General features: G+C 65.3%; 111 protein-coding genes and 5 pseudogenes (2 of these 116 only partly in view). 46 read left to right on the forward strand and 70 right to left on the reverse strand.

Annotation, left to right across the window (positions count from 1 at the left end; all coding sequences use genetic code 11):
- The 9 genes from mobF to EV650_RS15015 form a co-directional block, all read left to right on the forward strand.
- Positions 1-1245: the final stretch of a MobF family relaxase gene (gene mobF, locus EV650_RS14975; protein WP_166678122.1), read on the forward strand. The gene continues 2370 nt to the left of window position 1, outside the view; the window shows 1245 of its 3615 coding nt (coding positions 2371-3615); the start codon falls outside the window, past its left edge; its stop codon occupies positions 1243-1245.
- Between the two features lie 256 nt (positions 1246-1501).
- On the forward strand, positions 1502-1951 hold the full coding sequence (locus EV650_RS14980; RefSeq protein WP_134119352.1) for a hypothetical protein: 450 nt from the start codon (positions 1502-1504) through the stop codon (positions 1949-1951).
- Positions 1952-2007: 56 nt separating this feature from the next.
- Complete coding sequence (locus tag EV650_RS14985) at positions 2008-2826, forward strand: hypothetical protein (RefSeq protein ID WP_134119353.1); 819 nt, start codon at positions 2008-2010, stop codon at positions 2824-2826.
- The gene (locus EV650_RS14990; protein ID WP_134119354.1) at positions 2823-3278 is read left to right on the forward strand and encodes a holo-ACP synthase; all 456 of its coding nucleotides are present in this window, start codon (positions 2823-2825) and stop codon (positions 3276-3278) included. Before EV650_RS14985 ends, EV650_RS14990 begins: the two co-directional genes overlap by 4 nt.
- A 45-nt stretch (positions 3279-3323) precedes the next feature.
- Positions 3324-3803, forward strand: coding sequence for a helix-turn-helix transcriptional regulator (locus tag EV650_RS41475; RefSeq protein ID WP_134119355.1), 480 nt, complete (start codon positions 3324-3326; stop codon positions 3801-3803).
- 2 nt (positions 3804-3805) lie between these two features.
- Entirely contained in the window at positions 3806-5200 is a 1395-nt protein-coding gene (locus EV650_RS15000) for an ImmA/IrrE family metallo-endopeptidase (protein WP_134119356.1), read from the forward strand.
- A 38-nt stretch (positions 5201-5238) separates the two neighbouring features.
- Complete coding sequence (locus EV650_RS15005) at positions 5239-5886, forward strand: C1 family peptidase (protein WP_166678123.1); 648 nt, start codon at positions 5239-5241, stop codon at positions 5884-5886.
- Positions 5887-5913: 27 nt separating this feature from the next.
- On the forward strand, positions 5914-6822 hold the full coding sequence (locus EV650_RS15010) for a nucleoside triphosphate pyrophosphohydrolase family protein (protein WP_134119358.1): 909 nt from the start codon (positions 5914-5916) through the stop codon (positions 6820-6822).
- Positions 6819-7433 carry a dTMP kinase gene (locus tag EV650_RS15015; RefSeq protein WP_134119359.1) on the forward strand — a complete coding sequence of 205 codons (615 nt, stop codon included), beginning with the start codon at positions 6819-6821 and terminating at the stop codon, positions 7431-7433. The genes EV650_RS15010 and EV650_RS15015 overlap by 4 nt, the downstream gene beginning before the upstream one ends.
- 14 nt (positions 7434-7447) lie before the next feature.
- Here EV650_RS15015 and EV650_RS15020 read toward each other — a convergent pair whose 3' ends face one another.
- From EV650_RS15020 to EV650_RS15105, 19 genes and pseudogenes are all read right to left on the reverse strand, one after another.
- Positions 7448-8464 (reverse strand): nucleotide kinase domain-containing protein, encoded by a 1017-nt coding sequence (locus tag EV650_RS15020; RefSeq protein ID WP_134119360.1) that lies wholly within the window; start codon positions 8462-8464, stop codon positions 7448-7450.
- Between the two features lie 494 nt (positions 8465-8958).
- Positions 8959-9354, reverse strand: coding sequence for a hypothetical protein (locus EV650_RS15025; protein WP_134119361.1), 396 nt, complete (start codon positions 9352-9354; stop codon positions 8959-8961).
- Positions 9351-11123 carry a type IV secretory system conjugative DNA transfer family protein gene (locus EV650_RS15030; RefSeq protein WP_134119362.1) on the reverse strand — a complete coding sequence of 591 codons (1773 nt, stop codon included), beginning with the start codon at positions 11121-11123 and terminating at the stop codon, positions 9351-9353. The genes EV650_RS15025 and EV650_RS15030 overlap by 4 nt, the downstream gene beginning before the upstream one ends.
- A 1-nt stretch (position 11124) precedes the next feature.
- Positions 11125-12396 carry a putative type IV secretion/conjugal transfer ATPase gene (locus tag EV650_RS15035; protein ID WP_238174215.1) on the reverse strand — a complete coding sequence of 424 codons (1272 nt, stop codon included), beginning with the start codon at positions 12394-12396 and terminating at the stop codon, positions 11125-11127.
- Positions 12397-12521: 125 nt separating this feature from the next.
- On the reverse strand, positions 12522-13949 hold the full coding sequence (locus EV650_RS15040) for an SCO6880 family protein (protein WP_134119363.1): 1428 nt from the start codon (positions 13947-13949) through the stop codon (positions 12522-12524).
- Positions 13950-13951: 2 nt separating this feature from the next.
- A complete protein-coding gene (locus tag EV650_RS15045; protein ID WP_500778890.1) occupies positions 13952-15175 on the reverse strand; it encodes a TrbL/VirB6 family protein in 1224 nt (407 codons plus the stop codon).
- 12 nt (positions 15176-15187) lie between these two features.
- Positions 15188-15478, reverse strand: a complete 291-nt coding sequence (locus tag EV650_RS15050; RefSeq protein ID WP_134119365.1) for a DUF6112 family protein — start codon at positions 15476-15478, stop codon at positions 15188-15190.
- Between the two features lie 39 nt (positions 15479-15517).
- Positions 15518-16438, reverse strand: coding sequence for a CHAP domain-containing protein (locus tag EV650_RS15055; RefSeq protein ID WP_134119366.1), 921 nt, complete (start codon positions 16436-16438; stop codon positions 15518-15520).
- A gap of 93 nt (positions 16439-16531) precedes the next feature.
- Positions 16532-17077, reverse strand: coding sequence for a hypothetical protein (locus EV650_RS15060; RefSeq protein WP_134119367.1), 546 nt, complete (start codon positions 17075-17077; stop codon positions 16532-16534).
- 1 nt (position 17078) lies between these two features.
- The gene (locus tag EV650_RS40360; RefSeq protein WP_166678124.1) at positions 17079-17249 is read right to left on the reverse strand and encodes a hypothetical protein; all 171 of its coding nucleotides are present in this window, start codon (positions 17247-17249) and stop codon (positions 17079-17081) included.
- Between the two features lie 57 nt (positions 17250-17306).
- On the reverse strand, positions 17307-18053 hold the full coding sequence (locus EV650_RS15065; RefSeq protein ID WP_134119368.1) for a hypothetical protein: 747 nt from the start codon (positions 18051-18053) through the stop codon (positions 17307-17309).
- 124 nt (positions 18054-18177) lie between these two features.
- Positions 18178-19089, reverse strand: coding sequence for a hypothetical protein (locus tag EV650_RS15070; protein WP_166678125.1), 912 nt, complete (start codon positions 19087-19089; stop codon positions 18178-18180).
- Positions 19090-19182: 93 nt separating this feature from the next.
- On the reverse strand, positions 19183-20244 hold the full coding sequence (locus EV650_RS15075) for a toprim domain-containing protein (RefSeq protein ID WP_166678126.1): 1062 nt from the start codon (positions 20242-20244) through the stop codon (positions 19183-19185).
- 289 nt (positions 20245-20533) lie between these two features.
- Complete coding sequence (locus EV650_RS15080) at positions 20534-21133, reverse strand: ImmA/IrrE family metallo-endopeptidase (RefSeq protein WP_134119371.1); 600 nt, start codon at positions 21131-21133, stop codon at positions 20534-20536.
- Positions 21134-22026: 893 nt separating this feature from the next.
- Positions 22027-22467 (reverse strand): annotated as a pseudogene (locus tag EV650_RS15085) (ATP-binding protein); the annotation flags it as partial.
- A gap of 4 nt (positions 22468-22471) precedes the next feature.
- Positions 22472-22834 carry a YybH family protein gene (locus tag EV650_RS15090; RefSeq protein WP_134119372.1) on the reverse strand — a complete coding sequence of 121 codons (363 nt, stop codon included), beginning with the start codon at positions 22832-22834 and terminating at the stop codon, positions 22472-22474.
- 823 nt (positions 22835-23657) lie between these two features.
- The gene (locus EV650_RS15095; RefSeq protein WP_134119373.1) at positions 23658-24530 is read right to left on the reverse strand and encodes a DUF4097 family beta strand repeat-containing protein; all 873 of its coding nucleotides are present in this window, start codon (positions 24528-24530) and stop codon (positions 23658-23660) included.
- A gap of 675 nt (positions 24531-25205) precedes the next feature.
- On the reverse strand, positions 25206-26216 hold the full coding sequence (locus EV650_RS15100) for an IS481 family transposase (protein ID WP_134119374.1): 1011 nt from the start codon (positions 26214-26216) through the stop codon (positions 25206-25208).
- Between the two features lie 58 nt (positions 26217-26274).
- Positions 26275-27015, reverse strand: a complete 741-nt coding sequence (locus EV650_RS15105) for an SDR family NAD(P)-dependent oxidoreductase (protein ID WP_134119375.1) — start codon at positions 27013-27015, stop codon at positions 26275-26277.
- A gap of 101 nt (positions 27016-27116) precedes the next feature.
- Between EV650_RS15105 and EV650_RS15110 the strand changes: the two genes are divergently transcribed.
- Positions 27117-27992, forward strand: coding sequence for a helix-turn-helix transcriptional regulator (locus EV650_RS15110; protein ID WP_134119376.1), 876 nt, complete (start codon positions 27117-27119; stop codon positions 27990-27992).
- A 333-nt stretch (positions 27993-28325) separates the two neighbouring features.
- On the opposite strand, the gene EV650_RS15115 is transcribed toward EV650_RS15110, so the two are convergent.
- Together EV650_RS15115 and EV650_RS15120 are read right to left on the reverse strand one after the other, a co-directional pair.
- Positions 28326-29495, reverse strand: a complete 1170-nt coding sequence (locus tag EV650_RS15115; protein WP_134119377.1) for a hypothetical protein — start codon at positions 29493-29495, stop codon at positions 28326-28328.
- Between the two features lie 2 nt (positions 29496-29497).
- On the reverse strand, positions 29498-29686 hold the full coding sequence (locus EV650_RS15120; RefSeq protein WP_134119378.1) for a hypothetical protein: 189 nt from the start codon (positions 29684-29686) through the stop codon (positions 29498-29500).
- 1291 nt (positions 29687-30977) lie between these two features.
- On the opposite strand from EV650_RS15120, the gene EV650_RS41325 reads away from it, so the two are divergent.
- From EV650_RS41325 to EV650_RS41015, 4 genes and pseudogenes are all read left to right on the forward strand, one after another.
- The gene (locus EV650_RS41325; RefSeq protein ID WP_255512080.1) at positions 30978-31511 is read left to right on the forward strand and encodes a S8 family serine peptidase; all 534 of its coding nucleotides are present in this window, start codon (positions 30978-30980) and stop codon (positions 31509-31511) included.
- A pseudogene (locus EV650_RS41330) lies at positions 31489-32310 on the forward strand (S8 family serine peptidase); the annotation flags it as partial. The gene EV650_RS41325 and the pseudogene EV650_RS41330, both read left to right, overlap by 23 nt.
- A gap of 288 nt (positions 32311-32598) precedes the next feature.
- A pseudogene (locus EV650_RS41010) lies at positions 32599-32847 on the forward strand (protease-associated domain-containing protein); the annotation flags it as partial.
- Positions 32848-32938: 91 nt separating this feature from the next.
- The gene (locus tag EV650_RS41015; RefSeq protein ID WP_238174216.1) at positions 32939-34027 is read left to right on the forward strand and encodes a hypothetical protein; all 1089 of its coding nucleotides are present in this window, start codon (positions 32939-32941) and stop codon (positions 34025-34027) included.
- A 276-nt stretch (positions 34028-34303) separates the two neighbouring features.
- Here the strand turns inward: EV650_RS41015 and EV650_RS15140 are convergent, their stop codons facing one another.
- The 7 genes from EV650_RS15140 to EV650_RS15170 all read right to left on the reverse strand — a co-directional run bounded on the left by EV650_RS15140 (position 34304) and on the right by EV650_RS15170 (position 41666).
- The gene (locus EV650_RS15140) at positions 34304-35914 is read right to left on the reverse strand and encodes a dipeptide ABC transporter ATP-binding protein (RefSeq protein WP_134119382.1); all 1611 of its coding nucleotides are present in this window, start codon (positions 35912-35914) and stop codon (positions 34304-34306) included.
- Complete coding sequence (locus EV650_RS15145) at positions 35911-36789, reverse strand: ABC transporter permease (protein ID WP_134119383.1); 879 nt, start codon at positions 36787-36789, stop codon at positions 35911-35913. Before EV650_RS15145 ends, EV650_RS15140 begins: the two co-directional genes overlap by 4 nt.
- Positions 36786-37742: an ABC transporter permease gene (locus EV650_RS15150; RefSeq protein WP_134119384.1), complete on the reverse strand. Its 957-nt coding sequence runs from the start codon at positions 37740-37742 to the stop codon at positions 36786-36788. The genes EV650_RS15145 and EV650_RS15150 overlap by 4 nt, the downstream gene beginning before the upstream one ends.
- On the reverse strand, positions 37730-39307 hold the full coding sequence (locus EV650_RS15155; protein WP_202874511.1) for an ABC transporter substrate-binding protein: 1578 nt from the start codon (positions 39305-39307) through the stop codon (positions 37730-37732). Before EV650_RS15155 ends, EV650_RS15150 begins: the two co-directional genes overlap by 13 nt.
- 57 nt (positions 39308-39364) lie before the next feature.
- Complete coding sequence (locus EV650_RS15160; protein ID WP_134119385.1) at positions 39365-40219, reverse strand: DUF1684 domain-containing protein; 855 nt, start codon at positions 40217-40219, stop codon at positions 39365-39367.
- 89 nt (positions 40220-40308) lie between these two features.
- Entirely contained in the window at positions 40309-40743 is a 435-nt protein-coding gene (locus EV650_RS15165) for a winged helix-turn-helix transcriptional regulator (RefSeq protein ID WP_134119386.1), read from the reverse strand.
- Entirely contained in the window at positions 40740-41666 is a 927-nt protein-coding gene (locus EV650_RS15170; RefSeq protein WP_166678128.1) for a fumarylacetoacetate hydrolase family protein, read from the reverse strand. The genes EV650_RS15165 and EV650_RS15170 overlap by 4 nt, the downstream gene beginning before the upstream one ends.
- Positions 41667-41781: 115 nt before the next feature.
- Here EV650_RS15170 and EV650_RS15175 point away from each other — a divergent pair, with 115 nt between their 5' ends.
- Positions 41782-45174, forward strand: a complete 3393-nt coding sequence (locus EV650_RS15175; protein WP_134119388.1) for an indolepyruvate ferredoxin oxidoreductase family protein — start codon at positions 41782-41784, stop codon at positions 45172-45174.
- A 26-nt stretch (positions 45175-45200) separates the two neighbouring features.
- Here the strand turns inward: EV650_RS15175 and EV650_RS15180 are convergent, their stop codons facing one another.
- Entirely contained in the window at positions 45201-45833 is a 633-nt protein-coding gene (locus EV650_RS15180; protein WP_202874513.1) for a PadR family transcriptional regulator, read from the reverse strand.
- A 178-nt stretch (positions 45834-46011) separates the two neighbouring features.
- On the opposite strand from EV650_RS15180, the gene EV650_RS15185 reads away from it, so the two are divergent.
- Entirely contained in the window at positions 46012-46425 is a 414-nt protein-coding gene (locus EV650_RS15185) for a nuclear transport factor 2 family protein (RefSeq protein WP_134119390.1), read from the forward strand.
- 7 nt (positions 46426-46432) lie between these two features.
- Here EV650_RS15185 and EV650_RS15190 read toward each other — a convergent pair whose 3' ends face one another.
- Genes EV650_RS15190 through EV650_RS15225 form a run of 8 tightly spaced genes read right to left on the reverse strand, consistent with a single transcriptional unit; the run spans position 46433 to position 52166 of the window.
- A complete protein-coding gene (locus EV650_RS15190; RefSeq protein ID WP_134119391.1) occupies positions 46433-47092 on the reverse strand; it encodes a class II aldolase/adducin family protein in 660 nt (219 codons plus the stop codon).
- The gene (locus tag EV650_RS15195; protein WP_134119392.1) at positions 47089-48309 is read right to left on the reverse strand and encodes an NAD(P)/FAD-dependent oxidoreductase; all 1221 of its coding nucleotides are present in this window, start codon (positions 48307-48309) and stop codon (positions 47089-47091) included. Before EV650_RS15195 ends, EV650_RS15190 begins: the two co-directional genes overlap by 4 nt.
- A 3-nt stretch (positions 48310-48312) precedes the next feature.
- A complete protein-coding gene (locus tag EV650_RS15200) occupies positions 48313-48507 on the reverse strand; it encodes a ferredoxin (protein ID WP_134119393.1) in 195 nt (64 codons plus the stop codon).
- 9 nt (positions 48508-48516) lie between these two features.
- Positions 48517-49293, reverse strand: coding sequence for an SDR family NAD(P)-dependent oxidoreductase (locus tag EV650_RS15205; RefSeq protein WP_134119394.1), 777 nt, complete (start codon positions 49291-49293; stop codon positions 48517-48519).
- 1 nt (position 49294) lies between these two features.
- Entirely contained in the window at positions 49295-49747 is a 453-nt protein-coding gene (locus EV650_RS15210; protein WP_134119395.1) for a nuclear transport factor 2 family protein, read from the reverse strand.
- 52 nt (positions 49748-49799) lie between these two features.
- Positions 49800-51233, reverse strand: a complete 1434-nt coding sequence (locus tag EV650_RS15215; protein ID WP_134119396.1) for a 3-hydroxyacyl-CoA dehydrogenase NAD-binding domain-containing protein — start codon at positions 51231-51233, stop codon at positions 49800-49802.
- On the reverse strand, positions 51214-51648 hold the full coding sequence (locus EV650_RS15220) for a VOC family protein (protein WP_134119397.1): 435 nt from the start codon (positions 51646-51648) through the stop codon (positions 51214-51216). The genes EV650_RS15215 and EV650_RS15220 overlap by 20 nt, the downstream gene beginning before the upstream one ends.
- A complete protein-coding gene (locus EV650_RS15225) occupies positions 51645-52166 on the reverse strand; it encodes a VOC family protein (protein ID WP_134119398.1) in 522 nt (173 codons plus the stop codon). Before EV650_RS15225 ends, EV650_RS15220 begins: the two co-directional genes overlap by 4 nt.
- Before the next feature lie 135 nt (positions 52167-52301).
- Between EV650_RS15225 and EV650_RS15230 the strand changes: the two genes are divergently transcribed.
- Complete coding sequence (locus tag EV650_RS15230; protein ID WP_134119399.1) at positions 52302-52901, forward strand: PadR family transcriptional regulator; 600 nt, start codon at positions 52302-52304, stop codon at positions 52899-52901.
- Between the two features lie 5 nt (positions 52902-52906).
- Here the strand turns inward: EV650_RS15230 and EV650_RS15235 are convergent, their stop codons facing one another.
- From EV650_RS15235 to EV650_RS15245, 3 genes are read right to left on the reverse strand one after another with little or no spacing between them, the layout of a single operon-like run.
- The gene (locus EV650_RS15235) at positions 52907-54094 is read right to left on the reverse strand and encodes a CaiB/BaiF CoA transferase family protein (protein ID WP_134119400.1); all 1188 of its coding nucleotides are present in this window, start codon (positions 54092-54094) and stop codon (positions 52907-52909) included.
- Positions 54091-54465, reverse strand: coding sequence for an antibiotic biosynthesis monooxygenase family protein (locus tag EV650_RS15240; RefSeq protein WP_166678129.1), 375 nt, complete (start codon positions 54463-54465; stop codon positions 54091-54093). Before EV650_RS15240 ends, EV650_RS15235 begins: the two co-directional genes overlap by 4 nt.
- A gap of 17 nt (positions 54466-54482) precedes the next feature.
- Entirely contained in the window at positions 54483-55463 is a 981-nt protein-coding gene (locus EV650_RS15245; RefSeq protein WP_238174217.1) for a cyclase family protein, read from the reverse strand.
- Positions 55464-55607: 144 nt separating this feature from the next.
- Here EV650_RS15245 and EV650_RS15250 point away from each other — a divergent pair, with 144 nt between their 5' ends.
- From EV650_RS15250 to EV650_RS15280, 7 genes are read left to right on the forward strand one after another with little or no spacing between them, the layout of a single operon-like run.
- Positions 55608-56501: a VOC family protein gene (locus tag EV650_RS15250; protein WP_134119403.1), complete on the forward strand. Its 894-nt coding sequence runs from the start codon at positions 55608-55610 to the stop codon at positions 56499-56501.
- Complete coding sequence (locus EV650_RS15255) at positions 56498-57280, forward strand: 2-keto-4-pentenoate hydratase (protein WP_134119404.1); 783 nt, start codon at positions 56498-56500, stop codon at positions 57278-57280. Before EV650_RS15250 ends, EV650_RS15255 begins: the two co-directional genes overlap by 4 nt.
- Positions 57277-58194, forward strand: a complete 918-nt coding sequence (locus EV650_RS15260) for an acetaldehyde dehydrogenase (acetylating) (protein ID WP_134119405.1) — start codon at positions 57277-57279, stop codon at positions 58192-58194. The genes EV650_RS15255 and EV650_RS15260 overlap by 4 nt, the downstream gene beginning before the upstream one ends.
- Positions 58191-59207, forward strand: a complete 1017-nt coding sequence (gene dmpG / locus EV650_RS15265; protein ID WP_134119406.1) for a 4-hydroxy-2-oxovalerate aldolase — start codon at positions 58191-58193, stop codon at positions 59205-59207. Before EV650_RS15260 ends, dmpG begins: the two co-directional genes overlap by 4 nt.
- Positions 59204-60013 carry a 2-keto-4-pentenoate hydratase gene (locus EV650_RS15270; protein ID WP_134119407.1) on the forward strand — a complete coding sequence of 270 codons (810 nt, stop codon included), beginning with the start codon at positions 59204-59206 and terminating at the stop codon, positions 60011-60013. The genes dmpG and EV650_RS15270 overlap by 4 nt, the downstream gene beginning before the upstream one ends.
- Positions 59985-60182, forward strand: coding sequence for a tautomerase family protein (locus EV650_RS15275; protein ID WP_134119408.1), 198 nt, complete (start codon positions 59985-59987; stop codon positions 60180-60182). The genes EV650_RS15270 and EV650_RS15275 overlap by 29 nt, the downstream gene beginning before the upstream one ends.
- Positions 60175-61608, forward strand: coding sequence for an aldehyde dehydrogenase (locus EV650_RS15280; RefSeq protein ID WP_134119409.1), 1434 nt, complete (start codon positions 60175-60177; stop codon positions 61606-61608). The genes EV650_RS15275 and EV650_RS15280 overlap by 8 nt, the downstream gene beginning before the upstream one ends.
- 69 nt (positions 61609-61677) lie before the next feature.
- Here EV650_RS15280 and EV650_RS15285 read toward each other — a convergent pair whose 3' ends face one another.
- Positions 61678-62364 (reverse strand): putative quinol monooxygenase, encoded by a 687-nt coding sequence (locus tag EV650_RS15285; RefSeq protein ID WP_134119410.1) that lies wholly within the window; start codon positions 62362-62364, stop codon positions 61678-61680.
- Complete coding sequence (locus EV650_RS15290; protein ID WP_166678130.1) at positions 62361-63389, reverse strand: sugar ABC transporter substrate-binding protein; 1029 nt, start codon at positions 63387-63389, stop codon at positions 62361-62363. The genes EV650_RS15285 and EV650_RS15290 overlap by 4 nt, the downstream gene beginning before the upstream one ends.
- A 299-nt stretch (positions 63390-63688) precedes the next feature.
- On the opposite strand from EV650_RS15290, the gene EV650_RS15295 reads away from it, so the two are divergent.
- Both EV650_RS15295 and kce read left to right on the forward strand, forming a co-directional pair.
- Positions 63689-64144, forward strand: coding sequence for a nuclear transport factor 2 family protein (locus EV650_RS15295; RefSeq protein WP_134119412.1), 456 nt, complete (start codon positions 63689-63691; stop codon positions 64142-64144).
- A gap of 27 nt (positions 64145-64171) precedes the next feature.
- On the forward strand, positions 64172-65107 hold the full coding sequence (gene kce, locus EV650_RS15300; RefSeq protein ID WP_134119413.1) for a 3,5-dioxohexanoate:acetyl-CoA acetone transferase: 936 nt from the start codon (positions 64172-64174) through the stop codon (positions 65105-65107).
- 5 nt (positions 65108-65112) lie between these two features.
- Here the strand turns inward: kce and EV650_RS15305 are convergent, their stop codons facing one another.
- Entirely contained in the window at positions 65113-66048 is a 936-nt protein-coding gene (locus EV650_RS15305; protein ID WP_166678131.1) for an alpha/beta hydrolase, read from the reverse strand.
- 168 nt (positions 66049-66216) lie between these two features.
- Between EV650_RS15305 and EV650_RS15310 the strand changes: the two genes are divergently transcribed.
- The 6 genes and pseudogenes from EV650_RS15310 (at position 66217) to EV650_RS41020 (ending at position 70655) form a co-directional block, all read left to right on the forward strand.
- A complete protein-coding gene (locus tag EV650_RS15310; protein ID WP_134119415.1) occupies positions 66217-67788 on the forward strand; it encodes a sugar ABC transporter ATP-binding protein in 1572 nt (523 codons plus the stop codon).
- A 42-nt stretch (positions 67789-67830) separates the two neighbouring features.
- Positions 67831-68799 carry an ABC transporter permease gene (locus tag EV650_RS15315; protein ID WP_166678132.1) on the forward strand — a complete coding sequence of 323 codons (969 nt, stop codon included), beginning with the start codon at positions 67831-67833 and terminating at the stop codon, positions 68797-68799.
- Between the two features lie 41 nt (positions 68800-68840).
- On the forward strand, positions 68841-69233 hold the full coding sequence (locus EV650_RS15320) for a nuclear transport factor 2 family protein (protein ID WP_166678133.1): 393 nt from the start codon (positions 68841-68843) through the stop codon (positions 69231-69233).
- A 46-nt stretch (positions 69234-69279) separates the two neighbouring features.
- Positions 69280-69491, forward strand: a pseudogene (locus EV650_RS15325) (DUF3039 domain-containing protein); the annotation flags it as partial.
- A gap of 153 nt (positions 69492-69644) precedes the next feature.
- Positions 69645-70322: a LacI family DNA-binding transcriptional regulator gene (locus EV650_RS15330; RefSeq protein WP_238174219.1), complete on the forward strand. Its 678-nt coding sequence runs from the start codon at positions 69645-69647 to the stop codon at positions 70320-70322.
- Positions 70323-70361: 39 nt separating this feature from the next.
- Positions 70362-70655 carry a substrate-binding domain-containing protein gene (locus tag EV650_RS41020; protein ID WP_238174220.1) on the forward strand — a complete coding sequence of 98 codons (294 nt, stop codon included), beginning with the start codon at positions 70362-70364 and terminating at the stop codon, positions 70653-70655.
- Between the two features lie 15 nt (positions 70656-70670).
- On the opposite strand, the gene EV650_RS15335 is transcribed toward EV650_RS41020, so the two are convergent.
- The 7 genes from EV650_RS15335 to EV650_RS15365 form a co-directional block, all read right to left on the reverse strand.
- Positions 70671-70898, reverse strand: coding sequence for a hypothetical protein (locus EV650_RS15335; RefSeq protein WP_134119418.1), 228 nt, complete (start codon positions 70896-70898; stop codon positions 70671-70673).
- 130 nt (positions 70899-71028) lie between these two features.
- Positions 71029-72198: a nucleoside hydrolase gene (locus EV650_RS15340; protein ID WP_166678134.1), complete on the reverse strand. Its 1170-nt coding sequence runs from the start codon at positions 72196-72198 to the stop codon at positions 71029-71031.
- A 201-nt stretch (positions 72199-72399) separates the two neighbouring features.
- Entirely contained in the window at positions 72400-72690 is a 291-nt protein-coding gene (locus EV650_RS15345) for a hypothetical protein (RefSeq protein ID WP_439648780.1), read from the reverse strand.
- Positions 72691-73352: 662 nt separating this feature from the next.
- Positions 73353-73490 (reverse strand): nitroreductase/quinone reductase family protein, encoded by a 138-nt coding sequence (locus EV650_RS41480; protein WP_134119420.1) that lies wholly within the window; start codon positions 73488-73490, stop codon positions 73353-73355.
- Positions 73491-73710: 220 nt separating this feature from the next.
- Positions 73711-74553 carry a carbohydrate ABC transporter permease gene (locus tag EV650_RS15355; protein WP_166678135.1) on the reverse strand — a complete coding sequence of 281 codons (843 nt, stop codon included), beginning with the start codon at positions 74551-74553 and terminating at the stop codon, positions 73711-73713.
- A 53-nt stretch (positions 74554-74606) separates the two neighbouring features.
- A complete protein-coding gene (locus EV650_RS15360) occupies positions 74607-75479 on the reverse strand; it encodes a carbohydrate ABC transporter permease (RefSeq protein WP_134119422.1) in 873 nt (290 codons plus the stop codon).
- A gap of 71 nt (positions 75480-75550) precedes the next feature.
- Entirely contained in the window at positions 75551-76804 is a 1254-nt protein-coding gene (locus tag EV650_RS15365; protein ID WP_134119423.1) for an ABC transporter substrate-binding protein, read from the reverse strand.
- A 486-nt stretch (positions 76805-77290) separates the two neighbouring features.
- Between EV650_RS15365 and EV650_RS15370 the strand changes: the two genes are divergently transcribed.
- From EV650_RS15370 to EV650_RS41025, 4 genes and pseudogenes are all read left to right on the forward strand, one after another.
- Positions 77291-78316 (forward strand): LacI family DNA-binding transcriptional regulator, encoded by a 1026-nt coding sequence (locus tag EV650_RS15370; RefSeq protein WP_134119424.1) that lies wholly within the window; start codon positions 77291-77293, stop codon positions 78314-78316.
- Positions 78317-79536: 1220 nt separating this feature from the next.
- On the forward strand, positions 79537-83166 hold the full coding sequence (locus tag EV650_RS15375; protein ID WP_134119425.1) for a GDSL-type esterase/lipase family protein: 3630 nt from the start codon (positions 79537-79539) through the stop codon (positions 83164-83166).
- Positions 83167-83347: 181 nt separating this feature from the next.
- On the forward strand, positions 83348-83500 hold the full coding sequence (locus EV650_RS40680; RefSeq protein WP_202874514.1) for a hypothetical protein: 153 nt from the start codon (positions 83348-83350) through the stop codon (positions 83498-83500).
- Positions 83501-83517: 17 nt separating this feature from the next.
- Positions 83518-83781, forward strand: a pseudogene (locus EV650_RS41025) (MFS transporter); the annotation flags it as partial.
- 60 nt (positions 83782-83841) lie between these two features.
- Here EV650_RS41025 and EV650_RS15385 read toward each other — a convergent pair.
- The 4 genes from EV650_RS15385 to EV650_RS15400 are packed head-to-tail and all read right to left on the reverse strand — an operon-like array spanning position 83842 to position 87615.
- Positions 83842-85113, reverse strand: a complete 1272-nt coding sequence (locus EV650_RS15385) for an ABC transporter permease (protein ID WP_134119426.1) — start codon at positions 85111-85113, stop codon at positions 83842-83844.
- The gene (locus EV650_RS41030; RefSeq protein ID WP_238174221.1) at positions 85107-85259 is read right to left on the reverse strand and encodes a hypothetical protein; all 153 of its coding nucleotides are present in this window, start codon (positions 85257-85259) and stop codon (positions 85107-85109) included. Before EV650_RS41030 ends, EV650_RS15385 begins: the two co-directional genes overlap by 7 nt.
- Positions 85256-86551 (reverse strand): peptidoglycan-binding protein, encoded by a 1296-nt coding sequence (locus EV650_RS15395; protein ID WP_134119427.1) that lies wholly within the window; start codon positions 86549-86551, stop codon positions 85256-85258. The genes EV650_RS41030 and EV650_RS15395 overlap by 4 nt, the downstream gene beginning before the upstream one ends.
- Entirely contained in the window at positions 86548-87615 is a 1068-nt protein-coding gene (locus EV650_RS15400; protein ID WP_134119428.1) for a hypothetical protein, read from the reverse strand. The genes EV650_RS15395 and EV650_RS15400 overlap by 4 nt, the downstream gene beginning before the upstream one ends.
- Positions 87616-87726: 111 nt before the next feature.
- On the opposite strand from EV650_RS15400, the gene EV650_RS15405 reads away from it, so the two are divergent.
- Positions 87727-88197: a winged helix-turn-helix domain-containing protein gene (locus EV650_RS15405; RefSeq protein ID WP_238174222.1), complete on the forward strand. Its 471-nt coding sequence runs from the start codon at positions 87727-87729 to the stop codon at positions 88195-88197.
- On the forward strand, positions 88187-90088 hold the full coding sequence (locus tag EV650_RS15410) for a sensor histidine kinase (RefSeq protein ID WP_134119429.1): 1902 nt from the start codon (positions 88187-88189) through the stop codon (positions 90086-90088). Before EV650_RS15405 ends, EV650_RS15410 begins: the two co-directional genes overlap by 11 nt.
- Positions 90089-90103: 15 nt before the next feature.
- Here EV650_RS15410 and EV650_RS15415 read toward each other — a convergent pair whose 3' ends face one another.
- Complete coding sequence (locus EV650_RS15415; protein ID WP_134119430.1) at positions 90104-91594, reverse strand: MFS transporter; 1491 nt, start codon at positions 91592-91594, stop codon at positions 90104-90106.
- Positions 91591-92205 (reverse strand): NADPH-dependent FMN reductase, encoded by a 615-nt coding sequence (locus tag EV650_RS15420; RefSeq protein WP_134119431.1) that lies wholly within the window; start codon positions 92203-92205, stop codon positions 91591-91593. Before EV650_RS15420 ends, EV650_RS15415 begins: the two co-directional genes overlap by 4 nt.
- A 143-nt stretch (positions 92206-92348) precedes the next feature.
- On the opposite strand from EV650_RS15420, the gene EV650_RS15425 reads away from it, so the two are divergent.
- Positions 92349-92900 (forward strand): nuclear transport factor 2 family protein, encoded by a 552-nt coding sequence (locus EV650_RS15425; RefSeq protein ID WP_134119432.1) that lies wholly within the window; start codon positions 92349-92351, stop codon positions 92898-92900.
- An 861-nt stretch (positions 92901-93761) separates the two neighbouring features.
- On the opposite strand, the gene EV650_RS15430 is transcribed toward EV650_RS15425, so the two are convergent.
- Complete coding sequence (locus EV650_RS15430) at positions 93762-94073, reverse strand: hypothetical protein (RefSeq protein WP_134119433.1); 312 nt, start codon at positions 94071-94073, stop codon at positions 93762-93764.
- Positions 94074-94248: 175 nt separating this feature from the next.
- Here EV650_RS15430 and EV650_RS15435 point away from each other — a divergent pair, with 175 nt between their 5' ends.
- The 4 genes from EV650_RS15435 (at position 94249) to EV650_RS15450 (ending at position 98690) form a co-directional block, all read left to right on the forward strand.
- Complete coding sequence (locus EV650_RS15435) at positions 94249-95748, forward strand: FAD-dependent monooxygenase (RefSeq protein ID WP_202874516.1); 1500 nt, start codon at positions 94249-94251, stop codon at positions 95746-95748.
- Complete coding sequence (locus EV650_RS15440) at positions 95748-96887, forward strand: MFS transporter (RefSeq protein ID WP_134119435.1); 1140 nt, start codon at positions 95748-95750, stop codon at positions 96885-96887. Before EV650_RS15435 ends, EV650_RS15440 begins: the two co-directional genes overlap by 1 nt.
- Before the next feature lie 72 nt (positions 96888-96959).
- Positions 96960-97631 carry a TetR/AcrR family transcriptional regulator gene (locus EV650_RS15445; RefSeq protein ID WP_134119436.1) on the forward strand — a complete coding sequence of 224 codons (672 nt, stop codon included), beginning with the start codon at positions 96960-96962 and terminating at the stop codon, positions 97629-97631.
- A gap of 252 nt (positions 97632-97883) precedes the next feature.
- Positions 97884-98690 carry a hypothetical protein gene (locus tag EV650_RS15450; RefSeq protein ID WP_134119437.1) on the forward strand — a complete coding sequence of 269 codons (807 nt, stop codon included), beginning with the start codon at positions 97884-97886 and terminating at the stop codon, positions 98688-98690.
- Positions 98691-98983: 293 nt separating this feature from the next.
- Here EV650_RS15450 and EV650_RS15455 read toward each other — a convergent pair whose 3' ends face one another.
- From EV650_RS15455 to EV650_RS15470, 4 genes are all read right to left on the reverse strand, one after another.
- Positions 98984-99199 carry a hypothetical protein gene (locus EV650_RS15455; protein WP_134119438.1) on the reverse strand — a complete coding sequence of 72 codons (216 nt, stop codon included), beginning with the start codon at positions 99197-99199 and terminating at the stop codon, positions 98984-98986.
- A gap of 338 nt (positions 99200-99537) precedes the next feature.
- Complete coding sequence (locus tag EV650_RS15460) at positions 99538-100647, reverse strand: hypothetical protein (RefSeq protein ID WP_134119439.1); 1110 nt, start codon at positions 100645-100647, stop codon at positions 99538-99540.
- 65 nt (positions 100648-100712) lie between these two features.
- The gene (locus tag EV650_RS15465; RefSeq protein WP_134119440.1) at positions 100713-100958 is read right to left on the reverse strand and encodes a hypothetical protein; all 246 of its coding nucleotides are present in this window, start codon (positions 100956-100958) and stop codon (positions 100713-100715) included.
- Between the two features lie 320 nt (positions 100959-101278).
- A complete protein-coding gene (locus tag EV650_RS15470; RefSeq protein ID WP_134119441.1) occupies positions 101279-102151 on the reverse strand; it encodes a PhzF family phenazine biosynthesis protein in 873 nt (290 codons plus the stop codon).
- 85 nt (positions 102152-102236) lie between these two features.
- Between EV650_RS15470 and EV650_RS15475 the strand changes: the two genes are divergently transcribed.
- On the forward strand, positions 102237-102560 hold the full coding sequence (locus EV650_RS15475) for an ArsR/SmtB family transcription factor (RefSeq protein ID WP_134119442.1): 324 nt from the start codon (positions 102237-102239) through the stop codon (positions 102558-102560).
- A gap of 132 nt (positions 102561-102692) precedes the next feature.
- Complete coding sequence (locus EV650_RS15480) at positions 102693-103823, forward strand: hypothetical protein (protein ID WP_134119443.1); 1131 nt, start codon at positions 102693-102695, stop codon at positions 103821-103823.
- Positions 103824-104436: 613 nt separating this feature from the next.
- On the opposite strand, the gene EV650_RS15485 is transcribed toward EV650_RS15480, so the two are convergent.
- From EV650_RS15485 to EV650_RS15520, 8 genes are all read right to left on the reverse strand, one after another.
- On the reverse strand, positions 104437-104706 hold the full coding sequence (locus tag EV650_RS15485; RefSeq protein WP_134119444.1) for a hypothetical protein: 270 nt from the start codon (positions 104704-104706) through the stop codon (positions 104437-104439).
- Positions 104707-104722: 16 nt separating this feature from the next.
- On the reverse strand, positions 104723-105496 hold the full coding sequence (locus EV650_RS15490; protein ID WP_166678136.1) for a sugar isomerase domain-containing protein: 774 nt from the start codon (positions 105494-105496) through the stop codon (positions 104723-104725).
- Between the two features lie 4 nt (positions 105497-105500).
- The gene (locus tag EV650_RS15495; protein WP_134119446.1) at positions 105501-106937 is read right to left on the reverse strand and encodes a putative N-acetylmannosamine-6-phosphate 2-epimerase; all 1437 of its coding nucleotides are present in this window, start codon (positions 106935-106937) and stop codon (positions 105501-105503) included.
- Positions 106938-106950: 13 nt separating this feature from the next.
- The gene (locus EV650_RS15500; RefSeq protein WP_166678137.1) at positions 106951-108030 is read right to left on the reverse strand and encodes an N-acetylglucosamine kinase; all 1080 of its coding nucleotides are present in this window, start codon (positions 108028-108030) and stop codon (positions 106951-106953) included.
- A complete protein-coding gene (locus EV650_RS15505) occupies positions 108023-108880 on the reverse strand; it encodes a carbohydrate ABC transporter permease (protein WP_134119448.1) in 858 nt (285 codons plus the stop codon). Before EV650_RS15505 ends, EV650_RS15500 begins: the two co-directional genes overlap by 8 nt.
- Positions 108877-109809, reverse strand: coding sequence for a carbohydrate ABC transporter permease (locus tag EV650_RS15510; protein WP_202874518.1), 933 nt, complete (start codon positions 109807-109809; stop codon positions 108877-108879). The genes EV650_RS15505 and EV650_RS15510 overlap by 4 nt, the downstream gene beginning before the upstream one ends.
- A 175-nt stretch (positions 109810-109984) precedes the next feature.
- Positions 109985-111352, reverse strand: coding sequence for an ABC transporter substrate-binding protein (locus EV650_RS15515; protein WP_166678138.1), 1368 nt, complete (start codon positions 111350-111352; stop codon positions 109985-109987).
- 28 nt (positions 111353-111380) lie between these two features.
- Positions 111381-113897 carry an Ig-like domain-containing domain gene (locus EV650_RS15520; RefSeq protein WP_134119451.1) on the reverse strand — a complete coding sequence of 839 codons (2517 nt, stop codon included), beginning with the start codon at positions 113895-113897 and terminating at the stop codon, positions 111381-111383.
- Between the two features lie 114 nt (positions 113898-114011).
- Between EV650_RS15520 and EV650_RS15525 the strand changes: the two genes are divergently transcribed.
- Positions 114012-114758, forward strand: coding sequence for a GntR family transcriptional regulator (locus EV650_RS15525; protein ID WP_134119452.1), 747 nt, complete (start codon positions 114012-114014; stop codon positions 114756-114758).
- Here EV650_RS15525 and EV650_RS15530 read toward each other — a convergent pair.
- Positions 114755-115343: the 3' portion of a sensor histidine kinase gene (locus EV650_RS15530; RefSeq protein ID WP_134119453.1), read on the reverse strand. It continues 560 nt past the right edge of the window; 589 of the gene's 1149 nt are visible here — the last part of the coding sequence; its start codon lies off the right edge, out of view; the stop codon is at positions 114755-114757. The genes EV650_RS15525 and EV650_RS15530 overlap by 4 nt on opposite strands.

The raw sequence follows: 115343 nt of genomic DNA on the forward strand, positions 1-115343 counted from the left end.
GCCACCGGCGAAGTCGAACCAGACGGAATCCCCCTCCATGACGGCACCCACGTCGGCCTCGGCGACCACATCGTCACCCGCCTCAACAACCGCCGCCTCCGCATCGGCCGGCGCGGCTTCGTCCAGAACGGCAACCGCTGGACCGTGATCCACCGCTGGGACGACGGCTCCCTCACCGTCCAGAACGACGACCTCCAGACCGTGACTCTGCCGAGAGCGTACGTACGCGAATCCGTCGAACTCGCCTACGCCACCACCGCCCACCGCGCCCAGGGCGCCACCGTCGACAGCGCCCACCTCCTGGTCACGGACAAGCTCACCCGCGCCCTCATGTACGTCGGCATGACCCGTGGCCGCCACAGCAACCACGCCTACGTCGCCACCCACACGGCGACCGCCGAGATGCACGAACCCCAGTTCCCGCAAACCATGCAAGACGTCCTCGAAGACGTCCTCGAACAAGACGGAATCGAGCGCTCAGCCCACGAGACCATGCGCACTCAACTCGACAACGCCACCCGCCTCGACCGCCTGATCCCCATCCACGAACACCTCTGCCAGCTTGACGCTCGCGAACGCTATCGCCCCGCCATCACCAACAGCGGCCTCGACCCCATCGACCAAGCTGCCCTCCAGTCCTCCCCCGCCTTCGGCCCCCTCATCACCGCCCTACGCCAAGCCGAACACCTCGGCCTCGACGTCCCCACCACCCTCCACCAGATCGTCAACCAGTCATCCCTGACCAACGCCAACGACCTAGCCGCCGTCCTGCACGCCCGCGTCGAACGACTCATCACACGAGCCGAACGACGTACCCGCTGGGCCTCGCCCGCACTCATCGCCGGCCTGGTTACACCATCGGTCCACGTCTCCAACCCCACCTACAAGGCAGCCCTCCAGGAGATCGAGTCACAGATCACCCAGCGCGCAGAATGGCTCGTTCATCAAGCCGTCTCAACCAACGAGCCGTGGTACCAGCTGCTCACCGAATCCGCGCCCGAGGCAACCGAGCTGCGCCATCAACTCATCCGCGACATCGCCGCATACCGCGAGCTCTACCGGATCAGCGGGACCGATCCCCTCGGCCCAGCGCCAGTGACCAGCCATAACCAGCAACGCCAACGCAGCCGCCTCAAGGGCTTGATGCAGCAGGTTCTTAACGATGGCCTCTCGGAGGATCCAACAGCTCAGGCCAACCCGAGAACCAGCCCAAGGTTCACAACCCAGCCCGGGATCGCGGGCTAACGCGCTCGGACAAGTGCGTTCGCCCAGGCAGAGGGACGAACCCTGCATCTGCCGCCTACGGATTGCCACGGCCTCGCAAGCAAGAAGTTTGACGGTGGTGCTGCCGTCATTTCGGCGGGGCGAGGTGGTGGTTATGGCCGCCGCAGGTACGGCGCGTGATGTGTGACGAGTTCGTGCAGCAGGTCGACCTCCTCGGCGTGGAAATCTTCGACGTCAGACCAGGTGCGGCGTATTTCAGGTTTGACCCTTGACGTAGATGTCAGATTATGTGACATTTGGTGTCATGAGTTCAGACGTCGGCGGGGTCGGTGGATCACCGTTTTTCCCTGCTCCGACGCCGACGCCCGCGGCGCAACCAGCGATGTCAGGGAAGCTGGCGGATCGTGTTGCTGCGGTGGCGGGCTTGGATCGACCGAGCATCGTCGCCGCGTCGCCGGACGTGCTGGAGCGGACTCTGGAGAGTCTCCTCGGCGCCTTGAAGCGCCTATCTGATTCGGAGCTGCAGCAGCGCGAACGGCATCAGGACGGCAGTTTGCGGATCACGAGTCACCTGGCCGTGTGGCTGATCTCGCGTGTGGCCGAGGCCTACGGGAACAAGCTGGTCGATCTCGCGAAGGTACCGGACAAGCAGAGCCTGCGCAGCCTGGCTGGTCTCGCTCACCTGCTGCACTCCGCGATTGACGAAAAGGAAGGACGGCAGCCGTGAGCGGATATGTCGAGCCCGCGGGGAATCTCAGCGAGGCCTGGCTGCGCACTCTCGAAGTGGTCCACGCGGCCGACGGCTACGCCATCAATTTGATGACGACGGTATCCGCGCCGCTGGCGGCGGAAGACGTCGGTATCCGTGAGGAGATCGATCGGATCCTCGTTGACGGTCATCGTTCCGGCACCCGCGTTCAGTCGGTCGACACGGTTGCCGGCACGATTTTCCCGGTCGATCTCTACGTGGCGCCTGGTTTTGCGTTCCAGCCGGGTCTCGACAGCAGCAAGACGGCGGAGCTCGACCTGGCGGCCGCTGACATGTACGAGGCCTACCTCGACATCCTACCGATCCTGAGGACCGAGTCCGCGAATCAGAGAGGCACGTACTTCGGCAGGATGATCAGCTGGCCCGGGAAGACCGGCGGCGGCTTCAACCAGTTGGCTGAACGGGTACGAGTTCTGCGGCATGAGCGCACGCTCAAGAGGAGCAAGCACAATCTTGACGACATCGCAGTCGGTGGAGAGGCTGAGGGCCTCTGGGGGCACGACGTACGAGATGGTGTCCCGGCCGGCCTGCAGGTTTATGCGGCCAACGACCGGCGACCACGCGGGTTCCCGTGCCTGGTGCACATCGACCTCACTGTATTTCAAGGGCGTCTGAGTCTGGCGGCGGTCTACCGCCACCAGTACCTGGTCACCAAGGCTTACGGCAACCTGCTGGGGCTGAGCCGTCTGCAGGGCTTTCTGGCTCAGCAGACTGGCTACGAAGTCGGCGAGCTGGTCGTCAACGCGACCATGGCCGATCTCGAGGAGGGCACGTACACCAAGTCAGGGGTGTCCGACCTGATTGAGGCGGCACGGGCGAAGGCCAACTCGTGAACGACCTCGGAATTCGCCCGGGCGTCGACCTGGTGAGCGTTTCTGATCTGGCCGAGATGATCGCCACCTCAGGTCCGGTGTTCATGGACATGTGCTGGACGCAGCACGAGCAGACCTTCTGCTGCGGCAGCGTCGAGCGACTGGCGTCACGATGGGCGGCGAAGGAGGCCACAATGAAGGCGATCGGTCGTGGCATCGGCGACATCGATCCGCTCCATATCGAGGTTCTGTCTCGAGACGGATACGCGCCGGACCTCCGACTGACCGGCTCGGCGCACGCCTGCGCCGAGGCCGCTGGCCTGGATACCTTCGTTGTGTCTCTGAGCCACGAAGTGGACCTTGCCATTGCCTACGTGATCGGATACGCCGCCGCGGTCGTCTCGCCGCGGCCGCGCGCTCGATCCGGTGGCTGCGGATGGACCCCGCGACGCCGTCCGCAAGCTCGCATGTAGTACACACCACCTGTGACCAGCAAACGATTGGATGGAGGTGCGGAGATGGCCAGCGACCAGGCAGGCCGCGGACGGCCGGACAGCAAGTCCGAGCAAACCGCGGTCGGGCACCGCCTACGCTCCGCGCGGGAGACACTCGGCCTGACCCAGGAGGATGTCGCGTCGGCGCTCGGGCTTCAGCGCACGAGTGTCATCGCCATGGAGGCAGGCCGGCGCAACGTAACTGCCCTCGAGCTTCGTCGATTGGCCCGTCTGTATCGACGTGACGTCGGCTGGATCCTCGGGGAGGGTCCGGAGAGTCTTGAGGAGACGAAAGCCGAGAATCAGGCACTGTTCCGAGCAACCTCGCGGTTGTCGGACGAGGACAGAGAACAGGTACTGCGCTTCGCTCAGTTCCTTGCTTCTTCGCAGCCCGCGAAGTCTGCTCGGGCTTCTCGTGGCCAAGGACCAATCCAACGCGAAGCTTCGAGGCGTAGTCAGACGGATGATCCGGGCCGTCCGGCAGGACCGGAAGACGAGGGCTGACGATGGCAACGACGGCGCAACGTCGACATGCCTTGCAGGCGGCCGGTGGGCTGCTGGACGAGCTGGGGATCAACCAGGAGGATCCCGTCGACGTCTTCGACATCATCGACCAGCTCGGGCTCTGGCTGGTGTTCAACCCGTTGAACAGCCTATTGGGCGCAGTGGTTCCCAAAGGCAACGGCGGGATCATGCTCACGACACAGCGCGGGCCATCGATCCAGCGGTACACGGCCGCACATGAGGTTGGCCATTGGCTCCTGGACGTGAACGAACCTGCCTTCGATGCCGAAACCGACATCTTCCACCCGTCGGAAGATCGGGAGCGGCTGGCTCAGCTGTTTGCAGGTCAGCTGCTCATGCCACCTCCACTGGTCTTTGCCGCATGCGCTCGGCACGGCATCGCCTCGCCCCGGGACGCGTCGGGCGCCGCCGTGTATCTCGTTGCCCGCGACATGGGCGCAAGCTACGAGGCGGCGGTGCGGCAGCTCTCGAATCTGGACATCATCGAGGCCTCACGCCGCGACTACCTGCTGTCTCTCACACCGGCGCAAATCAAGACCGACCTCTGCTACGGGCACCGCCCACGGGGAGCGGTCGATGTCTGGCCGGTCGGCATGGACTCCGACCGGACCAACGTCCAGATCACGGCCGGCGACGAGGTCTGCCTGGCACTGCCCGAGAATCGGTCCACCGGCCATCGCTGGCTGACTGCCGCCGACCTGCAGGCCCGGACCGAGCGGCGGCGGTCTCCGGCACCGGGTCTTTTTGCTCCGCCACTTTCTCCGACCACCGCTCAACAGCCACGGGGACCTGCCAACGGCAACTCTGCTGGGAGGCGTCCTGCGCTGGAACGTCTTCCAGGAAACGCCGGCGCCCAGCGCACACTGCCGACGAGAAGCACAGCGACGGGCGATTCACCGGATGCCGCCCTCGAAACGGACGCCTGGCAACCGCGCGCTCCGGAGCTGCGCGAAGTCGACGATCGGTTTCGGGCGGGTTGGGCCGGCGTGGCACCCTCCGAGGTCCGCGCAGCGCGACGCGCGATCGCGGGCCGCACCGATGTGACCTTGCCTGAGTCGCTCCAGAAGTACCGTGCTCGATCGGATCCCGATGAGCCCGGGGAATCCCAAGAACCCGCGAGTCAGCTCGACACCGCGACCATTCCGGTCGCGGCCACCGGTCGCCGCTTGATTGCCTTGCGGTCCGATGGCGAGGGCATGACCACGGTAGAGCTCTATTACACGTCGGCATTTGATCCGGACAGCCCGGTTGCTGCTGGCTATCAACTTAACGTCGCTGTCTCACCGCCACCTCAGGTCGCGTATCGCCGCAGGCTACTGGCCATCGCGACCGACGACACGAGGGAGGATCGAAACGACGGCGGTGGGTCCTCATGAACTCCTCGAATCGGCCAGCCATCGACCTCCGTCCACTCGTGACCGCTCCGCTGATCGATCAGGGAGCACGCCCACTCTGCGTTCCGATCAGCTTGAGCTTGGCCCACGAAGCAGCTGTCATCACAGCGGCTGACCAGGCGAGAGCCCCCGAGGCGATCTGGTGGCACTGCACCAAGGAAGGGCTGGTGTCGGCTGACGGGATGCTCCTCGAGGACGCGGGGGACACCCTCGAGGTCAGTGGGCAACCGGCACTTGTGGCGTGGCCCTGGAACCCCAACTTGGGCGTCGGTACGGAAGACCCTCCAGGAGCCGCCGGATCTCCGCCTTGGCAGACTGCAACGCTTGAGCCGTTGGACCTTGCACACGACGGGATCGAATCCGACATCGAGGACGCCCTGGCCGAAGGGCGACCAGTCGTTCTCGTCGTAGAGGTAACCGATGAATTCGACGAGGCTGGCGAGGACGGCTCAATCGAGGTCCCGGACATCCGCAGCGCCTCTGGTGACTACCACGCCGTACTCGTTGTCGGAGCTGCCACGGACGCCGAGCGCGGACGCCGACTCTTGATCCGCAACAGCTGGGGGGATTACTGGGGGGCCGGTGGGTACGCCTGGCTTCCGCTGGACTACCTCATCGCATTCGCGGCTGAGGCCGCGGTCGTCATCAATTGGCATGCAGCCCTTTGAGGCCCTGAGACGTCCGAAGGAGTACCAATGGACATCGCTGAGTATCAACGGCTTACGGCAGGTACCGACATTCTCGATCCCGCCGACCTAGGTCTCCCAATTCTCGGGCTTGCCGGCGAGGTCGGTAGCCTCGCCGCCGAGTACAAGAAGCGGCAGCGTGACACTGTCGGCTACCGAGCCTTTAAGGACGAGGTCCGGGAAGATCTCGGTGATCTCCTGTGGTACGCCGCAGCACTGGCGCGTCGATGTGAACTCGACCTCACTGAAGTTCTGGTCGACAACCTCCGCAAGACGCAGGAGCGCTTCGTGCGTCCGCCGACACCACCGCCACATCCGCTCTTCGACCAAGCCTGTGAGCCTGGCGAGCAGTTGCCGCGAACCCTCGACATCACGTTCGTCGAGCAGCTGGCTTACGACCGAGGTCACGCGCCAGTACCGGTTGTCCGGATCTATCAGGGGACAGCGCCCGTCGGCGACCCCCTCGACGACAACCGCGACGACAACGATGACTACCGATTCCATGACGCGCTGCACCTCGGTCACCTGGCGGTCCTGGGTTGGTCACCGACCATGCGTCGTCTGCTAGGCCGTAAGCGCAGCTCGGATCGAGACGTCGATCGGATCGAAGACGGTGGCCGAGCGTCGGTCGTCGAAGAAGGTCTGACCGCTTACGTCTTCTCGGTCGCAGTAGACCACAGTCTCTTCGCTACCAGTGATCGCGTGCCGATCGACGTGGTCAAGGCGTGCCGGCGAATGACCGCGCATCTCGAGGTTCGTCGACGCACAGCTGCAGATTGGGAGTACGCGATCCTCGCCGGGTATCGCGTCTTCCGCGAGCTGCAGACGCACCGGGGCGGGACCGTGCACGTCGATCTCCTCAACCGATCGCTCAGTTTCACGCCGCTGGCTCGCGAGGCGGAGAGCGCGATCAGATGAGTGCCACAGCTGCGGGCAATCAGTTGATCCTCGAGCCAGGTGCCGTGGTCGTCTTCGAGGGACTCGACAGGGCTGGAAAGTCGACCCAACTCGAACTCCTGCAGCATCGCGTCGCTCCCGGGACCGTGACGTTCGCGCATATGCCGTCAGGAACGGTGATGTTCACCCAGGAGCTCTATCTGCTGCTCGAGAATCACCCGCCGGCGTCTGGGCTTGCTCGACAGCTAGCCCATCTGGCCTGTCACAGCGAGAACATGCTCTCGCTGGTCGACGGTGCCGCCTCTGGAGCGCTCGTCCTCGATCGGTGGTGGTGGTCAACGGTCGCGTACGGATGGTACGGCGGCGCCGTGCAGGCGTCCGGCATCTCCGAATCCACCTTCCGGGAGTTGGTATCCGTAGTGTGGGCGCCGCTCACCGCGTCAATCGTGTTGCTGTTCCTGACACCGCGGGGCGAAGACCCGAACAATGTGAGTGGGGTCGAGGACGGATACCGCGAGCTTGCGGGCGCGCATCCTGGGCTGGCAGTCGTGGTACCTGACATGGATGAAGGCGACACACACAACTACCTGGTCGACAGTTTGATCAGCGCCTCGCTGGCTCGCCTGTCCTGAGGTGGTTTCTGCACCTATGCACGGAGGAGTTGCTGCCGGCCGACCCTCCGCGGGCCGAGGACCTGCTCGACCGCGCCGTTGATACCCCACTTCGGTGGGAAGAACGGGTGCACGAGACTGCCCTGCGGCGAGAACTGCTGCTTGATACGGGTCCGATTGCCCACGCCGCGTCTCGTCGGGTGTGCAACCCGAGCGTACTTGTCCGTTTCGCAGAACAGGTTCTGGCAGTCGATCAGTTTGAGCCGACGCCCGAAGAGATCCTCGAACTCCAGGTCGAGCTGGGCCAGCTGCTCTTCTTGTGTGTCGACCATCCAGCGAATGGCCTGCTCCGGAGTTGTCGTGCCGAGATCCGGGAAACACTTCGCGATGCCGCTGCGAGCGCCAGGCCCCGGCACGACGAAGTCGTCCTCGTCAAAGTCAAGCAGGGTTGTGTAGTTCAGGTCTATCGTCAGTTGGTAGGCCAGGAACGGACCCAGCGACGGGTAGGCGCTGATCTTGTCGAAGACCTCCTGCAGGCTTCGAGCTCGTGCCAGGTCGGCCGCCAGCCCTGAGCACATCATGTGCTCTATCAGTCGAAGATGGTTCACGTGTTTGCGCTCGGCGCCGAACGGGGGCGGCGGCACGATGTAGGCCGCTGAGTAAATTCGCTTGCCGCTCTTAAGGACCTCGTCCAGCACTCGAGAGTACCGACCGACGTCGAAGCCAGACCAGTCGATTTCGCCGCTGTGTTGAAGGACGCGCCAAGTCGACGGCTTGTTGAAGAATCGATAGATGAGCGTCCTCACCAGGATGTCCTCAGGTTGCTGGGAGCCCTCGTAGACGATCCGGATAAGATCCTGCGATACCCGATCTGCAGCACGGTAGGCGTTCGTGAAGCGGTACTGGGACAGGATCGGATCATCAGTCCACGGACCGGAGGCGCCGGCCACGCGACCGTGATAGACCCGCTGACGCTCAGCGGCGAACCTCCAGTAGGTCTGCAGTACCTCCGTGGACGCTACTGAGTGTGAACCGATCCGAACTGTACGCATGACGCGCCTCCTGTTGACCTTCGCGTCACACTCTCATGGCTGGGTCCGACCCATGGCTACGGCTCACCGGTAACCACGGGGCGGTGAGTCCGGTACCGCCTGATGGCGGTACTTTCCGCGCTGCGTATCGTGCTCTTAGCCTGTCGCCGGCGCTCTGAAGCTGGTCGATTCCGGTGCTCGAAAGTGACCTGGTGGGGGCCGTCTAGGACTCGGGTTCGCCAGCGGTGGTATGGATATTGGGACGCTGTCGGCCTCGCGTCCTCCGTACCGGTAGCTGGCATATCTCAAGATCACGACTGCGGAATGGTCGACGATGATCAGAACATTGCTATAGGCAAGTTCCTGCTCCGTCACAGCCCCGTGAGACGTTGACAAACGACCATCATTGCCGAGCACTGCTAGGAGTCAAAGACGCAGGTCAGACCCGGATTCGGTGCCTTCGGCGTCAACAGTCCACGTGACTGGAAGAGATCTCCACCATCTTCGAAGGCGATTCAGGCTCCTCGAACGACTGTTTCGGATGGGGTTTCGGGGCGGTGTTCGGTCCGCGAGCAGCCGAGGCGGGAGGTCCATTCGCGGAGGCGGCGGAGGGCTAGGTCTAGTTCGCGGTGGAAGGCGAGTGGGCTGGAGGGGGCGGCGTCTTCGAGGTAGGAGGCTTCCCAGAGGGTGCGGAGAGCGGAGAGTTCTTCGATGAGGGCGCCGTGGTGTGACCAGCAGGGTGGGATGACTTTGTGGTCCAGGTTGTAGCGGCCTGCCAGCCAGTCGACCCAGGTGTCGAGGCGCTCGAGTTCATCGGTGGCGGCACGTGCGTCGAGGTCTCGCCAGCAGATGATGAATGGATCGTCGGTGGCGAGGTCGAAGGACTTCAGGAGGTCGTCGCGCGGTGTCATTCGGGATTCCTTCTGCGACGGGTCGACTGCGCGATGCTGGCTTGGATCTGGTCTGCGTCCGCGCGGGCCGGCCATGGAGTCATGTTCAGGAGGATGGGTGGGGCGGTGCGGGCGAGGAGGATGCCGGTGCCGAGTGGAAGGGTGCGGATCACGTCGGGCGGGAGGATCGAGATGCGGCGGGTGCTGGTGGAGATGGTGCGTTTGCCGTCGGGACCTCGGCTCCAGTTGCGGATCTCCTCATCCCGATCGCCGCATACGGCCGCAAGGTCCTGTAGGTCTCGAGGTTGAGCGGAACCGCCGAGAATGAGGCGGAGGGTCGCGGCGTCCCACATCGCTGCAGCGGCTTGTTCGCCCCATTTGTCCCTCGCCTGGGCGAGGGATTGGATGACGACGAGAGTTGAGATCCCTGAGCCGCCGCCGTCGGCCATTAGGGAGGGTAGTGACGGTACTGCGCACAGGTTGGCGATCTCGTCGAGGATCAGCGCGAGCGGGGGCTCGAGGCGACCGCCTGGGTTGCCGGCGGCGAGCTGTCGGGCGGTCTCGGTGATGTCCTCGAGGAGGGCCGCGATGAACGCTGATGTTGCGCTCGCACCGATGCCAGTGCCGAGTAGGTAGATGGTGCCGCGGTTGGCGATGAAGGTCTTGGGATCGAGGCCTTCGCCGTCTGCTGGGTCGAAGGACTTCCGTACGGCGGGATCGGCGAGGGCGGACAGAGCCGAGCGTACGCCTGCCCAGACGGCGTCTCGGGTGCGGCCGTCCATGCGGACGATGCCGTCGAGCGTGTCGCCCCAGCCTTCGGCGGCGTCGGGTGACCGGTTGAGGATGGTGACGGCTTCGATGGCTGAGGCGGGTTCGAGGCTCCAGCGGTAGAGCTGCGCGACACCGGCACCGTCGATGGCCGCGGCATGGAGGAGCCCACGCAGCGTCATCTCCGTTTGTCCGTGCCAGAACGCACCGTCGGACACACCACCCTTGGTGAAGCCTGCGCCGGCTGCGAGCCCGCTGGCTCGCACGATTGCTGTGGTCGGGTTTTCGCAGCCACGAACCGGCGACCAGCGGATGCCTTCGACTTGCCCGAGTCCTTGTGGGTCGAAGATCGCTACCGGTCCGCGGGTTCGGCGAAGCTCGACGGTGGCTGCGAGGTTGTCTGGCCTCGTGGAGGTGGTGACGACGGCGCCGGGCGCGTCGATGATGGCGCCGATGATCTGGTGGAGGCCCTTGCCGGAGCGAGGCGGACCGAGTGCGATCTCGGAGTCCTCGACCGACGCCCAACACTCGCGCCCGTGCGATCGCCCGAGAAACCGTCCCACATCTGGTGGTTGCGGATGTCGGACGGCGGGGCGCGCGGACCGACCACGGCGCAAGACCTGGCCACGCCCAACAGATGCCTCGACGTCGGCAGCGGTGGCGAGCCCTGGGCGTTTGGCAAGAGACCTGGCACGACGTGCCCCGCCGGCTTGGCGTTTCGTCCACAGGTAGTGGACGCCGACTCCACCCGTGATCGGAATCATCAGCAGCACCGTGAGTATGACCCAATAGACAACGGGATGAAACGCTCGGCTCGGGAGTCCGAAGACCCGTGCAGGATCGCCCGGATCGAGTACAACCTTGAGCGCACCGGCCCATGGTGTGTGAATCCACTCGTGCGTTGTCAGGAGGCTGCTGAGACCGCCTGCGAGGTAGAGGATCCCCGCACTGGACAGCAATAGTGCGCCGCCGACGATGATCATGTCCGAGAGATCTCTGGGTGATCGTCCCCCAGTGTCCATGTCACATCCTTCCGTCAGTGTCGAACAACCGAGCCTCGCGGGCGTGCCGAACGAGCTGTACGACGAACGATCGGCCGGGGAGGCGCCACAGTGCACGGCCCTTGGGGAGCTTCGCGATGGTGGACACTTCAACGTCCGTGAGCCCTAGCAGGGTCGCCGTACGGGCGAGCTGGTCGGGTTCTTGCCGCAGCATGATCCGTGTGGAGCAGTCGGCCAGCAGTCCTTCGGCCAGGGCGCGGGCTTCCGAGCCCAGATCGCCGACGGCGGCCAAGTCCGACAGGCGGTGGACGATCAGGATGTTGGAGACGCCCCACGCACGCGAGAGTTTCCACTGCTCCTGCATCCGACGTAGCAAGGCGGGATCCCGCATCACGCGCCAGCCTTCGTCGTACACGATGAACCGCTTCCCGCCGGCCGGATCGGTGACCGCTGCCTCCAGCCACGACGAGGCGCACGCGAGCGTCAGGCGCAGCGCTTGATCATTGCCTCCGGCACCGATCCACGACGAGTCGAGGGAGACCATCGGAAGCGAGGGGTCGAACCGGGTCGTCGACGGGCCGTCAAACATGCCAGCCAGATCGCCGTGTACGAGTCGTCGGATCGCGTGGGCCAGCTCTCGGCTGTCGGCCTCTGAGGTGCCATCGCCGAGCCCTGGCGAGAAGAGGACTTCGACCACGTCGGGAATCGTCGGTACTGGAATCCGAGACACCCTGTCGACGGCCAGATCGAGCGCGGTGTGCTCTACCGCGGACAACGGCCGGCCGAGCGTGGACTCGGCGAGTGTGCCGAGCAGCGCGCGCCTGCGGGACCGGACGATTCGGTCCCAGTCGTCGTCTCCGACGCCGCTAGGACGGCTGCCGGCGTCCAGAGGGTTGAGCCTGGTGGATAGGCCCGGGCCGAGCTTGATGACCGATCCACCGACCGACTCTGCAACTGCCGTCCACTCTCCCTTCGGGTCGCACGGCACGTAGGCCCGATGGCCCAGTGCAATGGACCGCGTGATCAATGCCTTGGCCGTAGAGGACTTCCCGCTACCGATGACTCCTGCCAGGAGCAGGTTCGGGTTGGTGATGACGCGTGACTGGTACAGCTCCCAGGGGTCGTAGACGAAGGACCCGCCGCTGAAGACGTCGTTGCCGATGTAGGTGCCGTTGGCACCCAACCCGCCTTCGGCGAGGAACGGGTACGCGATCCGGAGGATTCTGGTGGTCGCGCGATGGTTGTCCACCAGCAGCGGAAGCCCCCGACGCAGGCCGACAATCTCAGCCGGCAAATGCTCGTCATCGGACAGGGGCTTGGCGGGCGCCGTTCTGCGCGACGCAACCCGGCTAGCCCGCCGATTGGCTCGCCTGGTTCGCCGATCTGTCTCGGTGGGTTCGAACCACCCAGTGTTCGCCTTCATCCGAGACCGACCCCGAACGGCAGCGCCGCAGCGAGGAACCCTTCGACCTGTTGCCCGACGAGACGCCGTACGTCGAGCAAAGCCTGCGATGCCGCGATCTCGATCTCAGTACACGCCTCGTCGAGACCGTCCTCGGTGTCCGCCGAAACTGCAATCAGTCCGATCCAGCGGACGTCGCCGTGCCCGGCAGCAAGGTCTTTCTCCCGTTGAGCAACGTCGGCGTCGAGCTGGCGGTCTTCTTCGGTCTCCATCTGCCCGACACGCTTGCGGGTCGCGCGATCGGTGACCCGTTCGACCTGGTGACGACGGGCATCGCGGAGCGCCTTGCCGATCGGGACCGGTTGCAGTACGAGCGAGAAGGTCCGCCGGATCCCCGGCTTGAGCAGGAGCGGGCTCAGGAACGACGGCGTCGCCCGCAGCCGGGGCCACTCGGTAACGACGTACACCCGATGGAACGACGAGTCGGTCCGCAGGTGGTCCCAGGCCGCATCGACGGCCAGCGGCGCTGCGTCCACGGGATCGATGTCTCCGACAAGCGTCCGCGTCGCAGCAGGGTCGAAGGCTACGCGCAAGCTGGCGGCCAGGTCGGCGGCGTTGAGCCAAGCGCCTGCGACGCCGGCTGCCGCGAACGAGGTCTGGAACGCACGCGACTCCGAGTCCAGGACGGCCATGGCCCCGGCCAGGCCCCCGCCGTACTTACGAACCTCCTTCGAAACCGCATCCAGGTTCAACGCAAAGCTGAACAGCGTCTCGTGCCTAGCCGCAGCTGGCGCCGCATGCTGCAACAAGTCACGGTAGATCGCTCCCGCGGGGCTCGCTGGATCCAGACCGCGCTTGCGCGCCCAGTCGCCCAGCCCGTCGCCGGGATCTGGGATCGTCCGCTCGAGGATCTGCGCCCTCGCGATCCGGTTGCTCTGACACAGGCTGGCGATCATCCGGCCGTACGCCGCCACGCGACGGTCCTGCTCGTCAGAGTTCTGGAGCAGATGTGCGGGACCCTCGATCTTCGCGACCGCGATCAGCCGACGGCGCAGCGGATCGTGTACTGCGCCGATCGACGATCGAGTGTCCAGGATCCGCAGCGGGCTGGCTTCGCTCGGCAACTGCAGCACGCCATGTCGGCGCGGCGCCAACACGTTGGCCCGGTACGACTGATTCCTACGGAGTCCGCGGAGCACATGGGCTGTTCGCAACACGACCCAGCGGTACGCCGGCAGTCCCTCGAAGCGTCCGAATGCGGTGACTGCGCAGACGACTGTGGTGGTCATGCCGGTCATCCGGATCGCCGGCGGCCAGCCGGCGAGCAGTGAGGTCAGGGACAAGACGATGCCGATGATCACCAGTGCCACCTGGATCGGTCGCAGACCGAGCAGTAGCGAGTTCCGCTGTGGTCGTGGGAATCGTGCTGAGAGTGCGTTGGACATCGTCATTCTCCCTGCTCCGATACCGAGTTGGCGCTGTCCCCGGGTCCGCTGGAGTCGCCTTCGACCGACACCTCGCTGGTTGCGACGGCGGTGGCGGTGCCGCCTGTATCCGAGCCTGCTGTCGGCGGAGCTTCAGGCTGCCCGGCCGAGTCCCCCGCTGGCTGCGAGTCCGCAGAGTCCGTCGCTTGATCGGAGTGCTCGCCGGCATCGGTACCACTGTCAGCTGTCGACTCGCCATCGGAATCTTCATCGCCGCCGACGACCGGTGATGAGTCGTCCTTGTCCGAGCCGCTGAAGTCTCCGGCGGCCCACTGCTGCAGGCGTTCGAGTTGGTCCTTGCCCGCCTCGACTCCGGCTGCGCCCTGCTGGAGGATGCGCGTCGCCGCTTGACCCTGGTCACCGGCCCAGTGAATGAACGAGTAGGTCGCCATTGGAGCGAACGCCGCCATCGCGACCAGCAGGATGCCGGCGATGAACGTGCCGATATTCGGCGCATCGTCCTGTCCGGGTGCCCCGACAGCAGAGAAGCCAAGTGTGAAGACGAGCGCCATGGCGATCTTGGAGAACAGCAGCGCGCCGACGATCTCGATCCACCGCCGAAGCCAATGCCGGGTCGCCGACCAGGTCCAGCTGACCATCGCGACGGGCGCGAAGATGACGAACGCAACCAGTGCAACGTCGCGGATCAGCATTACGAAGTACAGCGAAAACATCGCGAGTAGACCGAGCTGGACAGCCAGGAGAAGGATGCCGCCCAGCGTCGGTGCGGTCAGGAACACCGTGATGTCAGTCATCCTCTTGATGCCATTCGTAGCAGTGCTCCTGCCGAGGATGCCTGTCGAGATCTCGTCTACGACCCGTCCGCAGGTCGCAATAGCACCGACCGCCAAGGGCACCCCGGCCGTTCCGACCAAGGCGCCGACGGCCGCGTGGCCGAGGCGGGCGGGCTCGCGGCGGATCACGGCGGAGACACATTGCAGGATGAAGACCGCGACGAGGATCGGGAGCGAAAGTCCGATCATCAGGTCCAGGTTGTCCTTCCACCATGTCTGGTCGAAGGTAGGCGACGTGCTGGTGCTGAACGTTTGAAACACGGTCACCGACAAGTCGGACAGGCCGTTCGCAGACCATCTGAGGAAAGAGTCCCATGCTGAGTTCGCGGCCTTGCTGCCCAGATCCCCGACGGCGCAGCCGACCGGGTTCAGGAGGCAATCACTCCACGCCATACCCGGATCCCCCTAACCGATTTGGATGCCGCTGAAGAAGCGGATGATCGGGTTCGCCGAGGCAATCAGAATCGCCGCACCTGCTGCTATCAGGCAGCCGAGCTTGCCGCGACCTGCGTAGTGCGAGTTGCTGCCAAGACTCCCCATCGCCCACGCGACGGCGGAGATGACGAATGCGGCCACGCAGACGACCAGACTGAAGGTCTGCAGCGCACCGACGATCTCGCGCAGTGCAGGGAGGCCGGGAAGACCATTGGAGTTGGGACTGACTCCGGGATCTTGGAGTTGGAAGAAGCTGAGCATGCGTTTGCCTCCTGATGCCGGACAGCACCATTGGGTTGGTTAGGTGGTCGGGTAGATCGGTGGCGCCCAGCCGAGATAGGTGGCACCCCATTGCTTCTCGATTGCGTCGACGTCGACGAGGTACACGCCGCCCTGGCCGGGCACGCGGTCGCCGATGTCGTTCGACACGGTCTGGCCGTTGCCGACGTACACCGCAACGTGCCCGTAAGGACCTTGGGTCGCCCAAAACAGCAGCGCACCGACTGGCGGCCTCCGGTCGTCGGGGTGGGCGTTCCCGCTGCTGACCATCTGGTTCCACTGCTCGCCTGCCGAGTAGTAGCCGGAGTTGGAACGGCCCCAGATGTTCGACGCCAGGCGAGCGCACAGCTGGTAGTAGCCGCGGCTGCCGACGAGGTCGAGTGCTCGGCGAACCGCCGCGTCGGCACCAGGAAGCTGGTCTGTGTCGCCAGCTCCCCAACTCCCGCAACCGTCGACGACGGGCGTCGAACCGACGAGCCGTACTGCCGCTTCGTAGTTGCTGCGGTAGTTCTTGCCGTCCGCAAACGCCGACCGCTGCACCTCCTGCGCAGCCTCCCACGGCTTCAACGCTGTCCAGCCAGGCAGATTCGCGAGGGCCGCGTAGAACAAACCCGCCGCACCGGCCGGGTCCATGCGTACCTCGACCGGGCCCCAGCCGTCACGCTGCTGGAAGAGGCCGCGCGAGTCTGAACCGGCTGCATCTCCTCGGTCCGTGTTCTGTAGAGATGACTCGGTCAGGGCTGTCATGACCGCGATGACCTTGCCGGCCTCGCCCATTCCGTAGCGATCGCCGACGCCCACGATCACTGCAAGGTTGGAGGCCTGCTCTGCGTCGAGGCTGAGGGCCTTCGAGGTCTGGTGCGCCTCGCAGGCGCCCTGTCCCTTCGCCACACTGACGAGCGGAGTCACCAGGCCGACGGCTGTCGCCAAGAAAGTTCCCACGGCTACGAGCTTGAGGATCACTGCGGCAGCTCGTTGGTGGCCGACCAGAACGTGCACTCTGGCCGACAGATCACGCTGACTGTCAGATGCCGCTCAGTCCTGGTCGTCGCCCCGTCGACCACGTTGTCCTGCGTTCCACGGACGAGGGAGAGCGTGCCAGCCCTTCGGCGCTCGGGGATCCCGGGCGAGTGCCTCCAGCTTGGGTGTCGTCGTTGCCGTGACGTCCCGCAGGCTCGCCCGTGCGCCATGGGCCTTCAGCTCCTCCCATTGGCTGGCGTAAGGAAGCATGCTGCGTGCGATCGGCGCCGAGTCGGGCGCCTGCAGCGAGTCCGCGAACGACGAGACGACGTTCTGCCACTGGGCGTACGTATGAACCGCCGTGTCGTAGGTCCAGATCGCCCTACCGAACGCAATCGCGTACTCCACCGGATCCGTCGTCGCCGGCCGTACCCAAACCGACAACGGCGCCGGACCCGGCGTCGCCGTACCAGTCACCTGGCCGGCACTGGATTGACCTGACGCGCCATGAGCAACCTGCGGGGTGTTTCGCCAACCGATCACGACCGCCAAGATCACGACAACGAGCAGGATCAGGATGACGACCGGTACGACGAGCTTCGAGTTCGTGACTCGACGCATGTCAGAGTTCCCTTCGTGTCTTCACTGGCCGGAGCCAAGCGATGAGTGAGCGCGCAACGGGCGCGGGGATGATGCCGACAGCGGCCTGCAGGCGCAGGTAGAAGCGGAACTGGGCGAGGTAGTACCGAACGAGCCAGTTCCGGCGGCGTGGATGCCTATCCAGGTTGTTCATGGAAGCTCAACGTTTGAGCCCTCGTGACCCTCGAGTAACTTCGCCGGTAACTTCGAATCAGGCAGAGTGAGCGAGTCCCAGTCCGAGACCGTCATGCCACGACGCACCCGGCGGCCGACCAAACCTTCTGGATCGGTACGACGGACGAGGTGACCTCCCGGCAGCTTGGTCGATCCACTGCCGGACAACCGGATCCGCGAAAACCACATCCGGCGGCTGCCCAGCCGCCAGGCGTGACAGCGCTGACGTCTGGATCGGTCCGTTGTGAAGCAGCCACGCCAAGCCCTCAGCCTGATCCCTGGGTACGCCGATGGCCCGCAGGCGTGACGTGATCGCGTGCTTGGAGAAGCCAGGGCCATCAGCCGCGACCACCAGCCGCCGGCGTACCTCGCCAACCGGGAGCCCGGCATTCTCCAACCGCACACCGATGCGGTCGAGCAGTAGGCCCAGCTCCGCGAGCATGCTCGGCTCCACAGATTCAGGTACGAAATCCAGCAACGGATGCCGCTGACGCCGTCTCGCTTCCTGACGTACGACATCGGCCAGCCGCCACCGCACCAGGTTCGCCAGGTACCCCCACGACACTCGGCCGCCGGGGAGCTTCTCCGCCAACCGTCGGCAGCGTTCCCACGCCACGACGCGTGCCATCTGGGCCGCCTCGTCATGGCCCAGGGCGGCCCGAAGCCGGCCGGGCAACTCCGCGACGATGCGTTCCTCGATGGCGGCGGCAAGCCGCTTCGACGGCTCCTCCGCCCACCCCGAGTTCGCTGCGTCGGCCAGGAGCGCCTGAAGTTCTTCAGTCACTGGCTCACTCCGTTCCCGATGCCTCGGACCTGGCCCGAGAGCTGATGCTTGCTGTCGGCACCAATCTCGGCCGGAGCGGCTCCGATCTGAACCCGGAGTACGAAGTCCGGAGTCCTGGATTTCGTCACAACGACGGACCCGTCGGCGACGGGCCAGGACTGTCGAACTCCGACAACGGCTGCCGGTTCGGCTTGTAGTCCGCCAACGGCCGCGTCGCGACCATCGCGTCGTACAGACGCCGCGGGCCGTTCTCGGCTTTCAGCAGACTCGCCGCAGACAGGCCATCCGGGATCTCGACCGCACGAACCCTCTTGTAGAAGTAGGACAGGTCGGGATGCGAGGCGATCGCCGTACGACGCCACTCCTGATCGCCGTCCAAGGCAACGATCACGGTGTCCGTGACCGTGTAGCGGTACAGCGTCTTCGCCTGTGCCGATGACAGCTGCGAACCACACATCGGAATGCCCGCCCAGCGCTCACCCGCCAGGCGCCCGAGACTCTCGATCGCGACCGCATCCAACGGATCGTTGACGACTACGACAAACGCGCCCTCGGTCAGCATGTCCAGTTGCTCCTCGATCCCGACCAATGCGTTCGACGGGCGGTGGATCAACGTCGTCGGCGACGCCGAGTACTCCGGCTTGCCACCCGGTCCGACGCCGACGAAACCGACCGGGTCAAGCCGCTCGTCGCGCGCAAGCAGCATGAGCCGATCGCGAAACACATCAACAGCCGTACCTTCGTTGGTCCATTCGGACAGGCCGGCCCTGATCAGCGTGCGAAAGTCGAATCCCTTCTCACGCAGGTGATCGGTGAGCCGGGTGAACGAGTCCGGCGCGTACCCGATCCGCCAGGACGAGTCCGTTTGCAGTACCTCACTGACGCCGCGCTCCCGCACTTGCTCGACGTGCCAGCCAACGTTTGCCCTGAGCAACTCTCGCCGGTAGAACCTGGCCGCAGCCATGTTCGCGACCATCATTCGCTGACGTTCACCGCTGATCAGCACGTTTTCGGAATCCGATGACACAGCATTCATCACAACCTCCGTAGACCAACAACTCATTGGCTAAGAAGGTCGTCTCCGACGGTTCGACAAAGAACCCGGACTTCGACATCGGGGACTACCGGATCAAGGCGTTGGGAGGCTATCGGGCGGGTCCGTGTCAGCAATCGGGTACGGCGGTGAGTGCGGCCGACCTCGACGCGCCGAGCGGCCTACGGACTCGAGGACCTCGCGCGAGACGATCTCCGGGTCGAGCTGCAGGACCTTCGAGAGCTCCCCCAACTGTGCCGCCACCCGGTCCTGCGGCAACCTCGCGACCAGAGGCGCTACCCAGCGCAGCGCATTCACCCGGCCGCTGATGTGATCCAGCACCGGTGACCACCGAGACACCTCAACCTCGATCGCTAGCTCGGCAAGCGGTCTGGGCTGATTCAGGGCCTTGAAGAGGCGATCAGTACCTGCGTGTGTCTCGAGCAGCGAGGACGGGTCATGCCCCGACGGGAATTCAGCCACCTGCACACGCTTGAAGACCGCCGACAGGTCATCGAGCCACTTTCGGGCGGCGATGCTCCCAGCCCCGTCGGCGTCCACTCCCACGATCACGGTGTCGCTGTCCGAGTAGTGGCGAACCATCGAGACCTGCTGCAACGACAGTGCTGTCCCGCACACCCCAAGACCGGCCCAGCCGCGAGAGGTCAACCGGCTCAACTCATCCACCGCCACGGCGTCCATCGGCCCTTCAACGAAGACAGGCGTTGCCCCGCTCTCCAACAGATCACGCTGCTCCGCGAGGCCCACCAGTGTGTGCGACTTCTGGTAGATACGGGTCGCCGGCGAGTTCAAGTACTTCGTCCGCCCACCCCGTGAACGCCCCACGAATCCAACCAACTCCTGGCCCGAATCCCAGGCAGGGAACATGATCCGATCGCGGAACCGATCGACCAAGTAGCCCTTCTTGGTCGCAGTGGCCAGCCCGGAAGCCAGCAGAGTCTCGTCGTCGAAGCCCTGGGATCTGAGGTGGTCAGCCAAGTGGGCCCAGCCATCGGGGGCGTAACCGATCTTCCAGTTCGAGGTCGACCTGAGCACGTGCCCAAGCCCGCGCCGCGTCAGGTGAGAAGCCGCCCAACCGGCACCAGACTGCAGCAGCTGATGACGGAAGAACTGCCCCGCCGCGATCTGTACCGCCATCAACCGGCGATTGTCACAGTTCATCGCGCCAACCACCTCAAGGCAGCTCGGGGCCACCCGGATCCGTGGGCTCATCTGGCTCAGCCGGCGAGTCACCCCAAAGGCCAGCCGAACGCGTCAGCTGTTCCCCCATCCGGTCGATCCCCTCATCCAGCAGCTCGATAGCCCGCCGGATCGACCACCTCGGCGGGCTCAACTCGTCCGGCCGGGCGTCGGTTTCCCCGTCTGGTCCTCGATCCATGACACTCCCCTCTCGTGCGTTGCTGACAGCAACGTCTTCGGGTCAGCGTCATGGTGTTGGACCGCGATCAGAACCCGGATCAAGATGTCCAGGAGTCCCGATCTCAGCCCTTCTGGGGGCGTCAGTCAGTAAAGTCGGTTTGGCAGGCTGGAGATGCGGCGGTGGCAGGTGGCGCTCGGCAGCGTCGTACAGACGGTTCGCGGTCGCTACGACCCTGCCGCCGAGTGTCTCGATCAGGCGGACAGGTGGCGTCCGACTGACCACGCCTGTCGTTCTGGCGATCAGGTCCGCCGATGACTGATCGGGCAGGCATCCCAGCCGCGAGAGAACCAGGTACGCGGCCGACGTCGCTTCCAGCCTGATGACGCCGTGACAGCTTGCGCCACGCAAGCGCTTGTGCATGCGCAGGTGTGCCAATTCGTGAGCAAGGCTCATAGCCGCCATCGGTACGTCGAGATCGTCGGCGACGACAATCCGCCGCCGGCGATCAGCGGTCTCGGCTCCGTCCCCGTGCGATGGCAAAGGACCACGTTCGACCCCGTATCCGCTGGCAATCGCGACCTCTTGCAGGGCAGCAAAGGCCTCGCGCGGCGGGCGGGCCGGGACCACTTGGAACGGTCGACCGTCAGTCTGGCTGACGTCCCACACTGTCGCGACCCCATGCCCTTGCACCGGACCTGCTGAACGGTCCACCTCGGAGGTCGCGGCAACGATTCTGATGCCAGACGCACCCCGGAGAATATGACGTCCTCTACGCTGCCAGCCCGGTCGTCCGTCGACCCAACTTGCGTTCGGCATCTGCAGCTTGATGAGTACGACGTTGCGGAACGACTGATCGCGAAGTACGGCAGCGGCCTGGAGCCACCGGCTCCAGGCCGCATCGGACCAATTCCGCCGTACGTCCGCCTCGACCGCCTTGCGAAGGTCGTCGACCGTTACCCGGACTCGGTTCACCTGTCCGAGCGTCGCGCCACACGAACCAACCCAGAACCCAGAACTCGAAATCCAGGAGTCCGGGACATGCCGCTGTGCGGTCCCCCCGGACGGACACGAGGCGGCTGACCACCCGCGGCCCCCTCGCACGTTGGTATAGTATGAGTCCGCCACGCAATCGAGGTTGATTTAATTCGCAGCTCGGCTCCCGCTTGGGCTCGCGCCTCGGTGCGAACTGGCGAGGCAGGCCAGGAGTGCATTCCGGACACGAGGCCCGCCGTTGCCGCGGGAGCCTTCCGCTGCCCGCCGCCCGGACAGCGCTCCTAGACAGTGTGAAAGAGCCTGCGGCAGGGACTCCGCGCAATGTCGTCTGCCGCGATGGCCGATGATTCGGTCTTAGCCAGCAGGTGGATCAACAGCTAAACTGTTCGCCCGCCAACTTCGAACCCGGACGTCACCACCTAGGCGCTGGATGACGTGCCAATGCTCCGCTCGCAGATCGGTCTCCTGGATGTATAAGGCCGGGTTGAAGGCGATTGGTGCACCGGCCACGCCCGGCCCGATAGCCGTCTGTCGACTGCGGCTGAAAACTGACCCTGGTAGTTTCGTCATGGTTCCTCGGTATCGGCGGTTGGGACGCGTCCGAGGTCACGGTTCTTGAGTCGGTAGGAGTCGCCTTTGAGGGCGACGACGTCGGCGTGGTGGTCGAGCCGGTCGATCATCGCGGCGGCCACGACGTCATCGCCGAAGACTTCGCCCCAGCGGCCGAAGGGTCTGTTGCTGGTCACGATCAGGCTGGCACGTTCGTAGCGGGACGAGACGAGCTGGAAGAACAGGTTCGTGGCTTCGAGTTCGAACGAGATGTAGCCGACGTCGTCGACGACGAGCAGAGGGTAGCGGCCGAGCCGAACGAGTTCGTCTTGCAGGCGGCCGGTGTGGTGGGGGTCAGCAAGCCGGGTGAGCCACTGCGACGCGGTGGCGAACAAGACCCGGTGGCCGGCTTGGCAGGCACGGATGCGGAGGCCGATCGCGAGGTGGGTCTCGGCGGATTGCCTATTCGAGGATATTGAACCGGTCGATCGCCCAGAGCCATGTGCCGTCCGGTTGTCGGCGAGCCACCTCAACGGTGACACCGCCGCCGGTCAGTCGAGTCGAGGTGAGCGCCAGGTCGCCGTTGATGAGCGCGGGCTGTTGTTCACCGGGTGTGAACTTGGGTTTGTCGGCGAGCAGCCTTTCGTATACTGCCCGGATCGCCAGCTCACCAGCGGCGAGGTTGCCGGCCGGGAACGTCAAGACGGCGTCGACTTCATAAAGTGCTACCAGACCGTCGACGTTACCTGCGTTGGCTCGTTCAACGAAGAACCGAGCAAGCTCCTCAGGCTGTTTCGCAGGCTCACGGTGTTTGGCAACGTTCATCTTCCAACCTCCAGTCGGCCGGATCCGCGGTTCAGGCATCGGCCCCCGCCCAGCCTCTCACGGGGACGCGACAAGAATGGCCTCGGGCAGCATAAACGAGACCACTCACATGACGTGATGCCCTTTTTTCTTTTCGGCTGCACAAGTCCACCGCCCGGAGCACAAAGTGACGATCAAATTCACCTGGAACCGGTCCCGGACTTCACCTGTCAACCAGGCGCTCACAACCACGTACGACACGCTATAAACGACGCGGCATTCGGGATCGCCGACGTTCGGGTATCGCTTTCGTTCGCGGTGGTAGCAGGTCGCCCCCGGGACGGACGCCGGCCAAGCGCTCAGGACTGACAGATCGACCTGTGCGACGGCCCTACCCGGGGTGACACAAATATCGGCAATAGCGGCTACTTCGCACGCGGCCGCCCTTGAACCACTCACCCCTTCGTGGTCTCGGCTTCGCCCTGAGCCACATCAAGAAACGTGTGTTGTGAGTTTGAGCCACGGCGCTCGGTAGTGATCGAAAGGTTTACCGATGCCACGCCTGACATCGGCCGCGACAACCGCAATAGGTAGGCCGGGGCCAAACCTTACTGGAAGCTCGACCGACCGCAGCACCTGCGTGGCGGCCGGATCGTCCAGGCTTGTGCTCGGTCAATCGTCTCGCTGACCGCTTGGAGGACCAGGACGATTGCCAAGTGCACAGCCCGGATCAGACCTACGGATCTACCGGCCTCGGTCTCCGGCGTCATGCCTCGCTCGCTGGGTCCCCCGCCCATCGGACTCGCCGAATGAGGTGGCGCTCACTTGTGTAGCGCGGGGCTGATCAGCGCCGGCGGGAGCAACAATTCGGCCTGTCAGGCTGTCGGTTTGTTCTCGGACGGCCGGCAGCATCTGCGGCGGCGGTTATCGCGATTGAGCCGCTCATCGTACTCGCGCGGATGTCACCACCTCCGGTCGCGTGAACCGTGATGTTCCCGGTTCCGGTAGACAGCAGCCGCGCTGTGCCACCGGCGAAGTCGCGAACCGTTACGTCACCCGCTGTCCGGGCACTTGTCTTGCCTTCAGCGCGGCCGAGCTCGATCTTTCCGGACTCAGACCTGAGGTCGACATCGTGACCAGATCCAACCCAAATCGAGCCGGTGCCAGAGGACGCCCGCACACTGCCAGCCTCATGCACGATCACTTTGCCCGCGGCAGACTCAACTTGTACCAATTCGGCCTGCTGCACCTGAGCGGCACCATGTCTCGTCACAATGCGGGCTTCACCGACCTGGCCGACCGAAACGGATCCATCGCCACCAGCGATTGCCGACACCGACTCCAACCCAACCGCGGTGATCGACGCGAACTGCGTTTCGGCTGTCACCCGGCTGCCTTCGGGTACCACAACGCCGACGACGACCGCATGGCCGGATGGACCGATGCCGTCCCCAGACCAAGGACCGCGCTCAGTCCCGGCGGGTATCGGCACAGAAGGATCGGAGATGCACAGTCTCAGGGCACCATCCCCAATCGACCGCAGCTCCGCGCTCCGGACTGCATCCACAGCCGGACCGGTCTCGCCAGCGACGCTGATCGTGATCCTCGCGCGCTGACACTCCGGCTCGGTGCGAACGTCGATCATGCCGCCGTACGTCGCCAGCATCGCGTCAACTGACACCGGACCAGGTTCATCGGCCACGAACTCACGGTTCACTAAACCTCACTCTCATTGTGACTCATGCATTCAGCCGGCCAGGCCCACCGCCGAACCCGCGATCTCGCGCAGCAGACCTTCGAACAACCCGAACACACGCGGAGCGTACGCGTCAGCACGATTCGAAGATCGTGAAAACTCGAGCTCGATTTCTCCATCAGAAACAATCGAGCATGGTCCCAACTTGGAAACCTTCCGGTTGCAACCCTTCATTCTGCAGTCGAAGCCACCGCGAACGGCGAAGTTGGACGACGCGGATTCGCTGACTGAACGCGTGGCTCGCGCGCAGTTCGCCACGACGGTCGCCAGCGGGAGGCGCAGGAGAGCCTTGTCCGAACCGCGAGGAAGCCGCGCACACGCTCGGCCGAGAACTCCTCCCGCCGGAAGGCGACTGACATTGACTGGAGGCCCTCAGCAAACCCTGAGCCTCGGCAGACCGAGCAGCCGAGCAGCGCCTAGCCCGATGTACGAATTCGTTGATGCGCAAGCCATCCACCCCCGCGCTCAAAGTCGCGATCGCACCCGCCTGACCCATCTGCGGGCGCGATGTTGAAATACGTTGAGCACGCGAACTCCGCGCTCGAATGCCCTGACAGTAAGTCCGGAATGGTCGCGCAAACTACTTCATGTCCTAGGTCGCGACCCTCAGACGCTGCGACGCAGCAGCACCAGCGGCTAGGTGTAGGAGGCCAGGACGTTGCTGACACGTTCGCGTAGCCGTGACGCTGGCGGTTCTCCGTCGACCGCGCTGTGGGGCCGGTGGTAGTTGTAATGGATGTTCCAGACTGCCAGGGCTTCGCGTCGTTGGTCTTCTGAGGTCCATGTGCGGGCGTAGAGGAATTCCTCGGCGATGATCCGGTTGTAGCGCTCGATTTTGCCGTTGTGCCGCGGCGTGTAGGGCGTGATCCGCTGGTGCCGCGACCCGAGTAGGGCGCGAGCAAACGCGTCCGCGCGGTAGCAGGCGCCATTGTCGGTGACGATCCGCTCGATGTGGCTGATGCCGTAGGCGGCGAACCATGCTCGGGCCCGGTGGAGGAACGCGATCGCGGTAGCAGCCTTCTCGTCGGGTAGGGCTTCGGTGTATGCGAGGCGGGAGTAGCCATCGATGGCGGAGTGCAGGTAGACATAGCCACCGCGCTTGGTCTTCCTCTTCGCACGGTCTGCGGCCCTGGCGTGGTCGCTCTCACGGCCGTGGGCGCGCCAGCCTCCTCCGTCGGGGATGCGGCCGACCTTCTTCACATCGACGTGGATCATGTGTCCCGGGCGTCGAGCGATGATCTTCTGCGGCTCCCTGTTCGTTTCGCCGTTGGGGTCTATGAATCGGCGATGGTTCAGCCCGAGCGCCTCGAGCTGCCGGGTGACGGTGCGTCGGCTGACCGGTGCCCCTTGGGCCTCGAGCTCGAACGTGATCCGGGCTGCGGACCATTTATGGGTGCGGCGCATCTCCTCGATCCATGCAACCAGTTCACCGGGCGTTGCACTGGGCTGGCGCTTGGGCGTGGAGGGACGGTCGCACAGTCCGATCTCTCCGTAGCGGCGGTATCGGTTGCCCCACTTGCTTGCGCAGGCGCGTGAGATGCCCATCTCGGCGGCGACATGAGCGATCGGTCTGGTGCGGCACCGCTCGACCAGCCGCCGACACCCTTCCGGGGAAAGCGGGGCATTGCGATGAACGCGCGGGCTCATCGTGCCCCTCGCATCGCGCGAATGACCAACCGAGACGGCGTTTGTCGGGCTCGGATCGTCACCATAGATGCGTCTCGCCGTTGAGGGTCAGGAACGCGCCAGTCACGCTGGCGTCAAGCTTTGTGAGTTCGCGTGCGACGGATTCGCCAGCATCATCGGCCGACATGTGTCCGGCATTGCCGTTCAGGTCGGTGGCCACGTATCCGGGATCGATCGCGTTCACCGCGATCCCCTCGGAGCGCAGCGACTGTGCGTAGATGAGGGTGATCGCGTTCAGCGCCGTCTTGGACGAGTTGTAGGCAAGCAGGTTCGCATATTGCCAGATCGGTGCATCCGGGTTCGACAGCGAAGCGATCGAGCCCAGACTGCTGGAGACGTTCGCAATGCGGCCCGAGGCAGAGTTCCGCAGGAGGGGCAGCATCGTGTTGATGACGCTAACGACGCCGAACACGTTCGTTTCGTAGGTCTCCCGGAGCCGATCAGTGGGAAGCCCGACGGGAGCATGGGGGCGGTCGCGGCTGATTCCGGCGTTGTTGATCAACAGATCCAGTCGCCCGCAGCTGGTCTCGATGAGCTCGACAGCAGCAGTAATCGTGTCCGCATCGGTCACGTCGAGGCGAACGAATCGAACGTCGAGTCCGTCCGCAGCCAGCGTTGCTGCCGCGGCAGTCCCGCGGCAGGTGTCGCGGGCTCCGAGGAGAACGGTGTGGCCGGCCTGGGCGAAGGCTCGCGCGGTCGCGAAGCCGATCCCCTTGTTCGCTCCGGTGATGAGAATGATGTTCTTCTGTGGTTCGGTCATAGCGCCACGATCACAACCGCCGGCGCATGGTGGGAGAGCCTTCTTGAGCCTGGTATCGACGATGCCACGATCGAGTTGACTGAGCTGAGTCATCATTGGGTGTGGATCACTTCGACCGCGACGCACTCGCGACGTTCCTCCGCCACCGCCGGGCGCTCGTGAAACCGGCCGATGTCGGATTAGAGGCTGGGCCGCGCCGCCGGACCCCAGGCCTGCGGCGCCAGGAGCTCGCCGAGCTCGCCGGGATGTCGGTGGACTACTACGTCCGATTGGAGCAAGGACGCGGACCGCGCCCATCCACACAGATGCTTACCGCGATCGGCCGCGCGCTGCAGCTCTCGGACGCCGAACGCGACTATATGCACCACCTGGCTGGCACCACCCGGACGCCCAGAATGGAGCCGGGTAGCGAAGTCCGCTCGGGCGTCCTGCACTTGATCGAATCCCTCGATGACACCCCCGTCCTGGTCTGCAACGCCCGCTACGACGTCTTGGCCTGGAATCGGATGGCAACCGCGCTCCTGGGCGACTTCGCCGCCCAGGCCCCGGCCGAACGCAACATCATCTGGCGTTTCTTCACCGACCCCGACGCCCGAGCCCGTCATGACGAAGCAGGTGCTGCGCAGTTCGCCCGCGAGTCCGTCGCCGACCTCCGAGCGGCCAAGGCCCGGTATCCGAACGACGAGCGGCTCACGAGCCTCATCCGAAGGCTCAGTGACGCCAGTGTCGAGTTCCGCGACCTCTGGGACCAGATCGACGTCGAGACCCGCCGATCAACCCGCAAACGCCTCCATCACCCGTATATCGGCTGGATCAATCTCAACTGCGACGCACTCCACGACCCCGGGAACGATCACTGGATCATCCTCTACACCGCACCAGCAGGAACTTCTGACCGAGAAGCACTTCGTCTCCTCAACGTCATCGGCAGCCAAGACCTCGCACCCCGCCAACAGCCCGAACGCCCCGCTGGCTAAAGCGGCTCCGCTCGGCGCCCGCGCCGTCAACAACCTCATGGCCAGCAACAGCTAGGCGGTTGGGATGATCTCACCTCACGCGCTTGGCCACGTCAGTCCACATAGCTATGTCGCCTCAACAGCCGCAGCGTGGCTGACATCCAGGACTGCTGCGACGACGGTTCTGGTATCCGTGACCGGCGGCGCACCTGAACATGCTGCGACCGATCGCCGTGAAAGAGCAGCATGTTCTGCGGCATGCGCGTCGCCAGAGCAACGAGCACAACCGTAACCTCGTCGCAGCATGCGGTCACCGCGTCTAAGCTAGATGTGGTACTTGGGAGTTGAAGCAGATCAGCCGCGGTGCAATGGGTTGTGCTTCTGGCGCGAAACGGAGGGATTGTCGCGCGCTCCATCGGTTGCGTTCGGCTTCATCGAACTAGCAGCTGGCGGAACAGCGGAGAGAGCCGTACGCATCGACTCCGCTGCACCGGTGTCTGCACCGCGTGCAACGGACTCCTCCGCCAAGGCGGCGACTGCCTTCTTCACCACGGAGGTTTCCGTCGACGCGGGGTTCCGCCAGGCCTCACCCTCAATGGCCTTGTGCACCTTATCGACCACTCGATCGAGGGCTCCGGGTGGAAGACTCGGCAGCGCGCTGCGTTCCATCAAGCTGCCGACCAGGGTCCGGGCCCGCTCGTTCGCCGGGGACTGCACGAGCCTGGTCAGTGCCTCTGGCTTGCTCAGTCCGGTCGATTCGCCGAACTGCTGCCCCAGCTGAAGAGCCCTCTGCGTCCCCGGCCGCATCTGCATCTCAGCGAAGCCCTCCGCAAGATTGGGCAGCCGGCCATCGACGCCGGCCGCCTGGCAGATCGCCGCCCCATAAGTCTGCGCCCAGGCTTTTTCTGTCATGCGCCCCAACACGTCTCCGTTGCGCATCGCAGACCAAGTCTCCGAGGCGAGGTGGACAGTCAGAGCGCCCCCGAGCGCAACCCCGGTAGCCCAAGGTGGCAGTACCATCTGCTGCATGGTGTCTCCGGCCGCCGGTCCGCCTACGCCGCGCCCGACCCACTGCGCGACATCCCGGAGGGGCTGGAACAAAAGTACCTGGGCTGGGGGCGTCGAGGCCATGAAGCCGGCGACGCCACCCCATACGGCGCCGGCGCTCACATTCACCCCGAATTCTTGGATGAAAATCGACGGTCTGAAGCGTTCTTCCGAATTGCCTACAGGATTCGTCAGCCGCTGCGCCTGCGCGGCAATCACGTTCTGGAGCGCAGCAACAGTCCGCTGACGCAGTTTCGCATCCTCGATCGGCCCAGCTCGCTCCGCCAGCTCTCGCAGCACGGCCCTGTCTCGCCGCCCGATCTGGACGACGCCGTCCTTACGAACCCGCGTCCGGCCCCATCTCGCGTATTTGTAGCGCTGCTCCTCGTCCTTCAGTGCCGGCACATCCGGCATCACCGCAGCCACTTTGTCATGCAAGTTTCTGAGCAGATCGGACAGGCGTGTGTATTCCGGCACCTTCACTCCTTCGTCGCTACGCCGATGGATTCGTCGAGCTGCTCGACGACCTGCTCCAGAGGTTCGCGCAGGTCAAGCAACTCCAGCTCCTCGGCTGGGGCAGGCGCGGTGGACGCGATCCGATCGATATCTTCGATCCCTCGCCTCGCCATCATCAGCAACTCGGCCGGCCGGACAACCAACTCGAACACCCCGCGAGCACTGCACGCACCCTTGCGTCCTGAGCATCCATTTCTCAAGGTTAGCGCATCCAAAGGTCGATGGAAGCGCCTTAAGGATAGAGTGGCGGCACATTTCGAAGGTCCTCGAAATATCATGACAATTCACAGGTTTCGGTCTATTGCCGTTCATCCGAACCTACCTCCCGCACGCGAGAGCCACGTTACAGACTTCCAGGAATTCGCCGATCTTGCAGACGTTTGCCAACATGGACGGCACCGACACCATTGTGCTCTCGCTGGCACCTCTGAACTTCCACAACGCTGACAGTTCGTGTGCGGAGATCGACGCCGATCTGCTGTGCCGCACAGCGCCCAGGAGACATGTCGATGTGAGGGTTCAGGACATGCATTGACAATCAGCCACGTCATGCCATGACAGCGACAAGATCTCGTCTGTCGGTACCCCGCGAGTCCAAGCGCACCATCGGGCCTCGCTCGCCAAGTTCGACAAAAACCGCTGGATACAACTCAGCCAAATTTGAGTCCATTCCACTCGACTCTGGAAAATCCTAGGGATATCTCAGGGGTTCCCCTGCCGATGCAACCGGGAACCCACTAAACCAGTACTCCATGTGCCCACGTTTCCGCTCTTCGGAGGTTCCGTGAAGCAGCAGTGGGAAGTCCCTTGTCCTGTCCTCGGCGGTCGTCCTGACAGCCTGACCGCACCCGCCAACGCGACCGCACCACCCCCGCCAAGACACCACCAGCCGCGAAGGCACCACCGGCCGCCAGCCAGGCCACGATCACGCTCATCACCGGCGACCGGTTGCTCATCACTAGCCGGCCGGGCCTGCGCGACCGGGTGGACGTGTTGCCGGGCCCCGGCAACCAGTCGAGCACTTTCGTGACCAGCTACTCCGCCGGTCATACGATCGTCATCCCGTCCGCGGCCATCGGCGACGTCCGCTCCGGCCGGCTCGACCAATCGCTGTTCGACGTCACCACACTGATCGCCGAGCGCGACGACGACGCCCATTCCAAGACTCTTCCGGTCATCGTCGAATACGCCGGCAAACTGCCGAAGATCGGCGCAGTGCGCGGTACGGCGAAGACTCGCGCACTGACTAGCATCGACGCGAACGCGGCTGTGGTGACCAAGTCCAAGACCCGCGACTTCTGGACCTCACTGGCCCCGAAAGGTCGGGTGACCACCTCGATCCGCCACGTCACACTCGACCGCCGCGTCCAGGCCAGCACCGACTCGAGCGTGCTACAGATCGGCGCTCCGGCCGCCTGGCAGCGCGGCTTCACCGGGAAGGGCGTGAAGATCGCCATTCTCGATACCGGAATCGACCCGAACCACCCCGACCTCAAGGGCCGGATCGAGGCATCGGCGAACTTCAGCAATGCCGCCAACAACGTCGATCACTTCGGGCACGGAACCCACGTCGCCGGAATCGCGGCCGGCGACGGTGCCGCATCCGGCGGCAAGTACACGGGTGTTGCCCCGCAGGCGACCCTGCTCAACGGGAACGTCCTCGGCGACGACGGCTCAGGCGCGATATCGGGCATCATCGCGGGCATGGAGTGGGCGGTACAGCAGCACGCCACCGTGGTCAACATGAGCCTGGGCAGCGCGATCCCCAGCGACGGCACCGACGAACTGTCGGCCGCCCTCAACACTTTGAGCCGCGACAGCGGCACCCTGTTCGTAGTTGCTGCAGGCAACTGCCACTCACCGGCCCCGGCACAGGTGACGTCGCCGGACGCGGGCAGACGAGGCACTTGCGGTCGGCAACCTAGTCCGGGACGGTTCGCTCAATCCGTCCTCCTGTCGCGGTCCGCGCGCCAGTGACGGCGCACTCAAGCCGGAGAGCTCCGCACCAGGCACGGATATCGTGTCCGCTCGCGCGGCGGGCACCGACCTCGGCGACCCAGTGGACGAGAACTACACCTCGCTGACCGGCACGTCGATGGCGACGCCACACGTCACCGGGGTCGCGGCGTTGGTGGCACAGGCCCATCCCGACTGGAAAGCAGTCCAACTGAAGGCTCGCCTCATCTCCACAGCGGACGCGCAAGGAGCGGGTGTCACCGAGGAGGGCGCCGGACGCGTCGACGCCGACCAGGCGACCGCACCCGATGTCACCGTGGACGCCGGCGAACTGGAACTGGGGATGCTGGCGTGGCCGCACCCCGCCAAGGACGAGACTCGCAAGCTGACGTACCACAACCCGACGACCGCGCCGGTCACACTCAAGCTCGCAGCTTCGATCAGCCCGGCCGAGGCGACGCCGAAGCTGAGCGCCACCACGCTGACCGTGCCGGCCAACGGCGACGTGAGTGTTACCGTCACCGTCGACCGCGCGGCCGCCGGGAACGGGACTTTCTCCGGCCGGATCACCGCCACCGCCACCGCTGCCGGCGCCGACCCGATCGTCACCACCTTCGGCTGGTACGCCGAACCCGAGCGGTACACGGTGACGGTCGAGGGCATCACCAAGGACGGTCTCCCCTCGAACGACGAGCTGAACCTGGCCCGCGTGGACGGACCTCCGCCTGATGTACCGGCAGAGAACCTGTTCCTGAACAACGGAACGACAACCCTGCGCGTGCCACCCGGACGCTACGTCGTAACTAGTGCCTTCCAGTAGTACGCGACCGACACCACGATCGGCGGATTCACTTTGCTGTCCTCCGGCGAGCTCGACGTCAAGGGACCGCGCACGACCACCCTTGACGCCCGCAAGGCAAAGCCGGTCACGCAGTCCGTCCAAGGTAGGCCGGGACTGATACCCAGAGGCAGCGGGGTCGCCTACAATGTCAGCACTGACACCGGTGCCGTCGCCGGCGGCTTCCAGGTCAGCGCTCCCACCGCGAACCCGCTCCTCGCGACCGCCGTCCCTGGTGGCGCCGTGACCACGGGCCGGTCCGAATTCGCGATGGAGTCCCGGTCGGAGGTCCCGCCTTACCGGGCCCGAACCGTCGGTGGTCCCGAGCTCGAGGTGCGGGACATCTACGACGCGCCGCGCTTCACCGGCACCAAGCAGCTGGTACCTGTCGATGCCGGCACGGCACAGCCCGGTGACCTGACCGGGGTTCGCGGGAAGCTCGCCCTGATCGCCTGGTCCGACTCCGACCCTCGCCAGTTCGCCGACCTCGTGCTGGCTGCCCAGGACGCCGGTGCAGCCGGCGCGATGGTCTACAACCCGGACCGGCCCGGCCCGGCCAATGGGCGAGATCTGGACTACCGACAGCACGGAGAAGGGCACGATCCCGACGATGCGGATCAGCCGGGCGACCGCCCACGGACTCGTGGCCAAGGCCAGGCCGGTCGTGATCACCGGTCAGGCCGTGACGCCGTACGTCTACGACCTGATGGACTCGGCCCAGGGCCAGATCCCGACCAAGACCGCGGTCACGGTGACGCCGAAGGAACTCGCGACGGTCAAGGATGTCGTCGGCGCACACATTACCGGCGTGCAGGTCAAGGAACAGCGCGTCGGCACCGCGCCAGGGGGCACTGAAATCGGGGAACTGTACTACCTGAAGACGGTTCCGGCGCCGTCGACGCGAACGTCGTATATGCAGGCGAACTCGGTCGCCTGGGACAGTGAGCTCTACTACTCGGACTACCCCTACGCTGCCTCGGTGCCCAGAAGGTTCCGGGCCGGCGAACAGGTGACCGAACGCTGGATGGCGCCGGTGCTGCTCAGCGGACTACAGGACGGGGATACATGGGACGGCGGTAGGGTCCGCTGGATCGACGACTACTTCGTATTCGAGGTCAGCCCACTGGTTCACCGGCAGCAGTACGCGAGGGGGTTCGACAGCGTCGATGCCGACGTCGTGCTGCAGCGCAACGGCGTGGAGGTCGGAGCGGACAAGAACACCCGGCTGTGGATCCCCAATCTCCCCGATGACCCGGCGGAGTTCCACGCGACGCTGACCACGCGGTCGGGTTCCAACAATGCATGGAAGTACTCCACCGAGGTGAAGTCGACCTGGACCTGGAAGTCCAAAGGCGGCCGGTCCGAGGTGATGCCGATCATCACTGCCGACATCGACCTGCCGACCGCGGATGAGCTCAGCCGGGTGCCGGTCGGACGGGCGGTACCGTTGACGTTCGGACTGCGGGACCAGGCCGGGTCGGAGGCCAGCCCGATCGCGTCGGCGAGCCTCGAACTGTCGTACGACGGGACGAGCTGGATTTCGGTGCCGCTGACCAAGACGGGCAATGGGCAGTACAAGGCAAGTATCACCCACCCGAAGACCGCTGCCGGTCAAGCACCGTTCCTTCGGCTGAGCGCTGTCGACGCCAACGGCAACAAGGTGGAGCAGGAGGTGACAAGGGCCTACGGCCTGAGGTGAGCGATCCGCCGGGCGCCGCGTATCGGCGCCCGGCGCTTACCAAGCCGCTACCGCCCCACCCTTCCATTCGGCCACGCTTCCGCCCCAACCCCGCCGTACCAGCGCCCGATCCAGCCCTGCCGACACCCGCTCCTCTCCTGCCGGTGGCCAGCCGACACCGTCCTACCACTCAACTGGAGATCCATGTCCCACCATGCGCCAAGAACCGCTTCTCGGTCGGTCCCGGGACGGAGAGCGATTGCTCCGACTCGAAGGCGTCGCCGCAATGAGAGGCGGTCAGCTTGGCGTGTGGCGGCCGGGCACGGCGTCGAGGAGAGCCTTGGTGTAGGGGTGCTCAGGGTGGGCGAAGACTCGTTCGGTGGGGCCGGACTCGACGATGCGGCCTCGTTTCATGACCGCGACGTGGTCGCAGATCTGACGGACGACCGCCAGGTCGTGCGAGATGAACAGGTATGTCAGCTCCAGCTCACGCTGGAGCCGAGCCAGCAGGCGGAGGATCTGGGCTTGGATCGACACGTCAAGGGCCGACAACGGCTCGTCGCAGATGAGCAGCTCAGGCTCGACCGCGAGCGCACGGGCGATGGCGACCCGCTGGCGCTGGCCGCCAGACAGTTCACCAGGACGCCGTTCGAGCACCACGCCGGGCAGCGCCACCTGATCGAGCAGTTCGCAGGTGCGACGCCGCCGTACGCGACGATCGGCGACACCGAAGGCCCGCAGTGGCTCTTCGATGCACCGTCCCACGGTAAAACGTGGGTCGAGGGCCGCGGACGGGCTCTGATGGATGAGTTGGAGGCGTCGGCGCTGCATGCGGGCCTCACGACGACCCAGTCGCGCGATGTCCTGGCCGCGGAAGGTGACGACCCCACTGGTGGCCGCCTCGTACGACGCGGCGATCCGCGCCACGGTCGACTTGCCCGAGCCCGATTCGCCGACCAACCCGAAGGTCTGCCCCCGGTCGATGGCGAAGCTGACGCCGGCGACCGCAGTCAACCGGCGGCTCGGCCCGAAGCCCCGCGCCGAGCCGAAGTCTTTGCCAACGTCTTCAAGGCGCAAGACGACGTCACCCGCGACCGCGTCCGGGCGTGGCGGCGTTGCACGTAGGGTGAGACTCGGTACGTCGGCGAGGAGGCGCCGGGTGTATTCGTGCGTGGGCTCACGGAGGATCTGGCCTGCCGGACCGGATTCGACCACCTGTCCAGCTGACATCACGACGATGCGATCCGCGCGATCCGCTGCGACGGCCAAATCATGGGTGATCAGCAGCACGGCGGTGCCAGCCGCCGATACCAGATGGTGCAATTGGTCCAGCACCTGCTGTTGGACCGTGACGTCGAGGGCGCTGGTCGGCTCGTCGGCGATGACCAGGGCCGGTCCGCCCGCCAGCGCCATCGCGATGAGGACCCTCTGTCGCATCCCACCCGACAGCTGATGCGGATACTGCCGTGCGCGTACGTCGGCGTCGGGTAGGCCGGCGGCGGTCAGCAACTCGATGGCCTGGTGACGGGCCGCCGCGCCGCGGGCGATGCGATGAATCGTCAGCACCTCCGCGACCTGCGGGCCGATCCGGCTGACCGGGTTCAGCGACAACGCCGGGTCCTGCGGAATGAGACCGATGTGCCGTCCACGGATGCGGCGCAGCGCCGTGTGATCCAGGCGGCTCAGATCCGCGCCACGGAACTCGATCCGCCCGTGCTCGATTCGGCCACCGCGCGGCAGCAAGCCGGCCACGGCGTCGGCCGTCGTACTCTTTCCCGAACCCGACTCACCGACCACCGCGACGACCTCGCCGGGATCGACCGTGAGATTGACGTTGCTAACAGCAAGCGTCTTGCCGGCGGCGCCGCGGTAGCTGACCCGCAGGTCGCTGATGTCGAGCAGGCTCATGCCTCGTACTCCTCACCCAGAAGCCGGGACAACCGGTTGACCGCGAGAACGACTATCACCAGGATCAGACCGGGAAACGTGGTCAGCCACCACGACGTCGCGAAGTAGTCGCGCCCGGCGGCGATCATCGAACCCCACTCCGGCGTCGGCGGCGCCGCTCCGAAGCCGAGAAAGCTGAGCGCCGACACCGCGAGGAGCACTCCACCGAACTCGAGGGTCGCGAGTGCGAGCACCGGCCCGATACTGTTCGGAACGATGTGTCCGGCAAGGACGGCGTACCAGCGGACCCCGCAGCCGCGCGCCGCCTCGACGTACGACGCGGTCCGCACCCGAATCACGGTCGCCCGCGTGACCCGGGCGATACCCGCGATACTGGCGAGTCCGACGGCGACGGCGACATTCGCGACCCCGGGGCCGAGGACTGCGATGATTGCGAGCGCGGACAGCACCGCCGGTGTGGCCAGCAAGACGTCGATCGCCCGCATCAGAAGGCTGTCGGCCCATCGGCCGAAGTACGCCGCGAGCAGACCCACGACCGAGCCGATCACGAGCGAGAGGCTGACCGCTATCATCGCGCCCAACAGCGAGAGCGCCGCACCATGAACGACCCGAGCGTAGATGTCACGGCCAACCTGGTCGGTCCCGAACAGATGCCGCGTATTCGGAGCCCGCAGGCGCTCGGAAGCCGTACCCCGGATGGGGTCCTGATCGGTGAACCAGGACGGAGCAAGCGCCCACAACGTCACGAGGATCAGTACCGCCGCGGCCACCACGACACCCGGCCGACGGACCAGCAGCCGACGGGCACGCCGGGCGAGACGCCGGGTGACGGTCGCTCGCACCGGGCGCTCTTCGACGACTGCTCCCCCGGTCATCGCATGCCCCGCGTCCCGATGATCCGCGGGTCGAGCAGCGGATATGCGAGATCGACCAGCAGACTGGTGGTGACGTAGACAGCGGCCGAGAGCAAGACCAGGCCTTCGACGACGGGCAGATCCTGATTGGTCACCGCGTCGACGGCGATCCGGCCGAGCCCATTGCGGGCGAAGACCGTCTCCACGACGACCGCACCACCCAGCAGGCTGCCGACGATCATGCCGGCCAGCGTGAGCGGGGGCAGGGCCGCGTTCCGCAGCGCGTGGCGCAACTGGATCCGCACCCGGCCGGCTCCTTTCGCTTCCGCTGTCACGATGAAGGGCTCGGCCAGCACCGATCGCAAGCTCCGTCCAAAGACCTGTGCGATCACCGAGCCCGCGGGAATCCCGAGCGTGATTGCAGGCAGTATCAGTCCGGACAGACCACGGCCACCAACTGCGGGGAGCAGCCGCCACCGGAAGGACAGCAACTCGATCAAGGTCAAACCGAGCCAGAACGACGGAATCGAGACGCCTACGGCGGTAGCGGACTGCAGGAGCCCACCGAGCGGACGGATCCGCGTCGACGTGCTGATCAACGCGACAGCCGATCCGGCGATGACGGCGATCAGCAACGCGGCGGTTGCGAGCTCGGCGGTCGGCACCAGCCCGTTCCACAGCAGAGCGCTCACCGGTTGCCCGGTCTGGACCGACTCCCCGAAGTCACCGCGAACAGCTCGGCCCAGCAACGTGAGGTACTGCCTGCCCAGCGGTTGATCGAATCCGAGCTCGTGCCGCAGGGTCTCCAACTGCACTCTGTCGACGGTCATGTCACTGTTGGCGCCGCCGAGCAGCATCGTCGTGACGGGATCGCTCGGCAGCACGAACAGGGCGAGCATAGTCAGCGTGTAGGCGGCCCACAGGACGACAACCGCGTGCAGGAGTCGCTGGGCGACGTATGTCAGGAGAGCCATGTGTCGTAAAAAGTCAGCGTTGCCCCCGCCGTGAACGCCAGCCCGTGCACCGTCGCCGCCGCGGCCACGACAGTCGGCTTCTCGTTGATCGGTAGGTAGTGCCCGTGCTGCACCAGCTGCCGCTGGGCCTCGGCGACGAGCGCTGCCCGCTTGGCGGCGTCCGCGGTCGCTGCCTGCGCATCGAGGGCGTTCTGCAGCTCCGGGTCGGCGATGTTTTGCGCACCGATCCGCGTGCTGCTGAACAACGTCCGCAGTACGTCGGGGTCCGCCCGATTGGCGTCGCGCAGGAAGAGGTCGTAGCCATCGCTGGACAATGCCGACCCCAACGACGGGAGGTCGAGCTGGCGAAGCTTGAGGTCGACACCGATGTCGCGCAATTGCTGCTGGACGAGCTCGAGGCTACGGACGGCACCGAAGATCACGTCGATGGTCAGCTTCCGCCCGTCCTTCTCGCGGATACCGTCCGCGCCCACCTTCCAGCCGTCCTGCTCGAGCAACGCACTTGCTCCGTCGGGATCGTAGGCGAGCTCCGCGGAGAGATCCGTGTAGTACGGCGTCGTGGACGACAAGACGCTGGTCGCCGGCTTGTAACGACTGGTGAGCGAGGTCTTCACGATCTGCCCGCGATTGATGCCCTTGAGCAACGCCGTGCGTACCTTCTGGTCCTGCAGCAGTGGCCGGTTCTCGTTCACGATCAGGCCGAGGACAATGCCGGCCTCGATCCGGGAGAGCACGTGGAAACCGTTCCCGTCAAAGCGTGGCTCGTCCTGCGGCAACACATTCCCGATCACGTCGACCTGCCCGGAGGCGAGGCTGCCCGTGCGCGTCCCCGACTCAGGAACGAACGTCACGTCGATCTTGTCCAGATATGCCTGGCCGTGGTGCGTCGCCGATGCCGGCGCCCAGTCGTAACCCTCGCGTCCGCCGACGACGACGACCTCCTGATTCGGCCGGTATGAGCGCAGCACGAAAGGGCCCGAACCGACTATGGCCCCCTGACACCGCTGATCAGGCGTCTTCGCGAGCGTCGCGGCGGCCACCACACCGAGCGCCGGATCGGAGGTCGCCTGGAGGAATTGCGCGTTCGGCCGGGCGAAGCGCACGACGAGGGTCCGCTCATCGGGTGTGGTGGCATCCCGATAGCCGGCGAGCAACTGGGAGCCATACCCCGCCTTCGCGCCGAGGGCGACGATCTTGTCGTAGTTCGTCTTCACAATCGCGGCGTTCAGCGGTGTCCCGTCGCTGAAGGTGACGCCATCGCGCAGGTGGAAGGTGAAGGTGGTAGCAGTACCATCGATCTGCCAGGAGCTCGCCAGCCAGGCAACGATCTTGCCGCTCAGAGGATCCTGCGCGGTCAGGGTGTCGAGGAGCCCCAGGTTCGGTGTCGCGCCGGTCACCAGTTGCGGGTCCAGGCAGGTCGGTGCGTAGTCGAGCCCGAACCGCAGCGTACCTCCGCTCCTGGGCTGCTGTGACCCGGCGTCCGGCGCGTGGTTCGCCGTACACGCGGTCAGAAGTGTCAGCGACGCGGTGAGGGCGGTAAGCCGTTGGATCGGTCGGAAAGGCACGGTGCTCCTTAGTGATGTACGCGCCGGCTGGAGCCCGACGTGGCCAAGCGGGGACGGTCAGGCGAAGTCCAAGTCGGTGCGCCACTCCGGCACCTTCTCGCCCGCCTCGACGGCGAACGGCAGGGTGTTCCCGGCTGGCGGAAGGGCGCAGGTCGCGTACGGCGTCAGGCCGCACGGACCGTTGGTGGCACGGTTGAAGTCGAGGATGAACTCAGCCGACCGCGACGTGGGGAGCCGCGCGGCCACGACCCGCACCGGATAGGTGGTCGCTCCGTTCGTCGCATCGCGGAACGGGATGTGCAGCTCACCGCGAGGGGCCGAATACACCTCGAGCGTGCACTCCGCACCGGCTAGCGCGAACCGCGCGCACCCGAAGAGCGCGAGATCCTTGCGCACTCCGGCGACGACCGTGTCGAGAGTCACCGGCAGCGGGATGTCGTACCGCTCGTAGCGCGCCAGCGTCACCCATTTCGGATCGGGGCGGTAGGTGGGCACGGGACGAAAGTTCGTTAGCAGCGGCGACCGAGGGTCCAAGGGACGAACCGCGTACTGAACCGGCTGACCGGCGCCCGCGGGGAACTCGCTCACCGAGATCACGATGTCGCGATAGCGGACGGCAGGAGTCCGGGCCGGGTCGAACCGAATCGTCGTCCGGCGGTCACCGCTGGCCAGGATCAGTTCATCGTTGCCCGAAGCATCGACCTCGACCTGCTTGCCGGACAATCGCCAGCGACCGGGGAGGGCAGGGAACTCCTGCCACTCGCCGGTCAGCCAGTACAGCCCGATCGGAGCAAGCATCCCGTACGGTTCACGCAGCTCGGCTAGGCGTGCATCCCGCCACGCCCGCCAGTCGGCCAGGAAATCGTCGTACGACGCGCTGATGCCGTCGACTCCGAATGCTCGCTGCGTCATCGCCGTTCCCTCCGCCTGCCGTCAAGCTCGTGGGGCCACCCTAGGAACGGCCCGGGAGGCTGCGGAAGAACGCACTTCAAGGTAAGCCCTCAGGCGGAGCGCGCAGATGGCTCATCGGCGGGATGCGCCGGCAAGCCGAGCGATGCCCGGTCGTGCGCCCGCTGCGCGGCGGCGATCTGCGGTCCATGGCTCGACAGCCAGAGCAGTAGGTCGCCCAGCGGCCGCACGACCCCTTGCCCGAGCTCGGTCAGCGCATAGCTCACCCGCGGAGGAACCGTTTCGGTCGCGGTTCGCTCGACGAGCCCGTCGCGCGCCAGATTGCGCAGCGTCTGCGTGAGCATCTTCTCGCTCACGCCATCGATACTCTCTCGGAGTTCGTAGAACCGCAGCGGGCCGTCACGCAGCAGACCCATCACGCGCACGCCCCACCGCCCCGCGATGTGGTCGAGTACGAGCCGCCCTGGACAGATCCGTTGAAAGACCTCGGCGGCACCGAGCGGTGCGGGACCTTTCGAGACACTCATCGAGCCAGCACCGGATTGCGCAAGCGGCCGATCCCGGCGACCGACACCGTGACCTCATCGCCGGCTCGCAGAAACCTCGGTGGTGACATCGCCATGCCGACGCCGGCCGGCGTTCCGAGTGTGACGACATCACCTGGCTCGAACCGATGCACCAGGGACAGCTCGGCGAGAATCTCCCCGATCGATCGCCGCATGCGCCCGACCCGATCGCGTTGCATCACCGCGCCAGTGACCGTCGTCACCAGCTCGAGCTCGGCGGGATCCGGGATCTCGTCGACCGTCACGATCGCCGGTCCGATCGGGCCGAACGACGGGAACTGCTTGAACGCGATGTTGTTGCGCCAGGCAACCACCGCCTCTTCCGGATCTCTGGGCCTGCCCCGCGCTACCCAGTCACGCGCGGAGACATCGTTGAACAGCGTGTAACCGGCGACACAGGCCATTGCCTCGGCCGCGGAGGCGCGATGGCAATTGCGGCCGAACACGACACAGAACTCACCCTCCCAGTCGACCATGCCGGATCCTCCTGCCGGCAGTACGATCGGCTGGCCGTCTCCGACGAGCGACCGAGGGCTCACGATGAACGCATTGAGTGGCGCCGCCGCGGTGACTCCCATCTCCTCGAGATGGGACAGGTAGTTGCCACTCGTGGCGAGGACAAGCACATCCGCACCCATCGGGGGCAGGAGTTCGACGACGCCCCGCGGGGAGATCCAGCTCCGATCCCGCTCGGGATCGAGGGCGGCGACGCGTCGCCCGACCCGATCGCGCGACGCGGGCGACTGTCCGATGAACTCGGCGACGCTAGCTGGCGGTTCGAGGTCAAGCGACGCGCAGAGGGCGCGTAGATCGACCACGTCACCGGCGGGCGACAGCACACCAGGCCGTCCGCGCGATCGCCCACCATACGTGACGAGGCGCATGCCGGGATACCTCACAATCATATCGCTCGATACCTGTATTGAGTGTAGTCTCTGAAGCCCGGCCAGGACAGCGACGTCTCATGGTCACCGGCGACGAGCTCGATCAGAGGTGGCAATGACAAGCACGACATCGATCGTCCGGGATCGCTACGTAGAGTCGGCCGTTCCGGTTCTCCTGACCGGAGTGCAGTCCATCGGTCGGCTGCTGGTCGAGCAGCACGCACGGGATGCGCGAGCCGGAGCACAGACAGCGACCTTCGTCTCGGGGTACCGCGGCAGCCCGCTCGGCGGGCTCGACAGCACGCTCCAGCGTCTGCCCGGCGGCCTCGCCGCGCACGACATCCACCTCGTCCCGGGGCTGAACGAAGAGCTCGGGGCCACCGCTGTCTGGGGCAGCCAGGTCGCCTTGCCCGGACAGCGGCAGACCCGCGACGGTGTCGTCGGTGTCTGGTACGGCAAGGCGCCCGGCGTCGATCGGGCCGGCGACGCGATCCGGCACGGCAACGTCCTGGGCGCCAACCCGCGCGGCGGCGTGCTCGTCCTCGCCGGTGATGACCCGGGCGCGAAATCGTCCACTTTGCCGTCCGCAAGCGAACGCACCCTTGCCTCCTACCGGCTGCCGGTGCTGTTCCCACGGTCGAGCGACGACCTGATCAGACTCGGCCTGTACGGCGTCGCGCTTTCCCGCGCGACGGGATTATGGGCGGCGATCAAGATCGTGGCCGACGTCGCGGACGGCCTGTGGTCCGTCGATACCCGCTACGACCAGCTGGGCATCGCCGTACCGCGGATCGAATGGAACGGATCGCCCTGGACCTACCACCAGGCGCGCGCGGCGACCGTGCCGTGGAGCCGCGACGCGGAAGCCGAACTCGTCGGCCCCCGCCGGCAGGCTCTGATCGACTTCGCTGAGGCGAATCCCCTGGACGCCATCGAGCTCGATCCGCCGGGTGCCAGGCTCGGTGTCATTGCCGCCGGGAAGACTTTCGACGACACCGTGCAGGCACTCACCGACCTGGGCATCGACGAGACGAAGCTGACCCGTTCCGGCATCCGGCTGCTGCGACTCGGGCTCATCTCACCGCTGGCCCCCGGAGTGGTCCGGCGGTTCGCCTCCGGGCTCGACCAGATTCTGGTGGTAGAGGAGAAGGGGCCGTTCATCGAGACTCAGCTGCGGGAGTTGCTGTACGGGACGGCCGCGGCACCGGTACTGCTGGGTGAGTACGACGACCAGCGGCGACCGCTGGTGCCGACGCACGGCGCGCTGTCGGTGTCGCGGATCGCGGCCGCGCTGCGGCGGTTCCTGCCGAGCGAACTGGCGGTCATACCTGAAGTTCGCCCGCGTGCGGCGCTGCCCGTGCTATCCAGCCACCGCACGGCCTACTTCTGCAGCGGCTGCCCGCACAACCGGTCGACGGTGGTGCCCGAAGGTTCACTGGCCGGCGGCGGAATCGGCTGCCACGCCATGACAGTGCGTATGCCTCACCTCGCCGACCAGATGACCGGTATCACCCAGATGGGTGGCGAGGGTGCCCAATGGATCGGCCAGGCATCGTTCACCGAGACACCCCACCTGTTCCAGAACCTCGGCGATGGAACGTTCTTCCACTCCGGCCAACTGGCGATCCAGGCCTGTGTGGAGGCAGGGGTCGACATCACGTACAAGCTGCTGTACAACTCGGCCGTCGCCATGACCGGCGGACAACACGCCGACGGCGCGTTGCCGGTTCCGGCCGTCGCCCGCAAGTTGCTCGCCGAAGGTGTTCGGCGCGTCATCATCTGCGCCGAGGAACCGCGCCGCTACCGGCGATCGCGCCTGCCCAGAACCGTCGCGGTGTGGCACCGCGACCGGCTCGACGAAGCTCAGCGTGCGCTGCGCGACACTCCGGGCGTCACTGTCCTCATCTACGATCAGCAGTGCGCCGCCGAGAAGCGTCGCGATCGCAAGCGCACCTCGGGTCCGACGATGCGCGTCGCCATCAATGAGGCCGTCTGCGAGGGATGCGGCGACTGCGCGGCCAAGAGCAACTGCCTGTCGGTGCAGCCGGTCGCGACCGAGTTCGGCCGCAAGACCCGCATCGATCAGTCGTCCTGCAACGTCGACTACAGCTGTCTGGACGGCGATTGCCCGGCTTTCTTCACGTACGAGGTGAACGAGTCGGCACCGCGGACCGAAGCGGACGCAGCGCCCACCGTCGCCGATCCGAACCGGCCAGCGATTGCGAGCAGCTTTGACCTCCTGCTGGCAGGCATCGGCGGCACCGGCGTCGTCACCGCCAACCAGATCCTCGCGGTCGCCGCGCGGAGCGAGGGCTGGTCCGTCGCCGGCCTGGACCAAACCGGGCTAAGCCAGAAGGCCGGTCCGGTCACGTCGCACCTCCGCATCCGGCGGGATCCCCACGCCAGACCAGGCAATCACGTGACCAGCACCGGCGCTGACTGCGTGCTCGCGTTCGACGCGATGGTCGCCGCTGAGAACGACGTACTCGCCTTCGCCGATCCCTCGCGTACTCGCGCGTTCGTGTCGACCGCCATCACTCCGACCGGTGCCGAGGTGCGCGGGCTCGACGCGTCGACCGACATGACGTCGCTTCTCGCCCGGATCGAGGCCACGTCGGCGACGTACACCTGCCTGGACACCGCCGACGCGGCGATTCGGCTCTTCGACACGACCACTCCGGCGAACATGATCCTGCTCGGCCTGGCGTTTCAGCGAGGTGGGCTGCCGATGTCTTCGTCCGGCATCGAGGCGGCGATCACCACCAACGGCGTGGATGTCGACACGAACCTCGCGGCGTTCCGTTGGGGGCGGGCGCTCACCGAGCACCCCGACGCACTGCCGGTTCGGCGGCACGACACGCCTAGGGCATCCCAGCACCTGCTCGCCGAGCGGCCGATGACCGGCGAAACTCACCGGGTGTCTCTGATCCGGGCGACAGCGCTGGCCGAATACCAGAACGAAGGGATGGCGCGACGGTTCCTCGACCTGGTCGAGGCCGCCTGGTCGGCAGAATGCCGGCTCGGCGACGACCACGAGTTCAGCACGGCCGTTGCCCGCGGCCTGCACCACTTGATGGCCTATAAGGACGAATACGAGGTCGCCCGGCTCTTGCTCGCCGACGACACATCGCATCGGCCCGGCGTTCAGAAGATCCGATACCGGCTGCATCCTCCACTCCTGCGAGCCCTGGGGCTCAGCCACAAGATCTCGCTGAGTGTGCGGTGGCGGCCGATGTTCCGCATCCTGGCAGCTGGGAAGGTGCTCCGCGGGACGCCGTTCGACCCGTTCGGCCATGCGGCCGTCCGACGGCTCGAGCGTGAATTGCGAGACGACTACATCGCATTGATCGCTGAGTTGACTAGCAAGCTCGATCCGAACACCTACGCCACCAGCGTGGCCGCCGCCGCGGCCGCGGAACTCGTGCGCGGATATGAGGACGTCAAGCTTGCCGGCGTCAAGGGCTACCACGCACGGCTGGCCGAGCTCGGCCTACGACGCGCGACCTGACAGTTCAAGCCCCGCGAACCGACGGTCTAAGCCGACCGGCGGCTGCGTGCGGCCGGACGGGGCTTGGCGGCCTTCTTCTTCTTGACGGGCTGGTACTCCCGCAACAGCGCCAGGCCCTGCTCGGCCCACTCCACTCGTGCTCGAGCCAGCGCCGCACCACCCATGTGAACATGCGCCTTCAGCTCGGCGATCCGCTCGTGCTCGGCGGCCTCCCGATGCTTGAGCCGTGCGCGCAGCACGGGAGTCCGCATCTCACGGACCTGATCGGCCTGGCGCTCCCAACCGGCGACCAGCTCCGTCTGCTCTGCGATGATGTGCTCCAGGACCTCCACCGCAACCTCGGGCTCGACGAGATCCAGAAACAGCGCCTGCAGCAGGATCGCGTCGCGCTTGACCGTGGTGTCCTGAGGCGTGCCGACCCACTCGCGCAGCTCGGCAAGGCCGGCGTCGGTCACCGAGTACACCCTGCGCTCGAGGCGAGTACCGCGGATCTGACTCTCGGCCTCGACGAGACCGGCGTCCTCCATCTTGCGCAGCATGGGATAGATCTGACTCCGGGGTGCGCTCCAGACAGCACAACCGGTCGACGCGTCGAACCCGCGGGCCAAGTCGTACCCGTTCATCGGCTGGGCTTCGAGCATGCCAAGAATTGCATGCATCAGCGACATGCACCCTCCCATGGGCTGGATTCAATACGGCGAGACCTGTCGAAGTATACCTTTCCCGGCGTATGCGTCCCGGTAGCACCATCGGGTCAACCGCAACGTATAGACATGGAGAAACCTGTATGTAAATATCTGTTGAGGCGGAACATCGAAACGAAGGAGCATCGAACCCATGACCGTCGTACCGGAGGGGACACCTGCCTACGTGGCGGACCGACTGGCCATCCAGGAGTTGGTGTTCAGCTACAACCGTGCTCTCGACAAGGCCGACGAGGAACTCTTCGACTCCCTGTGGGCACCGGACGCGGGTTGGCATTTCCCGGATCAGAGCGATGGACCCGGACGATTGGATGGGAAAGCAGCCATCCTGGGGGCCTTCCGCACGTTTGTGACGGCACGGCGGTCGACACACCATCTGACGACGAACCTCCTCGTCACGGTCGACGGCGACCGGGCCAGTGGCCGGAGCAAGTCCTATACCTCTGGACGGTTGCGTCCGAGCCTTGCCAGTTACGACGACAGATACGTTCGCATCGACGGGCGTTGGAGGTTCGCTCGTCGTACGATCACGCCGCACCTGCATTGATCGAGCGTCAGAGTTCGCGGTCGCCCGCGGTCAGGTAGGCCCACATCCGCTCGGCCAGTCCTCCCTCCCACGTAGCGCGGCGCTCGGCCTCGTCCGCAGTCAGGAGGCACACGTCCGACCCTGCCGGCAGGACCGCGAGCTCGGTCCGCGCGGTGTCCTCCAGGTACCACGCCAGGCAGACAGCCGTGCGAAGATCCGGCGCCACGACGAGCGCACCGTTGCCCCGCAACACGATCGCCGCGGCGCCGCCGAGTAGCTCGGCCACGGCTTCGGCGGCCGCGTCATCGCGCACCAAGACCGGCGAGTCGAACATCGGCACGCCACCGGCGAAGTACGACGAAAAGCCATGCACCGCACGCGGCGACCGGCCCAGCACGGACAGCGCCATCACCGCGGGCGGCTGGATCCTGCAAATCGCCCCGACATCGGCACGGGACCGGTAGACCGCGCGGTGCATCCGGACCTCGCCGAGCACGGTGGCCGGCAGCGGTCCATCCAACGGGACCATCGGGCAGACGTCATCCGGTGCGACCAACCCGAGTGGGGCTGCCGGAGAGACGACGATCACGCCCGTCCCGAGACGGGCGCTGCAGTGACCGTAGGCGTGCACCAGGCCGGCCCGCGCGAGCGCGCGACCGGCGATCCGTACCTCGGCATCGGGTGTCATCGCCGAAGCGGCTCGCCAGTTCCGTGCAGCGGCATCGCCGCTCGCTGACGAACCAGGCGGCCGGCGGACCCGAGCCAGTCGGCGGAGTTGAGGAGGGCGAATGCCATGACCCGGCCGTCGCGGGCGTAGCACGCCACCGCACGCTGCCGACCCGGGTCATCCTCCAGGAACCGCACCTCATCGGCTGCGCGGGGATCACCGAGCACGTGCAGCGTGGCGTCGAATTGGTGCGACCAGAACAGACCGCCCGTGCCATCGAATCCGGGCGCCGACTCGCCGAGCAGTAACGTGTGTGCCGCGGTCTCCGCCTGCCGTACCGCATTCTCCCAGTGCTCCATCCGCACCGGCCGCGCCGATCCGGAGGACTTCCAGGCCACAACATCGCCGGCACCGACAGCGCGTCGGGCACCGACCACGGCGAGGTTCGGCGCACACAACACGCCGGTGGCAGGCGGCAGGCCCGAGCCGGCCAGCCAGGACGTATTGGGCTCGCTACCGATGCCGACGACCACAACGTCCGCCGCGATCTCGCGACCGCCGGAAGTGACGACCGACTCGACCCGGTTACCTCCGCGCAACTCAGTCACACCACAGTTGACGCAAACGTCCACACCGTGGCCGCTTTGCAGTTCGGTAATCCGAGCACCGACTTCCCGGCCGATCGCGCCCGACATCAGGGCGCCGGTCGGCTCGACGATGGTGACCGCCAGTCCGAGCGACCGGCAAGTCGCGGCGACCTCGCATCCGATCAGACCGCCACCGACAACGACCACTCGTGGGCTTGTCGCCAGCTCGGCGCGGAGCAGCTCAGCGTCTTGATGTGTGCGCAGTACGTGGACACCCGCCATCGGTGGAACGCGGAGCCGGCGTGCGTGCGCTCCGGTCGCGATAACCAGACCGTCGAACCGATACGGGCGCGGATCCGCGCCGGCGTCTCCGATCCACACTCGCTGGTCGGCCACCTCAAGTCGGGTGGCACGAGCGTTCAACAGTACGTCGCAATCCAGGTCGGCAGGCGTCGCCAGCGCGATCTGGTCGACGCTCAGGTCGCCGGCCAAGAAGCGTTTCGACAATTCCGGGCGCCGGTAGGCCGGGACATCCTCGTCGCCGACCAAGCGCAGAGTCCCCTCGTACCCCTGCCGCCGTAGTGCTTGCACCGCCCGTACGCCCGCGATCGAGGCGCCGACCACGAGCACTTCACGGAGTCGCTCGCTCAACGGTCAGTCTTCGACGATGCGCAGTGCCCCGACCGGGCAGGCGGAGACCGCTTCTCGCACCGATTGCGCCCACTCAGCCGGCACGAGCTCGTGGTGCGCGATAGCCGCACCGTCGTCCTCGATCTCGAACACTTCGGCGGCGACTGCCACACACAAGCCCGTGCCCTGACATGCGGAGCGATCGACGACTACCTTCATTGCGGCCTCCTATCGGCCCGACGCTGGACGAACGGCGGTCACGCCGCCGTCGACGATGAAGTTGGCCCCAGTCACCCAGCCGGCCTCGTCCGACGCGAGGTACAGCGCGCAATAGACGATGTCCTCGGGGCGGCCGAGCCTGCCAAGCGGCACGAACGGCGGTCGCGAACCCACCACCTTGGCCCGTAGAGCCGCAGTAGAGGGCGTCTCAATCACGCCGGGGCTGATGCTGTTGGAACGGATGTGGTGTTCGGCGCCTTCGGCCGCGAACTGTCGGGACAAAGCGATCACCCCACCTTTGGCGGCCGCATGGGCGCTGGCTCCTCCAGCCATATTGCCCTGCAGCCCGGAGCCCGACGCGATGTTGATCACGGATCCCCCGCCACGTGCGAGCAGGTGTGGCCACGCGGCCCGAGTGCAGTAGAAGAGCAGGTCGAGTTCGTTGCGCAACGTAAACGCCCAGTCGTCGTCCGAGGTTTCGGCGACTGAACCGAACCGAACCGCCCCGGCGTTGTTATACAGGATGTCGATGCCACCGGCGGCCGCGATACCGTCCTCGATCCAGCGGCGCGCCTGCAGCGGATCACTCAAGTCCACCGCAGAGGTCGCGAAGATCGTGCCACCCGCGGCGCGGACCGATTCCTCGGTCACCGCGGCGGCGTCCGGGTGAATGTCGCAGCCGACCACGACACCGCCCTCAGCGCTGAAGGTCTCGGCCGCCACCCGACCTTGGCCACCGCCGATGCCGCTGATGAAGGCGATCTTGCCCTCGAGCCGTCCCGTCATCTCATTTCCCTCCGCGGTTCTGCGGTGGCGCGACTACCGCCGGCGGAATGTCGGCGGCGCGAAACGACCGGCTGAGGAACTTCCATCCTTGGCCGGTGTGCACGTAGACGTCGTCGTAGTCGACGTACATCGGGGCGTTGCCATCCGCGATCTCGCCCGGCAGGCTGCGGAAGATCAGCGCCTTGCTCCGGCCGGTCGCCTGGTCGCCGTCGAAGTCGACGACGAGGTTGGAGCTCAGATGATGCAGCTCCGCATACTTCGCCGCGGTCTTCCGGAACGCGTCCCGGATGGCGTCGACGCCGACCTTCGGGCCGTTGGTTGCCGCCGGCACGAACAGGGAGACGAACAACTCCTCGTCACCCGTGTCGAGCGCGTGGTTGTATGTGAAGACCAGGTCCTGAATGGCCAGCCGGTCCACCGGTCGGCCGCCGGTCTGATCGGATTCCGTTGCCATCGCGTCCCTTCCGCTGCGTCAAATATACCGTGACATACCTGTATGTCGATGTCTATAGCAGTTCACCCGACAGCGCCCACCGCCGGAGCAGGGGTGTGGCCCGGTAGCGCGGATCGTGATACCAGCTCCACAGGTTGTCCAGTACGGCGAGCACCAGGCCCGCTCCGTACCGCTCACCCCAAGCCAGCGGTCCGAGCGGATAGCCCGTCCCCAGTACCATCGCCAGGTCGATGTCCGGCGAGGACGCGACGGCCTGCAGCAGCGCGTCCGCAGCCTGGTTCACCAGCATCGCGACGGTACGGGCGACGACCAGCCCCGGCGTGTCCTCGACCAGGCTCACCGCGAGCCCGCCCGACTGCAGCAACCCGACCGCCTCGGCCAGCTGCGTTTCACTGCAGTCATCCGACCGCGCGATGGCGATCCGGGTCGTCGTCTGGTCGTCGAAGGCGCGATCCAGCACGATCACCGGCTGGGTCAGACGCGCCGCGAGCACGCCGGCGGGCGTACCGTCGGTGCGGACGAGCACGGCACCAGAGGGCAGCTCCACCCGATCGCCTTCAGCGGGCTCGATCGGTACGCTGCAGCGGTCGAGGAGCGTTTCGAGCTCGGGCGGCCGCGCCGACAGGAACGCTGGCGGCTCGCGCGGCGGCTCGGTCACCGGCGGCGGGACAAGAGGGCGCCTGTCCTCGTAGCGGAAGACCCCCCGGCCGGTCTTGCGGCCCAGGCGCCCGGCATCGACGAGCTCCTGCTGCAATGACGAGGGGGCGTAGCGTGGGTCATAGCCGAACGCCATCCACACCGACCGCGTGACCGCCTGGTTCACGTCATGCCCGATGAGGTCCATCAAGGCGAACGGGCCTAGCCGGAAGCCGCCGGCCTCAGTCAGGATCGCGTCGACGGTGGCCGCGTCCGCGACCTGCTCCTCCAGCAAGCGCAGCGCCTCGCCGTAGAACGGGCGGGCGATCCGGTTGACGATGAAGCCCGGTGTCGCGCTCGCCGTCACGGGTTTCTTGCCCCAGGCAACGGCAAGCTCGCGCACCGTCCCCACAACCTCCGGTGCGGTCTGCGCCGCCGCGACCACTTCGACGAGCTGCATCCGTTCAGGGGGATTGAAGAAGTGCATCCCGACGAAGCGCTCCGGTCCTGGCAGGCCGGCCGCGATCGCAGTCGGAGACAGTGCGGAGGTATTGGTGGCCAGGACGCACGATGGCGCGACGACCGTGCTCAGCTCGGCGAACAGGTCACGCTTGACCTGGAGGTCCTCGACCACGGCCTCGATGACGATCTCGCAGTCGTGAAGGTGGGCCAGGCGGGTCACGGCCCGGATGTCCGGATGCGTGACCGCGCCGGCAGCTGCGCCCGGGACGGAGTCATAGATGCATACCGGATGACCGGCGTCGGCGGCGACGCGCGCGATCCCCGATCCCATCGTGCCGGCGCCGACAACCCCGACGCGCCGCGGGGTGCTACCGGTCGGCGCCGACATCACCGATGCCGTGGTATCCGCCGTGGACGTCGTAGGCGAGTTCCCACCAGTTGCCGTCGAGATCACGCAGCCTGAAGAAGTAGCGGTCGCCGCTCGACGCCAGCTCGGTGATCTCCTGTACGCCGTACTCGGTGGCAACGGTCTCGAGCGCGAGGTGCGCGCGGTCGATCTCCTCACGTGTCCCGAACAGCAGTGTGTTGCGGTAGTGGATCGGCATCGCCTTCGTGGCATTGGGCGCGTGCACGGCCGCGTACATGTAGCCGTCACCGGTATCGATGTGGATCGAGACCGGCACATACTGATGGACAGTCAGCCCGAGCACCTCTTCATAGAAGCGCCGCGTGGCGTGCAGGTCGGTGGACTCCAGCGTGCCGTGCGAGAGCATCGCCGCGTTCACACGACCGGTCGAGCTCATCTGTCCGCCTCACTCGCCTCGTCGCGGGCACGGCGCGCCTGGAACCACTCCCGCACCTGGTCCGCCGTCAGCTGCGGACCGCCGGACAGATCCTGACGCTCGCTCGTGCGCTCGTGGTAGAACTCCCACCAGTTGCCGTCACGGTCCTGCAGGAAGAACGCATACGACCCGTGCTGCCACATCGGCTTGGTCACCACCTGTACGCCGTAGCGATCCTTGACCGTCACGATCTTCGCGTGCGCGTCGTCGACCGATTCACCGGGATCGAGGTACCACCCGTTGTGGTTCAACAGCACCATCTCGGCGTACTCCTCGGTCTGCTCCTCGACCAAGTACGTGTGCTTCCCGCCCAGTCGCAGCACGAGCCGTCCGGGAGAGTGCACGGCGACTTCCGCTCCGAACACATCCTCGTAGAAGTTCCGCGAGGCGGTGAGATCGCGCGACGGGATCGTCCCGTTCGCCATCACCGTCGGTCTCAACAGCGGCGGTTTCGTCGAACGCTGCGTGATCATGCTCATCGCGCGAGACCTCCCTGACGATCGGTGGGGCAGTGGCGGACGCTCTGAGTCAATCAGGTGTCGCCATACCTGTCAATAGAGACAGGTATGGCCTACTCTGGAACTTCATCGTCGGCGAGAGGGAGTGAGACGGTCATGTCGCTGGCCCATGCGATCCTGGGAGTCGTCGAAGCGCGGCCGATGAACGGCTACGAGCTCGCGCGGTTCTTCGACGCGCATGCCGGCTGGGTGTGGAGCGCGCCCCGCAGCCAGATCTATCCGCAACTGCGCAACATGGAGGACGCCGGGCTGATCACCGCGGAGAGACAGGTGCGCGGCGAGCGACTGGAACGCCGCGTGTACTCGATCACGGCGGCCGGAGCGGCGGAGTTACGCGAGTGGGTGTCGACGCCGTTCGACACCCGGAGCAAACGCGATGCCCTGCTGCTGCAGGCGTTGTACTTCGACGTTGTCGATCCCACAGTCGCCGTCGCGGTGCTGCGCAATGTCATCGATGAGCAGGCGGCGATCGCACGGAGCTGGGCCAGTCATGCCGACCAGCTACGCCGCCACAACACGCCACTGCTGAAGGAACGCCTGAAACGCAGACCACCCACCGAACACGAACGCATCGCCCGGATCAAAGCACACGTCTTCGACGCCGGCACGGCGCTCGCGCAGGCGCGCATCGCATGGGCGGAGGAGGGCATCCGAATCCTGACGGCTGGCCCGGACGACGCGATCGCCGCCGAGTGAGCCGGTCATTCTGGAGCACCACCGACAGCGCCGGTTCTTCTCAGGCGATCGAGCTCGTCATTGGCGATACCCAGACCGGCCAGCACGCACTCGGTGTCCGCACCAAGCACCGGAGCGGTCTGCAGCCGCGCTCTCCCCTGCTGATAGCGCCATGGTGAGGCGACTACCTGAACTCCACTGTCGAGCGCTCTGATGCCGCCGCGGGCTATTACCTGCGGATCCGTGACGACCGCCGACAGCCTGGCGATCGTTGCCGCCGGCACCTGCGCGCCTGCGAACCGCTCGAGCCAGTCCTTGGCGGGAGCGGTGGCCAGCCGGGCCGCGATCGCTTCGAGCAGCAGGGGCCGAACCACCCGACGGCGCGCGTTCGTCGCCGCATCGCGCGCCTCGCCGGGCAGATCCAGGACAGCGCACATGCGCTGCCAGATCACGTCGCTGCCGACCGCGAGCACGATCGGCTCGTCGGCGGTGGCGAATGGCTGGTAGATGGCGAGCACGGAGTCCGTCCCGCCGGACGGTGCCGGCTCTGGCTCACCTGCGAGGTAGCTCGCGATCCGGGGAGCCATGAGTGCGAGATCCGTGTCGAGCAGAGACACGTCCACGATCTCACCCTGACCAGTCCGCTCGGCACGTCTCAGCGCCGCCGTCGCCGCCAGGGCCACGACGAGCCCGCTGACGATGTCGCTGAGCGCGGTCGACACACGTTGCGGCATACCATCCAGCGCACCGGTTACGCTCATCAGCCCGGACCGTGCTTGGGCGATCAGGTCGTAGCCCGGCAGTCCCGTATCGGGCCCGGTCAGGCCGAAGCCGGACAACGCGCAGTACACCAGACCAGGATGCCGATCCAGCACGGCGGCCGGCTCGAGACCGATCCGGGTCAGCTTGGCCGGATTGAGATTCTCGACGAACACGTGCGCCGACTCGATCAACCGTTCCAGTACGACTCGCGCGTCAGCATGCTTCAGGTCGAGTACCACTGACTTCTTGTTGCGGTTCGCCGAGTGAAACCATGCCGAGTCCTGGCCCAGAAACGGCGGACCCCAGCCGCGGGCGTCATCGCCGCCGGGCCGCTCGACCTTGATCACCTCTGCACCCAGATCCGCCAGGTACATCGTCGCCGTTGGTCCGGCGTACGACGTCGACATGTCGACGACACGGATCCCCGTCAGCGGAAGGGATTCATCGCTCATCTGCCGGCCTGGTCGCCGTCGAGCGCAATCGGCTGGACCAGATGCGGGTAGCACCTGCTCGGCGGAAACGCGGCGATGAGCGCACGGAACCTGTCCGAGTCACCCGCCGCCATCAGCGATGCCGCGCTCTGCCATGACGCGAGGTTGAAGAAGACCTTGCTGCCACCGATACCGCGATAGAGCTCCGCACCGAGATACCCGGGCTGTCTGCTCAGATAGCTCACCTCGGCCCTCCAGGCTGCGACGAACGCATCCTCGTCCCCGGCGACCACGTGGTAGCGGTTCGTCGACACCACCGGTCCCTGGATGGGTGCGGCAAGCTGCGCCACGAGCGGAAGCTCGGGTTCGACGTCGACACGAGTGAGACCCATAAGCGTGGTTCCTTTCGCTAAAAGACGGCCAGTGGATTGGCGGGGCTGCCGGTTCCGCCGGTGAGCCGGAGCGGTGCGAGGGTGAACAAGAACTCCCATCTCCGCATTCGTTCCGCTGTGGAGGCGGCCGCTTCGAGGTCGAGGTTGTCGACCAGCCACAGGCCCATCGTGACGATGCCGATCACATGCACCGGCATCGACAACGCCGGGTAATCGCAAGGCAGGACGTCGACGCCGGCGTCGCATCCGATCAGCGCTGCGCCGCGTTCGTGCAACCAGGGCAGCGCCGCCGGATGCCAACCCGGCTGCCCGTGGACGTTCGGATCCTGCGGGCCGAGTCGCGCGCGGGACAGACCGTGGCCGGTGCGCAGCAGCACCGCGTCACCTTCGCGGACCTGGACCCCCTGGCGCGACTCGGCCAGTTCCAGGTCGACCGGCGTCACACCGGTACCGGGCTCGAGCCATTCGACGCCACGCGCGGCAGCGACGTCGAGCAGTACGCCGCGGGTCACGATGCCGTCGCCGGCCGCGGTGACCGCGTGGCTGCTCGCCCCGAAGAGTGAGTTGACCAGTTCCGGCGGCTTGCCGTTGTACATCCGCCGGTCCCAGAACACATGCGACAACGCGTCGACATGCGTCACGTTGAAGCCATGGAACACCATCCCGATGTACTCCGACGCGCCGTGGACGCGAGCGCTGTCACTCTCACGGCCCGCCGGGTGCTGACGGACGCGATGCTCATCAGCCAGCCCCTCGCCCGTGAACAACATGTACCGCTGCGGTGGTGCGAACGCGTCACCGGGCTCGGCCACAGGCGCGAGCTCACGCGCCAGCGACACGGTCGCGCCGTGCCGGACGAGCGAGGCGGCCTTCCGTCTGACCGCCGGGGTGATGAGGTTCAATGTGCCGAGCTGATCCTCCGGCCCCCAGCGTCCCCAGTTGGACAGGGACTCGACGTACCCGAGCACCTCGGCCTCGGTCGGCGATCGACCTGTCACCGGCTCCTCCATTCGCAGTCCAATAGATACCTGTCTGTGTATACAGCTATGCCATGGCCTATAGCTCCTGTCAACCACTGGACGAGTATCTAGATACCTGTATGCTGTGATCTGTCTCTTGGCTCTCCGAAGGAGGATCAGGCCGTGATCAATCTGCGCGACATCGCCTATGTGCGCTCCGGCACCGCCGACTTGGAGGCGGCCGTCCGCTTCGCGGTCGACATTGTCGGCCTGCAGGAACAGGAGCGCGACGATGGTGCGGCATACCTGCGAGCCGATCACCGGCACCATTGTCTGGCCTTTGTCGAGGGAGAGTCCGGTGTCCTCGCCTCCGCCTTCAGTCTCGGCGACGAGAACGAGCTGGCGGACGCCGAGCGACAGCTCGAGGCCGCTGGAGTGCCAGTCGCGCGGGGTACATCACAGCAGGCCCGGGCGCGCCGGGTTCGCGATCTCCTCGCCTTCGACGACCCGTTCGGCAACCGGTTCGAGCTGGTGGTCGACCAGGCGCGGGATGCCCGTCCGGTCGCCTTCGGCCGGTCGGCCGGAATAACCGAATTCGGGCACCTGTGCGTGGACGCTCCCGATGTTCGGGAGGCATACCGCTTCTGGTCTGGATTGTTCAACGTGCGCATCTCGGACTGGATCGGCGACTGGGCGGCGTTGCTGCGCATCGACCAGGTGCATCACAAGCTCGCCGTGTTCCGCGGTGGGTCGCCCGGGCTGTGCCACATCAACTTCCAGGTCACCTCGCTCGACGACGTCATGCGCAGCTGGCACTTCCTCGAGGAGAACGGGGTGGAGATCCAGCAAGGCCCCGGCCGGCACCCGCAGTCCACCGCCGTCTTCCTGTACTTCAAGGGGCCCGAAGGGCTCACCTACGAGTACTCCTACGGCGTCCAGCTGATCGAGGACGAGGCGAGTTGGCAGCCGCGCTGGTTCGATCCGATGCATCCGGCCTCGATCGACATGTGGTGCGGGACGAGCAAACGGGTGTCGACCCAACCGCAGGTTCGCCGGCCCTTGGGAGCGGACCGATGAGTACGCTCGACGACCTGGCCGAAGGTTTGCTGCAGGCCGTCCGGCTGCATTCACCGATCCCCCCGATCTCCGCGCGCGCCGCGCTGACCATCGACGACGCGTATGCGATCCAGCTCCTCCAAGTGGATGCCTGGGTGCGCGACGGCCGGCGAGTCGCTGGTCACAAGGTCGGATTGACTAGTACGGCGATGCGCCGCCAACTCGGAGTGGCGCAGCCGGACTTCGGCCACCTCACCGAAGACATGTTCTTCGCCGAGAACACCGCGATCCGAGCCGAGCGCTTCCTGCAACCGCGAATCGAACCGGAGATCGCGTTCGTGCTGAGCCGGCCGCTGCGCGGACCAGGGGTGAACGTCGCCACCGCGATCGCCGCCGTCGACTTCATCCTGCCTGCTCTGGAGATCATCGACTCGCGCATCGCCGAGTGGGAGATCGGGATCATCGACACGATCGCCGACAACGCATCGTCGGGCGGAGTCGTTCTCGGCAGCCCGCCTGTGCGGCCGGACCAGGTCGACCTGCGGCTGGCGGGATGTGTGCTGCATCGAAACGGTGAGGTGGTCGCGACGGGAGCCGGCGGCGCCGTGCTCGGATCTCCGGTCAACGCCTTGGCCTGGCTGGCGAACGTCCTCGGCGAGCGAGGCGTCGGGCTCGAGCCCGGCCAGGTCGTCTTGCCCGGTTCGATGACGGCCGCGGTTCCGTTCGACGCGGGCGACGTCGTCACATCCGTCGTGGCGGGGCTGGGCAGCGTGACCGCACGGCTGGGAGAGTCCGCATGACGACGACCGCGGCGATCGTTGGGTCGGGCAACATCGGAACCGACTTGATGTTCAAACTACTGCGGCACAGCGAGGTGATCGAGCCTCGGTTCATGATCGGTGTCGATCCGCGCTCGGATGGGCTGGCCCGCGCCGTACGGCGTGGTCTGGTGGCCAGCGCCGAGGGTGTCGACTGGCTGTTGCGCCAGGATCCATTGCCGGACATCGTGTTCGAGGCGACCAGCGCCCAGGCGCACCTGGCGAACGCGCCGCGCTATGCCGAGGCCGGCATCACGGCGGTCGACCTGACGCCCGCCGCCGTCGGTCCATATGTCTGCCCGCCGGTGAACCTCGACGCCAACCTCGACGCCGCGAACGTCAACCTGATCACGTGCGGCGGCCAGGCCACCGTACCGATGGTGGCGGCGGTGTCCCGGATCGTTCCGGTCGAGTACGCGGAGATCGTGGCCTCCATCGCCTCGAAGTCGGCGGGCCCGGGCACGCGGGCGAACATCGATGAGTTCACCGAGACGACCGCCGCCGCATTGACCGCGGTCGGTGGCGCTCGGCGCGGCAAGGCGATCATCGTTCTCAATCCGGTCGAACCGCCGATGATCATGCGCAACACCGTGCTCTGCTCGGTACCCACCGACGCGGTGGAGCCGGGTGAGCTGCGGGACGCGGTGGTGGAGTCGATCCACTCGATGGTCGAGCGGGTCCGCGCCTACGTGCCTGGTTACTCATTGAGGGCGGATCCGCAGTTCGACCCACCGCGCGAGACCTGGCGCGGCATGGCGAGGGTGGCGATTTTCCTGGAAGTGCGCGGACGGGGCGACTATCTGCCGGACTATGCCGGCAACCTCGACATCATCACTGCGGCCGCAATGCGGGTCGGCGAGACCATCGCAGCGCGCCGGAAGTCGGACGTGGCATGACGGTGCGCATCACGGACTCGACCCTTCGCGACGGTAGCCACGCGATGCGCCACCAGTTCACCGAGGCGCAGGTGCGCGGCATCGTGTCCGCCCTTGACTCGGCCGGCGTGCCGGTGATCGAGGTCGCCCACGGTGACGGGCTGGGCGGGTCGTCGTTCAACTACGGGTTCTCCGGTACCGACGAGTTCGCGCTGATCGCGGCCGCGGTGTCGGAAACCAAGCAGGCACGCATCGCGGTTCTGCTGTTGCCCGGCGTCGGCACGATTCACGACCTCGAGCACGCGCACGACCGCGGCGCGCAGGTCGCGCGGATCGCCACGCACTGCACCGAGGCCGACGTGTCCGTTCAGCATTTCGCCGCAGCACGACGGCTCGGCATGGAGACCGTCGGCTTCCTGATGCTCTCCCACCGGATCGGCCCGGCCGACCTCGCCCAGCAGGCCCGGATCATGGTCGATGCCGGGGCACAGTGCGTGTATGTCGTCGACTCCGCGGGCGCGATGGTGCTCGGCGACGCGCAGGCCCGGGTCAAGGCGGTGCACGCCGAGATCGGCGCGCAAGCGCAGGTCGGGTTTCATGGCCACCAGAACCTTTCGCTGGGTGTCGCCAACTCGGTGCTCGCAGCGCAGAACGGCGCGACCCAGATCGACGGAACGCTCTGCGCACTCGGAGCGGGCGCCGGCAACGCGCCGACCGAGGTCGTCGCGGCCACCTTCGATCGACTCGGAATCGATACGCAGATCGACGTACCACGCGTGCTGCAGGCCGCCGAGGAGATCGTCAAGCCGATGCTGCCGCGGCTGCCGTGGATGGACCGTGCCGCCATCACGCAGGGATACGCGGGTGTCTACTCATCCTTTCTGCTGCACGCCGAGGCGGCCGAGGAACGGTACGGCGTACCCGCGCACGAGATCCTGCAACGCGTCGGCGAGCTCGGCTACGTCGGCGGCCAGGAGGACATGATCATCGACGTCGCACTGTCGCTGGTGCGCCAACGCGAGGAGACCCGATGAAGTGGGACGTGGACCGTGCCGCGACCGTACTGCTCGACTGCGAGGCGACCCGCACCGATCGCCCGCCGATCACCGACGAGTGGCCGGAGCTGGACCAGGACACCGCTTACGCCGTACAAGATGAGACGCTGCGCCGCCGGCTGGCCCGCGGCGAGCGGCTGATCGGCGTCAAGCTCGGTCTGACCTCACGCGCCAAGCAGTTGCGGATGAACGTCGCGTCTCCGCTGGTTGCCTGGCTCACCGACGCGATGCTGTCGCCGGCCGGCGTCCCGGTGCCGCAGGACAGACTCATTCATCCCAGAGTGGAGCCGGAGCTCGTCTTCGTGATGCGCGAACGCCTCACCGGTCCCGGGGTGAGCGCCGCGCAGGCGCTTGCCGCGGTCGACCGGGTGTACGCCGGGGCCGAGATCATCGACTCGCGTTACCGCGACTTCCGCTTCACTCTGCCCGACGTCGTCGCCGACAACGCCTCCGCCGGCGCGTTCGTGCTCGGACCGGTGGGGCTGTCCCCCGAGCGGCTCGATCTCACCCTGGAGGCCGTGCTCGTAGAGGTCGACGGCGAGGTAGTCGATTCCGCCACCGGTGCCGCGGTGCAGGGTCATCCGGCGGAAGCACTCGCACTCGCCGCCAACGACCTGGCCCGCCGCGGCCACGCCATCGAGGCAGGACAACTCGTCCTCACCGGCGGGATGACCGACGCGGTCCCCGCGCCGCCAGGAGCCCGGGTCGCTTTCCACTTCACCAACCTCGGATCCATTCAGCTCGCAGGGGGCCAGCATGCCGCTCGTTCAGATCGCACTTCGTGAAGGACGCTCTCCGGTGCAGCTCCGCGCGCTGATCAGCGCGGTCACCGCTGCGGTCGGCGACAGTCTCTCCGCGCCCCAGGAGTCGGTGCGCGTGATCCTCACGGAGATACCGCCGACCCACTGGGCCGCCGGCGACGTCACGCTCGCGGAGAGGGGCACTCGTGCCTGACTACGGCCACGTGATCGATGGCGTCGAGGTCGAATCCCGCACTGGCGCGACATTTGCCAGCATCGACCCGTGGACGCAAGAACCATGGACCCAGGTGGCACTTGGGGATGCGACCGACGCAGCCCGCGCCGTCGCCGCCGCCCGGCGCGCGTTCGACGACGGCCCGTGGCCGCGTCTGTCGTACGCCGAGCGAGGCGCGATCCTGCACCGGCTCGCGGATCTGATCGAGGATCATGCCGGCGAGCTCGCCCACGCCGACACCCGGGACATGGGCAAGCCCGTCGCCCAAAGCCGCGGCAACGACGTTCCTCGTGCGGCGCACAACTTCCGGTTCTTCGCCGATCACGCCCGGCTCGCCACAGCTGCTGCGCTTCCGATGGACGACCGTCACCACGTCTACACCCGGTTCGAACCGGCGGGCGTGGTGGCGGCGATCGCGCCGTGGAATTTCCCCTTGATGCTGGAGTCGTGGAAGATTGCGCCGGCGCTGGCCTGGGGCAACACCGTCGTCCTCAAACCTGCCGAGGACACACCCATCTCCGCGACTCTGCTCGCCCGGCTGGCGAGCGACGCGGGTCTTCCGCCCGGTGTGCTCAACGTCGTACACGGCTACGGACCAGATTCGGCCGGCCAAGCGCTGACCCAGCACCCCTGTGTCAACCGCATCACCTTCACGGGAGAGTCGGCCACCGGCCGGACGATCGCCCGCGCCGCCGCGCCGAACCTGACCCCACTGAGCCTCGAGCTGGGTGGCAAAGGCGCCAATCTCGTCTTCGCCGACGCCGATCTCGGCAACGCGGTCGACTGGTCCGTCCGTGCCGCCTTCACCAACGCCGGGCAGATCTGCCTCGCCGGTTCGCGCCTTTTCGTCCAGCAGGAGGTCTTCGACGAGTTTCTCGACCGCTTCGTCGTCGCAGCGGAGACCTTGGTCATCGGCGACCCGAAGGATCCGGCGACCCAGTTCGGTCCACTGGCGTCGCGGGCACATCACCGCAAGGTGTTCTCGTACCTGAACAGTATCGAGGGCGAGGGCGGCACGATCCGGACCGGCGGCCCCGGTGACGGCTGGATCGTGCGGCCGACCATCATTACCGGGCTGCGGCCGGACGCCCGCCATTCTCGCGAGGAGATCTTCGGGCCGCTGGTCACCGTCATCCCATTCAGCACCGAAGAAGAGGCAGTGGCGCTCGCGAACGACACCCACTTCGGCCTCAACGCCATGCTCTTCACCGACGACCTCAGCCGCGCCCACCGCATTGCCGCACGTCTCGACGCCGGCACGGTCTGGGTGAACTGTTTCTTCGTCCGGGACCTACGCGCTCCCTTCGGCGGCGTCGGCGACTCGGGGATCGGTCGCGAAGGCGGAAACTACAGCCGTGACTTCTTCACCGAACCCAAGGCCGTCGTCATCCAGCTGACGTCCTGAACCGATGACGTCAGGTGTCCCTCCACGAGGCGTGATATCCGCATCCCCTCCCGGAGGAACACACGATCATCAGTCGCCGCCGAACCACCGCACAGGTTCGCCACACCGGCGCTGGAGTTGCGGCGTGAGTCGCCAGTTCTTCGGCCGGCCGGCCAGCACACTCGACAGCGTCGGTCCGCCGGTCAGCACCTCCGACTCCCGCAGCGTCTTGTGCTGCGGACTGGCTGCATGGATCCGGAAGGCCGTGTCGTCGGCGTAGACCTCGTGCATCCAGATCACATCCGGCTCGTCGAGCGACTCGTAGACCGTGAAGATCTCCGTCCCTGGTTCGTCGTCAGCCACCAGCATGAACGGCTCCAGCGCCTCGAGTGCCCGATCTCGCTGCCCGGGCAGAGCGGTGAGCCTGGCCAGGATGACGACCGAGCCGGCATGCACCGGTCCGTCGAGGTTGCGGCCGGGGTACGTCTCGCGAACCGGCCGCAGCCCCTCCTGCGTCGGTACCGCGGCCAGCATCCGGGTGATGTCATCATCGCCGAACTCCCGGACATCGTCGCTCGGGAGTCCGTGAACTTCGTGCAACCACAGGGAATTCGGGTCATCTCGGTCGAGGTAGACCGTTACGACGTCCATACTCCGCACGTCGTCGGTCGCGGCCAAGGAGCCGAGTCCCGCCAGTACATCGTCGAGATGCTCAGGCCGTACCGGCAGCCGAGTCAGCCAGCAGCGGGCCGTGCGCAAGGCATCCGAGCTGGTCACGAGGCCGGCCCCCACAGCTTTTTCAGCTGTTCCTGGTAGCCGGCCGGGAAGTCGGGCAGCACGTTCGGGTCGAATTCGAGGTTGGTCTTGTTCACCAGCCAGACTGGATCCGCCTCGGCGTTGTGGATGCTCGCGTTGCCGCCGGTGAGGTGACGCGCGATGGTGTCGATCGCGATCCAGCCGTAGTACCCGCTGGGCGACTGCACGTAGAACAGATCCTTGCCGTCCTTCACCGCCTGGTTCTGCGCCGGCGTGGGCGCGTAGCCGGTGATCTCCACCTTGGTGAGTCCGGCGGCGTCGAGGGCCTGCCGCAGACCGCCTTCGACCGCGCCGGCTACGACGTGGACGTAATTCGTCTCCGGATGCCGCTGGATGAACGAGACGACCGACTTCGCCGCCTGACCGCTGAGCAGATCTGCCACGGGCACATCGATGCTGTCCGCGGAACAGGAGGGGCACACACCCTTGATAGCCGCGAGGGTGGCATCGGAATAGCCTTGGATGGCGGGGATCCCGGAGGTCGTCACCACACCGACATGCGCCGTCGCGCCGGCCGTCGCCGCGTCCGCGACGATGCCGAGCGCGATCACCTTGGCCGTCTGCGCGGCGTTCGACGGCGTGTTGCCCACCTGGTCGAAACCCGGCGTCCCCGGCGAATCGGTACCTTGGGTCTGAACGATCTCGACGCCTTTGGTCTTGGCGGCGTCCAGGCCGCTCATGATCGAAGCCTTCGGACGCCCGGTCATGATCACCCCGTCGGCTCCGCTGCCCACCGCGGTGAGCAGTGCGGAATTCGCTGACGCTGGATTCGATCCATTGAATGTCAGGGGGTGGTAAGTCCAGCCAAGCGCGTCACAGGCCGCCTTGATCGCCGACCCGATGATCGCGGCCGTACCGCTGCCCGTGCTGACGTAGTAGATGTTCTTGCCCTTGGGTGGCGCCTCTGTGAGCGACGGCCAGGCCGGCAGCTTGCTGGGCTGCACCAGGTAGGGGGCCAACTGCGCCTCGACGGCAGCGGAGTCCACACCCCCTCCGTTTCCCGGAGCCGGCGACCCGCCCGCCTGCGAACACGCTGCTACCACCACGGCACCTGTCACGGCGAGTAAACCCCACCATCTGCGATGTGACATCGTCCGATCCTTTGTTCGCCGACAAACAGAGATGCATAAACCTGTCTATCGATACCGATATTGGGCGTACCGTAAGCCCGCCGCCCTGTGCCGTCAAGGAGTCAGTGACCCCATCGACCATATAGACATATAGATACCTGTATGCAAGTATCTGTCGTACAAACGGCTGCAAGTATTCGTCAGCGAGGAGGACGATGTCTGTGACACCGACGGAGCGTGAGCTGCTGACCGAGCTTCGTGATCGGGACGAGATCTCACGACTGATCCTGACTTACGCGCACGGACTCGACACGGGCGACTGGGACACCGTTCGCGGCTGCTTCACCGACGACGCGGTCATCGAGGGATCGGTCGACACACTCCCTATCGATGACGTGCTGGCCCGCAGCAATCGGCTGACCGGCACCTACGCCGCGAACATGCACGTGGTCGGCAACCAGATGATCGACCTGGACGGCGACATCGCGTGGGTCCACAGCTACGTCGTCGCGTACCACTGGAAGGCCACCCCGGCTGGCACCGACGATCCAGACAACCTGATCGCGGGCGGCCGCTACCACGACACCGTCCGGCGAACCGAGAGCGGTTGGCGGATCTCCCACCGGCAAGTGAGCCGCGACTGGAATGTGGGCCGTCAACCCACCATGTGACCTGTCTACAACTCGAGGAGGTCTGCCGTGAAGAAGGCATCCAAAGTTATCATCTCGTGCGCAGTGACTGGAGCCGTGCACACCCCGACGATGTCGGACGCACTGCCGATCACCCCGGCGGAAATCAGCGAGCAATCCATCGCGGCCGCCGAGGCCGGAGCGGCGATCCTGCATCTGCACGCCCGCGACCCGGAGACCGGCTACCCATCGCCGGCCCCGGACCGGTTCTACGAGTTCCTGCCGGCCATCAAGGCCGGAACAGACGCGGTCGTCAACATCACCACTGGCGGAAGCACGCGCATGACCGTCCAGGAGCGCCTCGCCGCCGCGCTGCGTGCACAGCCTGAGCTGGCGACCATGAACATGGGGTCGATGAACTTCGTCTTCTCCGGCGCGGCACGCCACTACGACACCTGGAAATTTCCCTGGGAGCGCGACTATCTGCTGGGGTCGGAGGACTCAATCTTCGCCAACACCTTCACCCAGATCGAGTACTCCTTCCGCGAGCTCGGCGACGCCAGAGGTACCAGGTTCGAGTTCGAGTGCTACGACATCGGGCATCTCTACACGCTCGCGCACTTCGCCGACCGCGGCCTCGCCAAGCCGCCGTTCCTCGTGCAGTGCATTTTCGGGATCCTCGGCGGCATCGGAGCCGATCCGGCCAACCTCAGCCACATGATCACTGTCGCGGACAAACTGTTCGGCGACGACTACTACCTGTCCGCGTTCGCGGCCGGCCGACACCAGATGAGCTTCGCGATCCAGAGCACGCTGGCCGGAGGGCACGTTCGCGTCGGCCTCGAGGACAACCTCTACATCGCCAAAGGCGAGCTAGCCAAGAGCAACGCCGATCAGGTCGGCAAGGTCCGTCGTATCCTCACCGAGCTCGGGCTCGAGATCGCGACGCCTACCGATGCGCGCGCAATGCTCCAACTCAAGGGCGCCGGGAACGTCGCCTTCTGACCCGCCTACCCGAGGCTGTGATCGAGGAACTCCGCGATCCGCTCGTTGGCGCGCCTGGCCAGCCGTGTGGGCTGCCGCAGGAAACCGTGGATGCAGTCCGGGTAGATGGCTAGCTCGCCTCCACTTCCCGCAGCAGCCCAGCGCGCCGCCAGCAGGACATTGTCATCGAAGAGATGGTCGGCCGAGCCGACCGTGAACAGGGCGGGCGGAAGGTCGTGCAATGCAGCGAAGGCCGGGGAAATCTCCGGGATCCGGCGCTGCTCGTCGCTGCGTCCCGGCAGGAAGCAATCACCGATCAGACGCAAACCGTCCGGGTCGAGGATGTCAGGTACCTCCGAGACCCGCGCTCCAGACTGACCGGGGGTGCTCCGGCTCATGTCGTACCCGGCATAGACGAGGTTCGCACCAAGGAATCCGGTCATTCCCGCGTCGCGCAGTCGCAACAGCGCGAGCACGGACAGGTACGCACCGGCTGACTCACCGCCGATGAGCAATCGGGACGTGCCGAACACCGCGCCGGCATGGCTCACCAGCCATGCGGCCGCCGCGAAAGCATCGTCGACGGCGGCCGGATACGGATTCTCGGGCGCCAGACGATAGTCGAGTGACACCACGACGATAGACAGTCGTTCGGCTAGATCAGCATTGGCCTCGTCGCTCATCCGGGGCGACCCCGCGATCAGACCACCTCCATGTAGATGTAGGTACACACCACGTGGTGTGACGGTCGGACGGAACAGCCGGCCCGGAACGCTCGCGATCTCCGCGTCGGCGCCCGCGGAGACCACTGTCTCCCTGCTCGCGATCAATCTTCGCTGCCACGCGACCAACGCGTCGCGATCGTCGAACGGCGGGCTGATCGGCATCGATGCCGTAACCTTCGCCGCCATCTCCCGGGCCTCGGCCCGCAACGGTTCGTACTCACGCAACCACCACTGCATCTGCGGTCTCCTTTCCTTTATCCGCGACACATTTCGCGGTGATTGCTGGCCAGCAACGAGTCCTTGACGGCCGCGATTCGCCAAGCCTACAGTCATATCGATATCTGTACATAGTTATCTGTTTGTCGATCATTCGCCGAACCTGACAGCCCGGAAGGACAACCTGCCTTGGTTGAGAACACCGGCACGCTGGCGTCACGGACACTCGCGGGCGAGCCGAGCGGTGCGGCCGCCGGCCTCGAAGTTGCCGCCGTCTCCAAGAGGTTCGGCACTCATTTGGTTCTCGACGATCTCGACCTCACTGTCAGGCCGGGTGAGGTGCACGCGCTTGTCGGTCACAACGGGTCGGGCAAGTCGACGCTGGTCAAGATCCTCGCGGGTTTCCACCAGCCCGAGAGGGGCGCCCGAGGGCGGGTGAACGGATCCGGCTTCACGCTCGGCGACGTCCGGTCTGCAAGAACCGCAGGCCTTCGCTTCGTCCATCAGGACCTGGGCCTTGTCGAGACCATGAGTGCGCTCGACAATGTCACGCTGGGACATCCGTATCCGCACCGCCAGTTCGGCGCCATCGATTGGCCACGAGCGAGAAAGGAGGCCGGCGCGCTGCTGGCCTCACTCGGCTACGACATCGATCCGAGGACACCAGTCTGCGAACTGTCCCTCGCCGACCGCACCGGCATCGCGATCGCCCGCGCACTCCGAGGCAGTACGACGGGCGGACGGATCCTCGTCCTCGACGAGCCGACCGCGGCGCTTCCGGCGACTGGCGTGCACGAGCTCTTCGAGGTCGTCACCCGGCTCAGTGCGAGCGGCGCGGGCGTGCTGTACATCTCCCATCACCTTGACGAGGTCTTCACGATCGCAGACCGGGTCACGGTGCTCCGCGACGGCCGGCAGGTCGCCACGCGGCCCACGTCGGAGATCGATGAAAGTCAGCTCGTCGAACTCATGATCGGCCATGACGTCCGGCTGCATCGCCGGCACTCCCCCGCGCCCCGGGCTCGCCGGGCAGCGCTGCGGGTACAGGACCTCGGAGCGAGCCAGCTGAGCGGCATCGACTTCCAGATCAAGCCGGGCGAGATCGTCGGCGTGGCCGGAGTCGCCGGGTCTGGCCGTGACGAACTGGCCAGCGCCCTTTTCGGTACGGCACCTCGACGCGGCGAGGTCGTCCTGGACGGCAAGCCCTTGCCTGCCGGCCGACCGGATCTGTCCATCCGCCGCGGGCTTGGGCTGCTCGCCGCGGACCGTGCTGTCACCGGTCTGGTTCCGACGATGTCCGTGCGGCAGAACCTGACCCTGCCGAAGCTGCGATCGTCACGGCGCGGGCTGTTCCTCAGTCGCCGCACCGAGGAGCACGAGTCGGCGCGCTGGCTGGACCAGCTCGGCGTCAAACTCCGCCATTCGTCTCAGCCGATCACCGAGCTCAGCGGCGGCAACCAGCAGAAGGTTCTGCTGGGGCGGTGGTTGCGCGCCGGACCGGCCGTCCTGATCCTCGACGAGCCGACCCAAGGCGTCGATGTCGGCGCCATCGAGTCCATCTACACCGTGATCCGCGAGCATGCCGAACGTGGTACAGCGTACCTGGTCTGCTCGTCCGACGCCGATGAACTGATCTCATTGTGCGATCGAATCCTCGTCCTGCGCCGGGGCCGCATCGCAGCGGAGCTGTCCGGCGATGATCTGCGTCGCGATGTCGTCGACCGAGCGTGTCTGATCCAGCCCAAGAGCGAGGAGCCATAGCCGATGAGCGCAAGCACCGCCGAGCCCCTTAGCGATTCCCCCGTGCGTAGGCCGTCCAGCGGGTGCACGGTACTGCAATCGATCCTCCATCAGCGCTACGCCGGCTTCTGGGTACTGACCGCGGAGGTGATCGTCTTCGGGCTCGTGTCGCCGCACACCTTCCTGACCGGGTTGACCTTGCGCACGATCCTCAGCGACGGTGCTGTCACGAGCCTGCTTGCCCTCGGCATCATGTTCCCGTTGCTGACCGGTATCTTCGACCTGTCCATGGCCTGGGTTGCCGGTTTCGCCATGGTCATGGCGTCATACCTCAGCGCGAGTCACGGGCTGGGCACGGGAGCGATCTGTGTGCTCACACTTGGCGGCTCGACCGTATTCGGCATGATCTCGGCGCTGTTGGTCAGCAAGCTCCGGGTCAACAGTATGGTGACGACCCTGGGTGTCGGCACTATCGCCCTCGGACTGACCGGACTCATTGCCAACGGCAACACGATCACTCCCTCATTCACCTCGGGCTTCACCGAGTTCGGCCGCGGCGACCTCTTCGGCGTACCACTGGCGTTCATCTACGCGGTCTTCATCGCGGCCGCCATGTACTACGTGCTCGAGCACACCGCTCTCGGACGATGGCTGCAGGCCACGGGCGGAAACCCAGTCGCCGCCCGCCTCGCCGGCATCCGTGTCGTCCGCCTCCAGGTCGGGGTCCTGATCGTATCGGCTTTCATGAGCGGATTCGCCGGCCTCGTGCTCGCCACTGGGATCGGCGTGGCCACCGAGTCCACAGCCCCGGCGTTCCTGCTCCCGGGGATCGCCGCCGTCTTCCTCGGAGCGACCCAGATCAAGGAGCGAGCGAATCCCTGGGGCACCATGCTCGGCGTGGTCTTGCTCGGCACCGGCATCAAAGGCTTGCAACTACTCGGCGCCGCACCGTGGGTGAGCGACTTCTTCAACGGGGCCGTTCTCCTGATCGCGGTCGCGATCTCCGGCAAGGGTATCGATCGACTCCACTAGCGACTCCGATGACGGACAGCACCTCAGAAAGGCACCACCACATGACCATCACGCTCGCGGATCGCTTCGAGCTCCAGGACCTCGTCTTCAACTACGCCCACGGCATCGACCGTCGTGACGAAGCACTCTTCGCCGGCCTCTGGACCCCGGGCGCCATCTGGCACTTCGTCGATGAGGGCGGCCTCGGCAAGCTGGTCGGGTACGACGCCATCATGAAGGGCTACCGCCAGGCGACGGCTGGCGGCCGGCGGATGCATCACCTCTCGTCCAACCTGATCCTCGACGCCACGGCCAGCCCGATCACCGGGCACAGCGACTCCGTGGCCACCGGGCGAGAGACGCCGCTGTTCCTCTCGTACACCGATGAGTACGTGAAGCTGGACGGCGTCTGGAAGTTCCAGCTCCGCGAAGTTCACGCCCACCTCGAGAGCTGAACCCCTTCGACGTAGGTCCGCGAGACTGTTGGCTTGCGCCGCGTAGGAGGAGGACCACGAGCTGTTCTCGCACACGTGCCGAAAGAGAAGCTCACCGAGGCGATGGTGATGGTGATGGTGATGGGCACGCCAGGGGTCGCGCTGTGCGGCAAGGTGTGGGTGCCGAGCCGCGACCCGCAGCGTTTCCCGGTCTGCCCGGAGTGCAAGGAGATCTGGGCCTCGCTCAGCCCGGGTGACGACCAGGGCGGCGAACGGTGATGGAGTACGAAACACTCGGCAAGGCAGTCACGCGGGTGATCCTCTCATGTCACTGGTAAGGCCCGGGGGTTACGTACGTAAAGTGCATGACAGACAGCTGGGTAATCCATTTCCCGAGCGGCTACTGTTCGTCGGAGGAGGAGGATCAGTGATGTGGCGGCACGGGCCGGGGCGTCCACGGCGACCGTGTCCCGCGCGCTGAACGGGAAGCCGACCGTCGATCCGGACCTGGCCGCGAGGGTCCGGGCGGCCGCGACCGAGCTCGGGTGCCAGCCGAACGGCCCGGCGCGGAACCTGCGCCGCCAGGAGGCCGCGGTGGTGGCGCTGATCATCTCCGACGTGGAGAACCCGTTCTTCACCGCGATCGCCCGCGGGGTGGAGGATGTCGCGCACGAGGTCGGGTACTCCGTCGTGCTGTGCAACTCCGACGAGAGCGCGGAGAAGGAGAACCGCTACCTCGACATCGCGATCCAGGAACGGGTCGCCGGCGTCATCCTGTCACCGAGCGGCCCGACCACCTCGATCGCGAAGCTGGCCGGCCGGGGTACGGCGTACGTCGCGGTGGACCGGCCGCTGCCCGAGCACGACAGTGACGTCCTACTGGTCGACACCCAGCTGGCCGCCCGGGAGGCGACTGCGCATTTGGTTGCCCAGGGCTACGAACGAATCGGCTGCATCACCGGACCGACCGGCGTGCGTACCGCGGACGACCGGCTGGCCGGCTGCCCGCGACGGGCTCAGGTCGGCCCGCCGCCGCAGCACGACCAAACTGGTACGCCGGACCACCTCGAAGATGGGGCACCAGGGTGCGCCGAGGTTGGTGCGCCCTAGCAGTACAAGGCGGAGGGTGCTCGCCGGGCCGCCCTGGGCGTGCTCTCCCAGCCCGCGCCTCCGGACGCTCTCTTGGTCGCCAACAGCGCGATGGCTGTAGGCGTCCTTCAAGCCTTCCGGGAAAACGGCATCCATCCTCTCGTCGCCTTCGACGACCCTCCCTGGGCCCAACTCATACATCCACCACTAACGGCGGTAGCCCAGCCCGCGTATGAAATCGGCACCACGGCCGCGCACCTCTTGCTGGCGCGCATCGCCGACAGCAGCCAGGCGCCCACAACAACCACCGTAGGCGCCTGGCTGCTAGTACGCGCCAGCTCTCACCAGAGCTGATTTACTGCTTTCCGATCAGTTTCTCGATTCCCCTCCGCGTCCGAACTTCCTCCGCATCCGTCCTCCGTCTCCACGCCCGAACTCCCGCTTGGCAGCCCCCTCCATCTTGGCTACATCTTTTTCGTCGGCACCATTCGCATATGCCTTGTCTGCCTCACTAACAGCTTTCCTGTATGCCACCAGGCCAGCCCGTGCAGCGTCGAAGGCCTGCTCGTCCCTGCTCGGAACGTTCTTGCCGGTCATCCACCATCTCCTTCCGATCCGGCCGCCGGGCCGATCCCGGCGACAACGTCAGCCCCTCGACAACCACCCTCGCTCGCGACCCAGGTTTCGATCGCCACCCCCCCGTAATGGGACGCCCCCTGAAGGCGAATTAGCGACCGCGCGCACCCTGCTGCCGCCGCGCCGGCGACCAGGTGCCTGTCCGGGAGCCCCCGACCACCTGTGCAGCCGCCAACTGCCGAGCTGAGGTGTCCTGCAGGCCTGGCTGGGACGGTGCGGCGTTCAAGACCCTCGAAAGCGTGTCTCGGTGCCGGGCCGGGTCGCTGTCGACATCGGTGGCGAGGAACCTCGGCGGCCCTTGCGGATCGGGTGTCGCGGCCAAGTCGATCTCCCCCCAACGGCTCTCTTCGGCGCGATCGTCTCCGGGGCCCGGGCTGGGCACGTGTGCGATGGAGACTCGAGAAAGCGTGTAGCGCCCGAGATCCTGCGGCTGTCCGGCCTGGACGTCCACAGGGGGTTGCCGTGACGTATCCAGGTCGGCCATCAACTCCACAGGGTGGAAGTCGTGGACGTAGATCTTTTCACCGCGTGGTTCCCACATGTGTGGCCAGGCGCGCCGGTACATCTCCGCGAGGTGGTCGAAAGCCGGCGTCGTCGACAGCGCCGCAAGTTCATCTGGATTGGCAAAGCTGAACTCGGCACGTTTGGTGACGTCCGTCGGGATCATGTAGACCGGCCCGGGGTAGCCGGCGAGCGTTTCACGCACCGCGTCGGCGTCTGCCAGCACGTTGAACTGCCGTCGGCCGCCGGCCATGGTGGCGACCTGCGGGTCACCGAACATGCCCAACTGTGCGGTTAACGCGCCGAGCTTCGGCCGGATGCGCTCGTCGCTCATCAAGTGCACGGCGTCGGTCAGCGGACCGGCGCAGATCAGGTCGACCTTGGTGGTGTCCGGCAGGTCGGCAATGCGATCTGCGGCGTCGGCTAGATAGCCCGCCAGTTGGCTGTCCGGCAGCGGCGGAGCGATGTCGAGCACATGTTCGTCGATATGCACGCGGTGCGGGATCGTCGAGTACGGCGCGAGGCCGCCCTCGTACACTGGCACATCCGATCGGCCATGGCGGACCAGCAAGTCCTTCATCCGAACGGCGTTGTCGTGGCGTATCGCCCGGCTGGCAGCGGGATCAGCTTCGTACGGCTTCGCGGTGTGGTCGGGGTTCACCGGCCGGCCGGTCATGATCACGCCGCCGATAGCGATCGAGTATTCGCTGCTGGTCGCCGCCAGCGCGGCTGCATAGTTGTCGGGGTCCGGACCGTCCACGATCAACCACACCTGGCGGCGAGGCAGGCCGGCCGAGCTCAGCGCGGGGTCCCTGCCAGGAGCAGGCAACGAGGTCGTTGCAGGGTCCATTGTCACGTCCAGACGATGACACACTCCCGCGCCAGCGACGAAGGATTACTAAAATCATCGAATAGCTCGGACACGGCTGAGTTCCGCCTCGGGCGGGACCCAGCCCAGGTGTTAGATGCCGAGCTTTTCGTTCAGGAGTGGGCGAACCTCGGCGACGTCGGCCGGGCCGACACCGAGCGCGTCCAGGTCCTGACCGGACTCGTTCGCGGCCCGGGCCAGCTCACCCAGCCACCACTTCTTCGCGGCGGCCGCAGGAACACCGAGCTCAACCGTCGCCACGATCGGCTCCAGCGCGTTGCCGTTGATGACGTCGCGCATCTCGAGATCGGTGAAACCCCACTCCTTCTGCAGCCGAGCCCGGCGTACCGGAGGTGCCTCGGGCAGCGCAGCTCCTCGACCCACTCACGCGACGGCGCGACCGGGACCAGGTCAGGCTCCGGGAAGTCGTCAGCGTCGGACTTCTCCCGGCCGGAGGTGGTGATGCCGGTGTCCTCGTGCCAGTGCCGGGTCTCCTGGAGAACCTTGCCGCCCGCGTCGCAGCGTGCTCAGGATCCAACCATCGCGTGAGCGGCACCATTCACCCTGACACTGAGTTCTAACTAAGACATTTCGGGACACTTTGAGGCGAACCAAGACATTCCGGAGACGTCTTATCGTGCCGTGACGCTGTCCCCGTCCGACTGCCATCCTTGCTCTGAGACATCCGAGGAGGGCCGTGAGGGGCAGGCAGAGCCACACCTTCGAGAGCCGTTGTCATCGCTGAGCGGAAGTGTCAGCCAAACGAGCTGCTGCGACAAGCGCAGGGCGAGATATCCCAAGGCAAGATTGCCGACCTGGTCAATGCTGAGATCTACCGTGCTACCGGCAAAGAGCAGCTCATCACGGCCAAGTCGATCTCCGACTGGAATGTGGTTGGCACGTATGGCCGTCCCCTGCGTGTAAGGGTGAGTTGAGGCCAGCGGCATGGAGCACAAGCGTGCCCGCTCCGCGCCCACTGTTGCGGACGCGTCGAAGATCTGGTCGTCAGTCTCGACAATGACATGAGGACTAGTCACAAGGTTGATTTACCAGTCTGGGTGCTGCGGTGCACCCAGACTGGAGGTGATGACAAACAGACTGTCACTCTCAGGGTGGAACACCACCGGCGTCGTACGCCGCTGCCCAGTCTTAATAAACGCGACTTCGACACCACGCCCCGCCATACCCCGCCGCCGGGACTCCTGCCGCCAGTGGCGCTCTCTGGGCAGATCGATTGGCTGGGACGGCCGTGGTAGCCATGTCAAAGATTCGGTGGCACCTCTACGCACCTGAGTGTTGCGACGACTTGGGTGATGCCTGTAATGACTTGTCTCTCCCTACAATTTCTCCCAGCGCCACTGCAGGCACCCGCCCCAACCGAACCGTGCTCCCAGACATTCAGTCTCAGCCCTTCGTCGCACCCGCTCCAATTCCCGCGACGATATGCCGTTGAAGAATTAAGAAGATCACAAATAGAGGAACAGTACCCAAAACTACCGTCGGCAGCAATTGACCCACGCTGTACGAATGCGTCCCGATCGTCGAGTATACCGACAGGGTAACAGTCTTTTTGCTATCAGACGTGAGCAGAATCAGCGGCAGAACCAGATCATTCCACACAGACAACGACGAAAAGATAATCAGGGTCGCCGTCGCCGGGCGCAACATTGGCAAGACGACGTGCCAATAAGTGCCGATCACGCCGCAGCCATCGATAGTCGCCGCTTCCTCCAACTCCACGGATACCGACCGAAGAAAACTCGTGAAGAAAAAGACGGCGAAAGGCAATCCGAGCGCTGTATAGGCGAGGATGATGCCCATAAAGCTATCCAACAGATTTAGCTGATGCATTAGCTGGTAGAGCGGCGTGATCAGCACGAATATCGGAAGCGCGAGACCGGCAACAAAGACTTGGTAGGTAATCGCGCTCCATCGACGCGCGTGTCGAACGATCGACCAAGCACACATCGACCCGGTCAGAGCGACTACCAACGCGGAGCATCCGGTAATCAGAACCGTATTCCCCAGAGTCCGCGAAAAGTTCATCTCATGGAAGGCTGCGCTGTAGTTATGCCACTCCGGATGAACCGGAATACCGAGAGGATGCGCGTCGACATCGGCATCGGATCGAAGGGAATCACTGAACATCAGGACAATCGGAGACAGCACCAATAGCCCAAACAACACCAGGCCGGCCGTCGAGATGGCTCTGATCGGCCGGTGCCGTGCGCGGGACTGCGAGCGCATCGTCCGACTGTTCGGCCAAAGTCCTAGGTGCGATGCGAAGTCCGCAATACGAGTCATAGTGCGACCTCACGACGACGTAGCAATGTGGTCAAGGTAACTCCAACGACCACTGTAAGCACGAGCAGGACGACTGCAATTGCCGTACCATAGGCAAACTCGAATCCCGCGAAGCTGTTTTGGTAAATGACGAGACTCAACGTCTGAGTCGAGTTTGCCGGACCGCCTTTGGTCATGATGAACGGGAGGTCAAAGACCCTCAGTGATCCAATGGTTGCCAAGGTCACGTTCACGGTTAGGGCTGGCCCAAGTAGCGGCCAGTCGATCGTGCGGAACCTCTTCCACCCACGAGCCCCATCGATCATGGCGGCTTCCATAACGCTGGCTGGGATCGCCAAATAGTTCGACAAGTAGATTGCAGCGGTATAACCCGTATACATCCAGATATACGCTGCTGCAATAGACATCAGCGCCGTGTGCGGGTCGCCGAGCCAAACCTGCTCCAGTCGTCGCAGACCGAGGGTGTCCATGATTATGTTGAGTGGGCCACCGAGAGGAGAGTAGATGAACGACCACAGATAAGATACGGCAACGAGCGCCATCATTGCAGGCAGGAGCAAGCTCGCCCGGATCGCGTTTCGGATACGTGGAAGGCTGTACATCCACCAGGCGACCGCTAAGGCCAGTGAATTCTGCACAACGACTACGACGATCGTGTAAACGATGGTGTTTCGAAAAGCTGCGGTAATGGTCGGGTCGCGCAACATCACTCGATAGTTCTGCAGACCTATAAAGTGCCCACTCGCTAGCCCTTTAGCATCGGTGAAACTGACCGCGATTCCGCGTACGAGCGGGTAGATGGCAAAGACAATGTATGCTGCGACAGCAGGGACGACGAGCAGGACGGCTGCACGGCGAGTCATCCTCATTGCAACTCCTTCCAGCTTGGCCGGACGCCTCGAGCGACCGACCAAGCGGCGACGGTAGCGGGCGTCTGTCTCTACGGAGTCGCAGGGATCGCGTTGTCCAAGTTGGCCAGCAAGGTCGATGTCGGCGTATTAGGGTTCGCAAATAGTTGCGATTCTACCTTCTGCATTTCGGGCTCGGCGTTCGGAAAATTGAGTGTCTCGACCTGCGATGGGACAGTGCGGCCATCGGAAAACGCTTGGGCGATTGGAGCCGCGTCGGTCAGCGTCGGGCTCGGGACATCCTTGAGCGTACTGAAGCAGTTCTCTGCGGCCAGATAACGCGAGTCGTTGGCAGGTTGTGACATGAAATTGACATAATCCTTGGCCGCCTGCTGTTGTGGTGACTTCGCATTGACCGACCATCCCGATCCGACAAAGGTGAACGTCTTTGGTTGTGTCCCATCTCCTCCACCCGGCACTGCATTTAATGACAGCTTGAATTTCGCGCTACTACTAATGTGCTGCATGTCCCATGCGCCATCTACGTCGAACGCCCAGGCACCAGACACGAACTGGGCGAGACCGTCTTTGAACGGATCGATGCCGTTCATGACGGTGCCGTCAACCAGTCCCGTGGTGAGGAGTTGCTTGATGTCATCAATCACAGGCCCCCAGGTCGGGCTCCACCTGGTCTTTCCACCGTCATATCCGCCTGCCCATGTTGCCGGAACAAGATTGGCGCCCAGCGCAAGGGATAGCTGTTCGCCGTACCATCCGCCCTGGTTGCCGGCGATGAGACCCTTCTTCCCGTGCGCCTTAAGCGTCTGCAGATCCGCAATGAACTGTGGCCAGGTCTGGGGGACGGAATTTATCCCGACGCTCTGCAGCAGATCGAGATTTGCATAGAGACCGATCGGAATGTTCTGCTGTATGAGACCGTACGTGCGACCCTTGACCTGAGCGTACGGGCGAATGTTGTCAATCATTCGATCCACCCAAGGTTGATCGGTCAGATCGCTCAGATATCCTTGCTGCTGCCAACGAACGATGCGACGTGGGTCGCTCATCAATACGTCCGCCGCGGTGCCTGAGGCGAGTCTGGTGTTGTTGTACGTGTCGTACTCGCCATTGTCAACGTATTTGAAGTTGATCTTGACATTGGGATATTGCTTTGCGAAGTCGGCGTTGAGAGCCGGAAGGTCCGCCATCTCGTTGCCACCACCTTCGTACCCGACGACATTCAGCGTTACATGACCGTCGGATGACGTTGCCGGTTTCGATGACGCGCACCCACCAATGATCAGGGTGGCTATGATCACTGGTGCCAGAACTAGCCCCTTCTTCATGGACTTACTCGCTCTCTGCTCGTGTTGCACGGAGGATTCGGTTCGGACGGAACGCACCTACTGATATCGACGCCACGCGACGCGGCAGAGGCGGTGCGCCTCGCACCTACTGCTGAGGCTCAGCTCAGGGACACTGTCGAACCGGGTCGTTCTGTGTCAGTCGCGGATGTGTGACTGACAGGGCTTCGCGTTGCCACTGATGGATCGCAGTTCACGAGCCAGACGGGGTCCGACGTTTCGTCTGGCGCGACGGGTGACAGGCGCCCTCGCGATTGGACTCACCGCATCTCCGGGTCGTCGACGGACCCGGCCGGCCTTGTTCGTGGCGCCCTCCCTTTCTTGAGCGTCGTGCGAGTGATCGTCGTCACTATGTGGCACCCGCTGCAACGTTGCAAGGATGCTACGATGAGGCATCCATCGATGCAATGCCGAATCGGCGCGTGCCACCGAGGTGCTCGAAGCTGGGCGAGGATCGGGAGGGCTCACATGAGCGGATCACGCCTGCGCGATGTCGCAGCACGAGCTGGGGTCTCGATCCGAACGGTTTCCAATGTCGTGAACGGCTATGCTCCGGTAGCAGCGACCACACGTGAACGGGTTGAGCGAGCGGTTCAGGAACTGGACTACCGGCCAAATGTGCTAGCCCGGAGTCTCAAGCGCGGCAGGTCAGGGATGCTGGCGTTGGTCGTCCCTGAGCTCGATGTTCCGTACTTCTCTGAGCTCGCTCGAGCGATCATCACTCAGGCCCGGCTCAACGGCTATACCGTCGTGATCGACCAAACCGATGGCGACGCCGGGCGCGAGAGGGAGCTGATTCTGCGGAGTTCTCGTGCTGCCGTATTCGACGGGGTTCTTCTCAGCCCCGTTGCGCTGTCTGCGGCCGACATATCCGAGCACAACCCCTCCGTCCCCATAGTTCTGCTGGGCGAACGAATTGCGGCAAGCCCATTTGACCACGTCGCGATCGACAACGTCAGCGCCGCTCGTGAGGTCACTGAATATCTCTTTTCGATTGGGCGTCGGCGCCTGGCAGCCATTGGCGATCAACCATACGAAACTGGCGAGACCGCGCAGCTACGTACCCAGGGCTTCCGCGAAGCTCACATCTCGGCGGCGCGCGAGCTGGACGAGCGCCTGATCGTCGGGTGTCCCCACTTCCATCGCTCCGAAGGAGCTCGCGCGATGAGTGCCTTGCTGGACGGCGGTGGACCCACCCCGGACGCAGTGTTCTGTTACAACGATCTATTGGCCGTTGGGGCGTTGCGCGTCATGCTTTCCAGAGGCATCCGGGTACCTGAGGATATTGCTCTGGTCGGCTTCGACGACATCGAAGAAGTTCGTTTCACGACACCAAGTCTGACCACAATTGCTCCCGACAAAACGCGACTTGCGGAACTGGCGCTGCAACGACTCATTTTGCGAATCAACACGCAGGATTTCAGCGGACCCGAAGAGTTGTTCGTATCGCACCGCCTCATCGTTAGAGAAAGCACCACACATGGTCGCCAATAAGCTAAGCAGCTTAATCAGTCATTAAGTCGTCAGACATGGCCCAGACCCGAGGAGCATCCGTCAGGCCCGCAGCAGATCAGAGCATTCGTTTTCGTATGCGATTGACTAGGATTGGATCTTTCTTCGAGCGGTCGATTTGTAGCCTTTGAGACCGATCAGAGCGATGCACGCCGTCGCGCTATTGGAACACCTCAGTGAGCTAGCCGGTCGGCGTGAAACGGTTCCGGCTCCTCGGCGGGTGGTGTCCAGCCCACGCTCCCGGATCCCCGTCAGCAGATGCAGCGTGACCGTGATGCTCTCCGTGTCGCCGTCGACCAGCGACAGCGGGCGCTGAGTGCTGTTAGCACCGATCCCCGAGCGCGACGATGCACACAAGCTCGCCGGACTAGACCCCGTCGAATATCAAATGCGACCAAGTCCAGCCCAGCCAGGCTTTGGACAAGCAGATCAGCCAGGGCGGTCTCGGTGGTCTTGACGAACCGCCGGCCGGCCGGACTTCGACCTCGGGGCGGCGTCTGCTCGATCTGCGCGCCGACCGGCCGAGGCATCTTGCCAGCAGGGGGTGGAGCTCCCGGCGAGTACCTTGCCATCGCCATCCGACCGAGCACCCTCGGTGCCGATGCACGTCTCGTGGCCCGGTGTCGACGGCTGGCCGGAGCCGTCAATGGCGCATCTCTGACGCTCGACCGGCGCCCCGCGGCGGCAGACGCCAGTGACCGGCCTCTTCACGGTGACGCGCCGCACTGCAGTCCGGGTCTCCACACCCTTCAGGCCGCACCGCGGGTCGGCTTGGCGGGCACCCAGCACCTACCGCAAGGCAGGCATCAGGCGGGGGGGCCGCCACCTCAAGTTCCAAACGCCCCGGCAAACTCCGATCTGTGACCTATCCCGGTTCAACGCGACCTCTTGCATCGATGCAGGGTTGGGATTAGCGTCCCTCTCCTACTCGCCTTGCATCGATGCAATCGATCGTGCAGGGATCGATAGCGAGCGCTGGGTTGCGTGGTCTCGGCGTAAGCATCGACTGTTTCCATGCTGTGAACTAGACCAAGCTCGGAGGACGTCCAATGCTTGCTCAGCCGCTGTACAGGGTGCGGGCCCGAGTTGTGCGACTCGTCGCAATTGCCCTGATCGTTCCGTTAGCTGTCGTTGTCGGATCCGTTCCCGTTCCAGCGCGCGCCAGTGCGCCGGCGGCATGGGTTAGCGCTTGGGGCTCGCCCATGATCGAGGCCGATCCACTAGCGGCCAGTAACTTCACTTGCCGAGTCGTGAGTCGGGTGACACTGGGTGGGACGTCGATACAGATCCGACTATCGAATGCCTTTGTCGCGACGCCGACGACATTCAGCGCGGTTGGCGTTGCGCAACGTGCCAGTGGCGGCAACCTCGTTCCGGGCACCAGCCAGTACGCAACCTTCGGTGGCAACACCTCGGTCACCGTGCCTGCAGGAGGGCAGGTCACCAGTGATTCGATTAATATGCCCGTAAAAGCTGGAGAGGACTTGGCGGTCAGCGTCTACTTTGCCGGCTCGGTAACCTCCTTCCCTACTCACCCGGTCGGGATGGTAGGAAACTACTGCACGAGCTTCGCCGGTAGCGCTGGCGATCGGACTCAGGACGTCGGCGTTGGCGCGTATCCGGGCCGCGGCACCAATGTTCCGTGGGTGACAGGTGTTGACGTCTCTGCAACGACAAATGAAAGTTCGATCGTCGCGCTCGGCGACTCCATCACCGATGGTTTCGCCGCTACGGTCGACGGATTTAATCGCTGGCCGGATGTCCTGTCTCGCCGTCTGCAGTCCTCCGGTGATGGCAGCCACCTCTCCGTGATCAACGCAGGAATCTCGGGCAACAACCTTGTCCAGAGCGGGGGCGTGGGTCCTACTGGAGTGACCAGATTCTCAGGCGATGTCGTTGCCCAAAAGGGAGCACGATACACAATTCTCTTCGAGGGCACCAACGACATCGCCAACGGAGCTAGCGCAGCAACAGTAGAGGCTGGTCTGCAGCAACTCATTACGGCCGGGCATACCGCTGGACTAAAGGTCATCGGTGCCACGCTGATCGGTCGGCGTGGAGGCTGGGGCGGTGGAGACGACACCAAGGACGCCATACGCAACGCCGTCAATCAATGGATACGCACCACGACGGCGTTTGACGGAGTGATTGACTTCGACGCGGTCACGCATAACACCAACCCGAACTATCCCACCACTGGAGCGCCGTCATATCAGAACTATATCGCGGCAGCCTACAACAGCGGGGATTTTGTGCACCCCAGCCTCGCTGGTTATGCGGCCATGGGGAACTCGATCGATCTGCGCTTGTTCGATGTAAATGTCCTCTACAACTCTGCGTCTCCCGCCGAGGGTCTCGCGTACAACCGCGTCATTCGCCTGGCCCATAGCGGTTCAGCAAACGGAACGCTTCTGGCAACGTTCGAACACCCTTCAACATATGTAATCCGCCAGAGCACGAATGACGGTCAAACATGGTCGACGCTGGCTACCGTCCCGGACGGCGAGACAGGAAGTGGCCATCCGTGGAGCACGCTCTACCAACCGTTCTTGTACGAGTTTCCGCAGACCTTGGGTGGCTTTCCTGCTGGAACGTTGATGTTGACTGGCAATGTTTTACCTCCTGATGGCTCTTCCACACATTTCGAGGAATGGCGGAGCACCGATCACGGCGCCACCTGGACTTATGTCGAGACCTATCAGATCGGCGGAAGTGGCGCCGGCATCTGGGAGCCATACGTGGCGCTGAACTCCGCGGGAAATATGGTCGTCTACTTCTCCGACGAGCGTCAGGGGGCTACGCACAGCCAGAAACTGTCGCACATCATCTCTGTGGACGGCGGTGTTACGTGGAGTGCGAACACCGATGGCTCGACGAGAGTTGCGCCCGGTGAAGTCGACGATGTCTCGAGCGGCCTCCAATCAGACCGTCCAGGGATGGCAACCATTGCGAACTTGCCCAACGGCAACCGTGTGATGGCCTTCGAGCTATGCGGCACCACACACAACTGTGAGGCTCATATCAAGACATCGACCGATGGCGGGAACACGTGGGGCTCCGGGCCAGCCGATCTCGGCACTGAAGTCACGACGACCGATGGGCGATACCTCGGCAGTAGTCCGTACATCGCCTGGAGCCCGGCCGGCGGACCTAGTGGTGAGCTACTGTTGACTGGGATGCGCACCCGCATGGCGTCCGACAACAGTTTCGCGCCCGAAGATCACCAAGCTGTTTTTATCAATACGAACAACGGCACCGGCGCATGGAATTGGATGCCTGCTCCAATCAACGTCGGAGGTGCCGGACCGTCGGGGTCCTGTTACCAGAACTACAGTCCGGATTTGCTGCCTTCGAGCGACGGCCAGACCGTCCGTTACACCGGCGCGTCCGCCTCTGGCCCGGGTGGATGCCGCGAAATGACAGGTAGCTCAAACGCGGGCGTACTACCGTACAGGTCGAACTTCGGTGCCAGTGACGCGGCCTGGCTGAAGTACGGTGGGTGCTGGTCAACATCCTCGAACACCTATCTAGAGTCGTGCGGCGGCGCCGGCGGAAACAAGGCGCTCGTCGGCTCGACCGGTTGGACGAACTACACATTGCAAGGCGACGTCGAGATAACCTCAGGAACCCAGGCTGGGTTCATCTTGAGAGCGACGAATCCCACAACCGGCACAGATGCGCTCAACGGATACTACGCAGCCGTGAGCACCAGCACTCTGTTCCTCGGCCGCGAAAATGGCGGCTGGACAGGACTAGGCTCCGTGGCGATCCCCGGTGGCCTTGCAACGAATGTGTGGTACCACATCTCGGCGCAAGTCGTCGGCTGCACGTTCGTGATTAGTGGAACGCCGTCTGGCAGTAGCGCACCACCAGTGACCTTTTCTTACACCGACTCGGGCTGCACATTCACCCACGGCGCTGTCGGCGTGCGCGACCAAGGTAGCACCGCTGCGTGGCGCAACATCACGGTCAGCTCCACGCAACGCGTAGAGGCAGAATCGCTTTTGCCAGCCCTCTCATCAAGCGCACCGGCGGTAAACCAGGTCAATTGCTGCGGTGTGACTTGGTCCGCAGGTGCGCAGATGTTCTTCGAAGGTGCACACGCTGGCGATCAGGTCTCACTGAACTTCACTGTGCCATCGGCGGGTACTTATGACCTCGCAACGGTCCAAACCAAGGCAGTCGACTACGGAATCAATAGCCTTGCTGTCGATGGTCATCCAATTGGAACGGCATTCGATGCCTACAACCCAACCGTCGCCGTCAGCGCACCGATCGATGAAGGCCCACTAACGCTCGCGGCTGGTCAGCACACGTTACAGCTCAACGTGACCGGAAAGAACGCATCGGCGACCGGCTACCAGGCAGGCCTCGATTACATCAACCTCACTGCCCTCGCGTACTCAACTGTAGAGGCTGAGTCCTTGTTACCGGCTATATCGTCGAGTGCGCCATCGGTGAACGAGAGCAATTGTTGCGGTGTGAACTGGTCAGCGCGCGCTCAGATGTTCTTCAAAGGTACTCAGGTTGGTGATCAGGTAACGCTCGCATTCACTGTTCCAGCAACCGGTATGTATGATTTGTCCCTGGCTGAAACGAAGGCTGTGGACTACGGCATCAATCAGCTCGCAGTGGATGGAGTCGCGATGGGCGCGGCATTCGATGCCTACAACTCAACCGTGGCCGTGACGGCGCCCATCGATGAAGGTCCGCTGACGCTCACAGCCGGGCAGCACACGTTACAGCTCACCATTATTGGCAAGAACGGATCAGCAACCGGCTACCAAGCAGGGTTGGACTATGTGAACCTGTCACCGATCCCATTGCTATAGCGACAGCCCTCCGCGGTTGAGGGTGTAGTGCTGGGCGCACCGGTCCGGATTTCAGGGGTCGAGTCTTCCGATGATGGGGGTTTCCAAAGCCCCCAGTCGGAAGACTTCGACGTGTCTCGCGGCGCGACGTTCTCGCGGCCTAGCCCTTGGCAGCGGTTCGCTGTGGTTCTTTTTCGGGCTGATGACCGTCGCGATGATCCTGCTCTACCGCAACTACTTCTACGGTCCCGGGCAGCTCAACCAGGCGTTCGGTGCGCTGGCCATCGCGACCGGCGCGGTCGGCGCCGGTCTGTTCCTCGCCGCGCTGGTGACCCGTGGGCCACTCGCCGGATGACGTTGCGGCAGTGGGTCATGTGGCTGTTCGTGGCCGCGGCGGTGGTGAGCGCCGTACCGATCGGGTTCTACACGAAGCCCGCGCTGGTGATCGGCGGGTTCCTCACCGGATTCTGCGCGCAGGGCATCAAGATCAGCGTCGACACCCTCGTACAGACGGGTGTCGACGACGTGTACCGCGGACGGGTGTTCGCGCTGTACGACATGATCTTCAACGTCGGGCAGGTCTCCGCGGCCGCACTCGGCGCGGCGATCCTGCCCGACAGTGGGAAGTCCTACCCGGTGCTCGCCGTGATCGTGGTCGGCTTCGCCGTCACCGCTCTGGTGTACGGGCGGCTCAGCTCACGTGCCGCGCAGCGCGGTGATGGGCTGGATGGCGGAGGCCTTCCAGGCGGGGTACGTACCGGCGACCAGACCGATGAACGCACCCAGCAGGGGCGACCCGAACGCCAGCCGGTTGTCGAGGATCGGGGTCCAGTCCCGGATCCATGAGACGGCCACGGTGAGGATGACGCCCACCGCCGTACCGAGCAATCCGCCGAGGAAGCCGACGATCACGCTCTCCACCAGGAACTGAACGGCGATATGTCTTCGTGCCGCTCCCAGTGCTCTTCGGAGCCCGATCTCGGAGATCCGTTCCAGCACTGACAGCAGCGTGACGTTCGCGATGCCGAGACCGCCGACCAGGAGTGCGACGGCGCCGAGCAACAGGAACAGCGCGTTCAGGTCGCCCTCGACACCCTTGCGTACCGCGCCCTGCTTCGGCGGAGCGTCGACGACGAGGGTGCTCGGGTTGTTCGGCTCGATCGCGATCGGGGCCTGCTCTGCGATCAACTGTGCCGCGCCGACCGCAGTACGGATCTCGACCGCGTCCGGGGACTGCAGGTTGTAGGCCTCTCGGGCCGCACCGTTCGGCATGATCACGGCGTCGTTGAGCTCGGCGCGACCGCTGACCGAGTCGAGGATGCCGATCACCGTGTACGGCTCGTCGCCGATGAACACAGCCGGCTGCGAGTCGACCCGGTTGATACCGAGCCGCTCGGCAGCATGCTTGCCCAGGACAACTACCTTGTCGGCGCGCTGGTCGTGGCCGGCGTCGAAGAACCGTCCCGTCTGCAACACCGCGCGTACGGCGTCCCACAGCCCGGCCGAGCCGGCCATCACCTGCAGAGCCTTCCCAGCACCGGTGTCGAGGCCGGTCACGTTCTGGACCAGGTCGTCGCCGATCTGCAGATTGCTGACGGTGCCGGCCGCGTCCACACCGTTCAGCCGCTTGATCCGGTCCGGTGCATCCCACGGCAGTTGAGTGGCCGCTTCCCCTTCCTGCCCGCCCTTGTCATCCGGCTGCACGACCACTCGAGTCGCCACCGCCAGGTCGAACCGCTGGGTGATCTGCCCGGCCGCGGTCTGCCCCAGCCCCACAGTTCCTACTAGGGCGGCGACTCCGAGCACAGTGCCCAGAGTCGTCAGGATCAGCCGGGTCGGACGAGCGGCGACACCGGCCAACGCCTCGTCGAGCAGATCTCGTACGGCGGGACGAGACCTGGTACGACGGCGTCGCCGGGACGTGGACGGCCCGCCGGCGGGATCCGGGGGGCCTGCTTGGGTTACCACTGGAGGATCCCGTCGACGATGCGGACCTGACGCTGGGCGCGACGACTGACATGGTCGTCATGTACTTCGGGCGGCCCCGGGAGGAACCGCCGTACGCCGATCATTTCGACGACCGGCGCCGGTAAGGCAACCGCAGTGGCACTCATTTGCCGACCACCACCTGGTCGCCCTCGGACAACTTCGCGTCGCCCTTCGGCGTGACCTGCGCGAACCCGTCGGCAGACAGCCCGACCGTGACCGGGACCAGGTCCACCTGACCGTTCCGCAGTACCTCGACCCGCGAGCTGCCGTCCGACCCGGACGACAACGCGGCCAGCGGTACGGCGAGGACCTTGCCGCTCGTGCTCTTCACCGGGATCGTCACCCGGACGTTCGCATCCCGCAGCAGGGCCAACTGACTCGCGGTCAGTTTGTTGGGCGCGACGACAAGGTCGTACTGCGTCCCGTCCTTCGCGATCCGGCGCACCGTGGCTGCGATCGAGGTGCCATCGCTGAGACCGAGTGATGCCGCCATGCCTGCCTTGAGACGCTGGGCGGTTTCGGCGTCAACCTTCAACGTCACGACCAGCGAGGAACCGCTGGCCGACATCACGACGCCATTCACCGTGCCGCCGCGCTCGACCTTCACGTCGTCGACCCGGCGCGGCAGCGTCTTCACGTAGACCACCTCGGACACCGGAAGTGGCGTACCGGCCTTGAACTCGGCCTCATTTTTGGCCTCCTGGGCATCCGCAAGGTTCGTCTCGGCATCGTCAACCGCACCCTGCTGCACCGACGTGTCCTGGACCTTCGCGTCCTTGGCCGCCTTCAGCTGGGCCTTCGCCAGCCGGAGCTGGTTCTTCGCCGCGTCGACCTGCTTCTTCGCCGCATCGACTGCCTGCGTGAACTGCTGGTCGGGCTCGGGCGCGTCGTACCCGGCCTTCCCGTACAACCGTTCAACCGCGGCGGAGGTGTCCAAGTCGTACTTGTCGTCGACAGTGCCCGGGTCAAGACCGAGTCGATCCAGGGTCTGCTCGAGCTGCAGGACATCAGGACCCTTACTGCCCGGCGACAGGGTCCGGTACATCGGCAAGACTCCCGCGAGCCCGATGACAGGGCGGCCGGTGATTTCGAGGAGCGCCTTCCCCTCCGTGATCGTCGAACCGATCACCGGCACCTTCCCGGTCACGACCGGCGGCGTGGTCAGCCCGCTGGTCTCGACCCGGATGTTCACCGCGCCGTCGAACGAGGCGTCACCGCGCCCGATCACCCTGGCGGACAGCGCCTTCCGCTGCACCGGCACAGTGATCTGGGACGCCTTCGGCGGCGCGGTCCTGGCGGCGGCGTCCTCCGGCGAGCTGATCCGGCTGCCCGCGGCCACGCCGACCCCGAGCGAGACCAGAGCAACCGCGCTGACTCCCAGTAGGACCCGCCGCCGAGACTTGGGCGAAGCAGTCACTTGTTCGCCATTTCGTCGCGGTACGCCTCCAGCTCAGATTTGTGCTGGTCGACGAACTCCTTCTCTGCCTCGTACTGCACCTTCTTGTACGGCTGGTCGTAGACCTTGGCCTTGCAGTTCTGGTCCGCCACCGCGACCTCGATCTCGAACTTGCGCAGCTCGGCCAGCTTGGTCGCATCGACCTTGTCGAACGACGGCGGCCCACTGACCTTGCCAGGCGCACCGCCCGGTGACGACGACGTCCCGGTCAGCGCGTCGAGCTTCTGCTGCACCTGCTGGCGGGGATCGTCGATCTTCTTGAAACCGGAATGACCGGCGTCAGCCAGGCAGTCCGACCACGCACTGGTCGCGTCCACCACTCTCTGATCGGAATCGATCTGCTTTCCCAGTGCCTGGATGTCGCTGAACAGACTCTCGAACTTCCCCGGGTCGATCGCCCGGTTCGGGTCGCTGCCGTAGACCTCGTCTGCAGCCTTCCCACGGCAGCCGAGGTCCGTCTTGCCATTCAGGCTCGAGCCTTTACCGCTGGTCCCAGGCGTGATCGAGATGACACCATTCCCGTCCGCGTTCGGGCCATCCAGAGCCTTGTCATAGGCCTTCTTCGCCGCAGGAGACAGCGCATTGCGGATCTTCTTGTTCGGGTCGGAGTCGTCGCTTCCGGGACCCGCCTTGGACCAGTCGATCGTGCTGATGCCGTACCCGTACTGCTCGGCGAACTTGTCCGGCGGCAGGTTGAACGCGTCAGTGAACTTGCCCTTCTGCTTTTGGTCTGGCGGTACGGCGACGTAGTCGAAGCCGGCGGCCTTCATGCAGGCCGCGGTGGCGTCCTCGACCTTGCGCTGCTTGGCGAGCTCTTCTTCGGTCGGCTGGCCGTTGTTGCCGCCATGGGCCACCATCGATATCCCGCTGCTGGAGGAGTTGAGGAAGCCGTCACCCATGTACTCCGCGAGCGGGCTCTTGTCGCTCTGCTGCTGGTTGCCGGCCGGGGTTGGACTCTGGCTGTGCCCGCACCCTGCCAAGGCCATGCAAGCCACCAGGGCGATTGCTTTCCGTGAGATCTTCATGACTGGCAGCGTGCTCGCGCAGGTGTGAAAAACCCGTGAAGGACTGATTCGTACCAGATGCTCTCAGCCGATCTTCATCGGATGCTCATCAATCTCGGGGATATTGACGGTATGCCAGCACGGATTCTCCTCGCCGAGGACGACCTGCTGCTCGGGCTCGACCTGGGTGCGGACGACTACCTGACCAAGCCGTACAACCCGCGCGAGCTGGTCGCCCGGGTCAGGACGGTACTGCGCCGGACCCGGAGCCGGGCCGAGGGCGAGGTGTACCGCGTCGGCGAGCTGGAGATCGACCCGAGCCGGCACGAGGTCCGGCTGGCCGGGAAGCTGATCGACCTGACTCCGGCCGAGTTCAAGATCCTCGCCTGCCTGGCCGCGTCGCCCGGGCGGGCGTTCTCCCGGCAGCAGTTGCTCGAGCACGCGTTCGGCTTCGACCACTACGTGTTCGACCGGACCGTCGACGTTCACATGATGAACCTGCGGAAGAAGATCGAGCCGGCGCCCGGCGTACCGACGTACCTGAAGACCGTGTACGGCGTGGGTTACAAGCTCGCGGACAAGGTGGTCAGCCATGCGTCGTAGCGTGCTCGTCCGGTTTCTCGGACTGTCGCTCGCGGTCGCGCTCGGCGCGGTGATCGCGACCGCGCTGATCGCGACGTACAGCACGTCGGAGAAGTTGCAGGGCGAGATCGACGCGAACACCGGCCAGCTCCAGGTCGACGGCGAGATCTACGGCGAGTTGTCGCAGTACGCGTCGGACCATCCGACCTGGGCCGGCGTGGACAAACTGGTGCACGACCTGGCCGGGAAGCTCGGCCGCCGGATCGCCGTCACGGCCGAGGACGGGTCGGTGATCGCGGACTCGGCCCGGATGCTCGGCGCCGCGCCCGAGCTCCCCTCGGTGCCGGCGGCAACTATCGACGCCCGGAACGAGGGCGCAGCGACACTGACGGGTGCGACTGTCGTGTACTCCGGCGGAAAGACGGTTTCCAGCAGCATTGCAGGCAACGTCGTCGGAACGGCCGCGACAGCACTTCCGTTCGCGTTCTACCCCGGCTGGGGGTTGACCGACGGCGAACTACGCGAGCGCGAGCAGCTGGCGTCGAAGGCGGCAAACTGCTACGTCGCGCAGGGCAAGAAGGCCAGCGTGACTCGGGCCGGTGGCGGCGTGCCGCAGGTCATGATCGAGTCCGGCAGGTCCCTGGCAGGAGCCCAGGTGATGGAGCACTCCGGAGCAGTGAAGGACACCTGCACGCCGCCGGGGCTCAACGCCCCAGGCGCCAAAGCCAAGATCGTGAACGCCGACGAGGTACGGCGCGCGGCCGCGTGTCTGGGCACCGCTGGCATCAAGTACACCATCAACGAGCTGGCCGGGTTGAAGACTGTCGAGACAAAGGTGTCGGGCGAGCTCACGGACAAGTTCGTCGACTGCACCAACCAGGCCCGTGTCCAGGCGTTGACGCCGTACGTCGCTCCGCAGGCGAACCTGTACCTGGGGGCGAAGAGCACGTTCAACGTCTTCTCCGGTGAAGGACTGCTGCGGACGGCCGCGACCGCGCTCGGCGTACTGCTGATCGCGGCATTGGTGATGATCTTCACCGGCCGGCGGCTGGTCCGCCCGATCGTGGCGCTGACCGGGGCGGCGCAGCGGATGCGGAACGGCGATCACGCGGCGCGGGTGCCGGTCAGCGGGAAGGACGAGGTGTCCCGGCTCGGGCACGCGTTCAACCAGATGGCCGAAGCCATCCAGCGGCACGACTTCCAGCGGAAGGCGATGGTCAGCGATGTCGCGCACGAGCTGCGTACGCCGCTGGCCAACATCAAGGGCTACCTGGTCGCGTCCGAAGACGGCGTGGTGCCGCTCGACCACGAGCTGGTCACGTCACTGCTCGAGGAGACCGGACTGCTCGAACACCTGGTCGCCGATCTCCAGGACCTGGACCTCGCGGACGCCGGCATGCTCCGGCTGCACCCCGCTCCGCGCGACCTGTCCGAGCTCGCCCAGCAGGTCGTCTCAGCCCAGCGGCCCGCGGCCGAAACCGCCGGCATCACGCTGACCGCGCACGCCCCGGAGCCCGCGATCGCGACGGTCGACAGCGCGCGCATCCGGCAAGCCCTCGGCAACCTGGTCTCGAACGCAATCCGCTACACCCCACCAGGTGGCGACGTGCTGGTCGGCGTACGGCGGGTGGACGACGGCTACAACCTGACCGTCACGGACAACGGCAGCGGGATCGCCGAGGAGCACCTGCCGCATCTGTTCGACCGCTTCTACCGGGCCGAGCACTCCCGCAGCCGGATCACCGGCGGTAGCGGCCTCGGGCTCGCCATCACGAAGCACCTGGTCGAAGCCCACCACGGCCGCATCAGCGTGACCAGCAGGCTGGGCTCCGGGTCCACCTTCACGATCTGGCTCCCTGCTGTTGCCCACACTGTCCGGGTGAGCAGCCTCCGAGTCCATGATCAGACCTGAATCTCTCAAGCCAGGTCAACCAGACTGGCGGCGATCATCGTGGCTCGCGCCGCGGAGGAGGAGGCTTGCGATCATGGCAGCTAGGAAGCAGAGTGATGCGAGGACGGTCAGGATGACGCGCCACGTGCTGGTCAGCTGCGCGGCGAGGAAAGCCGCGTCAGGTAAGTCAGGGAGGTTGCCTGTGGCCACCTGTCCGGCGAGGTCGGTGGAGCCGAGCTTGCTCGCGAGCAGCGCGACCAGCGTAGACCCGAAGAGCGCGAGCAGAAGGGCATTTGCCGAGCCGCGGACCGTGTTGAGCATTCCAGCTGCCATGCCGACCTGTGCGGCGCTCACTTCGTTCATAGCTTGCGCATCGATGATGCCGGCGGCCAGGCCTGCGCCAGCGCCGGTAACGACCAGCGGGCCGGCGACCTCGAGAATCGTCATGGTGGGGTGCAGGACCGTAAGCCAGGCGTTGCCGGCCGAGAGGACGACCAGAGCGGCGGTGATCAGCAAGCGTGGGGACACACCGCGGTTGATGAGGCGGCTGCCGATGAGAGGCAGGACCATCATCGGCAGAGTGGGCAGCATCATCACGAGCCCAGCCTGCCCCGCGTCAAGCCCGACGGGATCTTGAAGGTAGCTCGGCAGGAAAGCCAGGATCCCGCCGAATCCGAACGACATCGTGGCCGCAGCGAGGAGCCAACCCACGAACCGAGGTTGGGACAGTACTGACAGGTGCAGAACCGGATTGGCCGTACGTCGTTCGACCGCAATGAAGGCCGCGAACAGGATCAGCGCAGTCGCCAGGATTCCCAGCACCTCCGGAGCGGCCCAGCCGCGTGCCGGGCCTTGCGTAACAGCAAGCATCAGTGCAGCAAGCCCACCGATGAATGTGACCGCTCCGGTCGCGTCGATCCGAGGGCGGGACGCTGCACGAGTCTCCCCCATCAGCCAGGTCCCCATGAACAGAACCAACCCCGGGACGGCGAAGAGACCGAATCCAAGGCGCCACCCGAGGCCGTCGATGAGCCATCCCGAGAGGGAGGGGCCGAGGGCGAGTCCGAGTCCGCCGATCGTACCCATCGCTGCGAACGCGCGAGTTCGTGCCGATCCGGTGAACGTCGCCCCGATGATCGCGCCGCCCCCTGCCATCACCCCGGCGGCCCCGAATCCGGTGACCACGCGGGCGGCCAGGAGAACCTCGATACTGGGCGCCAGCCCGGCAGCGAGGCTGCCGACGAGGTAGGCCACGGCACCGATGCGATAGATGCGGCGCCGTCCGATGACGTCGCCGAGCGAACCGGCCACGAGCATCAACGACGAGGCCGTGAGAAAGTATGCGGTCACGATCCACTGAGCCTCGGGTCCTGATGTGTGCAGCTCCGCACCGATCCGCGGAACGGCGACGCCTGCACCCGACATGGACATCGGCAACATCAGGAACCCGAGCAATACGACGATCAGGGTCCGGACGGCACGCGGGGCGACCGAGATATCGTCAGCGGCGGTCGACGGCACACTCATCTGGCAGCAGCTTCAGGCAAGGACTCGGGATGGCGAAGCCGCGCCAAGGCCTCTGACCACTCGACCAGTTCACCCAGCATCCGGTCCAAGACAGACAGGTGGTGGTCGGCCGGAGTGAACGCTCCGGGCTCAACCCAATCGATGATCGCGAAGTCGTTGTGCAGATTGAGCGCAACCTGGCTACGGACGGAGGCGACTTTCACCTCGGACAGGGTGAGTCGCAACTGCTCGACCGCACGAACGCCGCCGGTGAACCCGTAGCTGACGAACCCAGCAGCCTTGTCGTTCCACTCGGTGAATAGGTAATCGATCGCATTCTTGAGGACCGCCGGCATCGCGTGGTTGTACTCGGGAGTCACGAAGATGAACCCGTCGAACGAGGCCACCGCCTTAGCCCAGCGGCGCGTGTGCTCATGGCGATACGCGCCAATCGCGGCGGGCTCGGGCTCGTTCAGTAACGGGAGGTCCAGGTCGGCGAGGTCCACGATCGTGTACGTCGCCTCAGAACCCGGGGTGGACCGGATGTCGGCCTGCTCGTGCACCCAGCGTGCGACTTGATCACCCCTCCTCCCCGGACGGGTGCTGCCAACCACGATAGCGATCCGGACCATCTCTCTCCGCCTTCATGTCGGGGTTCCTTCCCGCCAGAGTACAACCTTCGTTGTATTTACTGCAACGAACGTTGTTGCTTGAAGTATTACAACGCTCGTTGTACAACGGACAGTGCAGTCACCGACGTCACTAGGGGGACACCATGACCATCACAGACCAGGAGATCGCTCGGCTCAGGGACCAGGTCCGACTGCTGACCGACCGCGTCGAGATCAGCAGGCTCATCGATCAGTTCTTCGTCTCACTCGACACTCGCGACGATCGGCCGTTCGACGATGACTGGGCTCGTTCCTTGCTCACTGAGGACATCGCCGTGAGTTTTCCCGTCGGCCACCATCAGGGCATCGACACTCTCGTCCAGGTCGAACGCGAAGCGATGGCACTCTTCGGACCCACCCAGCACCTCACCGCGAACCATCTCATCGACATTGACGGCGACCGCGCGACCCTGCGGTGGGACGTGATCCAAACCCACAACCTGCGCGAGCCCGGCCGCGATCTCTTCGTGTCCGCCGGCTCTTACGACGGCGAGGCGATCCGTACCGCGGTCGGATGGCGACTGAGGTACCTGGCGTACACGCTGGCATGGAGAACTGGCCAGCCACCGGTCGACAACACCGCCTACCAGCAGGAACTCAAGTCGAGGCTCGGCGGTCCCCAAACGTTGCCTGGCGCAACCGAGGATCTCAAGTGACCCAGATGGAATCGACGGCAAGGCAAAGTCGCCAGCCATCGGCGATGAAGTGGATTGATGCCCGCGCGCATCCGATTGATACGGCGTGGCCCTCCCCGCTGACTCATCTCAGGCCGCTAGTGGAACCGGTAGTCCCAGCGGTGATCGTCGGCATCGGGAAGGGACGCCTAGTGCGCACGATCTGTCCAATGTCCGGTTGCGCGTCGCGAAGCTCCTCTGCACTGGCTCGGAGCTTCCCACACCTCGATCGAGCCCACCTTCGACCAAGGCGAGCTGACGGCCTACGACCAGACGCCGTCACACCAGGTCGCCACAGCCTCAGCCGCCTTCTACGAGTCCAGCTCTCGCAAGTCAGGCCGAGACCCACCTGCTCGAACTCCATCGCGACCCGTCGCCCCACAGCGCGCATCACATAGTTCGGGGCACGCTGTCCGGGCGATTCGACGTCATCATCCACGGCCAGCACCCCATCTCAGCCTGACGGCTGTGCAGCACGGTGAACTCAGCGCTCGCGCGGCGCCCCCCGGCGGATCTCCTTCGCAAACCTCCGCGCCTCATTTTGGGGCTGACCGTCCATCTGCTCCCTGAGCCCGGCCGCCACCGCCTTTCCTATGGCCCGAGCCCCATCAAGGAACTTCCCGACCTCTTCACTCACGGCATCTTTAGCCTGTCCAGCTTCTTCTTTAGCCTGTCCAGCTTCTTCCATCACCGACACCCATCGTCGAGGAACGACTTTATCGAGCACCACCGCGAACTCAGCAGGAACGGTCCAACGGAGGGCAGCTCTCGCCGGAAATCGCCGGCGAGGCCGCCCTCACCTAAACCGCATACTCAGCTGCGATCGCTACTGGGTTTGCCTCATCAACAAGTGCGGTCGTCGTCCGAGGTGAAGGCCCACTGCGGGATCCAGCCAGTTTGACCGCTGCCGCTCCAGCTGACCCAGTATCGGTTGCCACCCCAATCCGCCAGAGTCACCCTCGTTCCCTGGCCGATCGTGCCATTCGGCGTGAAGCCAGTCGCCGTTCTGTACAGGGTGACGGTCGTGTTGACGTACCCAAACTCGGTTCCGTAGCACCACTGCGGGCTGACGATCTGGCGTGAGTGCCCGTCGATGGTGTGCGCGGAGGCGGACACCGTCGCAACGACTCCGGTAGCGACGACTGCCATGGTCACAACGACCATCCTGCGGAAGATTGCTCGTACCATCACATTCCCTTTCTCTCGGAGACTCGGCTGCCGTTGCAACTTACGGGCACTCCGGCGCACTTTCATAACCTTCGAAACCCTTGCGAGTTGTGCGAGCTTTCATTAGCTTCATGTTCATACAACTCATCGACGGAGGACTCTGATGATGGACGTGATCGTGGCCGGCGGAGGTCCGGTCGGGATGATGACGGCCGCCCTGCTGCATGCGGCCGGGGTGACTGTCGAGGTCTACGAGCGGGATTGCGAGATCAACCCGCAATCACGAGCGACCACGTTGCATCCGCGCACCCTCGAAGTACTCACCATGCTGGATCACGGACAGCGGCGGATCAGCGACGTCCTGGTGGCGGAGGGAATTCAGGTGCCCCACGCACACTTCGCGATGCTCCCACAGCAACTCGACTACCGGGATCTCGATACGCCGTATCCTTACCTGCTGACGATTCCGCAGTGGCGGACCGAGCAGCTGCTGGCCGAGCATCTCCACGCCCACGCGATCGCGGTGCATCGCGGCGCGGAGGTGACGGAGGTCGAGCAGTCGGCGGACGAGGTACGCATCCGTGTCGGCGAAACGTGGCGGACGGCCCGGTATCTGGTCGGTGCCGATGGCGCGCACAGTCTGACTCGCAAGGCAACCGGCATCGACTTCGTCGGCACCACCCCGAACGTCGCCGTCTTCGCGGCGGATGTCCATCTCACCGAGCCGATGTCGAGCTCACAGTTCTTCTGGTCCCCCGTGGCCGGGCATGCCGCTACCGTCCCGTTGCCCGGCGGTATCTACCGGGTCTTCGGCGCCGAGATCGCTGACGCCGGTCTGACCGCCGAGCAGGTGCGGCGCAGGCAAGCCGAACAATTCACATTGGCAGATCTCCGTGAAGCTCTGATCCGGATCTGCGGCCGCGACTTCGGCGTACACAACCCGGTGTGGCTGTCGCGCAGCAGCAACAGCGGCCGGCATGCCGAGCACTTCCGCGAGGGCCGAATCATGCTCGCCGGCGATGCCGCACACGTGCACCTGCCGGCTGGCGGGCAGGGTCTCAACGTTGGCTTGCAGGATGCAACCAATCTCGCGTGGAAGTTGGCAGCCGAGGTCAACGGTTGGGCGCCGGAGCGACTGGTCGGGGGCGAAGCCGGTTACGACAGGGAGCGGCGGCCGGTTGCCCAGCGGCTGGTCGCGAACACCCTGGCTCAGGATGCTTTGATGCACACGTTCAGCGATGCCGGTGCTGCCCTTCGCGAAATGGTTGGCGGACTCATCGCCCGCCATGGCGAGGTCTCAGGAGAACTGTCCGGCTGGCTTTCCGGTCTCGCGATCAGCTACCAGCGCCCCGATGCGGCGCACCCGCTGGTCGGAACAAAGGCACCGGACATTCCGCTTGCCGAAGGCAACTTATTGCGCGCACTGCGCCCGGACCGCTTCCTCCTCTTGGATCTCTCTGGCGATCTCCCCCACGTCGTCTCCGCCCGAGTCGACGTCACCGTCGTCACACGGCGACCTACCGGCTGGGACGGCGTCGCAGTGGCACTGATCCGTCCGGATGGGCATGTCGCGTATGCAGCCGAGGGGTACGACGGGCTGAGCGAGGCCATCTCGGCCTGGACCGAACCCAGACATCAGCCGGCACACCTGGGGGAACTGTGATGCCGATCGCGCTGCTCGCGCTGGCTGTTGGCGCGTTCGCCATCGGCGCGACCGAGTTTTCCATGATGGGTATCCTGCCGACGGTGGCACGTGACCTGCAGGTAACTGTTCCGCAGGCAGGGTACTTGGTCTCGGCATACGCCATCGGTGTCGTCATCGGTGGACCACTCGTCGCTGTAGGGTCGCGGCGATTAGCGCGCAAGTACCTGCTCCTGGTCCTAATGACCGTCTTCACCATCGGTAACGTCGGTGCGGCCGTCTCGCCGAACTACGGCTTCCTAATGGCCGCGCGAGTGGTCACGGCGGTGCCGCACGGGGCGTTCTTCGGCGTCGGTTCCGTGGTCGCCGCCAAACTCGTCGGAGACCAACAAAGCGGGAGGGCGATTGCCGTCATGTTCTCCGGGCTGACCATCGCGAACATCGTCGGGGTGCCTGCGGCGACTGCCTTGGGCAATGGGTGCGGTTGGCAGCTGGCCTTCGCGGCGATAGCTGGGGTCGGAGTATTGGCGATCATCGCCATAGCGATTCTCGTGCCCAACAACGACGACTTCGCCGCACCCCCGATGCGTACAGAACTTCACGCGTTCGCCAAGCTGGAGGTGTGGCTCTCGCTAGGCGTCGGTACGCTCGGCTTCGCAGGCGTCTTTGCTACCTACACCTACATCGGCCCCACACTGGAATCACTCACCGGAGTTGGGCCGGTCGGGCTGTCCGTTGCGATCGCACTGTTCGGTCTCGGACTGGCTATCGGCAACCTGATAGGCGGGCGGCTCGCAGACCGTGCTCTGTTGCCGGCGAACTACATCGCGCTAGGCTCCTTGGCCGTCGCACTGGCGCTGTTCGCGCTGGCTGTTCACAACAGACTCACAGCATTCGTCACGCTGTCGGCACTCGGCTTCGCCGCGGGTTTGGTGATCCCGTCGGCGCAGATGTGGACCGTGCGCGCCGCAGGCGATGCGCCGACCCTGGCCGCCGCGGCGACGCAGTCCGGGTTCAACATCGCCAACGCCGGCGGCGCCGCGCTTGGCGGTGCGGTCATCGGTGCTGGCCTTGGCTACACCGGGCTGAGTCTGCTCGGTGCAGTCCTGGCATTGGCCGGTCTCGGTCTGGCACTCGCATCCGCTCGACTGAGTCGATGACGGGATTGATCGCCTGAACGCTACTACCACCGTTGTAGGAAGTGCAACGCTGATAGTAGTATCATGATCGACATGCCAGCTCGTGAAAGCCGCCCTCGACTGACAGTCGAAAACCGTCCGGCCGGACGCGGCGACAAGCGCCGTACCCTGCTCGACGGCGCCTTGGTTGTCTTCGCCGCCGACGGCTACAGCCGCGGGAGTATCGACAACATCGCTCGGACCGCCGACGTGTCCAGCCGCACGATCTACAACCAGTTCGGCGGCAAGGCAGGACTGTTCGAAGCGGTAATCGTCGACAGTGCCGAGAGGGTAGCCGAGGCGCAGATCATCACTGTGCAGCGCTACCTCGGCAGGATCGTCGACCTCGAGGCGGATCTGATCGAGTTCGGCCGCGTCTGGACGACGCCGTCGCCGGCCTACGCACCCCATTTCGCCCTGGTTCGACAGATCATCGCCGACGCCGGCCACATTCCGAAGGCCGCACTGCGGGCCTGGCAGCAGGCCGGCCCCCTCCGGGTGCGCCGGGAGATCGCTACCCAACTCCGCCGGATCGCCGACGCCGGCCATCTCGACATCGCCGACGCCGACATCGCGGCGGTACATCTCGTCCAACTCGTTGCCGGCGACATCACAACCCGCACGTATCACGGTGCCGCATCACTGCCGAAAGCCGAGCTTCGCAGGCTGAGCGACGCGGGAGTTCGCGCCTTCCTTCACGGTTACGCTCGGTTCCACCGAAAATAGGCGCGATCACAGCGGATAGCACCGTCACTCTTCCCCAGCGGGGTGACGGTGCTATTTCGTTGCCCTTGGCAACACGTGTTCACCTGTTGCGGAAGCCGTGACCTACAGCGCATTTCCAGGATCTTCGAAAGGCACTGCGACATCCAGACACGGACCCCCTTACGTCCTACGATCGAACGGAAAGGTTGCTTAAGGCGCCGATCTCCCACCGGATTGCCGGATGGGATCTGTTCTGAAACGGAAAGGAATCGCGTGATCTCGATCAAATCGGCAACCACCCGTATTCTCGCCGCTGTCGCGGGTGTGGCGGCCGGTGCAACCCTGCTCGTGCCGGTAGCCGCTCAGGCCGCGGGTGCAGCCACGACTACCACGGCCCACACGACCGCGCAGTCCCAGGCGGCGGCGGTCTCTGACTTCCTCGCTCCCGGTCAGTACCTCAAGCCCGGTCAGTACCGCCGGTCCAAGAACGGCGTCTACGCCCTCCTCATGCAAACCGACGGCAACGCCGTCCTGTACAAGGGCAAGAGCGCCGTATGGAGCACGGTTACGCACCGGAAGGCCTCGTCGCTGATCATGCAGCGCGACGGGAACCTGGTTGTCATCTCGGGCCGGACTGTGGTCTGGGCCAGCGGTACAAGCGGCAGCACGAACTCCACCCTGCTCGTCCAGAACGACTCCAACCTGGTTCTATACAACACCCGCAAGAAGGCGGTCTGGACCCGCTCCATGGTTATGGTCACGCTCGGCTCCGGCCGAGCGCTGAGCGCGAACACCATGGTGGTCTCGCACAGCCGGGTCTACCGGCTGCAGATGCAGAGCGACGGCAACCTGGTGCTGCTGAAGAGCGGTAAGGCGATCTGGTCCACCGGGACCAAGAGCGGCGCCTACGCCGTCATGCAGCTGGACGGCAACTTCGTCCTCTACTCGGGCAAGAAGGTCGCGTTGTGGGGCACCAAGACGACCCGCAAGGGCTCGGTGCTGCAACTGCAGGACACCGGTAACTTCGTCATCATCTATGGCCGCACCATCGTATGGTCAAGCCACACCGCCGGTCGCTGACCCGTCGTCCATGAACGGCATGTCCGCCAACGTCGACTCGGCGACGTCGATGTTGGCGGGCCGGCTGGGTGTTTCCTCGCGGCCGAGTTCGGATGTGTCGTTTCGCCGACACGCATCTCACGGGTGTGTCATTGGCCCGACCCGTTGGCGACGTACGACGCCAGTCTGCGAACGCGTCGTCGCGCCGCAGGCGACCGAGGTCGGTCGGAAGGGCGTGGAGATCGGGTTCTTGGCCGCCGGGTACGTGGGCATGGCCATCGAAGCGAGCGTGTCGTGGCCACCGACGACGTCCCCTAAGTCTGAACCACGTGCTGCAGTTCGATGCCGGCGTTACCTTCCAGGGCCGTCGGCGCGACCGCGGCTCCAAGTCTTGCGGAGGACTTCGACCCCGAGAGCGAGGTCGGCGACTTCACCGAGCCGGACGGCTGGACCTTCGCGTCCGCGTCGCCCACGACCTGCGCGGGCCGCCAAGCTGTACCGCCCGCGGGCTCGAGGGCCAAACTCGACACGCGCTTCTCCACGCCAGAACTGGCCGTGGATTCGCCTCTGCTCCCCCTGATTGTCGTCACCCCTATCGGCGGTCAGCCCCTGACCATCACAGCCTCCGGCGTGGAACACGCTTATGTACGGGAGTTCGTGGCCGATGGAAGACCTGCCCATCGTCGCCGGCGTCACCTGGATAGTTCTTGACGAGCATGCGGACCGTTCGTTCGAGTGCCGCCGTCAAGCCCGCCCCTCCACGATTGATACGCCCGGTCATACCTCGACTGGCGCCTGACCGTCACATCCCCTCCACCCCGCCGCCGCTCAGCCAGGTAGAACCCCTTCGCTGACACAAGAATCCTGCTTAAAGCTGCCTACCGTTGTTCAACGTCTGCTGCGCACTTTGGCGTCCGCCGGCGTTGCCGCGCGCACCGTCTGCGGTCTGTGATTGCGTCGAACTCCCGGCCGGAGGCAGCGCCGACAATGCCGTGCGCGTCGTTCGGTCTTGCGCTGCATCGGTGGTGGCGCCAGGCGACGCCAAGGAGGCAAACGCTGACGTCACCGCGGATGTCGTGTTCGGGAGAGGGATCGGGGAGGTCTCCCGGCCGATGGCCCGGTACACCCGATCGATCGCCCGTTCACGATCCTCTGGCGCGAGAGGCGGCAGGTTGTTGCGGTTCACCAAGGCGTCGACCAGAGCTCCGGCCCGCTCAGCCGGAGGCACTCCTATCACCAGACCCAGCGCATGCGCCTTGTCCAGCTCGGTGTGCTGAGCGAGCTCGTCGCCCAGGCGATGCGCGGTCGCCGTCAACGGTGTCGCTCGCGCGGCGAAGTTCTGCTCCAACTCGGGCAGCGCAGCACCCACACCAACCTCGCGACTGATCGCCGGGCCTTCAGCCTGCACCCACGCTCTCTCCACCGGGCGCGCCAGTACGTTGTTCCCTGACCGGGCAAGTACGTTCGAGACAAGGATGCTGCCCACCGAGCCGCCAACCGAAACCGCCGCCAACCACGGCGCCGGCGTCGTCTGCATGGCAGCCGCTACCTCTGGCGCGAAGCGTGCGACATCGTGCGCTAGATCCAGGACCGGCTGGACGAAGAGTGCCTTGCCGATCGGCGTCATCGCCGCAAGGCCGACTCCGCCGCCCGCGAGAGCGCCCGCGCCTATGCCAGCAGCGACCCCCTCGGCGGATTCTCGCGCCACTACCCGGGTCCGGAAATTGCTCTGCGGGCTGCCAACCGGATTCGTCATCCGCTGCACCTGCGCGGCCATCACGTTCTCGAGTGCGGCGACGGTGCGCTCGCGGAGCCTTGTGTCCTGAATCGGGTTGTCGGGCTGCTCCGCGAGCCGTCGCAGAACCGCCTCGTCTCGCCGCCCGATCTGGACGACTCCGTCTTCACGAACCCGAGTCCGGCCCGACCTCGCATAGGCATAGCGCTGCTCGTCATCCTTCAGCGCCGGCACATCCGGCATCCGCACAGCGATTCTGGCGTGCAACTTCCTCAGCAGATCGGACATAGGTGTTAGCTCTGACACGCTCAGTCCTCTGTCGGTACACCGATGGAGTCGTCGAGCTGCTCGACGATCTGTTCGAGGGGCTCGCACAGATCGAGCAACTCCAGTTCCTCGGCTGCGGTCGGGGCCGTGGAGGCGATCCGATCGATCTCCTCGATCCCTCGCTGTGACGCTGCCAGTAGCTCCGACGGCGAGACAGTCATCTCGAACACCCCGTCGAGTACGGCCCGCACTCGCTCCTGCCGCGCCTGCGCATCCTTACTGTCCATGCCTCGAAAATATCGCTTCAAAAGGTCAGATTTGGCTGGAGAAATGTAGCGATCGCAGGCTCGCTGCGCATTTCAAGAAAACTCGAAATGCCGTGACGCAGCCACCCTCAGTCCCTTACACGCGCAGACGTCACAGGATTCCAGAATTTGCAGGTTATTGCAGGTTTGTGGCTGGAATGCAAGGCAGACCGGCGGCGGGTGTCGAGTCGGGTGACGGTCACAACGTCGATTGAGGTGTGGTCGGCTTGGCGACTATGGCTAGGCAGACGTCGGGCAGCAAGATCATGTTCCAGAGCGGATGCCGAGAGTGCATCCACGGGTCACCGCCGAAGGCGGTACTCACCCCGCCCGACGATGACGGCCGAGCCGGCTATCTCGACGGAGTCGCCGAGCGCCCGAACGTGGATGCGTGATGGACGAGCGATCTCGGCTCCTTGCCGGATTTCGATCTGCTCGCCGAACTCGATCTCACCGTTCCGGGCCAGGTGATCGGCGAGTGGTCCGGCCGCCGAGCCGGTCGCCGCATCCTCGTATACACCACCGGCGGGGTAGAACATTCTCGTCTTCCACGAGCGTCCAGAGCCGGCGAAACAACTCACCGGAACAGCGAGGCTCTTCAGGTGTCCCATGTCCGGCTCGAGTGCGACCACCTGATCCTCGTTTTCGAGAGCGACGAAGACATGGCATGGACCGTTGCGATAGCTGACGATCTCCAGCCGCGAGGACGGAACCCCGACGGCGGCCAGCAACTCGCCGGCGGCCGAATACGGCTCCGGCTGCGGAATCGCATGCCGCATCCGGCACACGGTGATCCGGGTTCCCTGCCGCTCGAGCGCGACATTGATGATTCCGGCGCCGGTCTCGAGTTCGACCGAGTTCAGATTCGATGCGCTCGCCAATACGAAGGCTGTGCCGAGAACCGGGTGTCCGGCGAACGGGAGCTCGCCGCGTGGCGTGAAGATCCGGATCCGCGCCGTACCGCCGTCTTCGGGCGGCAGCACGTACACCGTTTCGGAGAGGTTCATCTCCCGAGCGACCGCCTGCATCTCGCCGGACGTGAACGGTCGTCCGTCGACGAACACCGCCAACTGGTTGCCTTCCAGCGGTACGTCGGAGAAGACATCGGACACCAGGTACCGGTGGACGGCCACTCCCTCTGCCCAATCGAAATCCCGAACGATCGGATCATCCATGCGCCGGCACCCTTCGTCGTTAACATAGTGATATCGCTATATGTCTTACCACGGTTCGGGTTCGACCATCCATTACGCTGCGGACATGGCGAACCGGGCACCGGTGGTGGACACCCTCGAGGTGCTCCGCGCCCTCGCCAGCCCGAAGCGCTTGCAGATTCTCGAGTGGCTCCGCGACCCGGTCGCGCATTTCCCGCCACAGCGGGACGGGGACCTGGTCGACGACGGCGTGTGCGTGATCTTCATCGCCGAGAAGCTGGCGGTGGCCCAGCCCACCGCGACCTCCCATCTGCAAACCCTGGCCCGCGCCGGCCTCCTGACGTCGAAGCGCATCGGGCAGTGGACGTTCTACCAGCGCGACGAATCCGCGATCAGCGCGTTCACCGAGCACATCCAGCGGATTCTGTAGCCAGCGCCGGATCGACCGACTCAGAGGATTCCCTATGAGGTCATAATGGTATACGTTCTAGTGGGCGGGCCGTCCAGAGAGGTGACTCTCTTCTAGCCGGAGGTCCGCATGCGTGTTTTGCGACGAACAGTCGTGAGCTTTCTGATCGCGCTCTCGCTGGTGGCTGCCCCGATGATGGTGCAGACCGCCGCGGCTGTCCCGAACTACTCCCAAATCATCGCCGATGAGGCGTACTGGATTTCCCTCGCCCAGGTGCCAACCACTGTGGCCGGCCCGGGCCGCGGTGGCATGGCCTGGTACCCGGACAGCGGTACGCGGAAGATCCGCCCGTATATCGCCAACCGTGGGGCGGTGGGCATGCTGCTCGCGGGGCCTTACTACTACCCGATGGTGCAGGCATACGTCGACTGGTACTTCCGGCACGTGAACGGCGGGCCGAGCAGCGCTCTCCCCGCGGATTACAACGGAGTGTCGGGCACGGTATACGACTGGGACGTCACGGTGGCAACGGGCGCGGAGACGTACGGTGCGGACCCCGGATCGGGTACGACGCCGTGGTACGACTCGACCGATGCCTACGCAGGCACGTTCCTGACGCTGCTTCGCAAATGGGCTGAGGCCGACACCAGCAGCCACAGCTATCTGGTGTCCAAGGCAAACGATATCGACATGATCGCTTCAGCCTCGCTCGTCACGCTACAAGCGAACGGACTGACCGGAGCGAAGCCCGACTACGCCGGGCAGTTCCTGATGGACAACGTCGAGGTCGCGGCTGGGTTGCGCGACGACGTCTGGTTGCTGCAGAACGTGCTGAACAATCCGACCAAGGCGGCGCAGCGGCAGGGGCAGTTGAACACCCTGCTGACCGCAATCGAGAACCACCTGTGGACACCTGGACCCGGAATGTACTGCTGGGCCTCCGATCAATGCACGAACACGCTGTGGACCAGGTTCTACTCCGATGCTGTCTCTCAGGTTTGGCCGATCGTGGCCGGCATCGCGTCACCGACCAGGGCGTCGTCGTTGTGGTCGTCGTTCAACACCAACTGGCCGAACTGGACGACCAGCGTCAACAACCCGGACGGCAGCCCGTGGGCGATTCTGGCCGTCGCCGCCGCTGTCCGGGGCGACAAAACTCGCGCGGACAGCTATCTGGACGGATCACAGACCGGATGGGTGAACGGCGGCCGCGCCTGGCCGTGGAACATCGCAGACTCGGCCGACCGCGCGACGGCCGCATCGCTGGCGAGCGCGCTGCCGTAACGCCGCCGTCGAGGATGACGATGGCGCGGCGGGCCGGACTCCAGGCCACATCATCGCCCGCCATCGTCACCTCCAGCGACGCGATCTCACGTGTCGATGTCGGGCGACTGCACCGGGACTCCGCGAACGAAAACCGCATCGATCACGAGGGCGTCGTCGATGATCACGAGATCAGCGTCCAGTTCCTCAGCCAAGTATCGGTTCGCTGTGAGAATACGCGCGGGTGTTGTAGATGCGGACGTGATCGCGTCCGCCGGGGTCGACCCGCTGGCTGGCCAGAGCGAGCTGTTGAGTGCCATGGTCGGAATAGGACGAAGCGAAACCAGCCGCCGGAGTCGCGTCGGTGATCAATGCGATTCTCCGAGAAGCAGCGGGGCTGAAAGTCATGAGGGCGATCGCGTCGTGCAGGCGGGCTCCAGCATTCACACGACCTCGCAGGTGACGCGGGGATGCTCAAGCACGGACAGCGTTGCACCGGGAGTTCGATGGTGGAGGTCACTCATCGCGTTGAGCAGATGGGTGACCAGTCACGCACCGGCGTTGATGTATTTCAGAGTGTCGTCGTACTCGGCATCGGTATGACCGACGGCGGCCACGGAATACGCGGCGACGATCATTGGCGATGACTGAGGTACAGGCCCTCGGGATGACTGCCGATGCTGGTCGAGCCAGGTACCGGATCGGTCGTCGCGCACCGAATGCTTCCACTGTCGCCAGCAACGATGGTGGGGGTACCGCGGCGGGCACGAGCCATAGCGACCTGGTAGATCGCTTCCAGGTCACCAGACTGCGCGGCCGCGCTACCTCCCCCGTGGATATGCAGGTCGACGAAGCCCGGCGCCAACCAGCTGCCTCGCAGCTCATGGACAGCCTCCAGCATCATCGCTGAACTGTGGAACTCATCCGTTCTTCTCGGCCAGGAACTTGCTGTTGTCCTGATCGCCGTTGTCGAGGTTCCCCGACGTCAGGATCTCCGGTTGGTGGCCCCGCTGGACGATCCGACGTGCGACCTCGACGATCAGACCGTGCAGAATCGCGCTACCGACAGCCGTCGAGGTAGGTCCGACCGGCGCGCTCGAGCCGTCGATGGTGACGGCCGCATCGCCGATGCTTCCAGGTAGATCGATGACATGTTGGGCGATCTCGAACAGCCGCGCGGATCCCCGCGGCGTCACCGCCTTGGAGTAGGTGAGCGATGTGAGCGCGATGACCTGGGCACCGCGCTCGCGGGCGGCAGCAGCCAGTTCCGTAGTGACGGGATTACGGCCCGACACAGAGATCACCAGCACGACATCGTCCGGCTTCAGCGCGACGTCGTCGAGCAGGAGTTCACCGAAACCGGGCATCCGCTCGAGCAGGGTGGTGCGTGTCACCGGACGCTCGTTGAGCATCAGGCCGGCCGGCAGAATCGGTTCGACCCTCGCCAGTCCCCCAGCCCGGTAGTACAGATCCTGAGCCAGCAATCCCGCATGCGTCGCACCGAATACGAACAGCGGGCGGCCGCGTAGCTGGGCAGCGGTGATCAGGTCAGCGACCTCGTTGATCACTGGACCATTCTGGCCGATTGCCTCGTCGAGACGCTCCTGCACAATGGAGAGGTACTGGACGAAACCTGGAGTGGATCCTTTGAACCTGGCGAGATCCAGGGCTGCGGCCTTCGAAGAAGTCGTCATCGGTTCAGTGACCCTTCTTTGCGTAGCGTGCCTCGATCTGGGCGACATCGGCAGGCCCACCCGGAAGGTGGATGCTGCGATAGACGCTGGGCTCGATGCCGCGTGCGGCGAGTTTCTCGGCCGCGCTGGCGATCACCGCCCAGAGAGCGGTCACGGCACCAAGCCCCGACAGCGGCACCAAGGGTCGGTCAAGCAGGCGAACGGTCAGGAACGCATCACCGTAGGGAGCTTGGTTGTCCAGTACAACGTCGGCGACATCCAGCAGCCGTCGTCCGGAAGGATGCTCTGGCTCGAGCCGACTCGAGTGCTTCGATGCGGTGACCGCGACGACCGCCGCGCCCCGGTGCCTCGCCGCCATTGCCAGCTCGACGGTGTCGCGGCTGGTTCCCGACACCGACCCGATGATCAGTACTCCACCGCTCACTACCGACGCCGAGTCCAGCCCAGCCTCGATACGTGTCTGGCTGTCAGCGCCGGCAGGGATCTCCAGCCGGGTGAGGGCGACCAGGCCTCCGGTGCGGGCCACGAACTCGTGTGAAACCAGGTGCCCGGTGTCGTAGACGGCGACCCGGTGCCCACCGGCGATCGCGTCGGCGACCAGGCCTGCGGCCGCTTCGATCATCGGCCGTTGGTTGTCTCGAAGGTCGGCAAGCTCCTGCAGAACGCGTCCGAAGAGCCGGTCGACGGCTGGCTCAGTCGTCTCCGGAGCATCGGCCACGGGCTCGCGATCCTGCTCGGGGAGGGCGGCGACGAACCGGCGGGTGATGAACTCCGGAACAGTGATCGCGGACCCGACGACGACAGCGTGAACACCTGCGGCGAAGCATGCCTGGATGTCCTCGATGGTCCAGATCCGTCCCTCGACGATCACCGGGATCCCCGGGAGATCGGCTACCAGAGCAGCCGCGAGTTCAAGCGCCGGCCCCGCCTCGTGCCGGCTGTACGGCGTATAGCCGGCGATGGTGGTGGCGACCAGATCGGCGCCCGCCTCCACCGCAGCCAGGCCTTCCGCGTGCGAGGCGATGTCCGCCATCACCGGTACGCCGCATTCGCGGTGAATCCGGGCGATGAGGTCGCCCACCGTGTCTCCCTCTGGCCGGGGGCGCTGTGTCGCGTCGATCGCGACCAGATCAGCACCCGCGTCGACGATCGCGCGAGCGGCATCGAAACCAGGCGTGATGAAGACGTCGAAACCAGTTCGGGGTTGCTTGTTGATCCCGATGATCGGCAACGCCGACTGCTTCCGGACCGCCGCGACATTCTCCGGGCGGTCGACCCGGAAGCCGTGTGCTCCGCCGCGACCGGCCGAGGCCGCGAGGGCGGCAATCATGTCTGGCGAGTTCAACGGACTCTCCGGACCTGCTTGGCAGGACACGATCAGTCCGCCGCGAATTCTCCCCAGCAACGGGGTGTCTTCAGGCTTGCTCATATCGATGCTCATGGTGTGTGCGACCTCAAAAATGTGTAGGGCTGGGATGGATGTCGGTCTTCGCCAGCATCGGCAGCAGTGACGACAGCGATGACTCGATGCGGGCCTCGACGATGGGATCCGCGGCGGGTACGCCGAGACTGAGCAACGCCAACCAATAGGCACCGATGACCGGAGGGTGACGTGGATCGAGGAGAGTGTGGTCCGGCATCAGTACCCGCAGCCGATCAGCGAACGAAATCCAGACGCGGTTCCGAGGCCGGAACACTCCGCCAGCCGGTACGACGCTCTGCCAGCTCACCGCCGGGTCCGTCAGGGGCACAATGCCCGCCGCACGTGCGGTTTGCGCAGCCAGAGTCGCCAGGTGGTGACCAGCCTGGTCGGCGATTCGTACGGCGATGGGGTCCCCGTCACTGGCCGCGGCGACGACTGGCTGTGCGAGGGCCGCTACGGCCGCGCGATCGAGGTCGGCGTAAACCCGTGCCGCGACGCCACGGAGATCCTGCGCGGCGAAGTGTTCGACGACACGATCGACAAACTCGGTTCCGGCCGTCCATTCGGTTCGGGCACTTTCGACGATGGCGATAGCTGCCTTGATGGCCTCGAGCCCGATCCAGAAACCACTGCCTTCATCTCCTAGCAGGAATCCCCAGCCGCCACGGATAACCGGCTTGCCCTCTGGCGGCACCGCGACGGCGATCGATCCGGTCCCGGCGATTACCGCGATGCCAGGACCACCCTGCGTGCCCGCGGCTAGCGCGGCCAGCGCGTCTGACTCCGCGACGATCCGGCGGCAGTCTGCGAGGCCTGCGACGATGCCCGGCGCGATGTCTGCGCCACCGGTCAGCGACAGGTAGGCGACCTCGATATGGACATCGCCCGGCGGTCCGACCGAACCCTCCGCGGTCGTAAGGGCTCCAATGACCGCCGCACGGAGAGCGCGGGTCATGACCTCATGGTTGCGCTCCGTCCGGACATGGACCAATGGGCCGCCACGACCAACGCCGAGCACCGTGCCGTCGTCTCGGCCGAGTACGGCGAGCGTGGCCGTCTGACCGCCGTCGACGGCCAGCACAAGCCGGCCCGCACCGGCCGTGTCAGCCACGGACAGCTCCCGCCATGACGCCTCTCACGATGAATCGCTGGAAGACCAGGTAGATGGCCAGGGCGGGAACCATCGTGATCGTCGTCGCGGCCATCATCAGCCCGTACTGCGAGAAGAACGTCCCTTGGAAGGTCATCAGGCCAACCTGCAAGGGCATCCGTTGCTGATCGGAGAAAACGACCAGGGCGAACAGGAATTCGTTCCAGACGCTGAGGGCGGTGAAGATGGTGATGGTCGCCAGGGCGGGTTTGGCCAGCGGCAGCGCGATCAGCCGATAGACCTGAAGCCGGGTGGCGCCGTCGATCCTGGCACTCTCCTCGATCTCCCGCGGGATCTCCTCGAAGAAGCTGCGAAGGATGAAGATCGCCACCGGCAGACCGGCGTTGATCATTGGAAGGATGTATCCCAGCGGAGTGTCGATCAGACCGAGATTCACCAGCAGTACGTACAGCGGAATGAAGGACCCAGGAAGCGGGAAGGTCAGAAAGATGAGGAACAGGTAGAACACGAGGTTCTTCAGCGGGAAGCGCATCCGGGCGAACGCGTACGCCGCCAGCGACGAGATGATGAGAACGCCCGCGACAATCGTGACGGTGTAGATGACGCTGTTCTTGAAGTACGTGCTGAAATGCGCTTGCGTCCAGGCCTGGGTGTAGTTGCCGAGCTCAAGGTGACGCGGGATCAGATGGATGCCGGAGTAGATCTCCTGATTACTCTGCAGCGACGCCGACAGGGTCCACAGCAAGGGCAGCAAAGAGGCGACCGCCCACCCCAGCAGCGCAAGGTGAAGCAAGCGGCGCCGCGGCGCCCGTGAACCACGCGAGAGGAGCCGGCCCGCTGATGTGCTCATCGATCCGCTCCGCGGCGAGCAAGGCGCAGTTGCGCGATGGACACGGCGAGGAGAAGCACTCCGAAGATCACGGCCAGGGCCGACGCGTAGCCGAAATGAAACAGACCGAACGCTTCCCGGTAGATGTGCAGCACCGGCACTTCGGTCGAATACCCCGGCCCGCCGTTGGTCATGGCAAGCACCAGATTGAACATCTGCATGGCCCCCAGAATGGTAAGAATGTTGACGGTGGTGATGACCGGTCGGAGCAATGGCAGCGTGATGCTGAAGAAGATCCGCCGCTCCGAGGCACCATCGACAGCAGCTGCCTCGTACACCTCATCCGGGATCGATTGGAGCCCGGCGAGGTAGAGCAGGAACGGGTACCCAACCCCCTGCCAGATCGACGCCAGCGACACCGCCCACAACGCCGTACCGCCGTCACCGAGCCATGCTCGTGCCACGGAGTGCAGGCCCAGTTGGTCGAAGGCCTGGTTGATCGGGCCGCCGTACGGCTGGTACAGCCACTTCCAGATCACCGCGACGACGATGCCGCTGAGGATGGTGGGGACGTAGAAGGCGGTGCGGTACGCCGCCCGGCCGCGCCGGACCCGCTCCACACCGACCGCCAGGAGTAGTCCGAGCGGTGTCATCAACAGCAGGGCGGCGGCGACGAACAAGCCGCCGTTCAGCAACGATCGCCACCACAGGCTGTCGTGGAGTGCCGCGCTGTAGTTGTCCAGACCAACGAAGTTGGCGTGGTTCGACAGACCGTCCCAATCGCTGAAGCTGAGCGAGATCGTCCGGACGAATGGGTACACCGTGAACAGCAGAAAGAACGCCAGTGCCGGTACGACGAACAAAAGACCTTGTTTCCAGTCCTGATCGTAGCGGCGCTGGGACCGCGCCGGGCGGGCGGGCCGGTTGCCCGGCGCGGTCGCTTCCAGCACCTCACCCGAGCCAGACGGCCCCGCCGATACCGGCGACGGGACCGCCTGCGGCTCACCAACCGGAGGTGAGGGATTCGGCCGACCGGAATCGGACTGGCCGGCAGAACCGGTCGCCGAGCCTGCGTTGGATCGAGTGGGGTGGTTCACCTGGACCGTCGCTTTCTTCAGTCGATCGTCACTTGGCCTGGCCGGTGGACTGGGCGTGTTGTAACGCAGCGGCGACGGCGGCCGGTGCTGACTTGCCGGCCAGGATGTTCTGCAGACCGGCATGCAGGGACGTGTTCACCGCGGCAGGCATGCTGTGCGGCAGCGAGGGGAAGACCTTGTCCATCTCAGCCGCGAACTTCTGCAGCACTGGTGTGGTCGAGATCTTGCCGGCGACCTCGCGGTTGGCCGGGAGGTTCGCGCTGGTCGTGGCGTACTTCACCTGCTGGTCAGGGTCGGTCAACCAGCGCACGAACTTGACCGCTTCGTCCTTGTGCGGCGATGTACCGACGACGAGGAGTTGAGCTCCGACCCCACCGGGGATGGCGAGCTTTCCTGTGGCGCCGCCGACCGAGGGCGGCAACATCACGTCGTAGTCGGTGAATCCTGGATTCTTCTGCTTGAAGACGCCGACCGCCCACGAGCCGTCGAAGATCATGCCTGCCTGACCGTTCGCGAACAGGCTCTCCGCTGCCGGCATATCTGCGGCGAGAATCCCCTGTGCGAGCGCCTTGGACTCACGCAACTGCTGGAACAGTCCGAGGAAATCCAGCCAGGCAGGATCTGTGTACTTCCGCTTGCCGCTGAAGGTGGCGTCCATCGCGTCGGCGCCGATGACGTCGTACTGGTACATCTGGGCGAAGGAGTCGAGAGGCCAGGACGCGAACCCGGACGTGAAAGGAACGACACCTGCCGTGGCGAGCTTCGCGCTGGCGTCGAGGAAGTCCGCGAAGGTCGCTGGCGGCGCGCTGATCCCAGCCTTCGCGAAGTGCTTGGTGTTGTAGAGGATCTGCATGTTGTTCGCGTCGAGCGGCACGAGGTAGGGACCAGGTGGGACGCCGAAGCTGTTGCCGGGTTGGAAGGAGCCGGCCTGCAGGTGTGCGGGATAAAACCGCTGGCTCCAGCCGTCGTTCATGGCTGCCTGGAGGTTGAGGATCGTTCCCTGCTTGGCGTACGGCGCCAGCCCGTCACCGACCCCGGTCCAGCCTGCCGCGACGTCGGGAAGCCGTCCGGCCTGCGCGGCTGCCTGGAACTTCTGGCCCAAGGTGTCGCCCGGAATGAGCTGCAACTTCACCGTCACACCGGTCTGATCGTGGTACTGATCGGCGAACTGTTGTAGCAATTCGGCGCGGTCCGTGAAGTAGTGCCAGAAGTTCAGGGTGACCGACGACTTGCCTGAGCTGCTGCTCGCGCTCGACTTGTCGTTGCCGCCGGGGGCGCATCCTGCGACCGTCAGAGAGATTCCGGCCAGGGCGGTCAGGACGGAGCGACGGCTGAACCCGCGGGGGGTTTGTTCAGCCGTAGCCGAGGCGGGTGGTGGTACGTGAGACCTGTTCATCGGATAGTCACGCCTTTCGGGTTCCTGGTCAGAACCACAGCGAGTGGTCGCGGTCGAAGGTGAGAATGCGGATGAGGTGGCCGGCAGTGATCGCCAGCGTGGCCGGGTTGCGGCGTCCCTCGATGCTGAGATATTCGTCGACGAAGTGCTGGGCGGCAGCTGGATCCCCGACCCGCAGGGCGGCCTGGGCCCACCACATGTATTGGGGCGTGTCATTGATGGCCAGCGGTCGCTGATCAGCCTGGCCGACATCAAATTTCTGCACGAGTTGCTGGAACAGCGGGAGGTCCCCCGGTCCACCGATGTGCGATAGCGGGAGCACCGATGCCAGCGCGTCGGGGAACCAATGCTCGAGCGGACCTTCCTGGATTCCGTTCGGATGGACGGCTACCGCGAAGTGCCCATCTGGCTGCACCGGATAGCGCGCACGCAGCGCGTAGAGGTTGCGCGCGGCGAGATAGGCGGCGAGACGGCGCTGCACGGCATCGTGTACGTCGCGGGCGAGGCGGACCGCCGCGACCTCTCCGTTGTAGGTCTCGGCGTTGTCCATCGCGAACCGGACCGGGTAGCTCTGCTTGGCGATGGTCGTGCCATCGGTCAGGAAGACGGTGTCGAGAGCGCGTTCCGCCTTGGTCACAAAGGGCTGCACGGCCTGCAGGTACTGCTTCCGGGCTACCCCGGCCGGCGTGACCTGAACGCGCTTCTGCACCGCCAACAGGTAGGTGGCCGCGTACGAGTCCACAGAGTCGTGGTCGCCGGTGTCGACGCAGTTCGGGTATACACCCAAGCAGTCGTCGACGATTCCGTCCGCGTCCATATGACTCTGGTACCAAGCCAACCACTGGTCGGCCGCTTCCCGGTAGGCACGTTTTCCGGTCACCTCGAAGGCTCGCAGCAGTCCGAGGGTGGCGTAGTTCGCGGCGTATGGATCGACCTTGCCGCTCCAGGGATCGCCAACCGGTCCAACCACCAAGCTGCCGTCAGGCTTCTGGCTGGTCAGAATCTGGTCCGCCAGTTCCCGGACCTGTGTCTTGATCTCCGGGGTCAGGCTGCCAACCGGCGAATCGTCATCCTTGGCCGCAGCCCGCACCTGTGTAGCGAAGGGCGTCAGACTCTGAGTCACCTGCACATCGTCGACAGTGAAGGCGGCCTCACCACCTGTCGCCGTTTCCAGCTTCAACTCAACGCTCCGCACGAACTGACCGACCAGCCCCGGGTCGATATCGGACAATGCGAGTTGGACGTGCCGCCATTCGCCGGTCGGAATCGATCCGGCGTCGAGCACCCGGAACTTCGTGTATCCCGCGTCCGTGGCAGCCGCGACGACAAGATCGGCGGGCTCAGCAGAGCCGTCCACGCGGAACCAGAATCCGATCGAGCTGTTCTCATCGAGCCAGTGCGCCGTCCGGATGTGGGAGATAACGAACGGCCCAGCGGCGGTGCCGACACCTTGCAGCGCGGTTCCACCGGAGTGCACCGGGCTGGTGACGATCTGGGCCGACGAGCTATCCGCGTTGCTGTACAGACTCCACGGCGCGGCGCTGGTCAGCTCATCGCGCAACAACGTTTCGGGAGGCGCCGGATTCGTGCCTGCGGCCGTCCGGAAACCCCAGGTGATCGGTTGGTCGAGCGATACGCCCGCGGCAGATCGCACGTCGGTGATGCTCACATCGACGTCCGCATTCGGCGGTAGCGGATGGAGAGGGACGACCATCACCGCGTGCTGACCGGCCGCGTAGCGGACCGCCGCTGGGACCGCCTGTCCCGCGATACTGACGGTCGCGGAGGCGTCGGTCACGCTGGTGCGGTCCAGCGCCGTGTTCAGGAAGGCTGTGATGACCCTGTTCGGACGGACGTTGGTCGCCCCATCGACCGGCGAGGTCGCACTAGCCTGCGGTGGCGGCTGAACACCGTTTGCGATCTCGACATCGTCGATGGTGAAGTCCGCCGTACCGGCTGCTGAATCGGTGACGGCCTTCACAACGAATCGGGTGATAGCGGCCCCGGCGAGCTGATCGGACACGTCCGTCAGCGCTATCGATGCTCGAGTCCAGGCGCCGGTAGCGATCCCCGCCGGCACCGTCGTGAAGTAGTCCGCTCCAGCGGCGGTGCGGACCTCGACCACCAAACTGCGGAAGGTGGCGGTTCCTTCGGCCAGGTACCAGAAACTCAGGGCTGAGTTGTCCTCGTTGAACGACAGGCCGTCGCGGATGTGCGCCAAGCCGATCTCGGACTGAGCCGGATCAGCGGTGGCGGTACCACGGAGCGCACCAATACCACCGTGTGTCGGCGAATTCACGACCTGTGCCGCACCGTCGCGGCCGTTGGTGTAGTACGTCCAGCCAGGGGCTCCTGCTTCGAAGTCCTCGCTGAAAACCACACTAGCCCCACCGGCCGCGGTCGCCGTGCGGGCCGAGGCTGGGCATGCCAAGGTTGCACACAGAGCCAGCACGGTGACCGCAACTGCGACGGCGATCGCGCGCGGTTTGGACGTGTTGCTCGACCGGAATGACGAGTTCAGAGAGGACGGCGGGAGGAAGAACATGGCAGCTCCTCGTATAAGATGATATCTTTATACGGACTACTCAAACCGCCTGTCAAGCGATCCTCCGAGGCCACCGACGCCCGGTCCCGGAGAGACTCGAGGGAGTGACGTCACGTGACCGCTGGGAGCGCGCCGCTGTACGCGCAGGTGACCGACATGCTGCGCACACGCATCGAAGGCAAGCACTGGAAGCCAGGCGACCGGCTGCCGGCCGAGCAGCAGCTGTGCCAGGAGTTCCGCGTCAGCAGCATCACGATGCGGCGCGCGCTCGCGTCGCTGGTCGCCGAAGGGAAGCTCGTCCGGCACCAGGGCCGCGGCACATTCGTTGCCGACAGTCACCACCTCGTCCTAGGCCCACCCAGACTGTCCTCCTTCAGCGAGGATCTTCAGCAGCGCGGCTGGGCCTCGACCTCGAAGGTCCTGCGCCTCGAAACGATCTCCGGGCCTGAGGAGATCACCTCCCGGCTCGGCATGTCGCCAGGAGCCGAACTCACGGTTCTTCGACGGCTGCGACTGGCCGACGACGAGCCCATCGGGATCCAGACCGCTTGGCTTCCCGCGCATCTCGCTCCCGACCTCGACCAGGCCAGCAGTCTGGAGACGGAATCGCTGTATGAGGTTCTGCGCCGCGACTACGGCATCACCGCCACCCAGGCCACGGAAACCTTCAGCGCGGCACTCGTCGAGACTGGCGACGCCGACCTGCTGACCGTGCCCGCGGGATCGGCCGCGTTCCGGGTCGAGCGGCTCACGACCGACGGCACGAACCGCCCGATCGAGTTCGTCAGATCCGTCATCCGGGGCGACCGCTATACAGTCGCGCTCAACCTGTCCAGGTTGCCTGCGGGTATCGGGTCTTAGGTGACGATCGGCAGACTGACCCGGACGGTGAGACCGCCTTCTGGGTTGGCCTGTGCGTTGGCGTCGCCTCCGTGTGCGCGTGCCACCGCACGGACGATCGACAACCCCAACCCGGAACCCTTGTGACCGGTTCGTACCCGACCCCTGCGGAAGGGCTCGAACAGCGACTCCACGTCGTACTCGGGTATCACTGGACCGGTGTTGACCACGGTCAGCTCCGCGTGCTCACGCGACTGTCTGGTCTCCACGTCCACTCGCCCGCCCGTGATGTTGTAGCGAACGGCGTTCTCCACCAGGTTCTCCACCAACCGCCCGAGCAGCACCGGATCGCCTGCGGTTCGTGCTCCCTTCAGTGAGCTCCTAATCGTCAGTTCTGTCTCGGTTGCTTCGATCACCTCGGCTGCGATCGAGGCGAGGTCGGTCGGCTCCTTCTCGAACGCGGCCCCCTCGCTCTCCGCGAGCAGTAACAGCCCCTCGATCAGTTGTTCATGCCGCTCGTTGACCTTGAGCAGCGAGGTGCCCAGATCCTTCGTCTGGTCTGGTACACCAGCTTCGCCGAGCGCGATCTCGACCAGCAGGCGGTTC

It is taken from the genome of Kribbella kalugense (assembly GCF_004365875.1).
Lineage (GTDB): Bacteria > Actinomycetota > Actinomycetes > Propionibacteriales > Kribbellaceae > Kribbella > Kribbella kalugense.

Bases quoted from the DNA above. Each gene is read 5' to 3' on its own strand.
- EV650_RS15000 (WP_134119356.1), top strand. From the start codon at position 3,806: ATGGCAACGACGGCGCAACGTCGACATGCCTTGCAGGCGGCCGGTGGG.
- EV650_RS41015 (WP_238174216.1), top strand. From the start codon at position 32,939: ATGCGGATCAGCCGGGCGACCGCCCACGGACTCGTGGCCAAGGCCAGG.
- EV650_RS41030 (WP_238174221.1), bottom strand. From the start codon at position 85,259: ATGAGTGCCACTGCGGTTGCCTTACCGGCGCCGGTCGTCGAAATGATC.
- EV650_RS15185 (WP_134119390.1), top strand. From the start codon at position 46,012: ATGACCGTCGTACCGGAGGGGACACCTGCCTACGTGGCGGACCGACTG.
- EV650_RS15210 (WP_134119395.1), bottom strand. From the start codon at position 49,747: ATGGCAACGGAATCCGATCAGACCGGCGGCCGACCGGTGGACCGGCTG.
- EV650_RS15485 (WP_134119444.1), bottom strand. From the start codon at position 104,706: ATGATGCTGGAGGCTGTCCATGAGCTGCGAGGCAGCTGGTTGGCGCCG.
- EV650_RS15435 (WP_202874516.1), top strand. From the start codon at position 94,249: ATGATGGACGTGATCGTGGCCGGCGGAGGTCCGGTCGGGATGATGACG.
- EV650_RS15075 (WP_166678126.1), bottom strand. From the start codon at position 20,244: ATGGCGGTACAGATCGCGGCGGGGCAGTTCTTCCGTCATCAGCTGCTG.
- EV650_RS15190 (WP_134119391.1), bottom strand. From the start codon at position 47,092: ATGACACCCGATGCCGAGGTACGGATCGCCGGTCGCGCGCTCGCGCGG.
- EV650_RS15045 (WP_500778890.1), bottom strand. From the start codon at position 15,175: ATGGCGTGGAGTGATTGCCTCCTGAACCCGGTCGGCTGCGCCGTCGGG.
- EV650_RS15220 (WP_134119397.1), bottom strand. From the start codon at position 51,648: ATGAGCTCGACCGGTCGTGTGAACGCGGCGATGCTCTCGCACGGCACG.
- EV650_RS15495 (WP_134119446.1), bottom strand. From the start codon at position 106,937: ATGAGCATCGATATGAGCAAGCCTGAAGACACCCCGTTGCTGGGGAGA.
- EV650_RS15060 (WP_134119367.1), bottom strand. From the start codon at position 17,077: ATGCGTCGAGTCACGAACTCGAAGCTCGTCGTACCGGTCGTCATCCTG.
- EV650_RS15100 (WP_134119374.1), bottom strand. From the start codon at position 26,216: ATGAGCCCGCGCGTTCATCGCAATGCCCCGCTTTCCCCGGAAGGGTGT.
- EV650_RS15320 (WP_166678133.1), top strand. From the start codon at position 68,841: ATGACCATCACGCTCGCGGATCGCTTCGAGCTCCAGGACCTCGTCTTC.
- EV650_RS15205 (WP_134119394.1), bottom strand. From the start codon at position 49,293: ATGACGGGACGGCTCGAGGGCAAGATCGCCTTCATCAGCGGCATCGGC.
- EV650_RS15305 (WP_166678131.1), bottom strand. From the start codon at position 66,048: ATGCAGTGGTGGTTGCGTGAGTACGAACCGTTGCGGGCCGAGGCCCGG.
- EV650_RS15020 (WP_134119360.1), bottom strand. From the start codon at position 8,464: ATGCGTACAGTTCGGATCGGTTCACACTCAGTAGCGTCCACGGAGGTA.
- EV650_RS15365 (WP_134119423.1), bottom strand. From the start codon at position 76,804: ATGAAGAAGGGGCTAGTTCTGGCACCAGTGATCATAGCCACCCTGATC.
- EV650_RS15175 (WP_134119388.1), top strand. From the start codon at position 41,782: ATGACAAGCACGACATCGATCGTCCGGGATCGCTACGTAGAGTCGGCC.
- EV650_RS15050 (WP_134119365.1), bottom strand. From the start codon at position 15,478: ATGCTCAGCTTCTTCCAACTCCAAGATCCCGGAGTCAGTCCCAACTCC.
- EV650_RS15150 (WP_134119384.1), bottom strand. From the start codon at position 37,742: ATGGCTCTCCTGACATACGTCGCCCAGCGACTCCTGCACGCGGTTGTC.
- EV650_RS15160 (WP_134119385.1), bottom strand. From the start codon at position 40,219: ATGACGCAGCGAGCATTCGGAGTCGACGGCATCAGCGCGTCGTACGAC.
- EV650_RS41475 (WP_134119355.1), top strand. From the start codon at position 3,324: ATGGCCAGCGACCAGGCAGGCCGCGGACGGCCGGACAGCAAGTCCGAG.
- EV650_RS15040 (WP_134119363.1), bottom strand. From the start codon at position 13,949: ATGTCCAACGCACTCTCAGCACGATTCCCACGACCACAGCGGAACTCG.
- EV650_RS15370 (WP_134119424.1), top strand. From the start codon at position 77,291: ATGAGCGGATCACGCCTGCGCGATGTCGCAGCACGAGCTGGGGTCTCG.
- EV650_RS15490 (WP_166678136.1), bottom strand. From the start codon at position 105,496: ATGACGACTTCTTCGAAGGCCGCAGCCCTGGATCTCGCCAGGTTCAAA.
- EV650_RS15295 (WP_134119412.1), top strand. From the start codon at position 63,689: ATGTCTGTGACACCGACGGAGCGTGAGCTGCTGACCGAGCTTCGTGAT.
- EV650_RS15180 (WP_202874513.1), bottom strand. From the start codon at position 45,833: ATGCATGCAATTCTTGGCATGCTCGAAGCCCAGCCGATGAACGGGTAC.
- EV650_RS15415 (WP_134119430.1), bottom strand. From the start codon at position 91,594: ATGAGTGTGCCGTCGACCGCCGCTGACGATATCTCGGTCGCCCCGCGT.
- EV650_RS15145 (WP_134119383.1), bottom strand. From the start codon at position 36,789: ATGACCGGGGGAGCAGTCGTCGAAGAGCGCCCGGTGCGAGCGACCGTC.
- EV650_RS15090 (WP_134119372.1), bottom strand. From the start codon at position 22,834: ATGAACGTTGCCAAACACCGTGAGCCTGCGAAACAGCCTGAGGAGCTT.
- EV650_RS15410 (WP_134119429.1), top strand. From the start codon at position 88,187: ATGCGTCGTAGCGTGCTCGTCCGGTTTCTCGGACTGTCGCTCGCGGTC.
- EV650_RS15025 (WP_134119361.1), bottom strand. From the start codon at position 9,354: ATGACACCGCGCGACGACCTCCTGAAGTCCTTCGACCTCGCCACCGAC.
- EV650_RS15165 (WP_134119386.1), bottom strand. From the start codon at position 40,743: ATGAGTGTCTCGAAAGGTCCCGCACCGCTCGGTGCCGCCGAGGTCTTT.
- dmpG (WP_134119406.1), top strand. From the start codon at position 58,191: ATGACGGTGCGCATCACGGACTCGACCCTTCGCGACGGTAGCCACGCG.
- EV650_RS15070 (WP_166678125.1), bottom strand. From the start codon at position 19,089: ATGAATGCTGTGTCATCGGATTCCGAAAACGTGCTGATCAGCGGTGAA.
- EV650_RS40680 (WP_202874514.1), top strand. From the start codon at position 83,348: ATGACCGTCGCGATGATCCTGCTCTACCGCAACTACTTCTACGGTCCC.
- EV650_RS15215 (WP_134119396.1), bottom strand. From the start codon at position 51,233: ATGTCGGCGCCGACCGGTAGCACCCCGCGGCGCGTCGGGGTTGTCGGC.
- EV650_RS15235 (WP_134119400.1), bottom strand. From the start codon at position 54,094: ATGAGCGATGAATCCCTTCCGCTGACGGGGATCCGTGTCGTCGACATG.
- EV650_RS15355 (WP_166678135.1), bottom strand. From the start codon at position 74,553: ATGCGCTCGCAGTCCCGCGCACGGCACCGGCCGATCAGAGCCATCTCG.
- EV650_RS15515 (WP_166678138.1), bottom strand. From the start codon at position 111,352: ATGAACAGGTCTCACGTACCACCACCCGCCTCGGCTACGGCTGAACAA.
- EV650_RS15405 (WP_238174222.1), top strand. From the start codon at position 87,727: ATGCCAGCACGGATTCTCCTCGCCGAGGACGACCTGCTGCTCGGGCTC.
- EV650_RS15520 (WP_134119451.1), bottom strand. From the start codon at position 113,897: ATGTTCTTCCTCCCGCCGTCCTCTCTGAACTCGTCATTCCGGTCGAGC.
- EV650_RS15200 (WP_134119393.1), bottom strand. From the start codon at position 48,507: ATGAAGGTAGTCGTCGATCGCTCCGCATGTCAGGGCACGGGCTTGTGT.
- EV650_RS15420 (WP_134119431.1), bottom strand. From the start codon at position 92,205: ATGGTCCGGATCGCTATCGTGGTTGGCAGCACCCGTCCGGGGAGGAGG.
- EV650_RS15400 (WP_134119428.1), bottom strand. From the start codon at position 87,615: ATGAAGATCTCACGGAAAGCAATCGCCCTGGTGGCTTGCATGGCCTTG.
- EV650_RS15010 (WP_134119358.1), top strand. From the start codon at position 5,914: ATGGACATCGCTGAGTATCAACGGCTTACGGCAGGTACCGACATTCTC.
- EV650_RS15225 (WP_134119398.1), bottom strand. From the start codon at position 52,166: ATGAGCATGATCACGCAGCGTTCGACGAAACCGCCGCTGTTGAGACCG.
- EV650_RS15505 (WP_134119448.1), bottom strand. From the start codon at position 108,880: ATGAGCACATCAGCGGGCCGGCTCCTCTCGCGTGGTTCACGGGCGCCG.
- EV650_RS40360 (WP_166678124.1), bottom strand. From the start codon at position 17,249: ATGAACAACCTGGATAGGCATCCACGCCGCCGGAACTGGCTCGTTCGG.
- EV650_RS15425 (WP_134119432.1), top strand. From the start codon at position 92,349: ATGACCATCACAGACCAGGAGATCGCTCGGCTCAGGGACCAGGTCCGA.
- EV650_RS15230 (WP_134119399.1), top strand. From the start codon at position 52,302: ATGTCGCTGGCCCATGCGATCCTGGGAGTCGTCGAAGCGCGGCCGATG.
- EV650_RS41480 (WP_134119420.1), bottom strand. From the start codon at position 73,490: ATGGCGGGGCGTGGTGTCGAAGTCGCGTTTATTAAGACTGGGCAGCGG.
- EV650_RS15335 (WP_134119418.1), bottom strand. From the start codon at position 70,898: ATGACCGGCAAGAACGTTCCGAGCAGGGACGAGCAGGCCTTCGACGCT.
- EV650_RS14980 (WP_134119352.1), top strand. From the start codon at position 1,502: ATGTCAGATTATGTGACATTTGGTGTCATGAGTTCAGACGTCGGCGGG.
- EV650_RS15360 (WP_134119422.1), bottom strand. From the start codon at position 75,479: ATGAGGATGACTCGCCGTGCAGCCGTCCTGCTCGTCGTCCCTGCTGTC.
- EV650_RS15465 (WP_134119440.1), bottom strand. From the start codon at position 100,958: ATGGACAGTAAGGATGCGCAGGCGCGGCAGGAGCGAGTGCGGGCCGTA.
- EV650_RS15105 (WP_134119375.1), bottom strand. From the start codon at position 27,015: ATGACCGAACCACAGAAGAACATCATTCTCATCACCGGAGCGAACAAG.
- EV650_RS15445 (WP_134119436.1), top strand. From the start codon at position 96,960: ATGCCAGCTCGTGAAAGCCGCCCTCGACTGACAGTCGAAAACCGTCCG.
- EV650_RS15030 (WP_134119362.1), bottom strand. From the start codon at position 11,123: ATGGACACTGGGGGACGATCACCCAGAGATCTCTCGGACATGATCATC.
- EV650_RS15240 (WP_166678129.1), bottom strand. From the start codon at position 54,465: ATGGGTCTCACTCGTGTCGACGTCGAACCCGAGCTTCCGCTCGTGGCG.
- EV650_RS15260 (WP_134119405.1), top strand. From the start codon at position 57,277: ATGACGACGACCGCGGCGATCGTTGGGTCGGGCAACATCGGAACCGAC.
- EV650_RS15270 (WP_134119407.1), top strand. From the start codon at position 59,204: ATGAAGTGGGACGTGGACCGTGCCGCGACCGTACTGCTCGACTGCGAG.
- EV650_RS15140 (WP_134119382.1), bottom strand. From the start codon at position 35,914: ATGAGCCTGCTCGACATCAGCGACCTGCGGGTCAGCTACCGCGGCGCC.
- EV650_RS15470 (WP_134119441.1), bottom strand. From the start codon at position 102,151: ATGGATGATCCGATCGTTCGGGATTTCGATTGGGCAGAGGGAGTGGCC.
- EV650_RS15255 (WP_134119404.1), top strand. From the start codon at position 56,498: ATGAGTACGCTCGACGACCTGGCCGAAGGTTTGCTGCAGGCCGTCCGG.
- EV650_RS15015 (WP_134119359.1), top strand. From the start codon at position 6,819: ATGAGTGCCACAGCTGCGGGCAATCAGTTGATCCTCGAGCCAGGTGCC.
- EV650_RS15170 (WP_166678128.1), bottom strand. From the start codon at position 41,666: ATGCGCCTCGTCACGTATGGTGGGCGATCGCGCGGACGGCCTGGTGTG.
- EV650_RS15275 (WP_134119408.1), top strand. From the start codon at position 59,985: ATGCCGCTCGTTCAGATCGCACTTCGTGAAGGACGCTCTCCGGTGCAG.
- EV650_RS15440 (WP_134119435.1), top strand. From the start codon at position 95,748: ATGCCGATCGCGCTGCTCGCGCTGGCTGTTGGCGCGTTCGCCATCGGC.
- EV650_RS15460 (WP_134119439.1), bottom strand. From the start codon at position 100,647: ATGCCGGATGTGCCGGCGCTGAAGGATGACGAGCAGCGCTATGCCTAT.
- EV650_RS15375 (WP_134119425.1), top strand. From the start codon at position 79,537: ATGATCGAGGCCGATCCACTAGCGGCCAGTAACTTCACTTGCCGAGTC.
- EV650_RS15475 (WP_134119442.1), top strand. From the start codon at position 102,237: ATGGCGAACCGGGCACCGGTGGTGGACACCCTCGAGGTGCTCCGCGCC.